The organism is Kitasatospora sp. MAA19 (assembly GCF_029894125.1).
In the GTDB taxonomy this organism is placed as follows: domain Bacteria; phylum Actinomycetota; class Actinomycetes; order Streptomycetales; family Streptomycetaceae; genus Kitasatospora.
In genome coordinates, this window is record NZ_JARXYZ010000033.1 from 1 (window position 1) to 83,961 (window position 83,961).

The following is an 83,961-nucleotide window of genomic DNA, read 5'->3' on the forward strand; positions in this document are numbered from 1 at the left end:
GGAGTTTCATTCATCGGATTTCGCTTTCCGCTTGTCCCCGCTCTCTCGCGGCGACTCCGGAACTGTACGGGGACGGACCCGCCACATGCAAATCGCCCCTGCCCGGTGTCCCGGGCAGGGGCGATCAGTACGGCACGCACCAGGTCAGCGGACCTCGGTGATCTCCGGACCACGGGCGAACGGGTCGAGGGCCGCACCGCCGAAACGGCTCTCTCCCTCGCCGGCCGACGCAGCCGCACCGCCACCGTCGGCGACCATCTGCGCGTCCTCGGGCAGCTTCAGCACGATCGGGTCGCGGGGCGCCATCGGGGTCTCGCCGCGGACGACGACCGTCTGCTGGAAGACCTGCTCCAGGATCCCGGCCATCTCCGGCTGCACGGCGGCCTGGCCCGAGATCACGCCACGCAGGAACCAACGCGGGCCGTCGCAGCCCACGAAGCGCACCAGCTGCACGCCCTGGGTGCCGTCCGGCAGCTGCACCGGGACCTGGGCACGGAGGTGCCAGCCGAGCGGGCCTTCCTCCTCCTCGATGAGGCCGCCCTGCGAGGTGATGCCGTTGGCGATCTCCTCCCGGACCTCCCCCCAGATGCCCTCCGACTTCGGAGCGGCGAAGGCCTGCAGCTGGATGGCGCTGTTACCGAGGACGAGGGTCGCGGCGACGATCGCGTCACCGGCCACCTCCACGCGCAGCTCCATGCCCTCGACACCGGGGACCAGCAGACCCCCGAGGTCGACCCGCCCCTCCTCGGGGTTCTCCAGCTCGGAGTGGTCCCACGGGCCGTCCGGCCGCGGAGCCGGCGGCAGGCCGACCTTGTCGGCCGGGTCCAGCTCGGTCACGTTCTCGCTCTCGGCGGAACCTTCGACGTCATCGGCCGTCTCGTCGGCGCTGATGGCGTCGTCGGCGAGCTGCTCGACAGCGTCCTCGCTCTTCTGGCGACGACGGAACACGGTCACTGTCCTTCCCGGTCCAAGACCGATGCGAATACCTGCTCGGCTTCCTGCGAGGCCGCGGGAATGCTAGACCGCGGCGTGGCCACCGGTCGACCCGAACCCGCCCTCGGCGCGTGCCGACCCAGGTAGCTCGGCCACCTCGTGGAAGCGGGCCTTCTCGACCTGCTGGACCACCAGCTGGGCGATCCGGTCCCCTCGGCGGAAGCTGACCCCCTCGCGCGGGTCCAGATTGACGACGATCACCTTGATCTCTCCACGGTACCCGGCATCGACCGTCCCTGGGGCGTTCACGAGAGCAACTCCGCAACGAGCTGCCAGCCCGGACCGGGGGTGGACGAAGGCCGCGTAGCCGTCCGGGAGGGCGATGGCCACGCCGGTGGGCAGGACGACCCGCTCACCTGGGGCCAGCTCGGCGTCGACGGTGGTGCGCAGATCGGCTCCCGCGTCGCCGGGCTGCGCGTAGGCGGGCAGCGGCAGCTCGGGGTCGATGCGCCTGATCAGGACGTCCAGCGGCGGGCGGGGGGCGTTGCTCAAGGGTTCACCTCAAAGGCTCGTGCGCGCTTCATCAGATCCGGGTCGTCGAGGACCTTCTCGATGTCCTCGGGACGACCGTGCGAGGTGAAGTGTTCCAGCTTCACCTGGATGAAGAGCGCCTGAGCGCGCACCGCGACCGGTCCGTCGGGGCCGCCGATCCGCGCCTCGGCGGCACTGTAGATCTTGCGGCCCTGGACTCCGGTGATCCACGCCCGCAGGTGCAGCACCGAGTCGACCGGGACGGGGCAGAGGAAGTCGGTCTCCAACCGACCGGTGACGGCGGGGGCGTGCAGCAGCCAGTTCAGCGTGCCGAGCGTCTCGTCCATGGCGGTGGTCAGCACTCCGCCGTGGGCCAGGCCCGGACCGCCCTGGTGGACGTCGCGGACGGCGAACTCGGCGGTGACGTCGAGTCCCTCGCCGGCGACCGCGTCGATCCGCAGCCCGCCGGGGTGCTGCGGGCCGCAGCCGAAGCAGTGCTCGTAGTGGGAGCCGAGCCGGGTGCCGGGGGCGGGCGCCTCGGGGGCACGCGGCGGCAGCACGGCGTCCGGCGGCGGGGTGGTCGGGGTCGGCGGCATCGCGGGCGCCGGCCGGTCGGTGGGGGCGGTGGGGGTGGTCGAACCGGTCACGGGGCCCCACCCTACCCAGCGGTAGGGGCACGCCCGATGGGGGTGGCGTCCCGGCCCCGGCGTCAGGGCGCCCACAATGGGGGCATGTACGACGAACGCCTCACGGTGCCGCGCTCCTGGTGGCTGCTCCCGGTCGCGACCGGGCTCACGCTCGCGCTGATCCTGCTGCGGGTCAGCGGTCTGGCCGCACTGGTCGGGCTGGTGGTCGGCATCGCCGCCGGCGCGGTCGCGATCAGCAGTTACGGCTCGGCCCGGATCCGCGTGGTGCAGGGCTCGCTGGTCGCCGGACCGGCCCGGATCCCGGTGGACGCCCTGGGCACCGCGCACCCGCTGAGCCCCGCCGAGGCGGTGGCCTGGCGCGGGCCGAAGGCCAACCCGCGCGCCTTCATGCTGCTGCGCAGCTACGTCCCGACGGCGCTGCGGATCGAGGTGACCGACCCGACCGACCCGACGCCGTATCTCTATCTGTCGACCCGCTCGCCGATGAAGCTGGCGGAGGCGCTGGAGGAGGCCCGCCGCGGCGCCCGCACGTAGGGCCGGGGGCCGCGCACGGGCCGGGGAGGCCGGGAGCGCGCACCGGGCCGGAAGGACCCGGGTCGGAAGGACCGAGTCGGAAAGACCTGGTCGGAAAAACGGAGAGGGACGGTTCCGCTGATGCGGGACCGTCCCTACGACTTTGTGTCGGCCGACGTGCTCATGGCCGACCCCGTCCTCCCGGTGCCGTCCGTCAGGACGGTCACCGGACCTGCCGTCCGGCCCCGCTGCCCGGGGCCGGAAGGGGCGCTGTGCCGGACCCGCGGAAGCCGCGGGTGCCGGGCCCTGTCCGCCGCGGTGCTCAGGCGCCGCAGTCCCGGCAGATCGGGTTGCCGTTCTTCTCGCTGTACAGCTGACTGCGGTGGTGCACCAGGAAGCAGCTCATGCAGGTGAACTCGTCGGCCTGCTTCGGCAGCACCCGGACCGCGAGCTCCTCGTTCGAGAGGTCGGCGCCCGGGAGCTCCATGCCCTCGGCCGCGTCGAACTCGTCGACGTCGACAGAGCCGCCGCCCTTGTCGTTCCGCCGAGCCTTGAGTTCCTCGATGCTGTCTTCGTTGAGCTCGTCGTCGGTCTTGCGTGGGGTGTCGTAGTCCGTTGCCATTGTTCGCTCTCCCCCTCCGGGTTTGTGCGGTGTGTGCGGTATCTCCAGCGCACGTAACGCATGGGGGGTCGGTCTTGTGCCCGACCCGAGGCGGAGATTTTGCCTTACTTCAAGCCCTGTTACTCAATCGACACTCAGCCAGGGGTCCGTTGGGGTGATCCACCGGGGTGTGGGAGGCCTCACGCTGGGCCATCGTCGACCTCCTTCAGCCCCGGCGCGGCAGACACTCACAGTGACCGCCAGCCGTTCGAAAGCCCGCTGAATCCCTTGCCCACCTGGGGTGCCGACCAATCCTACGGACCGGCCTAGGTTCGAAATCCGATCACGGACGGCGATCGGCACCCCTGAGCAGGTGATCACTCTCCGAGGTCGGCCGACGTCATGGAGCGACACGGTGTGAGCTTGGTCACGTTCAGAATCATCCGGGGCAAACCACGGAAAATCCACCCACTTCGACTGCCCCGCCGCGCGCCCTACTCGGCGCTTCGGCGCGCGGCCCTCCGGGCCAGGATCGCGGCCTGGCGCTCCTCGAACTTGCGCGCCTGGCCGTCCAGCCCGTCCAGGAAGACGCCGAGCTCGTTCTGCGCCAGCAGGCCCTCCGGGCCGAGGCCGCCGAGCTCCATCACGCGCAGGTGGCGCAGCACCGGCTGCAGCACGTCGTCGTGGTGGATGCGCAGGTTGTAGACCCCGCCGAGGGCGATCTGCGCGGCGGCCCGCTCGAAGCCGGGGATGCCGTGGCCGGGCATCCGGAAGTTGGTGACCACGTCCGCGACGGCTCGCATGGCCTGGTCGGGGGCGATCTCCAGGGCGGCCTTCAGCAGGTTCCGGTAGAAGACCATGTGGAGGTTCTCGTCGTTGGCGATCTTCGCCAGCAGCTGGTCGCAGAGCGCGTCGCCGGCGTACTTGCCGGTGTTGCGGTGCGAGATCCGGGTGGCCAGCTCCTGGAACGCCACGTACGCGACCGAGTGCAGCATGCTGTGCGCGTTGTCGGACTCGAAACCCTCGGACATGTGGCTCATCCGGGCCCGCTCCAGCTCCACCGGGTCGACGGCCCGGGTGGCGAGCAGGAAGTCGCGAATGGCTATCCCGTGCCGGCCCTCCTCGGCGGTCCAGCGGTGCACCCAGGTGCCCCAGGCGCCCTCGCGGCCGAACATGCTGGCGATCTCGTGGTGGTAGCTGGGGAGGTTGTCCTCGGTGAGGAGGTTCACCACCAGCGACACCCGGCCGAGCGGCGTCACCTGGGACTGCTCGACGGCCCAGGCCTCGCCGCCCAGCACGCCGTCGAAGTCACGGCCCTGGCTCCACGGCACGAACTCGTGCGGCATCCACTCCCTGGCCACGCCCAGGTGGCGGTTGAGCTCCTGCTCCACGACCTCCTCGAGGGCCAGGATCAGCCGCGCGTCGGTCCAGCCGCTCGATCCGAGCGAGGTGCTGCTCTGCACAGGGGCGATGGTCACGGTCTTGCTCCCGGGGGACGGCACGCGCAGGACGGGCGCGTTGGGCGGGCACATCGGAGACACACTTACGGTTCCGTAGGTTACGACACCGTAAGTTGCTCGGGCAGCAAATGACAAGCCGCCCCCGCCAGGCCTTATGTCGTCTTGACGGGCCTGACGGGGGCGGCAGTGAACGGTCGCTTACGGAGCGCGGCGGCGGGGACGGCGCGGAGGGCCCGGGAGGGGCCCCGCGGGGCGGGTCAGGGGTTGGGGATCCGGACCCGCATGGTGAGGCCGCCACCGGCGCGCGGAGTGGCCTCGATGGCGCCACCGTGGGCGCGCACCACCGAGCGGACGATGGACAGGCCGAGCCCGACCCCCTTGTCGCTGCGGGTGCGCTCGGCGCCCTTGACCCGGCGGAACGGCTCGAAGATGTGCTCCAGCTCGTAGCCGGGCACCACCGGGCCGGTGTTCGAGACCACCAGCTCGCCACCACCGGGCACCTCGGCGGTGGCCAGCTCGACCCAGCCGCCCGGGGTGTTGTAGCGGACGGCGTTCTGCAGCAGGTTGAGCGCGAGCCGCTCCAGCAGAACGCCGTTGCCCGCGACCACGGCCGGGGAGAGCTTGGAACGCAGCTCGACGTCGCGCTGGCAGGCCTCGGCGCGGGTCTGCTCCAGCGCCCGGGTGGCCACCTCGGAGAGTTCCACCGGGCGGCGGTCGGTCAGCTCGTTCTCGCTGCGGGCGAGCAGCAGCAGGCCCTCCACCAGCTGCTCGCTGCGCTCGTTGGTGGCCAGCAGGGTCTTGCCGAGCTGCTGGAGGTCGGGTGAGGCGGCCGGATCGGAGAGCTGGACCTCCAGCAGGGTGCGGTTGATCGCCAGCGGGGTGCGCAGCTCGTGCGAGGCGTTGGCGACGAAGCGGCGCTGGGAGTCGAAGGAGCGGTCCAGCCGGTCCAGCATGTCGTCGAAGGTGTCGGCGAGCTCCTTGAGCTCGTCGTCCGGCCCGTCCAGCTCGATCCGCCGGTGCAGGTCGGAGGAGGCGACGTCGCGCGCGGTGCGGGTGATCTCGCCGAGCGGGCGCAGCACCCGGCCGGCCAGCGCGTAGCCGACCGCGAAGGCGATCACGGCGAGGCAGACCAGCATCGTCAGCGACTTGCGCAGCAGGGTGGTCCGCGCGGAATCGGAGCGCGCCAGGTACTCGCTTGCCAGCGCCTGGTTGAACTGCGCGCCGTCCATCGAGGTGCCGCCGACCAGGATCCGGTTGCCCCCGAGGTCGAACTTGTGCGGCACGAAGCCCTGCACGGCGTCCTGGAAGAACACGTACATCAGCAGCAGCAGGACCACGCCGGCCATCAGGAACATGCCGCCGTAGAGCAGGGTGAGCCGCATCCGGATGGTGGGCCGGAAGGGCAGCCAGGCGAGCATGCCGTCGCCGGGGACGTGGCGTCCGGGGTGGTGCGGCCGGGTCGCGTGCGGGGGGTTCGGGGGCTTGGGCGGCACGGCGCGCGGGCCGCCGGCGGGCGCGCCGGAGGGCCCGCCGGCCGGGGGCGGGGTGGTCATGATGGTCCTCTCGGAGCGTCCGCCGGGGCGGGCGCGGGATGGGTGGAGTCCTGCCCGGTCCGACGGCCGGTTCCGGCCGGTTCCGGTCTGGTCCGGTCGGATCCGGCCAGGTGGTCCGGTGGGTCCGGTCAGATCCGGTAGCCGGAGCCCGGGACGGTGATGATCACCGGCGGGTCGCCGAGCTTGCGGCGCAGCGTCATCACGGTGACGCGCACGACGTTGGTGAACGGGTCGGTGTGCTCGTCCCAGGCCTTCTCCAGCAGCTGCTCGGCGGAGACGACGGCACCGCCGGCCCGCATCAGCACCTCCAGGACGGCGAACTCCTTGGGGGCGAGCTGGACGGTGCGTCCGTCGCGGATCACCTCGCGGCGGCCGGGGTCGACCGAGATGCCGGCGCGTTCCAGCACCGGGGGCAGCGGGACGGTCGCGCGGCGGCCCAGCGCCCTTACCCGGGCGACGAGTTCACTGAAGGCGAACGGCTTCGGAAGGTAGTCGTCCGCGCCGATCTCCAGGCCCTCGACCCGGTCGCTGATGTCGCCGGAGGCGGTCAGCATGATCACCCGGGTGGCCAGGCCCTGCTCGACCACCTTGCGGCAGACGTCGTCGCCGTGGACCAGCGGGAGGTCGCGGTCCAGGACCACCACGTCGTAGTCGTTGACCGCGATGCGCTGGAGCGCGGCCTCCCCGTCGTACACCACGTCGACGGCCATCGCCTCGCGGCGCAGGCCGGTGGCGACAGCCTCGGCGAGCAGCTGCTCGTCCTCGACGACGAGAACCCGCACGGTCGTTGTCCCTTCTCCAGGCCGGCCCCGGAAGCGGACGCACGGCTCCGACGGTGTCTCCATCCTGCCTGGTCCGCCGGTAAAGCAGCGATAAGCTGCCGCTCAGGCACGGTGCGGGGAGGGCGGACGGTCACGGTTCGCATCCGGACCAGTCCGGTTGGACTGTGACGCAGGCAACTTTCTCGCGCCGGAAGGTTTCCCTGTGTCCCCGGCGGGGAGGACAGCTGCACACCCGCGATCTGGCTGTTGGCCGATCGCACCCACCCGCCGTGCGTTCATCCGCGCCGGCCCTGGGGCTGGGACGTCACCGGGAGCGGCCGAAGGCCGTCTCCGCGCCCGACCGGAGATTCAAGACCTACCGGACCGGACGCTGCCGCTGGCCACACCTCCTCGGGGCGGAGAACGTACGACCGTGCACGTCCGACACAGTAAGGGGGCCCGTATGGACGCCTTCAAGGCCGGAATCCTGCAGCGCATAGCCAACGCCGAACAGGACCTGCACCGCGCGATCGAGGCCGGGGACGAGTTCCTCGCCGAGGTGGAGCAGTCCGAGCTGGACGACCTCCGCCGACTCGCCGCCGAGCACGGTGTGGACACCGTGCTGGAGCGCCACCGCACCGCCGCCTGATCGATCCGACCTTCGACCTGACGCCGGACCTCCGGCACCAGCGGCCCTGCGGGGGTCGTGCGAAACCCCAAGCCCTGGCATCCCCTGTATGCCAGGGCTCTTCGCATGTTCCGGCGCCCGCGCCCAGGGCCGGACTCGCCCTGGGGCTAGTCGGCCCAGGCCCGCAGCGCGGCCAGGCGCTCCTGCAGCGGCTCGTACACGCCGGGGGCGGCGGCCACGGTCAGCTCGCCGTCCGGGCCGTGCCCGGGGCGGCCGCCGACCAGGGCGCCGGCCTCGGTGGCGATCAGGCAGCCGGCCGCGCGGTCCCAGGGGGCGAGCCCGCGCTCGTAATAGCCGTCCAGCCGCCCGGCGGCGACGTCGCACAGGTCCACCGCGGCGGCCCCGCCCCGGCGGATGTCCCGCACCTCGGGCATCAGGGCCAGCAGCACCTCGGCCTGGCGCACCCGCACCGGCTGGACGTAGTTGAAGCCGGTGCCGATCAGCGCCTGGCCCCACGGCGGGGCCGGGCGGACCGAGACCGGTCGGCCGTCGAGGCGCGCGCCGCGGCCGAGGACGGCGTGGAACAGCTCGCCGCGGGCCGGGGCGTACACCACTCCGACGACCGCCCGGCCGTCCACCTCGGCGGCCACGCTGACCGCCCAGGAGGGCAGCCCGTACAGATAGTTGACCGTGCCGTCGAGCGGATCGACGACCCAGCGCACCCCGCTGGTGCCGTGCCGCTCGGCGCCCTCCTCGCCGAGGTAGCCGTCCTGGGGGCGGCGGTCGGTGATCAGCTCCAGGACCAGCTTCTCGGAGGCGAGGTCCATCTCGGTGACCACGTCGACCGGGCTGCTCTTGGTGCCGGCCACACCGAGATCGGCGGGCCGGCCGTCGCGCAGCAGGGCGCCGGCCTGCCGGGCCGCGTCCAGAGCGACCTCCAGCAGGTCGTCGAGGAGCCCGTCGACGGGCAGGGCGGGGGTGGGCATGGGTCTCCTCGGGGTCAGCGCTCGGCGGCGGCCGGGCGGGGAGCGCGCGGGTTGGGGCAGCAGGCCACCGCGCACACGTCGTGGCTGGGGCCGAGCGCGCCCAGGGCGCAGCGGGTCACCGGCTCGCCGCGCTCGGTGGCGGCCCGCTCCAGCACCAGCTGGCGCACGGCGGCGGTGAAGCGCGGGTCGGCGCCGACGGTGGCGGCGCGGGCCACCGGCAGGCCGAGTTCGGCGGCCTTGGCGACGGCCTCGGTGTCGAGGTCGTACTTGACCTCCATGTGGTCGGAGACGAAGCCGATCGGGACCATCACCACGGCGGGCGCGCCGTCGGCGTGCTGGGCCTCCAGGTGGTCGCAGATGTCCGGTTCCAGCCACGGCGTGTGCGGGGCGCCGCTGCGGCTCTGGAACACCAGCTCCCAGGGCCGGTCCGCGACGCCGGTGCGCTCGGCGACGGCCGCCGCGATCAGCCGGGCGACGTCCAAGTGCTGGGCGACGTAGGCACCGCCGGGGCGGCCGCGGGCCGGGTCGTCCGGGGCGCCGGAGGTCTCGGCCATCGTGTCCGGGATGGAGTGGGTGGTGAAGGCGAAACGGGCGCCGGCCCGGGCGTCCTCGGGCAGCTGCGCCAGGGCGGCCAGGGTGGCGTCGATCATCGGCTCGACGAAGCCGGGGTGGTTGTAGAAGTGCCGCAGCTTGTCGACCCGCAGCTCGGGCAGTCCCTCGGCGGCGAGGGCGGCCAGCGCGTCGGCGAGGTTCTCCCGGTACTGGCGGCAGCCCGAGTAGCCGGCGTAGGCGCTGGTGGCGAGGACGGCGATCCGGCGGTGGCCGTCGGCGGCCAGTTCGCGCAGCGTGTCCACCAGGTAGGGGGCCCAGTTCCGGTTGCCCCAGTAGACCGGCAGGTCCAGCCCGTGCTCGGCGAAGTCCTTGCGCAGCGCGGCGAGCAGCTCGCGGTTCTGCTCGTTGATCGGGCTGACCCCGCCGAACAGGAAGTAGTGCTTGCCGACCTCCTTCAGCCGCTCCTTGGGGATCCCGCGGCCACGGGTCACGTTCTCCAGGAAGGGGACGACGTCCTCGGGGGCCTCCGGCCCACCGAAGGAGAGCAGCAGCAGGGCGTCGTACGGGGCGGCGCCGGACGGTGAGGGTTTGCGCGCGTCGGACATGGCACCGATCCTGCCATTGAGGGACCGGGGACCTCCGGCGGGGCCGCGCGGGTGTCCGGAAATTACCGTTTGCCAAGGTACGTAAGCTGTGTTCACCGGCCTCGTTCCTTACCCCCGCGGAGCTCCCGTGCTGTCCAGCTACCGCCAGATATTCGCCTCCCCCGGCAGTCTGGCCTTCTCCTCCACCGGCTTCGTCTCCCGGCTGCCGATCTCGATGACCGGCATCGGCATCGTGACCATGCTCTCCCAGCTGAGAGGCTCCTACGGGCTGGGGGGCCTGGTGTCGGCGACACTGGCGGTCTCCGCCGCGCTGCTCGGCCCGCAGGTCTCACGGCTGGTGGACCGGCACGGGCAGCGCCGGATCATCGTGCCGGCGATGGCGATCACCGTGGTCGCCGTCGTGGGGCTACTGCTCTGCGCGCGGTCGCACGCGCCGGACTGGACGCTGTTCGTCTTCGCCGCCGGCCTGGGCGTCATGCCGAGCACCGGGGCGATGGTCCGCGCCCGCTGGGCCCACCTCTACCGCGACGACGCCGGCAAGCTGCACACCGCGTACTCCTTCGAGGCCGTCGTCGACGAACTCTGCTTCATCGTCGGCCCGATCCTCTCCATCACCCTGGCCACCTCCGTCTTCCCCGAGGCCGGCGTCCTGCTCGCCGGGGTCTTCCTCGCCGTCGGCGTCCTGCTGTTCGCCGGGCAGCGCTCCACCGAGCCGCCGGTCCACCCGGCCGCCCGGCACGTCGGCGGCTCGGTGATCCTCAACCGCGGCCTGCAGGTGCTGATCCTCACCTTCGTCGCCACCGGTGCGATCTTCGGCTCGGTGGAGGTCGTCACCGTCGCCTACGCCGAGGCCCAGGGGCACAAGTCCGTCTCCAGCGTGATCCTGGCGCTGTGGGCGCTCGGCTCCTGCCTGGCCGGCGTGGTGTTCGGCACCCTCAAGCTCACCGGCTCGATGGCCGGCCGCTTCTTCGGCGGCGTCCTGTTCATGGCGCTCAGCATGGTGCCGCTGGTGCTGGTCGCCGGGTCGGTGCGCGGCGTCGGCGGGCTGGTCGTGGTCGGCGGCGCGCTCCTGGTCGCGGGCATCGCCATCTCCCCCACCCTGATCACCGCGATGGCCCTGGTCGAGCGGCTCGTCCCGGCCGCCCAGCTGACCGAGGGCATGACCTGGACGACCACCGGGCTCGCCCTCGGCGTCGCGGTCGGCTCCTCCACCGGCGGCTGGGTGGTCGACGCCGCCGGATCCGCCGCGGGCTACTGGGTGCCGCTGACCGCCGGGGTGTTCGGCGTGGTCGTCGCGCTGGCCGGCCTGGGCCGACTGCGTGCCGGACTCACCGTCGAACAGACCGCCGGAGGAGCCGCCGAAGCGGTCGAAGAGACCGTAGACCTCGAACGGTGAACTGACTAATCTCTCCCTACCCGTGGGCCTACCCGCGGGTAGGGCGGCCCCCACCGCCCCGGACCGCGCCGACCCCGGTCGGCCACGGAGCAGGAGGCGGCGCCATGCCCCAGGCCAGTACCGCGACCCCCACCCGGTGGACCAACTGGGCCGGGAACCAGAGTGCCCGGCCCGCCCGGGCCGCCACCCCCGGCACCGCGGAGGAGCTGGCCAAGGAGATCCTGCGCGCCGCCGAACAGGGCCGCACCGTCAAGGCCGTCGGCTCCGGCCACTCCTTCACCTCGATCGCCTCCGCCGGCGACGGCGTCCTGCTCCGCCCGTACGCGCTCACCGCCGTCCGCGAGATCGACCGCGAGGCCGGCACCATCACCGTCGAGTCCGGCCTCCCGCTCGCCCGGCTCAACCGGATCCTCGCCGCCGAGGGCCTCTCGCTCACCAACATGGGCGACATCGAGGTCCAGACCGTGGCCGGCGCCACCAGCACCGGCACCCACGGCACCGGCCGCGACTCCGGCTCGCTCGCCGCCCAGATCCGCGCCCTGGAGATCGTCCTCGCCGACGGCAGCGTCCGGCGCTGCTCCCCCACCGAGAACCCGCGGCTGTTCCAGGGCGCCCGGCTCGGCCTCGGCGCCCTCGGCGTGATCACCGCGCTCACCTTCGCCGTCGAACCGGCCTTCCTGCTCACCGCGCACGAGCAGCCGATGTCCTTCGACGAGGTGCTGGCGCGGCTGGACGACCTCACCGCCGTGAACGAGCACTTCGAGTTCTACTGGTTCCCGCACACCGACCGCTGCTCGACCAAGCGCAACAACCGCAGCCAGGGTCCGGCCGCCCCGCTGCCCCGGTTCAAGGAGTGGCTGGAGGACGACTTCCTCTCCAACACCGTCTGGGAGGGCGCCTGCCGGGTCGGCCGGCGCTTCCCCGCCAGCATCCCCGCCATCGCCTCGCTGGCCAGCCGCGCCTGGTCCGACCGCAGCTACACCGACACCGCGCACCGGGTGTTCACCAGCCCCCGCAAGGTCCGCTTCGTGGAGATGGAGTACGCGGTGCCGCGCGCGGCCGTCGCCGAGGTGCTGCGCGAACTGAAGGCCCTGGTCGAGCGCTCCGACTGGAAGGTCAGCTTCCCCGTGGAGGTGCGGTTCGCCCCAGCCGACGACCTCTGGCTCTCCACCGCCTCCGGGCGGGACAGCGCCTACATCGCCGTCCACCTCTACCGGGGCACCGCCGACCAGGGCTACTTCACCGCCGTCGAGCAGCTGATGGCCGCGCACCAGGGCCGCCCGCACTGGGGCAAGCTGCACACCCGGGACGCCGAGTACCTGGCCGGCGTCTACCCGCACTTCGGCGACTTCACCGCCCTGCGCGACGAGGTCGACCCGCAGCGCCTCTTCGGCAACGACTACCTGCGCCGGGTCCTCGGAGCGTAGGAGCCTCGGAGCGTAGAAGTCACGGAGCGCAGGAGTCCCGAGGCCTGCCTAGGGGGTCGCGGCCCCGGTCGGCGCGGCGGGCGGCGGGGCCACGGACGTGGGGGCGTCGCTCGGCTCCGACGGCTTCGGGCTCGCCCCGCCGGACGGCTTCCCGCCGTCCGCGCTCGGGGACGAACCGGCCGACGGCGTCGCGCTCGGGGACGCCGAGGGCGAGGCCGTACCGTCGCCGCGCTCACCGGACCCGCCGCTCGGGCTCGCGCTCGGCTCCCGGCTCGGCCTCGTCGTCACCGGGGCCGAGGCCCCGCCGGACGGCGTCGGGTCCGACCCGTGCCCGCCGCCGGTGGACGGCCGCTCCGCCGGCGGCGCCTCCCGCGGCGAGGAGGGCTTCGGGCCCACCACGCCGCCGAAGGAGGTGCCGTTGCCCGACTCGCCCTTCACCGTCGCCGACACCGGCTGCCCGGTGGCCAGTTCGAACGCCACGATCGGCGTCATCGCCAGCAGGAACACCAGCCCGGACACCGCCGCGTAGGTCTTCCAGGTCCAGCGCCGACGCGCCCGCACCACCTGCGGCTCGTTCCACTCCGAGGAGATCACCGTCGGCGCCGGCTCCACCGGGCGCTCCGGCACCTGGCGCAGCCCGTTCACGGTCTGGCCCGGCCCCCGATCCACCACCGCCTCGCGCAGCTGCTCGCCGGTGCGCCGGAAGATGTGCTGGAACACCGCACCGCCGGTGGTGGCCCCGATACTGACCACCGCCGCGCCCAGGATCGTTCCGTACACCCCGAGTTCGGAGGCGAGCAGCGCCCCGGCCACGGTGGCCAGCGCACTCGCCGCGACCTGAGCCACGCTCAGATCGATCCGCTTGCGCTGCTTCTCGCCGCCCTCCTCGGCGGGGCTCCGCTCCGACATCGACATCCCTCGGTCCGTACGACTCTTCCTCGAACAAGTCACTCCATCTTGCCCAAAGAAGGACACAAGGGGCGAAAATGCGGTTCTTCGTCCCCGATATATGTGAAGATGATCACCGTTCACCCGGCAGTGATCCGCCATTGGGGGCACGCTCTCTTGAGATTCCCGTGAATCGCGGGAGACTTGAGCGGCGAGCCGCCCCTCCGGATGCCACGAATGGAGTACTGTTCGTAAAGCCTGAGCCTTGGGTCGACTTGTCGACTGCGCCCACACCGGCAGCTTGACGAAGAGCCACGGAACAGGCACGCACGGCGACGCCGGTCCCGGATCGTCGCGAACACTCCGCGTGCGAGAACGGCCGGGACACCCAGGCGCGACGTCGACGGATGACGTGGCAAAAAGGCAACCGTGCCACAGCGGCGCAACCGGGCGGATGCCCGACACGCCGGGGAACTCAGCAAGGTTGTGGCCAGTCGCGAGTGGGCAGGCCACACTCAGTACGGGAGCAGCGACGCAGGTGACGTCGGCAGGCACCACCCGGGAGGTAACCGTGCCCGAACTGCGGGTTGTGGCCGTCAGCAACGACGGCACACGGCTGGTGCTCAAGGCTGCCGACAGCACGGAGTACACCCTTCCCATCGACGAGCGGCTGCGCGCCGCCATCCGCGGCGACCGGCCGCGCCTCGGCCAGATCGAGATCGAGGTCGAGAGCCACCTCCGCCCCCGGGACATCCAGGCCCGGATACGAGCCGGTGCCTCCGCCGAGGAGGTCGCCCAGGCCGCCGGCATCTCCGTCGACCGGGTCCGTCGCTTCGAGGGGCCGGTGCTCGCCGAGCGCGCCTTCATGGCCGAGCGCGCCCGCAAGACCGCCATCCGCCGCAACGGCGAATCCACCGGGCCGCAGCTCGGCGAGGCCGTCTCCGAGCGGCTCGCGCTGCGCGGCGCCGAGAAGGACACCGAGCGCTGGGACTCCTGGCGGCGCGACGACGGCACCTGGGAGGTCATCCTCTCCTACCGGGCCGACGGCGAGGGCCGCAGCGCCTCCTGGACGTACGACCCGCCCCGGCGCCTGGTCCAGCCCAACGACGACGAGGCCCGCGCGCTGATCGGCGAGAACGTCGAGCGCGAGGAGGAGTCGGTCTTCCCGTTCATCCCGCGGATCGCCCGGCTCCCCCAGGACCGGCCGCCCCGCCCGATGATCGACCGGCCGTCCGCCGACCGCATCATGTCCGCGCGCGAGGTCCGCGAGTCCCGCGAGGCCACCGCCGAGGCCAGGGACTCCCTGACCAGCCTGCTCGACGTGGTCCCCGCCTTCCGCGGCGACCTCGCCGTCGGCCCCGCCCCGATCGAGCCGGTGCCCGCCGAGGTCGCCGAGGAGAGCGAGGAGCCGGCCGCGGCCGCCCCGGCGGTCGGCGCGGGCTCGGCCTACGCCGACATCCTGATGCCGCGGGCCGTCGCCCCGCACCGCGAACGCCTGGTCGGCACCACCGACCGTCAGGCCGAGGCGGACGGCGTCCGGCCCGGCCGCCGGGCGACCGTGCCCAGCTGGGACGAGATCGTCTTCGGCAGCCGGCGCAAGAAGCAGGAGTAGCACAGCGTGCGGAAGGGGCGGGAGGCCTAGCCTCCCGCCCCTTCCGCACGCCCCGGCTCAGCCCGGCTGGTCGGTCACCGCCACCGGACGAGTCCCGTCGCTCGACCACTCGCTCCACGACCCCGGGTACAACGTCGCCGGCAGGCCGGCCACCTCCAAGGCCAGGATCTGGTGCGCCGCCGTCACCCCCGAGCCGCAGTACACCGCCGTCTCCCGCTCACCCGCGCCCAGCGCGCGGAACCGCGCCGCCAGCTCCGCGGCCGGCCTGAACCGCCCGTCGGCGGTCACGTTCTCGGCCGTCGGCGCCGACACGGCGCCCGGGATGTGACCGGCCCGCGGGTCCACCGGCTCGCTCTCGCCCCGGTAGCGCTCCCCCGCCCGGGCGTCCAGCAGCAGAGCGCCGCGCGCCCAGGACGCCGCGCCGTCCGCGTCCACCACCGGCAGCCGCCCCGGAGCCGGCTTGAAGTCGCCCTCCGCCGGCGCCGGAACCTCCGTCGCCACCGGCAGTCCGGCCGCCAGCCAGGCCGCGTACCCGCCGTCCAGCACCCGGACGTCCCGGTGCCCGGCCCAGCGCAGCAGCCACCAGGCGCGGGCCGCCGCCAGCGAGGCCGCACCGTCGTACACCACCACCGGGCGGTCGGCGCCCACCCCGAGGCGGCGCATCGCCGCGCCGAACTCCTCCGGGTCCGGCAGCGGGTGTCGGCCGCCCCGGCCGGGGGCTCCGGGCGGGGCCGCGAGGTCCCGGTCCAGGTCGACGAAGTGGGCGCCGGGCAGGTGCCCGGCCCGGTACTCCTCGACCGCGGTCGGGCCGGACTGCGCGGCACCGACCAGCCGGTAGCGCACGTCCAGCAGCACCGGCGGGCGCGCGGCGGCGAGCGCCTGCGCCAACCCGGCCGCGGAGATCAGCGGGGAACCGTCGTTGAAGGTGGTCATGGCGGCCATTGTCGCGCAGCGCCGCCGCCCCACCGCTCTTTGTGCGCTCTTTGCCGGAATTTCCGCGCGGCCCGAGGGTTCGACACGCGCCAGGGTGGAAGCATCACCCTCGCGCGCGAGGATTTCCGTGCGCCAACCACCCACGAGGAGGCCCGCATTGCCCGCGGTGGAACTCCGACTGGCCCAGGGCACCCCCTGCTGGGTCAGCCTGCTGACCGACGACCTGGCCGGCGCCCGCGCCTTCTACGCCGACCTGCTCGGCTGGACCTACACCCAGGGCCCCGGCCAGCTCGGCGCCTACGTCCGCGCCGAACTCGACGGGGCACCGGTCGCCGGCCTCGGCGTCTCCACCGCCACCGGCTTCCCGGTGCAGTGGACCACCTACTTCGCCGTGGACGATGCCGACCGCACCACCCAACTGGTGCGCGCATGCGGCGGAACCGTCGCCGTCGGGCCGCTCCAGGCCGAACGCGCCGGGCGGATGGCCATCGCCGCCGACGTCTCCGGCGCCGTCTTCGGCCTCTGGCAGGGCGAGGAGCACACCGGCCGGGAAGCCGGCCCCGAACCCGGCGGACCGGCCTGGACCGAACTGCTCACCCCCGACACCGACGGCGCCGCCGCCTTCTACGCCGCCGTGCTCGACCGCCCCGTCCGGCCCACCGGCGGCGAGTCCGCGCTGCTCGTGCAGGGGCGACCGGTCGCCGGCATCCGGCACGACGCCGACCTGCGCGGCCACCCGCCCCGCTGGCGGGTCCACTTCGCCGTCCAGGACGCCGCGACGACCGCCCGGCACGCCGTCGAACTCGGCGGCCGCGTCCTGGTCGAACCGCACGACACCGCCCGCGGCCGCGCCGCCCGGCTGGCCGACCCGCAGGGTGGGCACTTCTCGGTGCTGGAGCTCCGGTAGGGCTCGCGCTAGGCCTGCTGCTCCTCGAAGGGCAGCACGTCCGGGGAGAGCACCGAGGCCCGCGCCGTCGCGGCGGTCTGCCGGCGGCGGTGGTGGCGACGGCAGAGCACCTCGTACCCGATCTCGTCCTCGTTCACCGAGATGTCGCCGACCACCACCTGGGCGCCCTCGACCACCATCACCCCGCCCACCGTCCGGGCGTTGTGCGTCGCCCGCGCGCCGCACCAGCACAGCGCCTCGACCTGGAGCACCTCGACCCGGTCGGCCAGCTCGATCAGCCGCTGCGAGCCCGGGAACAGCCGGGTCCGGAAGTCCGTGGTGATCCCGAACGTGTAGACGTCGATGTCCAGTTCGTCCACCACCCGGGCCAGTTGGTCGACCTGCTCGGCGTCGAAGAACTGCGCCTCGTCGCAGATCAGGTAGTCCACCCGGCCGCCCGCGGAGAGCCGGTGCACCACGTACGCGTGGAAGTCGAAGTCGTCCGTCACCTCGACCGCGTCCGCCCGCAGGCCCAGCCGGCTGGAGATGGTCGCCGCACCGGCCCGGTCGTTGCGGGTCAGGATGAGCCCCTGCCGACCGCGTGCGGTGTGGTTGTGGTCCATCTGCAGCGCCAGCGTCGACTTGCCGCAGTCCATCGTGCCCGAGAAGAACACCAGTTCAGCCATGGGTGGAGCAAGGGCCTTTCACATCAGGGGAGTTCGGGCGCAGAAGAGTCAGGGTCCGGGCTCAGCCGCGGACTTCGAGCAGCGGCACGAACTGCTCGACCGGGGTCATCGAGCCGTGCAGACCGATCATCGCGGACTCGCCGGGCTCGTTGCGGGAGGCGGTGATCGCGATGTCGTCGCGCGCCGCGGCGACCACGTCGCCGATCCGCCCGTACACCCGCTCGTCCACGGCCGGGCCGAACCAGCCCGCCGCGATCGCCTGGTCCCGGGTGGCCACCCACATCCGGTCGCCCAGCACCTCGCTCCAGACCGTGTGCACGTCGGCCGCCGCACCGGGCACCGCGTACACGTGCCGGGCCCGGCCCTCGCCGCCCAGCAGGGCCACGCCGGCGCCCAGCTCCCAGTCCTCGTCGAAGTCGATCCGGTCCTCCGGCGCGATGTCGATCATGCCGTGGTCGGCGGTCACGTACATCGCCGAGCGCGGCGGCAGCTGCTCGGCCAGCCGGCGGGCCAGCCGGTCCACCGCGTCCAGCGTCATCCGCCACTCGTCCGAGTCGACCCCGAAGCGGTGGCCCGCGCCGTCCAGCTCGCTGACGTAGGTGTACACCAGCGCCCGGTCGTGCTCGGCCAGCCAGGAGGCGGCCAGGTCCATCCGCTCCTCGCCCGTGGTCCGGCCCAGGAAGGTGCCGCCGGACAGCGCGACCCTGGTCAGCGGGGTCTGCGCGAACAGCGGGGATGACACCTGAGCGGTCGCCACCCCGGCCTCGTGCGTGCGCTCGAACACCGTCGGGTACGGCTGCCACGCCCGCGGGTCGGTGTGCGGCTGCCAGCGCAGCTGGTTCATCAGGTAACCGGCGCCCGGCACCGCGACCGTGTATCCGGCCAGACCGTGCAGCCCCGGCGGGGTGCCGGTACCGACCGAGGCCAGCGAGGTCGCCGTGGTCGACGGGAAGCCCGCGGTCAGCGGGCGGCCCGTGCCGCCCAGCGAACTCCCCACCAGCGAGGACAGGAACGGCGCGTACTCCGGGTGCCGCAGCAGCAGCTCCCAGCCCAGGCCGTCCACCAGGAACACCACCACCCGGTCCGCCGGGGCGATCGGCAGGGTCGCGGTGAACCCCGCGACGCCGAGCCCCGCCGCCACCGAGGGCAGCAGATCGCAGAGCGAGCCGCTGCCGTACGGGGGCGCGGGAGCCGTGGTCGGGTCAAGGATCTCGAAGGCGTCGAAGCCGTCGGCAGGTGCAAAGGACATGAAACCGGATTCGTAGCAGTCGGAGACGGCGGCGCTCAGACCCGCGGGCCGTTGCTGATCGTCGCGTCGGACAGCGCGCGGGCGAACACCAGCGCCTGGGCAACCGTCTCCGGGCCGTCACCGGCCTCGCTCACCCGCAGTGAAAGATCGTCAGCCGTCGCCGAACCGGTGTAGCCGTGGTCCGCCTCGCAGTTCGGGTCCGAGCAGCCCGCCGGCTCCAGGTCCAGCCGCTGCACCGCCCCCCAGCCGATCGTCAGCACCACCTCGCGCGGCAGCGTCCCCGGCGTGTACGTCTCCGGGTTCGCGACCATCCGGCTCAGCACGACCGAACCGATCCGGTCCAGCCGGACGCTCTCCGTCGACGTCGTCGCGAACGGCACCGCCGGGCTGCCGGTGTCCCCCGACTGCTCGTCCGTGTGGCTCACCACGAACCGGGTCGGGGTCAGCACCAGCACGGTCACGTGCCGGCGCACCTCGTTGGCGTCGAAGGTCGTCTCCTGGTGCACCAGGTACGAGCTGATCGGCTCCGGGCCCACCGCGGCCTCGACCGCCTCGGACACCAGGGCCGGGTAGTAGCCACTGCGCTCGATCGCCGAGCGCAGGTCCTGAGTGCTGGTGGTACCGGTCTTCGCCATAACTCCATCCTGGCATGGTCCGCCGACGAAGCGGGCGGCACGGCGCCGAGCTTCGGACAACAGCGCCCACGGGGGCAGGCGCAACCAAGGAAGGTTACAGGGTGCTCATGGCGCGCGGGCCCAGATCGCTACGGACGGGCAGCGGCGCGATCCGCACCCGCGCCCCCAGGATCGCCAGCCCGTACGGGGCCACGACCACCGGTTCGAGATCCACCGAGGCGATCTCCGGCACATCGTCCACCAACTGCGACACCCGCAGCAGCAACTCCTCCAGCGCGCCGGTGTCCACCGCCTCCGCGCCCCGCCAGCCGAACAGCAGGGGCGCCGCCCGCACCTCCCGGACCAGCCCGGCCACATCCTGGTCGGTGGCCGGGACCAGCCGGTGCGCGACGTCGCCCAGCAGCTCGGCCGGCGCACCGGCCAAACCGAACGACAGGATCGCGCCGACCGCCGGGTCCACCGTGGCACCGATCACGGTGTCCACCCCGCGCGGCGCCAGCCGCTGCAGCACCAGCGCCGCCTGCGCCGCGCCGCCCAGCAGCGCGTCCAGCTCGCGGTGCGCCCGGCGCAGCCCCGGCTCGTCGGTCAGGTCCAGCCGCACGCTGCCCAGGTCCGGGCGGTGGCGCAGGTGCGGAGCGGTCGCCTTCAGCGCCACCGGGTAGCCGAGCGTGGCCGCGGCCCGGACGGCCGTCTCCTCGTCCGGGGCCGGCAGCGCCGGGAAGACGTCGATGCCGTAGCGGGCCAGCAGCTCGCGGGCCTCGGCGTCCGGCAGAGTGATCCGGGCGCCGCCCGGCTGGGTCCGCGCGGCGGTCGCGGTCCGGGTGCTCAACGCCGCCTCGACCAGCGTGCGGGCGCCCGGCTCGTCGATCCGGTCCAGCTCGGGCACCCGGGCGGTCTCCTCCGCCACCGCCGTCCGGCGCCGCCACTGCGCGTAGTGCACCGCGTGCGCCAGCGCTCGCACCGCCCGTTCCGGCGCCGCGAACGCCGGGACGCCGCCCGGGCGCAGCCGGGCCGGCAGGTCGGTCAGGGCCAGGTGGGCGAGCACCAGCGGCTTGCCCAACTCCTGTGCGCGCCGACCGGCTTCGAGCAGCGCGGCGGCGATCTCCGGATCGTCCGAACCCATCTCGGGATCGTCCGGGCCGGTCAACCGGCCGCCCATGAACGCGTGCGCGGAGGTGCCGATCGGCGGGATCGCCACCGCGATCACCGCGTCCACCGCCGGGTCGGCCAGCGCCACGTCCAGTGCGATCCGGAAGTTCTCGCCGGTCGCGGCGGTGGTCAGGTCGACCGGCGTGCGCGGCCGCAGGCCCACGCTCAGGCAGGCGTCGTAGGTCAGCAGGCCCAGCGAGTCCGAGTTGCCGACCACGGCGACCCGGTCCCCCGGCGGCAGCGGCTGCAGGGCCAGCAGCTCGCCCGTGTCGTACAGCTCGGTGATCGTCTCCACCCTGATCACGCCCGCCTGCTCGAACAGCGCGCCCACCGTCGCGTCGCGCAGCCCCGTCGCGGTCGCCGGCACGGCGTGGCCCGGCGGCAGGCTGCCGGTGTGCCGGGCGCCCTTCACCACCACGATCGGCTTCACCGCGGCCAGCCGCCGCGCGATCCGGGTGAACTTGCGCGGGTTGCCGAAGGACTCCAGGTACAGCAGCACCACCTCGGTGGCCTCGTCCTCCGCCCAGTACTGCAGGAAGTCGTTGCCGGAGACGTCCGAGCGGTTGCCCACCGAGGCGAAGGAGGACACCCCGAGACCGCGCCGGTGGGCGGCCTCCAGCAGGGCCACGCCGATCGCACCGGACTGGCAGAAGATCCCGAAGCCCCCGCGGTCGGGCAGGTGGGGGGCCAGCGAGGCGTTCAGCGGGCGGTCCGGGTCGGTGTTGATCAGGCCGAAGGCGTTCGGGCCGATCACCCGCATCCCCGCCGCCCGCGCCTGGCGCACCAGCGCGCGCTGGCGGTCCCGCCCCTCCGGGCCGGTCTCCGCGTACCCGGCGGTCACCACCACCAGGCCCTGCACCCCGTGCGCGCCGCACTCGGCGACGGCCGTCGGGACGGCGCCCTCGGGGACGGCGATCACCGCGAGGTCCACCGGCCCGGGAATGTCCAGAATCGAACGGTGCACCGGGACGCCGTCCAGCACGGTCCCCGGCGGGGCGTTGCGGTTCACCGCGTAGACGGGGCGCGTGCCGTCGGGGCCGTCGGCCGGACGGCTGCCGGGGCCGCTGTCGGGGCCGCCCAGGAGATCCCGCAGGATCGCCCGGCCCACCGTCTGCGGATTGCGCGACACCCCGATCACCGCCACCGAGCGCGGGGTCAGCAGCCGCTGCACCGAGCGCGCCTCCGCCCGGTGCTCACGCGCCCGCATCACCGCCAGCGAGCGGTCCGTCTGTTCGAGATCGAACTCCAGGTGCACCACACCGTCGGTGAAACTCCGGTGCTGCGTGTACCCGGCATCGGTGAAGACCTTCACCATCTTCCGGTTCTCCGGCAGCACTTCCGCCTGGAACCGGCGGATCCCGCGCTCCTGCGCCACCGCCGCGATGTGCTCCAGCAGCGCCGAAGCCACGCCGCGGCCCTGGTGGGCGTCCTGCACCAGGAAGGCCACCTCGGCGTCCGTCCCGGCATCGGACGGGCGGCCCTCCGCGTCGATCCGGTCGTAACGGACGGTGGCGATGAAGCGGTCCCGGACCACCACCGCCAGCGCCACCCGGTCCACGAAGTCGTGGTGGGTGAAGCGGCGGACGTCCCGCTCCGACAACCGGGGATACGGAGCGAAGAAACGGAAGTACTTGGACTGGTCCGACACCTGTTCGTAGAACTCCACCAGGCGCCCCGCGTCATCCGGCGTGATCGGCCGGATTCGAGCCGTGCCGCCGTCCCGCAGCAGGATGTCGGCCTCCCAGTGCTGCGGGTAGTCCGCACCGGATTCACCGGATACCGGCTGGTCACTGGGATCCTGCTCGGGCTGCGCCACCGCGGAGTCGTCCACGTTCGTCAGGTTATCCGGCGGCGGGCCGAATGGCGCCGGGTGCGTACTCACGACAGGGTTGACAGGGTCACCGGCCAGGCCTTATGCCCCGAAAAGAAACAATCACAAGTCCTGAACGCGGCGGCTCGAAGCGGGTGCCTGCGTGCAACACTGGTCTAGACAACATGGCCGCTTCCCCGAGCACGGCCGTGACCAGCTTCACCGGAAAGGCACGTCTCATGGCTGAGCGCCGCGTCACCATCGGTTGGGCCGAGGGCCTGCACGCCCGTCCCGCCTCCATCTTCGTCCGGGCCGTCACGGCCACCGGCGTGCCGATCACCATCGCCAAGCCCGGCGGCAACCCCGTCAACGCCGCCTCCATGCTCGGCCTGCTCGGCCTCGGCGCCCAGGGCGGCGAAGAGGTCATCCTCGCCTCCGACGCCGCCAACGCCGACGACGCCCTCGACCGCCTCGCCAAGCTCGTCCAGGAAGGCCTCGACGAGCTCCCGGCCGCGGCCTGAGCCACCTCGACCGACGCAAGCGCCCGGCAGCCGTAACACTGCCGGGCGCTTTCGCATCCGGAATCGGCGAGGCCCCCGGTCATCCCGGCGGCCGCAGCACGGTCAGCCCTTGACGCAGACGACCTGCTTCAGGTGGGCGACGATCTCGACGAGGTCCTTCTGCTGCTCGATGACCTTCTCGATGGACTTGTAGGCGCCCGGGATCTCGTCCACGACGCCGCTGTCCTTGCGGCACTCCACGCCCTTGGTCTGCTCGACCAGGTCCTGCGTGGTGAACCGCTTCTTCGCGGCGTTCCGGCTCATCTTGCGGCCGGCGCCGTGCGAGGCGGAGTTGAACGCCTCCTCGTTGCCGAGACCGCGGACGATGTACGAGCCGGTGCCCATCGAACCCGGGATGATCCCGTAGTCGCCGGTGCCCGCCCGGATCGCGCCCTTGCGGGTCACGAGCAGGTCGACGCCGTCGTAGGTCTCCTCCGCCACGTAGTTGTGGTGGCAGCTGATGACCTCGTCGAAGGTGACCTTCGCCTTGGCGAACTCACGGCGGACGACGTCCTGGAAGAGCGACATCATCATCGCGCGGTTGTTCTTGGCGTACTCCTGCGCCCAGAACAGGTCCTGGCGGTAGGCGGCCATCTGCGGGGTCTCCGCGATGAAGACCGCGAGGTCCTGGTCGATCAGGCCCTGGTTGTGCGGCAGCGCGCGGGCGACGCCCATGTGGTGCTCGGCCAGCTCCTTGCCGATGTTGCGCGATCCGGAGTGCAGCATCAGCCAGACCACGCCAGTGCTGTCGACGCACAGTTCTATGAAGTGATTTCCTCCGCCGAGCGTGGCCATCTGCTGCATGGCCCGCTCGCGGCGCCACTTGACCTCCTGCGCCACCCCGTCGAAGCGGTGCCAGAAGTCGTCCCAGCCGGCGGCCCGGAAGCCGTGCAGCTTGGTCGGGTCGACCGGGTCGGTGTGGAGACCACGGCCGACCGGGATGGCCTGCTCGATCTTGGAGCGCAGGCGGGAGAGGTCCTCGGGGAGGTCCTCGGCGGTGAGCGAGGTCTTCACCGCGCTCATTCCGCAGCCGATGTCGACACCGACCGCCGCCGGGCAGACGGCGCCCTTCATCGCGATGACGGAGCCGACGGTCGCGCCCTTGCCCAGGTGGACGTCGGGCATCACGGCGAGGCCGTGCAGCCACGGCAGGGAGCTGATGTTGCGCAGCTGCTGCATGGCCTGGCCCTCGACGGTGGCCGGGTCGGTCCACATCCGGATCGGGACCCGGATTCCGGGTACCTCGGTGTACGTCATGGTGAACGACCTCCAGGGGTCGGGTAGTTCGGGGAAGGGCGTGCCGCGCGACGAAGTCCCGGCGTGGCTCGGGGAAGTCCGGGGGTGGGGCTCAGGCGCCCGGGGCACGGAGGGAACACGGCCTTGGGGAGCGTCGTCGTATGGTTCGCTCGACCCGCATGGTGACCGCCTCCCGTCCTGCGTCAGAGTTCGTACGTGTGTGCCGGGGAATATCTATCCACGGTACGCCGGTCGCCCGCAACGGATTTAGAAACGCCGCGGGCCCGGCGGAGCGGGTGCTCCACCGGGCCGCGCGGGGCTGCGTGGGTCAGCTGACGACGGTGACCTCGCCGATGCCGAGGGTCCGCACGTCGTCGGCGATGACGGCGGCGTCGCCGACCAGCACGGTGACCAGGCGGTCCGGCGGGAAGGCGGCGACGACGGCCTCGGTGGCGGCGGCCGTGGGCAGTTCGGCGAGCTGCCGGTAGACCTCGGCCTGGTAGTCGTCCGCGAGGTCCTGCTCGACCTGGTCGGCCAGGGTGCCGGCGACCGAGCCCGCGGTCTCGTACTTCAGCGGGGCGACGCCGACCAGGAACTGCACGGCCTCGTCGCGCTCGGCGTCGGTGAGGCCCTCGGCGGCGAGGGTGCGCAGGATGGTCCAGGTGTCGGCGAGCGCGGGGGCGGTGGAGGCGGTGTCCACCGAGCCGCTGACGGCGAGCAGCGCGCGGCCGCTGCCGTCGGCGGCGGAGCGCAGCGGCTGGGCGAAGGCGCGGACGCCGTAGGTGTAGCCCTTCTCCTCGCGCAGGACGCGGTCGAGGCGGGAGGTGAGGGTGCCGCCGAGGCAGTAGGTGCCGAGGATCTGGGCGGCCCAGACGGGGTCGTGGCGGTCGGGGCCGATGCGGCCGATGAGGAGCTGGGTCTGGACGGAGCCGGGGCGGTCCACGATGAGGACGCGGCCGTGGTCGTCGGCGGTCACGGGGGCGTGCGTGGCGGGCTCGGCCGCGCTGCCGGTCCAGGTGCCGAGGGTGCTCTCCAGGAGGGCGGGCAGGTCGGTGCCGGTGAGGTCGCCGACCACGACGACGGTGGCGGTGGCGGGGCGCACGTGGGCGTCGTAGAAGGCCTTGACGGCGGCGCGGTCGATGGACTTGACCGTGTCGGCGGTGCCGCTGCGGGGCCGGGAGAGGCGGTCGGCGGCGTCGAAGAGTTCGGCGTAGAGGGCCTTGGCGGCGCGCCGGGCGGGGTTGGCCTGCTCGTGGACGATCTCGTCGAGCCGGTTGGCGACGAGGCGCTCGATCTCGTCCTCGGGGAGGGCCGGGGCGCGCAGGGCGTCGGCGAGCAGCGAGAGGCCGCGCTGCAGGCGGGAGGCGGGGACCTCCAGGGAGACGCGGATGCAGGGGTGGTCGGCGTGGGCGTCGAGGGTGGCGCCGGCGCGTTCGAGTTCGGCGGCGAACTCCTCGGCGGTGAGGGTGTCGGTGCCTTCGCTGAGGGCCCGGGCGAGGATGGCGGCGACGCCGTCGAGGCCGTCGGGCTCAGCGGCGAGCGGGGCGTCGAGGAGGACCTCGACGGCGACGAGCTGCTGGCCGGGCCGGTGGCAGTGCAGGACGGTGACGCCGTTGCCGAGGGCGGCGCGCTCGGGGGCGGGGAAGGCCCAGGGGCCGGGGGTGCCGGGCTCGGGCTGGGGGTGGAACGTCATGGTGGGGACGTAGTCGGTGCTCATGCGGCGGCACCCTCCTCATCGGTGGCAGCGGTGGCGTCGGCGTCGTCGGCCGCGGTGGGCTCGTAGACGAGGACGGCCCGGTTGTCGGGGTGGAGCCGGGCCTTCGCGACGGCCTGGACCTCCTCGGCGGTGATGTCGAGGACCTTGGGGAGGGCGTCGTTGAGCAGCTTGGGGTCGCCGAACAGGACGGCGAAGCGGCAGAGTTCGTCGGCGCGGCCGGCGACGGTGGTGAGCCGGTCGAGCCATTCGCGCTCGATCTGGGCCTGGGCCCGTTCGAGTTCCTCGGGGGTGGGGCCTTCGGCGGCGAAGCGGGCGAGTTCCTCGTCGACGGCGGCGTCGATCTGCTCGATGGTGGCGTCGCCGGAGGTCTTGACGTCGAGCCAGCCGAGGCTGGGGGCGCCGGCGAGGCGCAGCAGGCCGAAGCCGGCGGCGACGGCGGTGCGGTCGCGGCGGACGAGCCGGTTGTAGAGGCGGCTGGACTCGCCGCTGCCGAGGATGGTGAGGGCGAGGTCGGCGGCGTCGGCGTCGCGGGTGCCGTCGTGCGGGAGGCGGTAGGCGGCCATCAGCGCGCGGGAGGGGACGTCCTCGTGGACGTGCTCGCGCAGTTCGCGGCCGATGGTGTCGGGGAGTTCGCCGGAGCGCGGGGGCTGCTTGCCGTCGTGGGCGGGGATGCTGCCGAAGTACTTCTCGACCCAGGCGATGGTCTGCTCGGGGTCGATGTCGCCGACGACGGACAGGACGGCGTTGTTGGGCGCGTAGTAGGTGCGGAAGAACGCGCGGGCGTCGTCGAGGGTGGCGGCGTCCAGGTCGGCCATGGAGCCGATCGGGGTGTGGTGGTACGGGTGGCCGTCGGGGAACGAGAGCGCGGTGAGCTTCTCGAAGGCGGTGCCGTAGGGGACGTTGTCGTAGCGCTGGCGGCGCTCGTTCTTGACGACGTCGCGCTGGTTCTCCATGGACGTCTCGTCGAGGGCGGCGAGCAGCGAGCCCATGCGGTCGGCCTCCAGCCAGAGCGCGAGCTCCAACTGGTGGGCGGGCATGGTCTCGAAGTAGTTGGTGCGCTCGAAGCTGGTGGTGCCGTTGAGCGATCCGCCGGCGCCCTGGACGAGTTCGAAGTGCCCGTTGTTGGAGACGCTGGCGGAGCCCTGGAACATGAGGTGCTCGAAGAGGTGGGCGAGGCCGGTGCGGCCCTTGACCTCGTGGCGCGAGCCCACGTCGTACCAGAGGCAGACCGCGGCGACCGGGGTGAGGTGGTCCTCGGAGAGGACGACGCGCAGGCCGTTGGCCAGGCGGTGCTCGGTGATGGCGATGGCAGCGCCATTTCCTCCGGTGGAGGCGGATGCGGGGGCCGGGTTGGCCATGCGCTCGGGTCCTTCCCGTCGTCGATGTCGGGGTTCGTGTGGCGTCCCCCATTGTGGTGCAACGCGTGGGGGGCGTGTTCGTGCTCCGCGCGGACGGGGCGTTCGCCAGGGGCGGAAGAGGGGCGCTGGCCGGGAGTGTCGGCGCGAGGGTCCACAATGGGGGCGCCGCGCCCTGTTGACGGGGGCCGGCGGATGGACGTCAGAGACTGACCGAGACACAGCAAGCGAGACGTAAGGGAGCCCCGCCGCGATGGCCCGCCGCAGTTCGCAGACCCCGCCGCCCGGAGACTTCGAGGAGCGGATCCTCGATGTCGACGTCGTGGACGAGATGCAGGGCTCCTTCCTGGAGTACGCCTACTCGGTGATCTACTCGCGTGCGCTTCCCGACGCGCGGGACGGTCTGAAGCCGGTGCACCGCCGGATCCTGTACCAGGCCAACGAGATGGGCCTGCGGCCGGATCGCGCGCACGTGAAGTGCGCCCGTGTGGTGGGCGAGGTGATGGGCCGGCTGCACCCGCACGGCGACGCGTCGATCTACGACTCGGTCGTCCGGATGGCGCAGCCGTTCTCGATGCGGCTGCCGCTGATCGACGGGCACGGGAACTTCGGTTCGCTGGGCAACGACGACCCGCCGGCCGCGATGCGCTACACGGAGTCGCGGCTGACGGCGGCGTCGATGGCGATGGTGGAGTCGATCCACGAGGACACCGTCGACTTCGGCCCGAACTACGACGGCAGCGAGCAGGAGCCGTTGGCGCTGCCGGCGGCGTTCCCGAACCTGCTGGTGAACGGCGCGACGGGCATCGCGGTCGGCATGGCGACGAACATGCCGCCGCACAACCTGTCCGAGGTGGTGGCGGCGGCCCGGCACCTGATCAAGCACCCGAACGCGGACCTGGACACGCTGATGCGGTTCGTGCCCGGTCCGGACCTGCCGACGGGCGGGCGGATCGTGGGCATGTCGGGGATCCGGGACGCGTACGAGTCGGGCCGCGGCACGTTCAAGATCCGGGCGACCACGACGGTGGAGGCGGTGACGGCGCGCCGCAAGGGCATCGTGGTGACCGAGCTGCCGTACAACGTCGGCCCCGAGAAGGTCATCTCGAAGATCAAGGACCTGGTCAACGCGAAGAAGCTGCAGGGCATCGCGGACGTCAAGGACCTGACCGACCGCGAGCACGGGCTGCGGCTGGTGATCGAGGTGAAGAACGGCTTCGTGCCGGAGGCGCTGCTGGAGCAGCTCTACAAGCTGACGCCGATGGAGGAGACCTTCGGCATCAACAACGTGGCGCTGGTGGACGGCCAGCCGCTGACGCTGGGGCTGAAGGAGCTGCTGGAGGTCTACGTCGACCACCGGTTCACCGTGGTGCGGCGGCGCAGCGACTTCCGCCGGCGCAAGCGGGAGGAGCGGCTGCACCTGGTCGAGGGCCTGCTGGTGGCGCTGCTCGACATCGACGAGGTCATCGCGATCATCCGGTCGAGTGACAACGCGGGGCAGGCGAAGGAACGCCTGATGGAGCACTTCTCGCTGTCGGAGACGCAGACCGCGTACATCCTGGACACGCCGCTGCGGCGGCTGACCCGGTTCGACCGGGTGGAGCTGGAGCAGGAGAAGGCGAAGCTGAGCGCGGAGATCGCGGAGCTGACCGAGATCCTGGAGTCGGACGTCCGGCTGCGCAGCGTGGTGTCGTCCGAACTCGGCGCGGTGTCGAAGCAGTTCGGGACGGAGCGGCGGACGGTGCTGCTGGAGGCGGGGGCGGCCCCGTCGGCGGCGCTGTCGGTGCCGCTGGAGGTGGCGGACGACCCGTGCCGGGTGCTGCTGTCGTCGACGGGCCTGCTGGCGCGGACGGCGGACGGGGAGCCGTTCGAGCTGTCGGAGAAGCGGTCGAAGCACGATGTGATCGTGTCGGCGGTGCCGGCGACGGCGCGGGCGGACGTGGGTGTGGTGACGTCGGCGGGCCGGGTGCTGCGGCTGCCGGTGATCGACCTGCCGGCGCTGCCTCCGACGCCGTCGCCGACGCTGGCCGGCGGTGCGGCGGTGGGCGAGTTCCTGCGGTTGGAGGACGGGGAGCGGGCGCTGGCGCTGACCACGCTGGACGAGTCCTCGCCGGGGCTGGCGCTGGGCACGGTGCAGGGTGTGGTGAAGCGGGTGGTGCCGGAGTGGCCGGCGAACAAGGACGAGTTCGAGGTGATCGCCCTCAAGGAGGGTGACGAGCTGGTGGGCGCGGTCGAACTGCGCACCGGCGAGGAGGACTTGGTCTTCATCGCCTCGGACGCGCAGCTGCTGCGCTACCCGGCGGGGCAGGTGCGTCCGCAGGGCCGTCCGGCGGGCGGCATGGCGGGGATCAAGCTCTCCGACGGGGCGCGGGTGCTGTCGTTCACGGCGGTGGATCCGGCGGCGGACGCGGTGGTGGTCTCGGTGGCGGGCGCGTCGGGGACGCTGTCCGGCGAGGAGCAGACGTCGTGGAAGGTGACGCCGTTCGAGCAGTACCCGCGCAAGGGCCGGGCCACGGGCGGCGTGCGCTGCCAGCGCTTCCTGCGCGGCGAGGACGGCCTGACCTTCGCCTGGGCGGGCGCGGCCCCGGCCCGGGCGGCGACCGGCAAGGGCGCGCCGGTGGAGCTGCCGGAGCGCGACCCGCGCCGTGACGGTTCGGGCACGCCGGTGACGACGCCGATCGCGGTGGTCGCCGGCCCGGCGTAGCCGACGGCCGACCGGAGGAGGGGTGCCGTCCGGTACCCCTCCTCCGTCGTTCCGGGGGACGGCGGGTGGTGAGGGTAGCCTTGCCCGGGTGAGCACCTGTGCGACGGCGTCGCGTGAACTGTCGGAGCCGCTGGCCGCCACCGCGGCGGTGGCGACCACCTGGTTGCTGGTGGAGCAGAACGGGCCGTGGGGCGCGAAGGCGCTCGGGGAGAGCCATCTGGATCCGGCGACGGGACGGGCGCTGGAGGCGGCCGCGGCGGGCACGGGGGTGCGGGTGGCGCTGATCCGGCGGCCGGGCCGGCATGCGGACTGCCTGCCGACGGCGGGGCACGAGGTGCTGGTGGCGCACACGGTGCCGGGTCGCGGCTGGGTACGCCGGGCGGAGGTGGCCGATCCGGCGGAGCTGCTGGCGCTGGACTTCGCGGCGCTGGGCGGTGGCGACCACGGCGGTTTCGGGGTGGAGCACGTCGGCGGCCCGCTGGCGCTGGTGTGCACGAACGGGCGGCGGGACCGCTGCTGCGCGCTGCTGGGCCGTCCGTTGGCGGCGGAGCTGGCGGCGGCCGGGCACAGCGAGGTGTGGGAGGTGACGCACCTGGGCGGGCACCGTTTCTCCCCCACGATGCTGGTGCTGCCGTACGGCTACGCGTACGGGCGACTGACGGCGGAGACGGCCAAGGAGGTGCTGGCGGCGACGGCGGCCGGGCACGTGGTGCCGCAGTGGTCGCGGGGCTGTTCGGGCTGGGACCGTCCGGGCCAGGCGGCCGAGCACGCGGTGCGGTTGGCGACCGGGGAGACCGGGGTGGACGCGCTGACGCTGGCCCAGCGGCCGGACGGCGAGGGCCGCTGGCTGGTCTCGGTGCTGCACGCGGACGGCCGGGCCTGGGAGGTGGACGTGATCGAGACGGTGAGCGAGCCGCCGCGTCCGGAGAGCTGCGGCAAGGCGGCGGGGACGCCGTCGCGGATGGACGTGCTCTCCGTCCGGGGGATCTGACGAGACTGGGGGGCACGACGAGCGGCCGGCCCCGCGCCCGTGGGGGTGAGCGCGGGACCGTCGCATCGGGGGAGGCCGGTCAGCCGGTGACGGCCTTGCCGACGAACTCGGTGGTGTAGGTGCGGGCGAGGTCGATGGTGCCCTCCTTGCCCTTGACGTCCGGGTGGAAGGCGGCGAGCACGGCGAGGACGGTCTTCGGGCCGTCGGCGGGCATCACGCCGTCGGTGGTGAACATCGGCAGGGTCGCCTTGATCGCGGCCGCGTACTGCTCGGCGCCGCCCTGCGCGTAGTCGGCGGGCATCTTCGCGGCGATCTCCTCGGGGCTGTGCGTGGACATCCACGTGAGGGTCTTGACGAAGGCGTTGGTGAGCTTCTGGGTGGTGTCCTTGTTCTTCTCCACCCAGTCGGTGTTCATGTAGAGCGAGGACGACGGGTAGAGGCCGCCGAGGGCGTCGCGGGAGCCCTCGGGGGTGCGCATGTCGTAGAGGATCTTGCCGAGGCCCTTGTCGAGGATGGTGGCGACGGTCGGGTCGGTGGTCATCCCGGCGTCGATGCTGCCCTGCTGGAGCGCGGCGATGAAGGTCTGGCCGGCGCCGACCGCGATCGGGCTGAACTCGCTGACGGCGGCGCCGTTCTTGACGGCGAGGTACTTGGTGAGGAAGTCGGTGGAGGAGCCGATGCTGGTGACGCCGAGCTTCTTGCCCTTGAAGTCGGCGCCGGACTTGATGGCGTCGGCCTGTTTGGTGGAGACGATCTCGACCTCGCCGGGGGCCTGGGCGAACTGCACCACGGACTCGACGATCTTGCCCTTGGCCTGCAGGTCGATGGTGTGGTCGTAGAAGCCGACGGCGCCCTGGACGTCGCCGGCGAGCAGGGCGGTGGTGGCGTTGACGCCGGCCGGCTCGGTCATCAGCTCGACGTTGACGCCGGCCTCGGCGAAGAAGCCGAGCCGCTGGGTGAGCATCGCGGGCAGGTAGATGACCTTGTCCAGGCCGCCGACCATGATCTTGACCTTGGGCCCGTCGACCTGCTGCCCGGCCGGGGCGGCGGCGCCGTGGGCGGTCGTGGCGGCGTCGTTGGCGCAGGCGGCGAGCGGGAGGAGCAGGACGGCGGCGAGGGCGGCTGCGGCAACTCTGCCGGTCGAGTTCGGGCGCATGGGTGGGGGTGCCTCTCTCTACAGGGGGGATTCAGCGGCCGTCGCCCGCGTCGGCGGGCTTCCAGCGGAACAGCTTCTTCTCGGCGAAGGTCAGCAGTCCCTCGGTGAGCAGCGCGACGACGGCGAGGATGGTCATGGCGGCGTACACGCCGGCCGCGTTGAAGGTGCCCTGGGCCGCGGCGACGAGCAGGCCGAGGCCCTTGGTGGCGCCGATGTACTCGCCGACGATGGCGCCGATCAGGGCGAAGCCGAAGCTGACGTGCAGGCTGGTGAAGATCCAGGTGGTGGCGGCGGGGATGACCACCTGGAGGGTGACCTTGCGGTTGTCGGCGCCGAGGATGCGGGCGTTGGCGACGAGGTTGCGGTCCACCTCGCGGGCGCCCTGGAAGGCGTTGAAGAAGACCGGGAAGAACACCAGGACCACGGCGGAGGCGACCTTGGAGGCCGGACCGAGGCCGAACCAGATCAGGAAGATCGGGGCGAGCACGATCCGCGGGATGGCGTTGAGCACCTTGATGTAGGGCCCGAACACGTCGGCCAGGAAGCGGATCCGGCCGAGCGCGATGCCGAGCAGCACACCGCCGATGACACCGATCACCCAGCCGGTGAGGGCCTCGTAGAGGGTGTAGCCGATCTGTTCGCCGAGCGAGCCCTGCGCGGTGCCGTGGGTGACCCACTGCCAGATCTGGTCCCAGATCCTCGACGGCTGCGAGAAGTTGAACGGGTCGATGACCTCGGTGCGGGCGCAGACCTCCCAGAGCCCGAGGAAGGCGAGCAGGACCGCGACCCGGGCCCCGTAGACGGTCAACTTCCGGTTGCGGGCGGCCCGTTCGCGGGCCTCGGTACGGCTGACGGGGGCGGCCGCCGGGGGCTTGCCGGCGACGGCCGATGCGGTCTCAAGCGGCACGACCCGCTCCTCTCTCGCGGGTGATGCGCACCTCTTCGCCGAGCGAGGCCCAGATCTCGCGGTACAGCTCGACGAACCTCGGTTCCAGCCGGACGGCCTCCACGGTGCGCGGTCGTGGCAGGTCGACGGTGAAGATCTCCTTGACGGTGGCCGGTCCGGCCGTCATGACGACGACCCGGTCGGCGAGCGCGATGGCCTCGTCCAGGTCGTGGGTGACGAAGACGACGGAAGAGCCCGTGCCGGCCCACAGCTCCAGCAGCTGGTCGGACATCAGGGCACGGGTCTGCACGTCCAGCGCCGAGAACGGCTCGTCCATCAGCAGGATGGCCGGGTCGTTGACGAAGGTCTGGGCGAGCGCGACGCGCTTGCGCATGCCGCCGGACAGCTGGTGCGGGTAGCGGTCCTCGAAGGCGGCGAGGCCGACCCGGCCCAGCCAGTCCCGGGCCCGCTCCCTGGCCTCGGCGGCGGGCACGCCGCGGAAGCGCGGCCCGGCCATGACGTTGGACAGGACGGTGCGCCAGGGGAAGACGGCGTCCTGCTGGAAGACGAACCCGACCTTGGGGTCGATCCCGCGGACCGGCTCGCCGTACACCAGGACCTCGCCCTCGGTGGGCTCCTCCAGGCCGCTGACCAGGGTCAGCGTGGTGGACTTGCCGCAGCCGGTGGGTCCGACGACGGCGACGAACTCGCCCTGGGCGACGGTCAGATCGAGATCGCGGACGGCGGTGTGCAGGGCCCCGGACGGGGTGCGGAACCGTTTGGTCGCGCCGGTCAGCTCGATCGCCGGGGTTGTGTTCATGGTGACCTCCCGGGTCTGTGCTTGCCCCTGGAAGGTAGGAGCGGGCCGGGCCACGGCGGGAGCCTTCTCGGCGTACTGCGGTTTCTCCGCATTGAGGGGTGTTCTGCTCGTTTTGCTTCCGCTACAACTGCGGGGACGCGGCTGACAGAAACACCCGGGAAACATAGGGTGTCCCAACCCCACCCCGGCCCGACCCCCGAACCCGCCGACCGCCCCCGCCTGAGCCACCCCCACCCGCACGGCCCATCACCCGCACGGCCCGTCACCCGCGCCGCCCCCACCTGCACGGACCCGCAGCCCCCGAGAGGAGGCCCGGATGAAGCTTCCCCACTGGCCCCGCCGGGTCTTCGCGCAACTGCTGCTGAGCCAGACCGTCGTCACCGTCGGTGTCACCGCCGTGACCGCCGGGCTGTTCCTGGCCCCGGTCAGCAGCGAACTGGACCACGACGCGATGCAGCGGGCGCTGTCGATCGCCCAGGCCACCGCCACCGACGAGGCGATCGCCCGGGCCGCCGACGCCCGCGACTCGGCGACCGCCCAGCGCAACGCCGAGCAGATCCGGCTGGCCACCGGCGCCAGCTTCGTGGTGGTCACCGACCTGGACGGGATCCGGCTCTCGCACACCGACCCGGAGCGGATCGGCCACCGGGTCAGCACCGACCCGGAGCCGGCGCTCAGCGGCCTCAGCGTCACCGCGATCCAGCAGGGCACGCTGGGCCGCACCGCGCGCGGCAAGGTGCCGCTGCGGGTCGCGGACGGCCGGATCGTCGGCGAGGTGTCGGTGGGCATCAGCGACGACTCGATCCGCCGCCGGCTGCTGAAGATGCTCACCGGGATCCTGCTGTGCGCGGGGGCCGGCCTGGCCGCCGGGACGGTCGCCACGCTGGCGCTGGCCCGGCGGCTGAAGCGCCGCACCCACAACATCGCGCTGGCCGACATCTCGGCGCTGCTGGTGGAGCGGGAGGCGATGCTGCACGGCATCCGCGAGGGCATGGTGGCGCTGGACGAGCGCGGCCGGATCCGGCTGGCGAACGACGAGGCGGTCCGGCTGCTCGGCCTGCCGGAGGACTGCACCGGCCTGCCGATCGACGCGGTGCTGCCGCCGGGCCGGCTGGCCGACGTGCTGACCGGGCGGATCACCGGCGCCGACCTGCCGGCCGTCCGGGACGACCGGGTGCTGGTGGTGAACCGGATGAGCACGGCCCCCGGCCTGACCTCGGGCTCCCGTCGTCCGCCCGGCCGGCGGGAGCCCGGGGACGGGCCCGTGGGCGGCGCCGTCGTGACGCTGCGCGACCGGACCGAGCTGGAGTCGCTGGTCCGCGAGCTGGACACCACCCGTAGCCTGACCGAGGCGCTGCGGGCGCAGGACCACGAGCACGCCAACCGGATGCACACCCTGCTGGGCCTGCTGGAGCTGGGCCGCCACGAGCAGGCGGTGGCCTTCATCTCGGAGCAGTCCGGTTCGCACGCGGTGGTCGCGGCGCGGATCGCCGAGCAGGTGCAGGATCCGCACGTCGCGGCGCTGCTGGCGGGCAAGACGGCGGTGGCGGGCGAGCGCGGGGTGCGGCTGGTGCTGGCCCGGGCGGCACACCTGCCGGACGCGGTGGTGGACGCGCGGGCGCTGGTGACGGTGCTCGGCAACCTGATCGACAACGCGGTGGACGCGCTCGCGGCGGGCGGCGGCGGCCGGGTGGAGGTGACCCTGGCGGCGGCCGGATCCACGCTGCTGCTGCAGGTCGCGGACAGCGGCCCGGGCGTGCCGGAGGAGCTGCGCGAGCAGGTCTTCGAGGAGGGGTGGACCAGCAAGGACGCACCCGCGCACCGTCCGCGCGGGCTGGGGCTGGCGATGGTGCGGCGGCTGGTCGAACGGACCGGCGGCCGGATCGTGCTCGACGCGGGGCCGCTCGGCGGCGCCCGGTTCACGGTCGAGCTGCCCGAGGCCCTGCTCACCACTCAGCTCGTGGAGGCCTGATGATCGACGTACTCGTGGTGGACGACGACTTCCGGGTCGCGGACGTGCACGCCGCGTACGTGGCCAAGGTGCCGGGCTTCCGGGTGACCGGCACCGCGCACTCGGCCGGGGAGGCGCTGGCCGCGCTGGAGCGCCGCCCGGTGGACCTGCTGCTGCTCGACCACCACCTGCCGGACGAGACCGGCCTGGCGCTGGTGCGCCGGCTGCGGGAGCGGCAGGTGGCCTGCGACGTGATGATGGTGACGGCCGCCCGGGACGTGTCGACGGTGCACGCCGCGATGCAGCACGGCGCGCTGCAGTACCTGGTCAAGCCGTTCACCTTCGGCGGCCTGCGGGACAAGCTGGTCGCATACGCGCAGCTGCGGCACGCGCTGGCCGGCCCGGCGGCCCGGGAGGCCGGCCAGGACGAGGTGGACCGGCTGTTCGCCACCCTGCGCAGCGCCGCCGCCCCGGCCGGCCCGCTGCCGAAGGGCCACTCGGCGCCCACCACCGACCTGGTGCTGGGGGTGCTGCGGCAGGCGGGCCGGCCGCTGTCCGCCCAGGAGGTCGCGGACGCCACCGGACTGAGCCGCTCGACGGCGCAGCGCTACCTCAAGCAGCTGGAGCGGGACAGTCGACTGCGGCTGACCCTGCGCTACGGCGACACCGGCCGCCCCGAGCACCGCTACGGGCTGGCGGCCCGGGCCTAGGGCCTGCCCGGCCCTAGACATGCGGGAACCCCGGCAGGCCCGCGCCCGCCGGGGTCCCCTCGCGCGCTGTGCTCAGGCCGCGCCCGCGCCGGTGAGGGCGCGCACCTCCAGCTCGGCGAAGCGGTCCGTGTCGGCGGGCTCGGGCGAGGTGATCGTCCCGATCCAGCCTGCCAGGAAGCCGAGCGGGATGGAGACGAGGCCGGGGTTCTCCAGCGGGAACCAGTGGAAGTCGACGCCGGGGAAGAGCGCCGCCTTGGTGCCGGAGACCACCGGCGAGAAGACGACCAGCACGATCGCCGGGACCAGCCCGCCGTACACCGACCAGACCGCGCCGCGGGCGGTGAACCGCGACCAGAACAGGCTGTACAGCAGGACGGGCAGGTTGCTGGAGGCCGCCACCGCGAAGGCCAGGCCGACCAGGAAGGCGACGTTCAGCTGCTGGGCGTACAGGCTGATCGCGATCGCGGCCGCGCCGATCCCGACCGCCGCGAACCGCGCCACCCAGACCTCCTGGCGCTCGCTGGCCTCGGCCGACTGCTCCGAGCCCGTCGAGTCCACGCCCCCCGACGCCGGGGCGGCCGACCGGGAGGCCGGGACGGCGCCGCGCCGCAGGAAGGGGCGCCGGCGGCGCGTCCGGCCGCGCCAGGCGCCGGCCCAGATGTCGTGGGCGAACGCCGCCGAGGAGGCCAGGGTGAGCCCGGCGACCACGGCGAGGATGGTGGCGAAGGCGATCGCCGAGATCAGCGCGAACAGCACCACCCCGCCGGTGCTGCCGTTGCCGCCGCCGAGGACCAGGGCGAGCAGCGGAACGGCGGTGTTCCCGGCCGAGTTGGCGTGCCGGACCTCCGACGAGCCGACCAGCGCGGTCGCGCCCAGGCCGAGCGCGATGGCCATCAGGTAGAAGCCGCCGACCAGGCCGATCGCCCACATCGTGGAGCGGCGGGCGGCCCGCGCGGTGGGCACCGTGTAGAAGCGGGACAGGATGTGCGGCAGCCCGGCGGTGCCGAGCACCAGGGCGAGGCCCAGGCTGAAGAAGTCGAGCCGGCTGGTGAAGGTGGCGCCGTACTTGAGGCCGGGTTCGAGGTAGCGCGGACCGGCGCCGCTGTGCTGGGCGGCCTGACGCATCAGCTCGCCGACGTCACCGTGGAAGCGGACCAGCAGCAGCACGGTGAGCAGCACCGAACCGGCGATCAGCAGGAAGGCCTTGACGATCTGGATCCAGGTGGTGGCCCGCATCCCGCCGATCGTGACGTAGACGATCATCAGGCCGCCGACGGCGATGATGGTCCAGGTCCGGGCGGTGGCGCTGTTGGTGCCGAGCAGCAGGGCGACCAGCGAGCCCGCGCCGACCATCTGGGCGACCAGGTAGAGCAGGGTGACGACGACGCTGGCGCCGCCGGCCGCGGCCCGTACCTTGCGGCGGCGCAGCCGCAGCGCGAGCACGTCGGCGAGGGTGTACCTGCCGGCGTTGCGGACCAGTTCGGCGACCAGCATCAGCACCACCAGCCAGGCGACCAGGAAGCCGATGCTGTACAGCACGCCGTCGTAGCCGTACAGCGCGATCAGCCCGGCGACGCCGAGGAAGGAGGCGGCGGAGAGGTAGTCGCCGGAGAGGGCGAAGCCGTTCTGCAGCGGGGTGAAGTCGCGGCCGCCGGCGTAGAAGTCCTCGGTGGCGCTGCCCTGGCGGCCGACCCAGAGGGTGATCGTCAGGGTGACCAGGACGATGACGGCGAAGAGCACGATCGCGAGGTCGTGGTGGTCGCCGGTGGGGGCGACGGGGGGCGGGGTGGCGGTCGTCATCGCGGTCGTCATCGCAGCTGGTCCTGGGTGTCCCAGCGCAGGCCCAGGGCGGCGCGGTCGCGCTTGGTCCGGGCGTTGCGGGCGTAGAGCCAGGTGAGCAGGAAGGTGGTGGCGAACTGCAGCAGGCCGAGCAGCCAGGCCACGTTGAGCGGGCCGGCCACCTGGCTGCGCATCAGGCCGGGGGCGGCGGCCTGGGCGGCGACGTACAGCAGGTACCAGCCGAGGAAGGCGCCGCTGGTCGGGAAGACGAACGCCCGGTAGCTGCGGCGGATGTCCTGGAAGGCCTCGCTGCGCTGGACGGCCCGGTACACCTCGGTGCTGTCGGTGGCGGGCACCAGGGCGCGGGCGGCCGCCGGTTCGACAGCGGGTTCGGCGAGCGGGGCGGCGGCAGCCCGGACGGGCGGGCGCTCGACTGCTACCGGCTGGGCCGCCTGGACGGGGGCCTGCTGGACCGTACGGGTGGGCACCGGCTGGGCCGGTACCGCCGATCGGCCGGGTGCGGTCGACCGGTCGGCGTCGGTGGCGGCGGCCGGAGCGGCCCACCAGTCGAATCGCTGTCCCTGCCCGGGACTGCTCGTCTGCTGCTGTGGCACTGCTGCTCCTGCGACCGGTCGGGCACTCTGACCTCAACCATGATGGCGGCCCCCGGACAGCGCCTCTGACCATCGCAGATACGTTCACTCGATGAGGTGATCGATCATCCGACAGACGCTCATCCGACTACTGCTGCATACCGGTGATCCCGTGTCGAAAGGCGTACGCGACCGCCTGCGCCCGGTCCCGTACGGCGGTCTTGGCGAACAGGTTGTTGATGTGCGTCTTCACCGTGGCCGGGCTGACGAACAGCCGCTGGGCGATCTCGGTGTTGGAGAGCCCCTCGGCGATCAGCGCCAGCACCTCCGCCTCCCGGGCGGTCAGCCCGTCCGGCAGCTCCCCCGGTCGGCCGACCGGCTTCCCGGCCGCCCCGGCGGATCCGCCGGACGCCCCCGACAGCCGCTCCAGCAGCCGGAGTTGGACCTGCGGCGAGAGCCCGGCCGCCCCCGCACGGACGTCCGCGATCGCCCGGGCGATCTCCTCGCCCCCGGCGTCCTTGGTGAGGTAGCCGCGTGCCCCGGCCTGCAGGGCGGGGAACAACGAGTCGTCGTCGGCGTAGGTGGTGAGCACCACGACCTCGGTCCGCGGGTGCGCGGCCCGGATCCGCCGGGTCGCCTCGACGCCGTCGCAGCGCGGCATCCGCAGGTCCATCAGCACCACGTCCGGGTGGTACCGCTCCACCATGGCGACGGCCTCCTCCCCGTCCGCCGCCGCGCCGACCACCTCGATGCCGGGCAGCAGCCCCAGCAGCATCACGATGCCCTCGCGCACCACCGTCTGGTCGTCCGCCACCAGCACCCTGGTGAGCCCCGCCCCGCTCATGCCGGCACCCGCAGCAGCACGCGCCACCCTCCGTCCTCCGGGCCCGCCAGCAGGGTGCCGCCGAGCAGTTCCGCGCGTTCGCGCATCCCCAGCAGACCGTACCCGCTGCCGCTGGCCGCCAGCTCCCCGGACGGTTCGCCGCGCTGGGGCCGGGAGTTGCGCACCTCCAGCTCCACCGCCTCCGCCAGGTAGCGCAGTTCGACGGAGCACCGGGCGCCGGGCGCGTGCTTGCGGACGTTGGTCACCGCCTCCTGCGCGGTGCGCCGCACGGCGAGGGCGGCCTCCGCGGCGAGCGGCCGGGGCGTACCGGTGACGGTCAGCGCGGCCCGCTCCCGCCCGGCCAGTTCCACCAGGAACTCCCCGACCGGGGTGAGTTCGCCGCGCAGCGCGGACAGCGCCTGCCGGGTCTCGACCAGCCCGTCCTGTGCCATCCGCCGGGCGGCGACGACCCGTTCGCGGATCTGCTCGCGGTCGGTCCCGGCGTCCAGCATCAGCCGGGCCGCCTCCAGGTGGACGAGCTGCGCGGAGAGGCTGTGGGCGAGCACGTCGTGGATCTCCCGGGCGATCCGGGCACGTTCGGCGAGCGCCGCGCTCTCCGCCTCGGCGGCCCGCGCGGCCCGTTCCTGCACGAGCAGCCGCCGGGCGGTGCCGCGCGCCTCGATGTCTAGCCGCAGCAGGTAGCCGAGCAGGCCGAGCCCGCCGATGGTGGTGACGATGCTCAGCCAACTCGCCCAGCTGGCCGCGGTGTACGAGCCCAGTGCGGCCGCCGCGGTGAGCACGCCGGGCGCGGGCGGCAGCCGGACCAGGGCGACCACGGCCAGCCCGCACCAGAGGAAGTCGGCCAGCAGGTAGGCCCGCCCCCCGTTGGCCAGCCAGGCGGCACCGATCATGGCGGCGGCCAGGCCGAGTGAGGGTGCCAGGCGCTGCTCCCGGGTGAAGTACAGGTAGCCGGCGCTCAGCCCGGCGGCCACGAGCAGCCCGCCCGCCGCGGCCGCCTCCGCCCAGCCGGAGTACTTGCCGCCGCCGAGCGTCGCCCAGCAGACGACGACCAGCAGGACGGTCCGGCCGAACATGGCGAGGACCCACCGCGGCCGGCTCTCCGCCTCGCGCTCCAGCCCCTCGCGGGACGGCCAGCGGGTCCAGTACCACCCGGCCACGGGTGCCTCCTCGCAGATCTCGGACAGCCGGTCCCGGCAGCTCCCGGGCCGGGCGTTCAGTTCAGTACGGCGGCCTGCTTCGGCAGGTCCAGGGCCCGCGCCCGCCAGTTCACCACGAGCGCGCGGACCAGCAGCATGACCGCCAGGCCCAGCATCAGCACGCTGCCCGCCTGGTGGACGTGCAGGGCCGCGCCGATCCCGTACAGGCCGAGCCGGATGGCGATCATCCCGACCCAGGCGGCCACCGTGGCCTTGGTGCCCTTGGCCCAGACCGCGCCGTCCTCGGCCCGCCACAGCCGCACGGTCCAGCCCCAGACGGAGCCCATCGCGAGCACCGCCACCAGCCCGGTGGCCAGCAGGGCGGCGGACACCGCGGTGTGCTGGTGGTCGACGAGCTGCGGATCGCGCAGCGCGATCGCGCCGAGGATCAGGGGCAGCAACCAGAAACGGCGCTCGGTGTCCAGGCGCTGGGCGCGCATCTGGCGCTGGACGACCAGGACCATCACTGCGGCGATCACCACGACGTTGACGAGGGCGCTCATCGGACTTCTCCGTCCCGAGGGGAGGCTTGTGCTGACCTCTCCGACGCTACGGATCCGGCGCCCCCGGCTGATCGGCGCCGGGGTGGACGGGCAGGTGGAACCCGCAGCACAAGGGCCCTCCACCCACGGGTGGAGGGCCCCGGTCACACGGTCAGGCGTCGATGCGGGAGCGGTCCAGGGTGGCCGCCGAGTCCACGATGAACTCCTTGCGCGGAGCGACGTCGTTGCCCATCAGCAGGTCGAAGATCTTCTCGGCCTGCTCCAGGTCGCCCAGGTTGATCCGGCGCAGCGTGCGGTGGCGCGGGTCCATGGTGGTCTCGGCCAGCTGGTCGGCGTCCATCTCGCCCAGGCCCTTGTACCGCTGCACCGGCTCCTTCCAGCGCATCCCCTTGCGCTGGAACTCCAGCAGGGTGGAGCGCAGTTCGGCGTCGGAGTAGGTGTAGTGGTACTTCTCCTGGCCGCGCTTGGGGCTGGTGAGCTCGATCCGGTGCAGCGGCGGCACGGCGGCGAAGACCCGGCCCTGCTCGACCATCGGCCGCATGTAGCGGTGGAACAGGGTCAGCAGCAGGGTGCGGATGTGCGAACCGTCGACGTCGGCGTCGGCCATGAAGATGACCCGGCCGTAGCGGGCCTGGTCGATGTCGAAGGTACGGCCCGAACCGGCCCCTATCACCTGGATGATCGCGGCGCACTCGGTGTTCTTGAGCATGTCGCTCACCGAGGCCTTCTGCACGTTGAGGATCTTGCCGCGGATCGGCAGCAGCGCCTGGAACTCGGAGTTCCGGGCGAGCTTCGCGGTGCCGAGCGCGGAGTCGCCCTCGACGATGAAGAGCTCGCTGCGCTCGACGTCGTCGCTGCGGCAGTCGGCCAGCTTGGCCGGCAGCGAGCTGGTCTCCAGCGCGGTCTTGCGACGCTGGGCCTCCTTGTGCTGGCGGGCGGCGACCCGGGTGCGGGCGGCCGCGACGACCTTGTCCAGCACGGCCCGGGCCTGGAGCTTCTGGTCCTTCTTGGCCGAGGTCAGGAAGGCCTTGAGCTCCTTGGCGACGACGGCGGCGACGATCCGGTTGGCCGCCGAGGTGCCGAGCACCTCCTTGGTCTGGCCCTCGAACTGCGGCTCGGCGAGCCGGACGGTGACCACCGCGGTGAGGCCCTCGGTGGCGTCGTCCTTGGTGATGTCGTCCTCGGCGACGCGCAGCAGCTTGGCGGCGCGCAGCGCCTCGTTGACGGTCTTGGCCAGCGAGCGCTCGAAGCCGGTGACGTGGGTGCCGCCCTTGGGGGTGGCGATGATGTTGACGAAGGAGCGCAGGGTGGTGTCGTAGCCGGCGCCCCAGCGCAGCGCGATGTCCACCCCGAGCTGGCGGGTGACCTCGGTGGGGGTCATGTGGCCGAGCTCGTCCAGGACGGGCACGGTCTCCTTGAAGGTGCCCTCGCCGTGCAGCCGCAGCACGTCGCAGACCGGCTTGTCGGGGGCCAGGAACTCGCAGAACTCGGCGATGCCGCCGTCGAAGCGGAAGACCGACTCCTCGACCTGCTCGCTCTCGGTGAGCCGCTCGTCCCGCACCACGATGGTCAGACCGGGGACGAGGAAGGCGGTCTGCCGGGCGCGGCTGTACAGGTGCTCCAGCGAGAGCCGGGCGTCCTTGAGGAAGATCTGCCGGTCCGCCCAGTAGCGGATCCGGGTGCCGGTGCGGGTCTTCGGCACCTTGCGCGTCCTGGTCAGGCCGTTGGCGGGCTCGAAGGGCGCGTCCGGGCTGGTCTCGGTGAAGATGCCGGGGGTGCCGCGGCGGAAGCTGACCGCGTGGGTGTGGCCGCCGCGGTCGACCTCGACGTCCAGCCGGGCGGAGAGGGCGTTGACGACGGAGGCGCCGACGCCGTGCAGGCCGCCGGAGGCCGCGTAGGAGCCGCCGCCGAACTTTCCGCCGGCGTGCAGCTTGGTCATCACGACCTCGACGCCGGACAGCCCGGTCTTGGGCTCGACGTCGACCGGGATGCCGCGCCCGTTGTCGCGGACCTCGACCGAGGAGTCCGGGTGCAGCAGGACCTCGATGCGGTCGCAGTGGCCGCCCAGCGCCTCGTCGACGGAGTTGTCGATGATCTCCCAGAGGCAGTGCATCAGGCCGCGACTGTCGGTCGAGCCGATGTACATGCCGGGGCGCTTGCGGACCGCCTCCAGGCCCTCCAGGACGAGCAGGTGCCGAGCGGTGTAGTTGGAACCGTCGTCGCCGGCCAGCAGTGCGGACGGCACGGTCGTTTCGGCACTCACGCGGCACTCTCCTCGGTGAAGTTCTGTCTCATCGGTCACATCAGGACGCATCCGGACCATCCGCCAGTGCAGCACGCCGCACCGACAGCCGTCGCCCAGTGTGCGCGCACCGCCCCGCTGGGTGCGCAGCACGGCGGGCCGCTCCCGCGCAGCTTGTACGCGCTGCGCGAACAAGGACCGCACCGGCCTCCGGGGCCCCGGGGCGCCATCTCCTCCCGGTACCACCGGTCCTGGCGGATCGTGGGGCCTGGCGCAGGCTCCGGAACTGCCGCTATGCAGGCTACCGGGGCCCGGGACGGGGCTTATGCTCCAACCCGGCAGAGGATTATGCTACGCGGACCTCGCACCCGGTCCCGATCGGGCGTTCGAGCGACGGGCGGATCCTGGGATTCGGTACGCATGAACCACCGGCCCCCGGGGCACGTCCTCATCAACACAGCAGAATCCTCAGAGAAGAAAAGCCACGAGCGGGAACGTTTTCGGCCTGGTTGGATGTTGACCCTGGTACGACAGCTCGTCGAGCTAGAGAAGAGGCGACGTGACTACTGTTCTGACCCCTGCGAGCCCGCTCACAGCGGCTGACCGCTGCGACCGCTGCGGCGCCCAGGCCTACCTGCGCGTCGTACTCGCCAGCGGCGGAGAGCTGCTCTTCTGCGCCCACCACGGCCGGAAGTTCGAGCCCGAGCTCAAGAAGATCGCCGTGGAGATACAGGACGAGAGCGGCCGTCTCACCACCCCCAACGCCACGGCGGCCGAAGAAGAGCGCTGATCCCGAGCGCCGCACCAGCAGCCGACGTCGAGCTGTGTCCGGCCGCGCACCGCGCGCGACCGGTGGCCGGGCGACGGGTCCCCTTCGGGGGCCGGTCGCCCGGCTCTGTCGTTCCCCTGGCCGAACACGGTCCGCACCGACGTGACGTCAGAACGTGACCGGCCGGTCACCGGCGGCGGCCCGGTCGGGCCTCACAGCACCGAGCGCACCGCGTTCGCGACCGAGGCCACCCTGGTGTAGACGCCCGGGTGGGCCGCGTCGGCGCAGCCCGTCCCCCAGGACACCAGGCCCACCAGTCGGCCGCCGACGACCAGCGGGCCGCCGCTGTCGCCCTGGCAGGCGTCCTTGCCGCCCTTCTCCTCGCCCGCGCAGACCATGCCCCGGGCGTCGAACTTCCCGTCCGGCCCGCCCGGATAGGCCTGCGCACAGGTCTGGTCCGCGACGATCGGCACCTCCACCCCGCGCAGCGTGGGCGAGTAGTCGCCCCGCCCGGTGCTGTCCCCCCAGCCGAAGACCTGCGCGGTGGTCCGGGGCGCGTACGGGCCGGTCTCGCCCTGGCCGATCAGGCCGATCACCGGCCGGGAGCCCTGCGAGTCGGCGAGGGTGAGCACCGCGACGTCGTTCACGTTGGCGGCGAAGGCGTAGTCGGGGTGGATCCAGACCGACCGGACGGACACCTCGCGGCCGACCGAGCCCCGCAGGTCGTCCCGACCGACGACGACCTTGAGGCCCGGCCGGTCCACCTTGGCGCCCTTGGTCTCGTCGTAGAAGCAGTGCGCGGCCGTCACCACCTTGGTCGGCGTGACCAGTGCGCCCCCGCAGAACTGGCCGGAGCGGCCGCTGCCGAACTGCTGGCGGCTGGACAGCGCCACCACCCACGGGTGGTCGGCGGTGCTCACGGCGGTGCCGCCCACCACCCGGCGCTGCGCCTCGGCCGGCCCGGCCGTACCGAGCGCGGCCAGCGGAACGGGGACGGCGGCCAGCAGCGCCAGCACGGCGGCCCGTCGGCGGCGCGCCGCGCGGGCGACCGACGGGCTCGCCGGCGGCGGGGCGGGGGTCGGCAGGGCAGCGCGGTCCGGGTTGGGCAACACCGGTGACTCCAGTCGGCTCGGCAGCAGGCAACCGGCACAGCGTAGGTGATCAACTACACTGCGCGACCGCTTCCCGTCGCACCGCCACCCGGACGAGGGACAACGGCCACCCGGACGCTGACCCGCCCGGACCCGGACAGCCGCGAAGGCCCGGAGCCGTACGACTCCGGGCCTTCGTCACGCGCTTGCGAACGGGGTGCAGATCAGTCCAGGTAGTCGCGCAGCACCTGGGAGCGCGACGGGTGGCGCAGCTTCGACATGGTCTTCGACTCGATCTGGCGGATGCGCTCACGGGTGACCCCGTACACCTTGCCGATCTCGTCGAGCGTCTTCGGCTGACCGTCCGTCAGGCCGAAGCGCATCGAGACCACGCCGGCCTCGCGCTCGGAGAGGGTGTCCAGCACCGAGTGCAGCTGCTCCTGGAGCAGGGTGAAGGAGACCGCGTCGGCCGGGACGACCGCCTCGGAGTCCTCGATCAGGTCACCGAACTCGCTGTCGCCGTCCTCACCGAGCGGGGTGTGCAGCGAGATCGGCTCACGGCCGTACTTCTGGACCTCGATGACCTTCTCGGGGGTCATGTCGAGTTCCTTGGCCAGCTCCTCCGGGGTGGGCTCGCGACCCAGGTCCTGGAGCATCTGGCGCTGGACGCGGGCCAGCTTGTTGATGACCTCGACCATGTGCACCGGGATGCGGATGGTGCGGGCCTGGTCGGCCATGGCGCGGGTGATCGCCTGGCGGATCCACCAGGTGGCGTAGGTGGAGAACTTGTAGCCCTTGGTGTAGTCGAACTTCTCGACCGCACGGATCAGACCGAGGTTGCCCTCCTGGATCAGGTCCAGGAAGAGCATGCCGCGACCGGTGTAGCGCTTGGCCAGCGAGACCACCAGGCGGAGGTTGGCCTCCAGCAGGTGGTTCTTGGCGCGGCGGCCGTCCTCGGCGATGATCTCCAGCTCGCGCTTGAGCTTGGGGGCGAGCTTGTCGGCGGCCGAGAGCTTGTCCTCGGCGAACAGGCCGGCCTCGATGCGCTTGGCGAGCTCGACCTCCTGCTCGGCGTTGAGCAGCGGGACCTTGCCGATCTGCTTCAGGTAGTCCTTGACCGGGTCGGCGGTGGCGCCGGCGACGGCGACCTGCTGGGCCGGCGCGTCGTCCTCGTCGTCGTCGGAGAGGACGAAGCCCTCCGACTCCTCCTCGGGGCCGGCCTCGGCCTCGGTGCCGGCCTTGTCGCCGGGCAGGGCCGCGTCTTCGAGCAGCTCCTCCTCGCCGAGCAGCTCCTCCTCGCCCTTGGCACCCTTGGCGGTCGCGGTCTTCTTGGCGGCGGCCTTCTTGGCCGGCGCGGCGGTCTTCTTGGCGGCGGCCCTCTTGGCCGGGGCGGCCTTCTTCGCCGCGATCGCCTTCGCCTCGCCGACGACCATGGCCGTCTCCTCGGCGGTGATCTCGGCGGACACCGTGGGAGCCGGCGCGGCGGCGGCCGCGACGGCCGGGGCCGCCACGGGCGCACCGGGCGCGATCCGCACGGGCGGCTTGGTCGGGGCCGCGGGGGCGGCCGGGTTCCGGGTGGTGACAGCCTTGGTGGCGGTGCGCTTGGTGGGGCTCTTGGCAGCAACGCTCTTGCGCTTGGCGCCGGCCGGCTCGGCCGCGCTGACCATGAGATCCACCCCCTCCTCAATCAGCACCTGGTTGAGGCTGCGCATGACGTTCTTCCACTTGGTGACCGGGATCTGGTCCGCCTCGAACGCCTGGCGCACGTCGTCACCGGCGATCTGCCCCTGGGCCTTGCCCCGCTCGATGAGCGCCAGCAGAGCTGCGGACTCGGCGATCTCGGGGGGAAGTGAACGGGATGTGCTGGCCGACACGAACAACCTCTCGGACGATGAGTGGACTCGAACCCGTACCGGCCGCCCGAGCGGGCGGGGAAGGAAATCGCGCGTCGGACGCGCGGTGTCGATTCCGACCGACTCGGGCTTGAGGACTGGGCTTGCAGGACGGCAGCAGCGCCGCGGACCAACACAGCATTGTGACATGTTGGAGTATTCCGGAGCTGCTCCCGCTCAGGAGACATCGCTGCTACTCGTCAAGTGTTACGCATGGCCTTCGTGTCGCGGGTCACACCACTCGGCACCCACAGCCACGGGGCCGCAATCCATCATCGCTCACCCGCGCCGAAACCTGTTGTCATGGACGGGGCATCACGCTTTCCGGGCGGGACCGCCGACGCGCAGAAGCCCTCCGGCTGCGCCGCGCGGGTGCGGCCGGAGGGCCCTGGAGGAGCGGAGGACGCCCGGGGCGCCCGCTCACCGGAACAGCCCGCTCAGTGCTCCCGGGGGGCGGGGACGGACGGCTCGATCTCGGGGTGGACGGTGAGCAGCGCGCGCATCGCGACCTCGCCCGCGGTGCCGTCACCGGTGCCCAGCGCGTCCACCAGCCGGGCGTGCAGACTGACCGAGGACTCGGAGGGCCGCTCGCAGGAGGTGGCCGGGCCACCCGACACCTGCAGCGCGCCGGCCACGATCCCGGACAGGTGCTCCAGCATCCGGTTGCCGGCCATTTGCAGTACCAGTCCGTGCAGCTCGGCGTCGGCCCGGCTGTAGGTGGCGAGGTCGGCCTGGGCGGCGGCGTGGCCCATGATCTCGACCAGCTCGACCAGCCGCTGCTGGACGTCCTCCCGGCCGTGGCCGGCGGCGAGCCGGGCGGCCAGCGGCTCGATCGCCCAGCGGAGCTCGAACAGCTCCCGGCGCTGCTCGTCCCGCTGCGGACCGAAGGCGCGCCACTCGATGATGTCCGGGTCCAGCAGGTTCCAGTCGGCGACCGGGCGGACCCGGGTGCCGACGTTCGGCCGGGCGCTGACCAGGCCCTTGGCCTCCAGCACGCGCAGCGACTCGCGGACGACGGTCCGGGACACCTCGAACCGCTGACCGATCTCCTCGGGCACGAGCGGCCGGTCGGCACCGAGGTCGCCGGAGACGATCATCTGGCCGAGCTGCTGGACCAACTGGCCGTGCAGACCGCGACCGCGGCTGCTGGTTGTCTTGCGGCCGACCCTGGCGAGATCAGACTCGGCGCCCTCCCAGCGGGGCGCCGGCGGGGTCTGCCGGTCGTACGAGAAGCGGTCCAGATCGCCTGGGCCGTGGATGGGCCCTTCGGCGGAACGGGCGGGGGTCATGGTGGGGTGCGCAAGGGTACTCACAGCTCCTTTGTCGGCGATCGGCAGGCGCAGCTTGAGAATTCTCGTGAAAAGCACACGAAAGGGTGATCGACCGCGACTGGATAATTGACTTCTTATCAGGAAGAACCGCGCATTGCGGTCACTGCTGGTCGATCTTGATGGTTCGGTGCGGTCGTGCGCGCCGGGTGAGGGTGCACGCCGTGCGGGAGTGCGCGCCGGGTCGAAGCGCACCGGGTCAGAGCGCGCGCCGCCGGGCCTGCACCAGGAGCGCCGTGAGCAGCAGGACGACCGCGGGCGCCGCCACCGCCGCGAGCAGGACCGGGTCCGTCAGCGCCGTACTCCCGGCCACCGCCTCGTGCTCCCCGCCGTAAACCCAGCCGTAGGCCCACTCGATGCCGGATTGGAAGGGCAGCAGTTCGGCCGCCCGGGTCGGCCACGGCGTGCCGGTCCGCCGCAGCAGCAGCGCCACCCCGGACTCCAGCAGTGCCGGCAGCGCGCACAGCAGCAGCACTCCGGCCGCTGCGCTGCGGGTCAGCGACGCCGTCAGCACCCCGGTCCAGCCCGCCACGACGGTCAGCAGGACGAACGTCAGCAAGGCCGCCGGCACGCCGTGGCCGGCCACCAGTGCCACCGGGGCGAACACGCCCGGCAGGTCGGCCAGACCGGACAGCCCGGCGGCGGCCAGCGCCTCCGACACCCGGTCCGACAACGCCGTGGGCTCCGCCCAGGCGGCCACCGTCACCCCGCCCGGCAGCGCGAGATGCACCGCCAGCGCGTCCAGCAACAGGGTCGCCAGCGCCAGCAGCGCCGCGACGGGGCCGATCACCAGCAGCTTCGCCAGCAGCAGCCGCACCCGTCGCAGGTACGACACCTGGGAGGCCGACAGCCCCGGGTGGCACACCTCGTGCCCGTAGGAGAGCGCGCCCAGCACGCCGGCGCCGAACGCGGCGAACGGCAACGGGATCAGCGGTACGGCGGCGGTCAGCAGCCGTACCCCGGCCGGGGCGGCCAACGGTCCGTCCGGGGCCTGGCTCGCCAGGACGGCGGCCGCGGTGGCGTTGCAGAGCAGCACGGCGGCGAGCAGCAGCCAGGTGGAACGCAGGCCGCGCAGTCGGCGCAGCTCGTAGGCCAGGACACGCACGGTTCACTCGCTCCGGTGGTCGTCGGGGGTGGCGGGGGCCGGGCTCGCCGCCGTGGCCTGGGCCAGGCGGCCGAGCCGAACGGTGTCGTCGGTCGACAGGTCGGCGGCGGCGCTCCCGCGGCGGCCGGCGACCAGGGCGGGCGCGGGCTCTCCGGCACTGGCGGCGGGGGCGAGGGCGGCGGGGCCGGCGACCAATGCGGATCGGGCTGGAACGCCGGGGCCGTCGCGGAACAGCCGCTCCACCGCGACGGTCGGGCCGGAATCGGCGGGGTCGGCCCGGTGGGGGGCGGGGCCGAGGGCGGCCAGGGCGGTCGTGACCGAGGTGACGGGCAGGGCGCGGGTGGGCAGCGCCAGCTCGTCCCGGTGCCGGCTGTCCTGGTGCTGGCCGTCCCGGTGCCGGCCGTCCCGGTGCTGGCCGTCCCGGTGGTGCGGGACGGTGACGGCCGGGGCGTCAGGAGTCGACTCGAGGGCGGGCTCGGCGGCGGGCTCCGGGGCGGGCTCGGAGGCGGCGAGGGCCGGCTGGACGCGGAGGTGGCCGGAGCGGCCGGAGGCGACCGGCAGGGCGGCCCGGGGCGCCGACTGCTCGACCACCCGGTCGGCCAGCTCGTGCAGCAGGATGCCGTGGCGGTAGGCGAGTTCGCCGATCTCGGTGCGGTCGATGCCCGCCACCGCGAGGCCCGCGCCGCCGTCGCGGCGCACCTCGGCGCCCTGGCTGACCAGCAGGTCGGCCAGCCGCGACATCTGCGGCCCGCGGACGGCCACTTCGGGGCTGAGTCTGGCCCGGCAGAAGTCCGCCACCGGCTGGTCGGCCACCAGTCGGCCGCGATCCAGCGTGATGACCCGGTCGGCGAGCTGCGCGGCCTCCTGTGGGGTGCGGGTGGTCACCAGGACCGTCCCGCCGGCGACGCCGAACGAGCGCAGGAAGGAGTGGAACCACTCGACGTTGCGCGGCGACAGGCCATCGGTCGGCGCGTCCAGCAGCAGTGTGCCGGGGTCGCCGAGCAGGGCGGCGGCCAGGGCCAGCCGACGGTGCATGCCGGGCGAGAAGGAGCGCAGCCGCTGTCCGGCGACGGCGGCCAGCCGGGTCTGTTCCAGGAGTTCGTCGGCCCGCCGCGCGGGGACGCCGACCGCTGCGGCCAGCATCCGCAGGTGGCAGTGCGCCTTGCGGCCCGGGTGGCCGGCCATGGCGGCCGCGCCCGGCCCGGGGCCGGGCAACAGCACGCCGACCTCGCGTTCGGGGCGGCGCAGCTGGCGGTAGGTGCGGCCGTCGAAGAGCGTGACGCCCTGGCCGCGTTCGAGTTCGAGCATCAGCCGCAGCGCGGTGGACTTGCCCGCGTCCTCGGCGCCGAGCAGCGCGGTCACCATGCCGGGCCGGGTGTCGAAGGTCAGATCGAGGACCGCGGGTGGGACGCCCTTGCGGTAGACCTTGGTCAGTCCGGTGATCTGGATCATCGCTGCCTGCTCCCATGCCTCGGCCGGCCTGCTCGACGCGGAGCGCCCCCTGACGTGTCGGCGTGTGCCCGCACGGCTCCGCGCCAGCACATTAGGGGTCGGCGGCGGCGATTCCGGGCATTACGGGAGCGGCGCGGGCCCGTCGGCCGCCCACCTCACCCGATCAGGGGACAATCCGATCCTGCGATTCCCGGTCGGGGGCGGGGTGGGCCAGGGTGGGACGGCCGTGGCGGTGGGCGGCGGTGGGCGGGGTGGGCCGGGTGGGCCGGGGTCGTCAGGACTCCGGGCGCAGCATGGGCGGGTTGAGGGCGCTCGCGCCGCCCGCGGTGAACAGCTGGGCCGGACGGCCGCCCTGACGGGTCGTCGTGCCGCCGGAGGGCAGCAGGAAGCCCGGGGTCCCGGTGACCTTGCGGTGGAAGTTCCGCGGGTCCAGGACCACGCCCCAGACCGCTTCGTAGACCCGGCGCAGCTCGCCGACGGTGAACTCGGTCGGGCAGAAGGCGGTGGCGAGGGAGGAGTACTCGATCTTGGAGCGGGCGCGTTCCACGCCGTCGGCGAGGATCAGCCCGTGGTCGAAGGCGAGCGGGACGCCGTCGACCGGGCTCTGGCCGAGCAGTTCGCCGACCGGGGCCCAGCGGGCGCTGCTGGCGTCGCCGCCGGCCCGGGGGGTCGGCAGGTCGGGCGCGAGGACCAGGTAGGCGACGCTGACCACCCGCATCCGGGGGTCGCGCTGCGGGTGGCCGTAGGTGGCGAGCTGCTCCAGGTGGGCGCCGGCCGCGCCGGGGCCGACCGCCTCGTGGCCCGGGGCGGAGTGAGCGCGCAGGCCGGTCTCCTCGGCCAGCTCCCGGGAGGCGGCCTCGGCCAGGCCCTCGTCCGGGCGGACGAAGCCGCCGGGCAGTGCCCAGTACCCCTGGAAGGGCGGCTCGCCGCGTCTGACCAGCAGGGCGCAGAGCGCGTGGTCGCGCACCGTCAGCACCACCAGGTCAACCGTGACAGCGAACGGGGGGAAGGCCGACGGATCGTAGCGCGACATGGCGACGATCATAGTCGTCTCTCTGACGATAAGCACAGGCCACGGACAGGCTTCGCCCGGGCCGCCCGGCCGTCGCCGGAGGCGGACGGGCCGGGCGGGAGCGTCAGCGGGCGACCAGTTGCAGCGCCGCGGAGGCCTCCTCGACCATCGCCACTCCGATCCGGCTCACCCGGACCGAGAAGGGCTCTCCGGCCACCCGCAGGCCGGTCAGCTCCAGCTCGCCGAGCGGGGCGGTGCTGGCCGGGCGGACCAGGACCCGGCCGCCCGGGACGTCGGGGCGAACCCCGGCGAGTGCGAACACCGCGTGCGCGGCGCCGGCCGCCGAAACGGCCGCCGGGCGGCAGGCGGCCGGGTGCGGCACCGGCGGGCAGCCGGGGGTGCGCTGCTCCCCCGCGTACATCTCGGGCAGCCGCCCCTCGTAGTGGGCGGCCGCTGCGAGCAGACCCTCCAACAGGGTGCCGGCCTCGTTCTCGTGGCCGGTCTCGGCCAGTCCGGCGATCGCCAGCGCGGTCTCGTGGACCCGCACCGCCCCGCCCCGGTGGCCCAGCGGGTTGAAGCGGGGGGACTTGGCGCTGAGCGTGCGCAGGCCCCAGCCGCTGTCCAGATCCGGCGCGACCAGGCGCTGGGCGAGTAGCCGGGTCTGTTCCCGGTCCAGCAGGCTCTCGTGCCGGCCGCCGTCGGCGGCGAGCCCGGTGTCGAGCAGGTGCACCAGGGAGGAGGCGACGGCCGGCAGCGGCTGACCGCCCGGGGCCAGCCCGGCGGCGGGGCGGCCGCCGGAGAGGTCGTCGATCCAGAACCGCTCGCGGAAGCGCCCGCGCAGGTCGGCGGCCCAGCCGCGCCACTGCTCGGCGCCGGGGCGGCCGAAGGCCTCCAGCAGTTCGGCGCCGTGCAGGGCGGCGCGGTGGGCCTGCGCCTGGACCTCGGCGCGGGCGGCCACCGGGTGGGCGGCTCGGTCCTCCGCCGGACGGCTGAGGTCGGTCACGAAGCCGTCGACCAGGCCCTCGCGGAGGGCGGCCAGGGCCCGCTCGGCAGCCGGGAGCAGGTCGGCGGTCTCCGCCCGGGGCAGGCCCCAGCGCCAGGCCTCGGCCAGCACCGTGACGAAGAGCAGGGTGGCCTCGGTGGCGGTGCAGGTGGGCGGCAGCTCGGGGCCACCGTGCCGCAGGGCCCCGGGCAGCAGGCCCTCGGTGCGCCCCGGGACGGGGGTGAGCTGCTGACGGCGGGCCAGCGCCCGGAGGGTGCCGGCGGCGAGCCGGGTGCCGAGCGGCAGGGTCAGCCGGGCGGCCCAGAGCGCGTCGGCCGGGGCCAGGCCGAAGCGCCAGGGCGCGCCGGAGGCCGGGTAGAGGTCGGTCGGGCGGTCCGGGTCGGCGAACAGGAGCGTGCCGAGGGCGTCCAGGGAACGGGTGACCAGCAGGGCGGCCCGGGCGTCGTCGCTGCGGACCTCCGGTTCGGCCCAGGGCAGCGGTACGCCGGTGCCGCGCCCGCCGGGTGGGCGCGGGCCGGAGGCGGTGCTCTCCAGTTCGGCGCGCAGTTCGACCGACCAGCGGGCGCCGGGTTGGACCTCCAGGTCCCAGCGGAGCACCCCGGCGCCGGCCAGCACGGCGTGCGGGGAGGGCTTGGCGCTGACCACGGCGCTGTGCGCCGGGCCGGCCCAGCGCAGCCCGGCGGACTGCACCTGGCCGGGCAGGTCGGGCGGGCGGTGCCCGGCAGCGATCTCGGCGACCGGGCCGAGATCGGTGCCAAGGGCGATCTCCATCGGGAGGCGGGCGGGCCGGCTGCCGGTGTTGCGCACGGTGACGGTCTCCATGCCGTCCGCGTGCCGCAGCCGCTCGACGGTGAGCGCCGGGTCCGGATCGAGGTCGCCGGGGAGCCGGACGGCGCCGAGGAACCGGGCCTGGGCGGTGCTGGTCAGGGTGCCCTGGAGCGGCAGCGGCTCCATGCCGCCCAGGCGCAGCTCCATCCGGGCGAGCACCCGGACGCCGTTGCGGTAGAAGCCGTGCAGGCCGTGGCCGCGCAGCTGTCCGTCCGGTCCGGAGGCGGCCATCGCGGGGGCGTTGACGCAGAGCACCGCGTGGTGGACGGCGGGGGGCTGCGGCCGTGGCGGGGCCGCGAGCCGGCTCGGGCCGGCGGGTGCCCCCGCCGGTCCGCCCGCCTGGACCTGGTCGGGACGGCCGACCGGTCTCGGCGCGCCGACCACGCTCTCGGCCGGCATGGCCTGTGGTGGCCTCGTGGCGGTCACCGGACTCTCCTCCCCTCGGCGGTCCGGTGGCCGGTCAGGCCGGTGGGCCGCGAGCACGCTCGATCGCGTGCTGATGGTGCCGGGCCGGCGGGGTGTCCCGTCGGCGGGTGTGCCGTGTCTGGCCGTACCCGGTGCCGGGCCGTGCCATGCGGTGCGCGGTACCGGGCCGGTACCGGCGCGCCGCGCGCCTTCGCGTCGGGCCTGCCGCGGTGCCCGGTACATCGCCAGGTCCGGTGCGCCGGCCTGCCGGTGACGCCCGGCCCGTGGCCCGCGCCCGCCGGACCGTCCGAGCCCGTGGTGGCGGCCGGCCCGGTGGTGCGGGCGACGGCCGCCCGCTCCGGCACCGTGACGCCGTGGCCGCCCCGCTCGGCGGGCGGCCGACCGGAACCGGGCTGCCGGACGGCCGTCGGCCGGGTGCAGGGCCCCCGGGGTGAACGCCGCGCACCACCTCCAGGTCACGCCCGACGCCGGGTACGGTCCGTCGCACCCGGCGGGCCGGGCGGTCGTGCCGCAGCCCTCGGGCCGTCACAGTCGGGCCGTCACCAGGGCGGCGTCGCAGGCTCGCCGCCGGGCGGCGGCCGCTGCGCCCCAGGTCCGGGGCCTGCCGCGAGGACCACCCCGACCCGCCCCCGCATGCCTGATCGAGTGGACGGTGGCCGTCGAACCGGCGCCCGACCGCGGCCAGGATACGGTGCGGGGGTCGCGGCGCCCGCACCCGGTGACCCCGTGAGCCGCGACGTGACCGCTGTGACCAGCAGAGACCGAGGAGTTGCATGTCCACCGTCAGCCGGCTGCCCGGGATTGTCACGACCGACCACGTCTTCCGACTCCCCCTCGACCACGCCACCCCGCAGGGCGAGCGGATCGAGGTGTACGCCCGGGAGGTGGTGGCCGCCGGCCGCGAGCAGGCCGACCTGCCGTGGCTGCTCTTCCTCCAGGGCGGGCCCGGCGGCAAGGCCGCCCGCCCGCTCGGCCGGGACGCCTGGCTGGAACGCGCCCTCGACGACTACCGGGTGCTCCTGCTCGACCAGCGCGGCACCGGCCGGTCCACGCCCGCGACCCGGCAGACTCTCGCCCGGCGCGGCGGCGCCCAGGAACAGGCCGACTACCTGGCGCACTTCCGCGCGGACTCGATCGTGCGGGACGCCGAGCTGATCCGCCACCAGCTGCTCGGCGCGGACCGGCGCTGGAGCGTGCTCGGCCAGAGCTTCGGCGGCTTCTGCATCCTCACCTACCTCTCCATCGCTCCCGAGGGCCTGACCGAGGCCTTCGTCACCGGCGGCCTGGCCGGCCTCGGCAGTTCGGCGGACGACGTCTACCGCGCCGCCTACCCGCGGGTCGCCCGCAAGAACGAGGACCACTACGCCAGGTTCCCGCAGGACGTCGAGGCGGTACGACGGATCGCCGCGCACCTCGCCGCCACCCCCGCCACCCTGCCCGACGGCGGGCTGCTGACCGTCGAGGCGTTCCAGGCCCTCGGGCTGATGCTCGGCGGCGGCAGCGGCTCCGGCACCCTGCACTACCTGCTGGAGGAGGCCTGGGTGGACGGCGCGGCCGGCCCCGAGCTGTCCGACACCTTCCTGGCCGGTGTCCAGGCCAGGCTCTCCTTCGCGGAGGGCCCGCTGTACGCCGTGCTGCACGAGTCGATCTACGGCCAGCGCTCGGTGGACCAGGGCGGCACCGCCTGGTCGGCCGAGCGGGTCCGCAAGGAGTTCCCGCAGTTCGACGCCCGGGCCGCGCTGGACTCCGACTCGCCGGTGCTGTTCACCGGGGAGATGATCTACCCCTGGATGTTCGACACCGACCCGGCGCTGCGCCCGCTGAAGGAGACCGCGGACCTGCTGGCCGCCCGCACCGACTGGCCGGACCTGTACGACCCGGCGCGGCTGGCGGCCAACACGGTGCCCGTCGTGGCGGCGGTCTACCACGACGACATGTACGTGGAGACCGCCGATTCGCTGGAGACCGCCCGCGCGGTGCGCGGCGTGCGGACCTGGATCACCAACGAGTGGGAGCACGACGGCCTGCGGGCGAGCGGCGGCACGGTGCTCGACCGCCTGATCAAGATGGCGCACGGCGAGGCGTAGCGGAGCCCGGCCGGGCACGGCGGCGAGGCTCCGGACCGCCCTCGACGGGCGCCCCGCGAGGTCAGCGCGCATGGCGGGCTCCCCTCGCCGCCCGACGGACGCCCCGGCAGCGGTGCCGCCCGGCGGCCGACGGTGCGGCGGCCGACCGGCACGCCGCCGCCCGACCGAGCCGCAGTCCGCGGGCCGACCGCTCCCGGGACGCCGGAACCCACCCGGGCGCCGGCAGCAAGGCTACCGGCCCCGGATCGCCCGGCCCCGGCGCCGCTTCGGCGGGGCCGACAGGACCGACGGGGCCGCGCTCGGCCGCTGCGGCCTGTGCGGCCTTCGAGGCCTTCGAGGCCTTCCGGCGGCGCCGCGCGGCCCCCGCCGGGCCGGGCCGCCCACCGTGGCCGCCCGGGCCGCCGCCCGGGCCCGCGGCGGGCGCCGGCCCCGGTGCGTCGGTCCGCGCCGGTACGGGCCCGTCCTCCTCGCGCCTCCGCCGCTGCGCCTCGACCGCCGCGAGCAGCGCGTCGGGCGCCATGCCGTCGTTCAACGACTCGTACAGCAGCTCGGCCAGCAGATAGGACGGGTCGAGCCGGAGGACGTGGCCGAGCACGACGCGGGCCGTCGCCGTGTCCCCCGCCACCCAGGAGGCCCAGGCCAGCAGGGTGAGCGGGGCCACCGCGCAGCCCTCGTAGGGCGGCACGGCGCGCCGGGCGAGGAAGCGCCAGAGCCGTTCGGCGGGCGCGAGCTCGGCGGGCCGGGTGTACTCGACACCGCGATCCCGGGTGTGGCGGTCCCGCAGGGCGACCAGCACCCGGGCCGCCCGATCGTCGTCCAGCTCCCGGGCTCCGGCCGCGAACTCGGCGAAGGCCTGGTCGAGCAGTTCGGCGCCCCGCTCCCGGGCGACGGCGGCGGACCCGGCGCGCTCAGCGGCCTCGGCCGCCTCGGCCCGGGCGAGCGCCGCACGCTGGGCGTCCGCCCCCGGCGGGCCGATCGGGGCCAGCCCGCCGATGATCGCCTTCCGGCTGCCGCGCGGCGCGAGGCCCGCGAAGGCCGCGGCGGCCGCCGCCGGGCCCGGGCCGGGGGCCCGGCGGATCGGGTTGCCCGCCGGATCGCAGCACCCGGCACGGCGGCAGAGGAAGGACCACCAGCGGCCGTCCGAGACGCAGAGCGACTCCTTGACGGCCACCCCCCTGCGCCCGAAGGCCGCCCGGAGGTCGTCCGCGAGCGGCCGCAGGCCGTCCACCACCGGAGGGGCGTGCGCCGTGGTCGGATCCTGGCAGAGGTAGAGGAGCACCTGGACCGGCCGCTCGCCGTGCCGCTCGGAGAGGGCGACCAGCAGGGCGGCCGTCTCGTCCGCCGCGGCCGGCCACTGCGCGGGCGACTCCGGGACGTCCGCCCGGATCACTCCGCCCTGGTGCAGGTCGGGCCCCTGGAGGCCGACCGCGACGATGCTGTCGTCGGGGTAGAACCCCAGGAGGTAGGGCAGCAGCTCGGCCATGTCGGCCGGACCGCGCATGGTGACCGGCCGGTGACCGGAGGCCGGGCCGAGGGACAGGATGACGTGTTCGTTGTTCATGGCGTTCATGACCGGAAGCGTGGCTCAATCCGAAAGCCGTGCCAGATTTTTCTCTTTTCCTGTGGATAACCCCGGCCTCGTTTTCCGCCTCACTCATTCGGAGCACGCCGCGCCCACTCCTCCGAGTGAAAGTTGACGGCCGTTCAGCGGAAGAACGGATGAAATACATCCGGTCTCTACCTCTCCCGCAGCCCCGGCATTCGCCCCTTGTCGGCGGCTCGGGGTTACATGGACGCCATGCAGCAGCCCGAGAACCACACCACCGCCACCGCCGACCGCGCCGAGGTCCGGGCGCGGGCCGAGGCCGTCCTGCGCGAGCTCGCCGGGCCCGGCGCCGCCCTGCGCGAGGACCAGTGGACGGCCATCGAGGCCCTGGTGGTCGACCACCGCCGCGCCCTGGTCGTGCAGCGCACCGGCTGGGGGAAGTCCGCGGTCTACTTCATCGCCACCGCCCTGCTCCGGGCCCGGGGCGCCGGGCCGACGGTGATCGTCTCCCCGCTGCTCGCCCTGATGCGCAACCAGGTCGAGTCGGCCGCCCGGGCCGGCATCCACGCCCGGACGATCAACTCGGCCAACACCGACGAGTGGGACGAGGTCCAGGCCGAGGTCTCCGCCGGGAAGGTCGACGTCCTGCTGGTCAGCCCCGAGCGGCTGAACAACCCCGACTTCCGCGACCAGGTGCTGCCCAAGCTCGCCGCCTCCACCGGCCTGCTGGTGGTCGACGAGGCCCACTGCATCTCGGACTGGGGCCACGACTTCCGCCCCGACTACCGCCGGCTGCGCACGATGCTCGCCGAGCTGCCGCCCGGCGTTCCGGTGCTGGCCACCACCGCCACCGCCAACGCCCGGGTCACCGCGGACGTCGCCGAGCAGCTCGGCACCGGCAGCACCGACGAGCGCGCCCTGGTGCTGCGCGGGCCGCTCGACCGGGAAAGTCTCACCCTGGGCGTGCTGGCCCTGCCCGACCCGGCGCACCGGCTGGCCTGGCTGGCCGACCACCTCGACCGGCTCCCGGGCTCCGGCATCGTCTACACCCTGACGGTGGCCGCCGCCGAGGAGGTGACGGCCTTCCTGCGCGAGCGGGGCTTCCCGGTGGCCTCCTACTCCGGCCGGACGGAGGACGCCGAGCGCCGCACCGCCGAGGCCGACCTGCTGGCCAACCGGGTCAAGGCGCTGGTCGCCACCTCCGCGCTGGGCATGGGCTTCGACAAGCCCGACCTCGGCTTCGTCGTGCACCTCGGCTCGCCCAGCTCGCCGATCGCCTACTACCAGCAGGTCGGCCGGGCCGGGCGCGGCGTCGACCGGGCCGAGGTGCTGCTGCTGCCCGGGCGCGAGGACGAGGCGATCTGGCGCTACTTCGCCTCGCTGGCCTTCCCGCCGGAGGAGCAGGTGCGCCGCACCATCGACGCGCTGGCCGAGGCCGGCCGCCCGTTGTCCACCGCCGCGCTGGAACCCCGGGTGGACCTGCGCCGCACCCGGCTGGAGACCATGCTCAAGGTGCTCGACGTGGACGGCGCCGTCCGCCGGGTCAAGGGCGGCTGGACGGCCACCGGGCAGAGCTGGGCGTACGACACCGCCCGGTACGCCAAGGTCGCGGCCTCCCGCGAGGCCGAGCAGCGGGCGATGCGCGAGTACGCTGCGGCCACCGGCTGCCGGATGGAGTTCCTGCGCCGCCAGCTGGACGACGACCAGGCCCGGCCGTGCGGCCGGTGCGACAACTGCGCGGGGCCGCTGCACACCCCCGAGGTCTCCGCCGAGGTGCTGGACGCGGCCCGGGCCGCCCTCGGACGCCCGGGCGTCAGTTTCGAGCCGCGCCGGCTCTGGCCCACCGGGATGGACGCCCTCGGCGTGCCGCTCAAGGGGCGGATCCCGGCGGGCGAGCAGGCCGAGAACGGGCGGGCACTCGGCCGGCTGTCCGACATCGGCTGGGGCAACCGGCTGCGCGCCCTGCTCGCCGACCAGGCCCCGGACGTGCCGGTGCCCGGGGAGGCGGTGGACGCCCTGGTCGCGGTGCTCGCCGACTGGGCGCGCGGCCCGGGCGGGTGGGCCGGGCCCGAGACGGCGGACGGCACCCGGCTGGACCGGCCGGTCGGCGTGGTGACCATGACCTCCTCGACCCGCCCCCAGCTGGTCGGCAGCCTCGGTGCGCGGATCGCCGAGATCGGGCGGCTGCCGCTGCTCGGCCGGATCGAGTACGCCGGCGGTCGGCCGCCGCACGGCGCGCGCAGCAACAGCGCCCAGCGACTGCACTCGCTGGCCGGGGCGCTGACGCTGCCGCCGGAGGTGGCGCAGACGGTGGCCGGAGCCGGCGGGCCGGTGCTGCTGGTGGACGACCTCGTCGATTCGGGCTGGACGGTCACCGTGGCCGCCAGGTTGCTGCGCCGCGCCGGAGCGAGCGCGGTGTTGCCCTTGGTGCTGGCTGTGCAGGGGTGAGCGGGCGGCCGTCGACCGCCGCCCCGACACTCACTCGAATGGCCTAACGAAGGGAGAAGACGGCCCCACCGCGAACTCGCGGGACACCCGACCGGGGAAAGGAGTGGTCACCGTGCCGATGACGGTTCACCAAAGCCTGCACGCGGCCTGGATCAAGGTCCGAGGCCGCCCGAGCGCCGCTCGGAGAGCGGTGGAACATATCCGTCGAAACATGGGCCCTCGGGTGGCGTTCATCATTTCATCGTTGCCGCTCCACCCCCTATGCCACGAGAATTGGCGCGTACCCGAAACCCTGTCCGCTGGACCCGGCCTTCGGCGTACCCGCGTACCCGCGTGCCCGTGGGTCAGGAAGGAGGATCGTGATCAACGGTATCGGCCGAGGTCAGCATCCCCTCGCCCGGAGTTCGGCGCCCAGACGGCTGCTGGACCTGGAGACCTGGACCGCCTCGGGGATCCCGTTGCTGCGCGACCCGCGCGAGTTCGTCCTGGAACTGCACCAGCGCCACCTGCCCCAGCCGGGCACGGTCGTGGTCGCCGTCCTCGACGCGCTGCACCACCTGGCCGCCTCGGCCTCGTTCACGCCCTGGCCACACGACACCGACGGCTGGCACCACCGCAACGCCCTGCTCACGCACCTGCGCCAGATCACCCCGCACGACCTGCGGCTGGCCCGACCGACCCGAACGGCCGTGCTGCTGCGCTGCCGCGAGGGCGCACCCGGCTGGACGGAACAGGACGGCGCCTGGATGTGGGCGCTGCGGGACGCGGCCGGCCTGCACGGGCTGCGCTGCGGCTCCTACATCGGACTCACCCCGGCGGGCTGGCAGCTCCTCGGGGACGGCCGGAGCGGACGCAACCCGCACGCGGGGTCGTGGGCGGACGGGCCGGTGCACACCGTGACGGAACTGCCGCCGCGCTCGGCGCTGGACGCCTCGCGCGGCCAGCGTGCCCGGCACCAGGCAGCCGAGCGGGCCCAGCACTCCCGCCCGCCCGAACACCCGTGCCCCCCGACGCGGGTCGCTGCTGTCCAGCCGGCCCGGCGCACCGGCACCCGCTGACCCCGACGACACCGGGCACACGGCACAGGCACAGACACAGGCACAGGCCCCAGGCACCCGCGTACGAGCCGACGCCACGACCGAAGCCGGGGTCACGGCCCGACCGACCCCGCGCACCGCTGCCCCCACGACCCGCGTCCCGGGAGCCGAAAGCCCTCGCCGTCACCGGGGTACGACCGACCCCGGGCCCGGCGCCGTACGGCGCCGGGCCCGGGGTGGCTCAGCCGTGGTCAGGCGCCGGCCGGCCGCCCGGCCGGGCGCGGTTACGCCCGACCGGGTGTGAGCCGGGCCGGCGGCAGCTGGGCCGGGTCGCCGCAGACCACGAGCAGCGCGGTCGCGTGGCCGAGCGCCTTGGTGTGGGCCTCGGCGGCCCGGGCGGCCGGCCCGCCGTTGAGCACCAGGACGACCACCTCTCGGTGCACCGGCCGGGTCAGCGCGACGTCCGCGTAGAACACGTCCCCGCCCTCGGCGAGTTGCGCCCAGTAGCGCTCCTCGCCGAAGGAGAGCTCGTGCTGCTGCCAGGGGTGGGCCTCACCGACCGTCAGCACCAGGATGTCGCCCGGGTTGCGGCCGGCGTCGAGCAGCCGGTCGACCAGGTCGTCGGCGCGCTCCAGCGCCTGCGCAGCGGGGACGGCGACGCGCTGGGTCTCGACCTGCGATGCGGCGGCGGCCGGACGGCGCGGCGCCGGTCCGGGCCTGGGGATCTGCCGCGGCGGACCGGGACGGTCGGCGCGCGGGGGTGCCGGACGCGGAGGTGCCGGGCGGGGGCCGGGCACCGGAGCGGCGGCGACGGTGGTGGGTACGGTGGAAGTCGCGCCGCTGCTGGCAGGCGCGCGGAGGGCTTGTGCGTCCGACTCGCGGGGGAAGGGAACGCCGGGGCCCGGGAGGCTCTCGTGAATCTCCGACTCCTCGGGGAAGACAGGCATACCCGGATATCTATCAAATGCCGGTCGAACGCGCACGGGCGCCCCACCCCTTGGGCACCGGACACCCACCTCCCCCACCCAGGCAATTCCAGACGGACCGTCAGAAACCGAGCGTCAACTGTTCGTCGGCGGAGTCTTCGGCCGCACCCGCGACGTCCCGGACGCGCTTCAGGTGCCGCCACTTCGGCAGCCCGTCCAGGTACGCCCAGGAGAGCCGGTGGTGCTCGGTCGGGCCGAACTCCTCCAGCGCGGCGCGGTGCACCGGGGACGGGTAGCCGGCGTTGTCCGCGAAGCCGTACTCCGGCCGCTCCTCGCCGAGTTCGGCCATCAGCCCGTCACGGTGGACCTTGGCGAGCACGGAGGCGGCGGAGACGCAGATGCAGGACTGGTCACCCTTGATCACCGTGCGCACCCGCCAGGGGCCGCCCAGGTAGTCGTGCTTGCCGTCCAGGATCACCGCGTCGGGCTCGACCGGCAGCGCCTCCAGGGCCCGGACGGCGGCCAGTCGCAGCGCCGCCGTCATGCCGAGCTCGTCGCACTCCTGCGGCGAGGCGTGGCCGAGCGCGTACGCGGTGACCCAGTCGGCGAGGAGCGGGGCGAGCGCGCGGCGGCGCAGCTCGGTGAGCAGCTTGGAGTCGGTCAGCCCCTCCGGGGCCTTGCGCAGGCCGGTGACGGCCGCGCCCACGGTGACCGGGCCGGCCCAGGCACCGCGCCCGACCTCGTCCAGGCCGACGACGATCCTGGCGCCGGCCCGGCGGAGCGAGCGCTCGACGGAGTGCGTCGGCGGGACGATGGGCATCGCGGTTTCCGTTCAGCTGGGCAGCCTCCAGCCTAATCCCCGCCGTCCGACCACCGGGCACCTCCCCGCAGCCGCCCGAACCCACCCGCACCCACCCAGAACCCGCCCGCACCGCGCTCAGAACCCGCCCGCACCGCGCTCAGGCGCGGATCAGCGGGTGCAGCACCTCGTCCACCAGCCGGGCCCCGAAGTCCGGCCCCATGTTCTGCCGGCCGCAGATCTTCACCTGGTAGAGCAGCATCGCCGGGACGACATCCGCGACCAGCGCGGTGGCCGCGCCGGGCCGGACGTCGCCGCGTTCGGCGCCACGGCGCAGGATCGCCAGGATGGTCTCCTTGGTCGGCTCGATCACCCGCTGGACGATGAAGTCCTTGAAGACCTCGGCCCGTTCATGGTCGATCTCGCCCATCAGCGCCTGGATGGCGGCGCCCGTCGGGGAGTTCATCGCGCCCGTGAACACCTCGATGAGCTGGCGCAATTCGAGCTGGGCGGACCCCAGGTCGGAGGTGTCGTAGGGGCGTGGGAGAGTGGAGTCCAGGGCGTCGATGACCAGTTCGTCCTTGGACGCCCAGCGCCGGTAGAGCGCGGCCTTCCCGGTCCGTGCCGCGCCGGCGACACCTTCCATCGTCAGCCGCGCGTATCCGCCGGAGGTGAGCTGGTCGAGCGTGGCCTCGAAGATCGCGTTCTCCAGCTCCTTCCCCCGCCGCCGCACCGGCCGCGCGAGGGCCTCCCTGGCGACCCGCATCGGGCAGTGAGCCGCCGGATCCGGCGCCGCTCCCGAGGGCGCCCTGGGCGACGGGGGCGCGTCCGCCGCCTCTGGCGGGCGGGCGCCCGCCCGCCCGGCCGCCCGGTCCGCCGTCAGGCGCCGCACCAACCGATCCATCGCCACCATCCTTAGGGAACGCTTGCGTTCACAATTTGGTCCAGGATATCGTCCACATTAGTGAACGATCCCGTTCCTTCCTAGGCCCGCGCCAGCCTGCGGGCCCACGCCGGACCAGTCGGTCCGCAGCGTACGAAGCACACGGCACACAGCCAGGCACATAGCCAGCAGGGGGCACAATCGTGGCTATCTCCGACACGCTCAGCAAGAACTCACCACCGCAAGGCAGCCAAGGCCGGGGCAAGGGCATCACCCTGACCGTCATCGCGGCCACGCAGCTGATGGTGGTGCTCGACGCCACCATCGTGAACATCGCGTTGCCGCAGATCAGGGACGCGCTGAACTTCTCGACCACCAACCTGTCGTGGGTCATCAACGCCTACACGCTGACCTTCGGCGGGCTGCTGCTGCTCGGCGGGCGCGCGGGCGACATCCTCGGCCGCCGCCGGGTGTTCATCTTCGGCACCCTGCTGTTCGGCTTCGCCTCCCTGCTGGGCGGCTTCGCCCAGGACGGCGGCATGCTGCTGGCCGCCCGCGCGCTCCAGGGCATCGGCGGCGCGATCTGTTCACCGACGGCGTTCGCCCTGATCGCCACCAACTTCGAGGAAGGGCCGGAACGCAACAGGGCGTTCGGCGTGTTCTCGGCGGTGGCCGGGTCCGGTGCCGCGATCGGTCTGCTGGCCGGCGGTCTGCTCACCGAATACCTCGACTGGCGCTGGGTCTTCTTCGTCAACGTGCCGATCGCGGCGCTGATCGCGCTCGCCGCGCCGCGCTACATCGCCGAGTCCGAGCGCCACGCGGGCCGCTTCGACCTGCCGGGCGCATTCACCTCGACACTGGGCCTGGTCGGCCTGGTCTACGGGTTCATCCGGGCCGCCTCCGACGGCTGGTCGGACAGCATCACGCTCGGCTCCTTCGCGGCCGGCGTGCTGCTGCTCGCCGCGTTCGTCGTGATCGAGAACCGCACCGACCAGCCGATCACCCCGCTGCACCTGCTCGCCAACCGCAACCGCACCGGCGGCCTGGTGATGATGCTCTGCCTGGCCGCCGCCATGTTCGGCATCTTCTTCTACATCACCCTCTTCGTGCAGGGCCCGCTGGGCTACAGCCCGCTGAAGGCCGGCGTGTCCTTCCTCCCGATCAGCGTGTCGATCATCATCGCCGCGCAAATCGCCTCCACCCTCCAGGCCAAGTACGGCCCGAAGCCGTTCATGGCGGGCGGCGCGCTGCTCGTCACCGTCGGCCTCACCTGGCTGACCCAGATGAGCAAGGACAGCGGCTACCTGGACGGGGTGCTCGGCCCCACGGTCATCTTCGGCTTCGGCATGGGCCTGATCTTCGTCCCGGTGATGCTGCTCGCGGTCGCGGGCGTCCCCGGCCAGGAGACCGGCGCCGCGTCCGGCCTGCTCAACTCGATGCAGCAGATCGGTGGTTCGCTCGGCCTGTCGATCCTGACCACGGTCTTCGCCCACTACGCCACCGCCGAGGGCAAGATCCAGCAGCCGAAGTTCCTGCAGTCGGCCACTCCGGACCAGCTGGCCTACCTCCAGCAGCACCACGAGTTCCCGAAGGGCACCGACGCCGCCAACTCGGTCCTCACCCAGGGCATCTCGCACGGCTTCATCGTGGGCGCCGTGCTCGCCGGGGTGGCGCTGGTGGTCGCGGTCTTCGTGGTCAAGGCCAAGGCCAGCGACCTGCCGAGCGGCGCCTCCGGCGTCGCGATGCACTGAGCCCCCCACCGAGACGCACCGCACCACACCGCACAGCACCGCACCACACAGCACCACACCGGGCCGGCCGGGAGCAGCACGCTCCCGGCCGGCCCGGCCGTTTCCCGACCCGTGTCAGGACCGGTCTCCGTCAGACCGGCCGCCGTCACGACCGACCCGCCGTCACGGCCAGAGGTTCTCGTACGTCAGGCCGGCCTGCTCGCAGGAGGTGCGCCCGTTCGCCCAGTGGTCCGCCGGCGGCCGCTGCGCCAGGATCTCCCGGGCCCGGGCGGCGGAGGCGCTGGTGGCGTACCAGGGCCTCGGGTGGTGCTCCAGCCCGTCGTGGATCAGCTGCAGCGCGCAGGTCCGCTCGACGCCGGGGAGCCGGTCCAGCGCGGGGACGGCGTCCGGCGAGAGGCCGCGGACGTTGCGCAGGTCGATCTGGGCGGTCCGCTCGAAGCGGGCGACGTTCTGCTCGGCGATGATCGCGTCCGGGCCCATCAGCCCGTACACCGCGACCGTGAGCATGCCGCTGAGGACGACGACGCGCGGCAGCCAGCCGGCCGAGCGGGTCAGCCCGGCGGTGATCAGCAACAGGAGGACCACGCCGAGCCAGCCCTCGACCACCAGCACCCAGAGCCGCAGCCGGGTCAGCCCGGAGGCGTCGACGTAGAACCACATCCGGCCGAGTGCCGAGGCGACCACGACCAGGGCGAGCAGGCAGAGCGCGCCGAGCAGGATCCGAGCCACCCGGCGGTCGGCCGGCGTGCTGCGCGGGGCCCAGCGCTTGGCGACCGCCACCACGACCAGGGTGAGCGCGGTGATCACGCTCAGCTGCCAGAAGCCCTGCCGGGCGTACTCGGAGCGGCTCATCCCGGTGGTGCGCAGGACGGCGTCGGCGCCGCCGAGCACCACCAGGCCCTGGATCACCGCGAAGGTGCCGAACATCAGGTTGAGCGCGACCAGCGGCAGCGCCCACTCCAGCCGGCGGCGGGCCCGGCCCGGCCGGACGACCGTACGGTCCCAGCGGCGCGGCCCGGCCGCGATGTGGGCGAAGCCCACGGCAGTGAGCACCCCGAGGGCGAACAGCACCGAGCGCAGCGGGAGCTCGTCGAGGTCGAGGCTGGGGCTGAGGCCGCTCAGCAGGTCGGCCATGGCGGCGTCCGCACCGGCGAACAGCAGGCCGAAGACGGTCAGCAGGACGGCGGCGACCGCGAGCGCCTTGAGCACCGGGACGATCCGGCCCCGGCCGGGCAGGCTCCGGCTGCGCAGCCCGTCCACCGCCCAGAGCACGCCGGGCGGCAGCTGCCAGACGATGGCGGGCAGGGCGAGCAGGACGCCCGCCCAGCGGCTGCCGCCGTGCAGCGCGAGCGAGGCCAGGCCCAGGGCGCACACGACGGACAGCGTCACCGGCCAGCCCGCCTCCCAGAGCGCCGGGACGGCGAGCAGGGCGACGGCCAGCAGGCTCCACACCGCCGTCCAGGGCCGGATCCGGCGGCCCGCCGACCGGGCAGCGAGGCCGGCCGCGACGGCGGTGACCCCGGCGCAGACCAGCAGGTTGACGCCCAGGCCGTCGAACAGCAGCCAGGCCGTCAGCAGGCCGGTGAACAGGGCCAGGAGGAGGGTCCGGGGCGTGGCGGGCGCCTTGCGCTCGGGGTCGCTGGGGCGCAGCCACGAGGTGGACGTCGGCGCGGGCATGCCGGCGCCCCAGGACGGACCGGGCGCGGGCACCGGCCCTGGCGCAGGCCCGGGTCCGGGTGGCAGGTCGGCCGGGGCGGGCGTGGACGGACCGGACATGGGTCCCCCTCAGTGGTCGGTGGGCATGCGGAAGCCGCCCTCGGGGCGGTCCGCCGGCGGGCGCGCTCGGCGCCGCGGCTGCAGCCGACTGTAGACCATTCTGAACAAGTTCAAAAATAAGTTCTGAACAGGTTCAGAAACCCCTGGCCGGCCACGGTGCCCCAACCGCCGGCCCTTCGCCCTCGCCCGCGCCCCTCTCCCGCGCCCCTCGCTACCCCTTCACCGACCCGGCCAGCAGCCCCCGGACGAAGTACCGCTGCAGGCTGAAGAAGACGATCAGCGGGACGATGATCGACAGGAACGCCCCGGCCGTCAGCAGCTCCCACCGCCCGCCGAAGGATCCGGACAGCTGCGCCAGCCGGACCGTCATCGGCGCCACCTCCGGCGTGCCGCCCGCGAAGGTCAGCGCGACCAGCAGGTCGTTCCAGACCCACAGGAACTGGAAGATCGCGAACGAGGCCAGCGCCGGGGTGCACAGCGGCAGCACGATCGAGCGGAAGATCTTGAAGTGCGAGGCGCCGTCCACCACCGCCGCCTCCATCAGGTCGCGCGGCAACTGGGCGATGAAGTTGTGCAGCAGGAACACCGCCAGCGGCAGCGCGAACATCGTGTGCGCCAGCCAGACCGGCGCGTAGCTGCCCTTCAGGTCCACCGCCGGGATCAGCGTCAGCGAGCCCAGGTGCGCGCCGCCGGAGAACAGCCGCAGCAGCGGGATCAGCGCCATCTGGATCGGCACCACCTGGAGCGCGAACACCGCGAAGAACACCGTGTCGCTGCCCCGGAACCGCACCCAGGCCAGCCCGTACGCCGCCATCGCCGCCAGCACCAGCGGGAACAGGGTGGCCGGGACGCTGATCGCCAGCGAATTCACCAGGAACGGCATCAGCCCGGTGGAGACGCCCGAGCCGCCCTCGAACAGCACCGTGTGGTAGTTGCCCAGGCCGAGGTCCGGGTGGAGAAGCGCGTTCCACCAGCCGTTCGAGGTCACGTCCTGTTTGGGGCGCAGCGAGGTCACCAGCAGACCCAGCGTCGGGATCGTCCACAGGACGGTCACCGCGATGACGAAGACCGAGGCCAGCGGGCGGCTGAAGGCCTTCCGGACCGGATTGGCGTGCGGCGCGCTCATCGCGCGGGTCGGCTTGCCGTGTCGAGCGCTCATCGGACCCTCCGCTCCTTCCGCAGCTGAACGATGTTGTAGGCCACCAGCGGCAGCACCGCGAGGAAGAGGATCACCGCGAGGGCGCTGCCCCGCCCGGTGTTGAACTGCACGAAGGACTGCGAGTACATCTCGTTGGCCAGCACCTGGGTGCCGAAGTTGCCGCCGGTCATGGTGCGGACGATGTCGAAGGCCTTCAGGGTGATGATCATGATGGTGGTCAGCACCACCACCACCGTGGTGCGGATCATCGGCACCGTGACGTACCAGAACAGCCGCACCCCCTGCGCCCCGTCCAGCCGGGCCGCCTCGGTGACCTCGTCCGGGATCGCCTTGATCGCCGCCGACAGCACCACCATCGCGAAGCCCGTCTGCACCCACACCATCACCGCCATCAGCAGGAAGGTGTTCAGCGGCTGCGAGAGCATCCAGTTCGGGGGGTCGTCCCAGCCCACCGCGATGGCTAGTTGGCTGAGCAGGCCGATCTGCTGCTGCCCCGGCCCGCGCGACTCGTAGACGAACTTGAAGATGATCGAGGCACCGACCAGCGAGATCGCCATCGGCATGAAGATCAGCGACTTGTACACCGCCTGGCCGCGCATCCGGTCCACCAGCAGCGCCAGCAGCAGGCCCAGGCCGGTCGCCACCAGCGGCGCGACCACCAGCCAGAGCAGCGTGTTGACCAGCACCTTCTGCACGGAGTCGGTGGTGAACGCCCAGCCGAAGTTCTCGCCGCCGACGAACCGGCTGCCGTCGTCGTTCTGCAGGCTCAGGTAGACCGTCCGGATCAGCGGCACGACCAGGCCCACCAGCAGCAGCACCGCGGCCGGGCCGAGGAACACCGCCACCGCCAGCGGGCGGGAGAGCCGGCCCCTGGCCCGGCCTGCGGCGAAGAAGACCAGCAGGAGGATGCCGAGGAAGCCCGCGACGGCGCCGAGGCTGTTGCCGAACTTGACCGCCGCATCGCCCCACGCGCCGGTGGCGAGCGCGGTGGCCGGGGACGGGGTTCCGGGTACGGACATGGCTGTGCGTCCCTCCTGCTCTCGTGGGAAGGGGGCGGGCGGTGCGGGTGGGTGGCCCCGCACCGCCCTCGACAGGTGGTCCTGGAGGCGCCGGGTGGCGCGTGCGCGGGCCCGGCGCGTGCCCGGGCCTGATGCCGGCTCGGGCCTGATGCCGGCCCGGGCCCGGCGCCGACCCGGGCCCGGCGGCTACTGCGGCCAGGCGGCGTCGATGTCGGCGGCGGTCTTCTGGATCGACTGCCCTTCGGCGAACCAGGCGGTCAGCGACTTCCACTCCTGCCCGGCGCCGACGGCCGCCGGCATCAGGTCGGAGCCGTCGAAGCGGAAGGTCGCCGTCGGGTCGGTCAGCGCGTCCGCCGACAGCCGGTCGATCGGGTCGGTGTACAGGCTCTTGTCCACGCCCTGGTTGGCCGAGACCCAGCCGGTCGCGGTCCGCACCCGGCTGCTCGCCCAGTCCGCGCTGGACAGGTAGTTCTGCACCGCCTGCACCTCGGGCCGGCCGGAGAAGGCGGCCAGGAACTCGCCGCCGCCCTCGACCGGGTTGGGGATCGCCGGATTCACCGCGGGCAGGTGGAAGGCGAACACGTCGCCGTCCGGGCCGACCTTGGTGCCCTTGGGCCACTGCGCCTCGTAGAAGGACGCCTGCTGGAGCATGGCGCACTTGCCGGTGAGGACCGGCGCGCCCGCGTCCTGGAAGGTGGTGGTGGCGATCGACTTGACGTCGCCGTAACCGCCGTTGACCCAGGCCGGGTTCTGCATCCAGCCGGCCACGGTCTTCATCGCCGTGGTGATCTTCTCGTCCGAGAACTTCACCTGGTGGCCGACCCACTGGTCGTACACGTCACCGCCGTACGTGCCCAGCACCACCTCCTCCAGCCAGTCGGTGGCCGGCCAGCCGGTGGCCGTGCCCGAGGCGATGCCGCCGCACCAGGGCTTGGCGCCGCCGGCCTTGGCGATCCGATCGCTGAGAGCCGTCAGATCCGCCCAGGTCTTCGGGACCTCGTAGCCGGCCGTCTTGAAGGCCTTCGGCGAGTACCAGACCAGCGACTTCATGTTGGCGCTCATCGGCGCCGCGTAGAAGGTGCCGTTGACGGAGCCGTAGGTCTTCCAGATCGGGCTCCACTTCTCCTGGTTGGCGACCGTCTGGGCGGGCGGCTTCACCACCTTGCCGCTCTTCACCATCTGGGCCAGCAGCCCGGGCTGCGGGATGATCGCGAAGTCCGGGGCGTTGCCGCCGGCCACCCGGACCGGCAGCTGGGACTCGAAGTCGTTCGACCCCTCGTAACTGATCTTGATGCCGGTGCACTTGGCGAACTCGGCCCAGGACTTCTCCAGGTTGTCCGACTCCGGGCTGAGGATCGAGGCGAACACCGTCACCGTGGTGCCCGAATGCCCGGCGTACGGCTGGTACTTGGCGCAGTCACCGGACAGCGACGGGGCCGCTGCGCCACCACCGCCCCCCGATCCGCCGGAGCTGTTGGAACAGGCCGCGGTCAGGGCCAGCGCCGCCAGCAGGGCCGGTACGGCGACCAGGCGGCGGCCGGAACTCCTGGACGGCACGGTCGGGTTGAGGGTCAATGCGGTCCTCCTGGCCAGGGCGTGCTGCCGGCTGTGGGCTGAACGACATTGCGCTGTACCGGAGATGGGCGTGCAGAGATCACGGGTGGGCGACGGACGAACCGATCCGACGACGTTAACGCAGCCGCCAGCCGCCGCCAAGGTCCACGTCGACCTTCGTCCGCCGGTGTCCCGACTGTGACCCCGGAACCCCCCGCGGCAACCCGACGGCCCCGCCCGGAAACCCGGACGGGTCCGTACCGCGGCGATCCGTCAGTACAGCCGGACCGGCAGCTCCAGCAGGCTGTTCACCACCAGCGACGGGCTCGGCCGCAGGTCCTCGTCCGGCACCGCCGGCGACAGCCCCGGGAACCGCGCGAACAGCGCCGGCAGCGCGACCCCCGCCTCCAACCGCGCCAGCGGCGAGCCCGGGCAGACGTGCGGGCCGTGACCGAAGGACAGGTGGCGGGTCGGGTCCCGGGTGACGTCGAACAGCTCCGCCGTCAGCCCGTGCTGCGCCGGGTCCCGGCCGATCGCGTTGTACGAGATCAGCACCGGCTCGCCCGCCGGGATCACCGCGTCGCCGACCGCGATGTCCGCCGCCGCGAAGCGGAACAGGAAGTTGCTGGTCGGCGGCGTCCAGCGGAGCGACTCCTCGACCACCGCGTCCCAGGACACCTGCCCCGAGCGCACCAGCACCAACTGGTCCGGGTGCGCCAGCAGCGCCCGTACGGCGTTGCCGATCAGGTTCACCGTGGTCTCGTGGCCGGCCGCGATGATCACCCGCAGGGTGGCCGCCGCCTCCGCGTCGGTCAGCGCCCCGCCCTCGGTGTCCGCCGCCAGCAGCGCGCTCGCCAGGTCGTCGCCCGGCGCCGAACGGCGCTGCGCCACCAGGTCGTTGACGAAGGCGTTCAGCCCGGCGACGGTCGCCTGGATGCCCGCCGGGTCGGGCTTGATGCCGAAGAACCGCTCGTACAGGTCCCGCAGCACGCCGTGGTCGGACTCCGGCACGCCCAGCAGCGAGCAGATCACCGTCATCGGCAGCGGGAAGGCGAAGGCCGACTTCAGGTCCACCACCGGCTCCCCCGCCGCCAGGGCGTCCAGCAGCGCGTGGGTGATCTGCTCGACCCGGGGGCGCATCAGCTCCACCCGGCGCGGGGTGAAGGCCTGCGCCACCAGCGCCCGCAGCCGCCGGTGCTCGGCGCCGTCCGTGGTCACCATGCTCGGGCCGGGCACCGCCAGACCGATCAGCGGCCAGGTCTTCGGGACCTCGCCGCGCTGGTAGGCCGCCCAGTGCGCGGCGTCCTTCACCAGCCGGACGTCGGTCAGCAGGTCGCGGGCCTCGGCGTGCCGGGTCACCGCCCAGGCGGCGACACCGCCGGGCAGTTCGACCGGCACCACCGGGCCGGCGGCCCGCAGCAGGGCGCCCTCGGCGGCACTGTCGCGGGCCAGCGGATCGAGGGCGATCGGGGCCGGGGCAGCGGTCATCGGCGGCGGTTCTCCTTGAACTCGATCTTTGAACTCGATCTTTGGACTCGGCCCTTGAACTCGGTCCTTGACCTCGGACCTTGAACTCGGTCCTTCGCTCGGGCAGGACGCTCGGGCAGGACAGGGGTGTCGATCAGGCCGGGTGGCCCGGAGTGAACGAGACGGGCAGCGCCACCAGCCCGCGCACCCAGGCCGACGGCCGCCACACCAGCGCGTGCTCGGCCACCGCCAGCCGCAGGTCCGGCAGCCGGTCCAGCAGCACCTCGATCGCCGTGGTGGCGATCACCTCGGCGGCCTCCTGGGCCGGGAACGGGCAGCCGTGCTCGCCGTAGGAGTAGCTCATGTGCGCCCGGTTGCCCTCGGCCGGGCGGCCGTCCGGCCGGCGCACCGACGGGTCCGCGTTCGCCCCGGCGATCCCCAGCAGGACGAGGTCGCCCGCCGCGATCCGCTGACCGCCGAGCCGGGTGTCCCTGGTCGCCCAGCGACCGGCGAAGATCTGCGTCGGGGTGTCCTCCCAGAGCACCTCGTTGAGCGCCTGGCTGATGCTGCGGCGGCCGCCCGCCAGCGAGGCGGCGAAGCGCTCGTCGGTGAGCATCAGCCGCAGCGCGTTGGAGATCCAGTAGGAGGACGGCTGGTGACCGGCGATCAGCAGCACCCGCAGGTCGCGCATCACCTCGTCCTGTGTCAGCCCGGCCGGGTGCGCCAGCATCCGCGAGGCGACGTCGCCACCCGGGTGCTCGGACTTCTCCCGCACCAACGCGAGCATCAGCTCCAGCAATCGCTCGGCGCCGGCCGGCGCGTCCGGGCCGCCGTCGAGCATGGTGAGCAGCGCCGCGATCAGCTCCGGCGCCTGCTCCTCGTCCAGGCCGAACACCCGGCACAGCACCAGGAGCGGCATCCGGTGCGCGTACTCGGCGACCAGGTCGGCCTCGCCGCGGCCGGCGAACTCGTCGATCAGCAGGTCGGCGATCTCCTCCGCGTGCTTGCGCAGCTCGTACGGGTCGACGTCGGCCAGCGCGTCGGTGACCGCACGGGAGCGGCGGACGTGCTCCTCGCCCTCGGCGTACAGGATGGACGGCGCTGGCGCCATCATCGGCTTGAGCGGCCAGTCGGCGGGCAGCGTCGCCCAGGCGTGCCAGCGGCTGGAGTCGCGGCCGAACAGCTGCGGCTGGCCGGTCACCACCTGGAGCTCGCGGTAGCCGATGACCAGCCAGGCGGGGACGCCGCCGGCCAGTTCGACCGGGGCGACCGGGCCGTGCGCGGCGCGCAGCTCGCGGTAGAGCTGGGCCGGGTCGGTCTGGAAGCGCGGCCCGTACAGCGGGGTGGCCCCGGCGTGCGCCGGGCAGCCCGGGGGCGGGGTGGCGGCGGGCTCGGTCACGGGGTGCTCTCCTCGTACTCCGGGGTGACGGGGGCTTCGGCCTCGGCGGTGACGGCGACTCCGGCCAGCGGGGCGGCGGCTCCGGCCAACGGGGCGGCGGCCAACGGGGCGGCGGCCTCGGCCAGGGCGGTCAGGTGGCGGACCAGCTCGATCAGCACCCGCTTGCCGGACTCCCGGTCCCGGGCGTCGCAGTCCACCAGCGGCACCTCGGCGGCCAGGTCCAGGGCCTCGCGGATCTGATCCAGCGTGTGGGTCGGCTCGCCGAAGTTGTTGCGGGCCACGATGAACGGGGTGCCGTGGTGCTCCAGCCGGTCGATCGCGTACCAGGAGTCCTCCAACCGACGGGTGTCCACCAGGACGACCGCGCCGAGCGCACCGCTGAACAGGCGGTCCCAGAGGAACCAGAACCGTTCCTGCCCGGGCGCACCGAACAGGTACAGCACCTGGCTCGCCGACAGGGTGATCCGGCCGAAGTCGAAGGCCACCGTGGTGGAGCGTTTGCCCCAGGCCCCGGCCGGGTCGACGCCCTCCCCCGCCTTGGTCATGACCTCCTCGGTGTTCAGCGGACGGATCTCGCTGACCGAGCCGACCAGCGTCGTCTTGCCCACCCCGAAGCCGCCGACCACGACGATCTTCAGCGCGTTGTCGGCCGTCGCCCGCAGCGGGGTGCGCCCGGTGGCGGGCCCGGCGCCGGGACCGGAGGTAGGGCCTCCGGAGGCCGGGTCAGAGCTGTTGAAGGCCATGCAGCACCTGCTTCAGCGTGTCGAGATCGGGCAGCCGGGCCTTCGTCGGCGCGAACCGGGGGTGGCGGGCGGTGACCGCCCCGGACTCCAGCAGGTCGCCGAGCAGGATCTTCACCACCGAGATCGGCAGCGCCAGCTCCGCGGCCAGCTCCACGACGGCGGTCGGGGCCTCGCACATCCGCAGGATCCGTGCGTGCTCCGACTGCATCCCCGGCACCGGTCGCCGCTCGGCGACGATCAGGGTGACCAGGTCGAAGGCGTTCTCCGGGGAACGGCTGCGGCCCCGGGTGATGGTGTAGAGGCGGTCCGGGTCGTCGTCGCGGCCCGGCAGCACCGGCCGGCCGCTCATGCGCCCGCCCCGACTATCCGTTCGCTCATGCCAGGGTGCTCCCTTGCGGTGTGGTCGACTCCGCCTCCTGCGGCGCGGCGTCGCCGCGGGCCGGCGCGCTGAGGTGGACGCCGATCTGCTCGATCAGGCCGTGCATGTTGTGGCCGACCACGCCGACGTCCGCCTCCTCGTCCGTGACCACCGCCAGGTGCGCGCCCTCGCCGGCCGCCACGATGCACAGGATGCCGCCGTGGAACTCGGTCATCGACTGCCGGACGCCGCCGCTGCCGTCGCCGAACTCGATCGAGGCGCCGTGCGCCAGGCTCTGCAGACCGGAGGCGATCGCGGCCAGCTGGTCGGCCTGGTCGGCACTCAGCCCAGCGGTGTGGCAGAGCTTGAGGCCGTCGGCGGAGAGAACCAGGGCGTGCCGGGTGCCGGGGGTTGCGGCCAGCAGGTTTTCCAACAGCCAGTCGAGGTCGCGGTCGGTGGCGCTGCTCATCGGGAGTCCTTCTCGGTGACGGGGGAAGCGTCGGGCGTGGGGTCGGTGTCGGTGTCCGTGGTCGTCGGCGCCACCGCGGCGGGCCGGTCGCCCGGTGCCGACAGGGCCGCCTTGCGGAAGGCGCCGAACCGGGCGGCGGCGCTCGCCGCATCGGCGCGTACGGGCTTCGCGGGTGCTGCCGTCGGTGTGGTGGCGGCCAGCGTCTGGCCGCGGCGGCGCTGTGGCAGCCCGCTCTCGGTGATCCGGGCGGGCCCGGCGGCAGCGGGTACCGGGGTGGCCTGGGCGGGGACTGTGGGCGCCGGAACGGCGGGCCCGGCGACGGCGGGCGGGCGAACGCCCGCAGCGGTCGGTGCCGGCGGCAGGGGTGCGGGGGCCGGGCGCGCGGGGATGAGCGCCGGGCGCGCCGACTCCGCGACGGGCGCCTGAGCCAGGACGGGCGCCGGCTCGGACGCCGGAGCGGGATGCGTGACCAGCTGCTGCGGGATCAGCATCACCACCCCCGTACCGCCGCGCGCCGACGGCCGGAAGGAAATCTGCAGCCCGTGCTTGCGCGCCAGCACGCCGACCACCGCAAGCCCGAGCCGGGTGCCGGCGGACAGCGTGGTGAGGTCCAACGGCTCGGCGGAGACGGCCCGTTCGGCCCGGCGCAGCCAACTGTCGCCCAGCCCCAGCCCGCTGTCCTCGACGGTGATCACCAGCCCGGCCGACACCTCCTCGACGTAGACGTGCACCTCGGCCGGCGGGGCGGAGAAGTTGGTGGCGTTGTCCAGCAGTTCGGCCAGCGCGTGCATCACGCCCTCGGCGGCGAACCCGGCGACGGCGGCCGTGCTGGCGTTGTGCAGCCGCACCCGCTGGTAGGCACCGATCCGGCCGAGCGCACCGCGCAGCACCGACTCCACCGCGATCGGCTTGGCCCAGCGCCGGCCCGAGCGGGCCCCGGTGAGCACCGCGATGCCGTCGGCCATCCGGCCCGCCTGGGCGGTCGAGTGGTCCAGCCGCAGCAGGTCACCGAGGACCTCCTCGTCGTGCCGGTGCTGCATCTCGCGCAGCTCGGCGTGCATGCTCGTGGCCAGTGCCTGTACCCGCCCGGCGGCGGTGGCGCAGACCGCGAGCGCGGCGGCGCGCAGCCGTTCGCCCCGGCCGACCTCCTCGGCCACGGCGCGCAGCAGCGCCCGCTGGGGGTGCGTACGGTGGGCGGCCAGCGCGCTGTCCACGGCCGCGCCGCCACGCAGTTTCCTCACCACCTCGGGCAGCACGCCCTCGGTGAGCCGGTCCAGTTCGGCGCGTTCGGCCTCGGCCCGGGCCCGCTCGGCCTCGAACCCGGCGCGCTCGGTCTCGATCTCGGCCCGCAGCCGGGCCAGTTCGGCGTGCGCGGCCGTGATGTCCGCCTCGGCCCTGGCCTGCTCCGCCCGGGCGGCGTCCCGCTCGGCGTACACGGCGCCGGCGCGGTCCCCGGCGGCCGTCTCGGCCTGCCGGGCGGCGCCGGCGACGACCAGCGCGGCCCTCGTCTCCTCGTGCTGCGCGTCCAGGTCCTCGGCCAGTCGGCGGGAGCGCTCGGCGCCGGCCGCCGCGAGGCCGACCGCGATGAGCCAGAGCACCGCGACCGCGCCCACCGCGAGGGCGGTGAGCGGCTGGTGCGCACCCAGCGCCCGGGCGATCCCCACCGGGGCGGCGACCGCCGCCAGCAGGACGGCCACCGCGGTCAGGGCGGCGGTGCGCGGCGCGGGCCGCCGGCGCGGCCGGCCGTCGGGGCTGGTGGCTTCTCTCATCGGTGCGATCCTCGGCAACGTCGGCGGGCGGCGGCCGGCGGCCGGCGGCGGGAAGACGCCGACAGCTGGTCGGGCGCATACGAGACCGCCCGGCAACGTTGCGTAACGTCTCCGGGCGGCCGATCGGTTCACGCTTTCGACCGATCATATCGATTCAGACATTGGCCTCAAGTGGCGAGTTGACGGTCAGTCTCCTTCATTCACCTCACGCACACCGATTGGCGACACGGCCGACGCACCGTCGAGACCGACGGTTCACGCCGTTGGTGTCTCCCCTGGTTGACATCAGGGGCTGCCGAACCGCTTCGCCAACGCCTCCTCGAAGGTCCCCCGGCCCACCGCCCGCTCCGGCGTGAGGTTCCCGCCGGCCCGCAGCGCCCGCCCCACGGCCCCCGGCACCCGCACCGGCAGCAGCACCCGCCGCCGGCCCGCCGCCCGCAGGTACGCCTCGGCCAGCTCCCGGTACGACCACACCCGAGGCCCGCCGACCTCGGGCGCGTACCCGGCCGGCCCCTCCCCCGCCAGCTCCGCCACCCGCGCGGCCACCTCCCGCACGTCCACCGGCTGAATGCGCGCCCCGCCCAGCACCGGGAACACCGGCAGCCGCGCCGACGCGTCGAAGATCCTCAGCAGCAGGTCGTGGAACTGCGTCGCCCGCAGCACCGTCCACCCCAGCCCCGACTCCCGCACCACCCGCTCACAGGCGAGCTTCGCCCGGTAGTACGGGATCGGCACCCGGTCGACCCCGACGATCGACACGTACAGCTGGTGCCGCACCCCCGCCTTACCCGCCTCCGCCACCAGCGTCCGGACCGCGGCCACGTCCTTGCGCCCCACCGTGGTCGCACAGTCCACCACCACCTCGACCCCCGCCACCGCCCCGGCGATCCCCGCCCCGGTCACCAGGTCCCCGACCACCCACTCGACCCCGTCACCCCCGCTCCGCGCCCGCCGGCTCAACGCCCGCACCGCCACCCCCCGCGCGACCAGCAGCCGCACCACCTCCCGCCCCAAGGTCCCCGTCGCCCCGGTCACCAGCACCGTCCCTGCCACCACACCACTCCTCTCACCGAACCCCGTCACCCCCTACCGACCGCCCACCGCCCCCATCCGTGACATCGGCGTCCGCGCAGGAGCCCCGGGCAACGAGAAGAGGCGGGGCGAGGACCTGAAGTCCTCGCCCCGCCTCAGCGGTGGCTCACCCTCGCGGGGTCAGTACCAGCGGTCAGCTGCAGCCGCTGGTGGAGCCGCAGCCCTCGCAGAGGTAGCAGCTGCCGGCGCGGCGCATCTTGGTGCCGCAGGAGAAGCAGAGCGGGGCGTCGGCGTTGAGGCCGAGCTGGATCTCGATCAGCTCCGTGGAGTTGTGCGCCTGCGCCGGGCTCGCCTTGGGAGCGGCCTTGGGCGCTGCAGCGGCGGGGGCCGGCGCGGCGACCACCGGGGCGGACTGGGCGAGCGACTCGGTGTCGAGCTCCTCGGCCTCCAGCGGCTCGTAGGAGCCCGTCTCCAGGTGACGCTGGCGCTCCTCGACGGAGTGGATGCCGAGCGCCGAGCGAGTCTCGAACGGCAGGAAGTCCAGCGCCAGGCGGCGGAAGATGTAGTCGACGATCGACTGCGCCATCCGCACGTCCGGGTCGTCGGTCAGACCGGCCGGCTCGAAGCGCATGTTGGTGAACTTCGAGACGTAGGTCTCCAGCGGCACGCCGTACTGCAGGCCGACCGAGACGGCGATGGAGAAGGCGTCCATCATGCCCGCGAGGGTCGAGCCCTGCTTGGACATCTTGAGGAAGACCTCGCCGAGGCCGTCGTCCGGGTAGGAGTTGGCGGTCATGTAGCCCTCGGCGCCACCGACCGTGAAGGAGGTGGTGATGCCCGGGCGGCCCTTGGGCAGGCGCTTGCGGACCGGGCGGTACTCGACGACCTTCTCGACCGCGGCGGCCGGGGCCTCCTCGGCCTTGGTCTCGGAGTCCTTCTTCTTCGCCGAGAGCGGCTGGCCGACCTTCGAGTTTTCGCGGTAGATGGCGAGCGCCTTGACGCCCATCTTCCACGCCTCGAAGTAGATCTCCTCGACATCCTCGACGGTCGCGGAGGCCGGCATGTTGACGGTCTTGGAGATGGCGCCGGAGATCCACGGCTGGATCGCGGACATCATCCGCACGTGGCCCATCGGCGAGATGGAGCGCTCGCCCATCGCGCAGTCGAACACCTCGTAGTGCTCGGCCTTGAGGCCCGGGGCGTCGACGACGTTGCCGTGCTCGGCGATGTGGGCGACGATCGCCTCGATCTGCTCGTCCTGGTAGCCGAGGCGCTTGAGGGCGCGCGGGACGGTGCCGTTGACGATCTGCATCGAGCCGCCACCGACGAGCTTCTTGAACTTGACCAGGGCGAGGTCGGGCTCGACGCCGGTGGTGTCGCAGTCCATCATCAGGCCGATGGTGCCGGTGGGGGCGAGCACCGAGGCCTGGGCGTTGCGGAAACCGTTCTGCGCGCCGATGCGCAGGACGTCCTGCCAGGTGTCGTTGGCCGCGGCCCAGACCGGGGCGTCCAGCTCGTCGAGCGAGACGGCGGCGACCGAGGCGTCCGCGTGCTGCTTCATGACCCGCTGGTGCGGGGCGGCGTTGCGGGCGTAGCCGTCGTACGGGCCGACGACGCCGGCGAGTTCGGCGCCGCGGCGGTAGGCGGTGCCGGTCATCAGCGAGGTGATGGCGCCGGCCAGGGCGCGGCCGCCCTCGCTGTCGTAGGCGTGGCCGGTGGCCATCAGCAGGGCGCCGAGGTTGGCGTAGCCGATGCCGAGCTGGCGGAACGCGCGGGTGGTCTCGCCGATCTTCTCGGTGGGGAAGTCCGCGAAGCAGATGGAGATGTCCATCGCGGTGATGACCAGCTCGACGACCTTGGCGAAGGTCCCGGCGTCGAACGAGTCGTCGTCACGCAGGAACTTCATCAGGTTCAGCGAGGCGAGGTTGCAGCTGGAGTTGTCCAGGTGCATGTACTCGGAGCAGGGGTTGGACGCGTTGATGCGGCCGGACTCCGGGCAGGTGTGCCAGTGGTTGATGGTGGAGTCGTACTGGATCCCGGGGTCGGCGCAGGCCCAGGCGGCCTCGGCCATCTTGCGGAACAGCTTCTTGGCGTCGACGGTCTCGATGACCTCGCCGGTCATCCGGGCGCGCAGGCCGAATTCGGTGCCGTTCTCGACGGCGGTCATGAATTCGTCGGAGACGCGGACGGAGTTGTTGGCGTTCTGGTACTGGACGGAGGTGATGTCGTCGCCGCCGAGGTCCATGTCGAAGCCGGCGTCGCGCAGGGCGCGGATCTTCTCCTCCTCCTTCACCTTGGTCTCGATGAAGGCCTCGACGTCCGGGTGGTCGACGTCGAGCACGACCATCTTCGCCGCGCGGCGGGTGGCGCCGCCGGACTTGATGGTGCCGGCGGAGGCGTCGGCGCCGCGCATGAAGGAGACCGGGCCGGAGGCGTTGCCGCCGGAGGACAGCAGCTCCTTCGAGGAACGGATCCGGGAGAGGTTGAGGCCGGCGCCGGAGCCGCCCTTGAAGATCATGCCCTCTTCCTTGTACCAGTCGAGGATCGACTCCATGGAGTCGTCGACGGCCAGGATGAAGCAGGCGCTGACCTGCTGGGGCTGCTTGGTGCCGACGTTGAACCAGACCGGCGAGTTGAAGCTGAACACCTGGTGGAGGAGGGCGTGGGTCAGCTCGTGCTCGAAGACCTCGGCGTCGTCCTTGGTGGCGAAGTAGCCGTGCTTCTCCCCGGCGGCGCGGTAGGTGAGCACCACGCGGTCGATGATCTGCTTGAGGCTCCACTCGCGCTGCGGGGTGCCGACGGCGCCGCGGAAGTACTTGGACGTGACGATGTTGACGGCGTTGACCGACCAGAAGTCGGGGAACTCGACGCCGCGCTGCTCGAAGTTGATCGACCCGTCACGCCAGTTGGTCATGACGACATCGCGCCGCTCCCAGCGGACCTCGTCGTACGGGTGCACGCCAGGAGTGGTGTAGATGCGCCCGATCCGCAGACCACCCTTGGGTGCCTTGCCGGCGCCCTTGGCAGCGGCCTTGTCGGACTTCGACCCTCGTGCGGAACCGCTCGTGGTGTCTGTCACTTCTCCTCCTCCTGGGCAAACGCCCGAAGTGCCCTGAAAAGTCCGGGCACCGCTGGTTCGTTCTTCCGGTGTGCGGGCAAGCGGAGACATCGCCTGCTTACGCACGGTTTGTAGTGTTCTGCGCCCCGTTTCCGGGCACGCGGGGGCCCCACGGGGCCGATGCGGTGCAGCAGGCCCCTTCGGAACGGGGCCGGGTTGCCGACGCCTCCTAGGGCGCGGCGGCGGCGACGGGCACGCAGGTGCCGTCCGCCTCGGGGTCGGGCCGCTGGGCGCGGAGTTCCGCGATGGCGGCCTCGAAGTCCTCCAGTCCGTCGTACGCCTGGTACACGCTGGCGAAGCGCAGGTAGGCGACCACGTCGAGTTCCTTGAGCGGGCCGAGTATGGCCAGCCCGACGTCGTGGGTGGTCAGCTCGGCGTTGCCGGTGGCGCGCACGCACTCCTCGACCCGCTGGCCGAGCTGGGCGAGGGCGTCCTCGGTGACCGGGCGGCCCTGGCAGGCCTTCCGGACGCCGGAGATGACCTTCTGCCGGGAGAACGGTTCGGTGACCCCGCTGCGCTTGACGACCATCAGCGCGGCCGTCTCCACGGTGGTGAAGCGGCGGCCGCAGTCCGGGCACTGCCGGCGGCGGCGGATCGAACTGCCGTCCTCGTTGGTCCGGCTGTCGACAACGCGGCTGTCGGAGTGCCGGCAGAAGGGGCAGTGCACCTGGGGATCCCTCCCTGGCAGGACGTGCGGACCGGTTGAGTCTATGCGATGCGACCCCGGCCTCGGCAAGCTGATCATGCGCCGTAACCACTAGTACTGGGCACGGAGAGGACTGTAGCCACTAGATGTAGGTCTCCGGGGGAAGCGACACCCCTGGCGTGTCGACGCCGATTAGACTGCCGAAGTCGACATCCGGTCGAACATTTACTCGATGTACAACAAAGCCTTGATCGAGTCAGCCAACTCCCGAATAATTCACTCGAACGTGTGTTTGGCGCAACCTTTCGATAGGAGGGGCGTTGGGCTGGAAAAGGGGAGAGGACAGCCGTCGAGAGGGGCCGCCGTGAACACCATCGAAAGCAACACCATCCCGGTGCAGGAACACTCCCAGTTCAAGGTGGGGCAGCGCACCACGAATCAGCAGAGCGTGGACATCAGCATGGACCGTAGCGAAGACCACCGACTCTCCGGCCAGGCCCTTTCCAGCACGAGCCGCGTTCCGGACCAGCCGATCGAACACTCCCCCGCGCTCGACGACGCCCACCCGGCGCCCGCCCGCGCGATGCCCGGCCGCCCCCCCGGAATCCGCACCGACGAGGCCGGGCTCACCGAGCGCCAGCGCCGGGTGATCGAGGTCATCCGGGACTCCGTCCAGCGCCGGGGCTACCCGCCGTCCATGCGCGAGATCGGCCAGGCCGTCGGCCTGTCCAGCACCTCCTCGGTCGCCCACCAGCTGATGGCCCTGGAGCGCAAGGGCTTCCTGCGCCGCGACCCGCACCGCCCGCGCGCCTACGAGGTCCGCGGCGTCGAGGTGGCCCGTCCGAACACCGCCGAGACGGCCGGCCGGCCGTCCACCTCGTACGTGCCGCTGGTCGGCCGGATCGCGGCCGGCGGGCCGATCCTCGCCGAGCAGACGGTCGAGGACGTCTTCCCGCTGCCCCGCCAGCTGGTCGGCGAGGGCGAGCTGTTCGCGCTCACCGTGCGCGGCGACTCGATGATCGAGGCGGCCATCTGCGACGGCGACTGGGTCACCGTGCGCCGCCAGCCGGTCGCCGAGAACGGCGACATCGTGGCCGCGATGATCGACGGCGAGGCGACGGTCAAGCGGCTCAAGCGCGAGGACGGCCGGATCTGGCTGATGCCGCACAACCCCGCGTACGAGCCGATCAACGGCGACAACGCGACCATCCTGGGCAAGGTCGTCGCGGTCCTGCGCCGCCTCTGACGCCTCCGCGCGCACGAATCGGGAGAAGGGGCTCCACCGCACTGCTTGGGTTCTAGGAGTCGTTGCAACACCCCAGTTCAGGGGATGCATTGGACTTCGAGATCCGTAAGGACAGGACGCCTCAGGGCCCGCGGAAGCT

General features: G+C 73.3%; 68 protein-coding genes. 17 read left to right on the plus strand and 51 right to left on the minus strand.

Annotated features, from left to right (window positions below):
* Nucleotides 1-144: 144 nt before the first annotated feature.
* From P3T27_RS33190 to P3T27_RS33200, 3 genes are all read right to left on the minus strand, one after another.
* Nucleotides 145-948 (minus strand): DUF3710 domain-containing protein, encoded by an 804-nt coding sequence (locus tag P3T27_RS33190; RefSeq protein ID WP_280684982.1) that lies wholly within the window; start codon nt 946-948, stop codon nt 145-147.
* A gap of 69 nt (nt 949-1,017) precedes the next feature.
* Entirely contained in the window at nt 1,018-1,485 is a 468-nt protein-coding gene (gene dut / locus P3T27_RS33195) for a dUTP diphosphatase (RefSeq protein ID WP_280684983.1), read from the minus strand.
* Entirely contained in the window at nt 1,482-2,060 is a 579-nt protein-coding gene (locus P3T27_RS33200) for a PaaI family thioesterase (protein ID WP_280685043.1), read from the minus strand. The genes dut and P3T27_RS33200 overlap by 4 nt, the downstream gene beginning before the upstream one ends.
* Nucleotides 2,061-2,195: 135 nt before the next feature.
* Between P3T27_RS33200 and P3T27_RS33205 the strand changes: the two genes are divergently transcribed.
* Nucleotides 2,196-2,645, plus strand: a complete 450-nt coding sequence (locus P3T27_RS33205) for a DUF3093 domain-containing protein (protein ID WP_280684984.1) — start codon at nt 2,196-2,198, stop codon at nt 2,643-2,645.
* A gap of 301 nt (nt 2,646-2,946) precedes the next feature.
* Here the strand turns inward: P3T27_RS33205 and P3T27_RS33210 are convergent, their stop codons facing one another.
* The 4 genes from P3T27_RS33210 to P3T27_RS33225 all read right to left on the minus strand — a co-directional run bounded on the left by P3T27_RS33210 (nt 2,947) and on the right by P3T27_RS33225 (nt 7,020).
* Nucleotides 2,947-3,246: a DUF4193 domain-containing protein gene (locus P3T27_RS33210; protein WP_030057692.1), complete on the minus strand. Its 300-nt coding sequence runs from the start codon at nt 3,244-3,246 to the stop codon at nt 2,947-2,949.
* 473 nt (nt 3,247-3,719) lie between these two features.
* Nucleotides 3,720-4,703 (minus strand): acyl-ACP desaturase, encoded by a 984-nt coding sequence (locus P3T27_RS33215; protein WP_280684985.1) that lies wholly within the window; start codon nt 4,701-4,703, stop codon nt 3,720-3,722.
* Nucleotides 4,704-4,942: 239 nt separating this feature from the next.
* Nucleotides 4,943-6,103: a HAMP domain-containing sensor histidine kinase gene (locus P3T27_RS33220; protein WP_280685044.1), complete on the minus strand. Its 1,161-nt coding sequence runs from the start codon at nt 6,101-6,103 to the stop codon at nt 4,943-4,945.
* Nucleotides 6,104-6,366: 263 nt separating this feature from the next.
* A complete protein-coding gene (locus tag P3T27_RS33225) occupies nt 6,367-7,020 on the minus strand; it encodes a response regulator transcription factor (RefSeq protein ID WP_280684986.1) in 654 nt (217 codons plus the stop codon).
* Nucleotides 7,021-7,462: 442 nt separating this feature from the next.
* Between P3T27_RS33225 and P3T27_RS33230 the strand changes: the two genes are divergently transcribed.
* Nucleotides 7,463-7,648 (plus strand): hypothetical protein, encoded by a 186-nt coding sequence (locus tag P3T27_RS33230; RefSeq protein WP_030057688.1) that lies wholly within the window; start codon nt 7,463-7,465, stop codon nt 7,646-7,648.
* A 146-nt stretch (nt 7,649-7,794) separates the two neighbouring features.
* On the opposite strand, the gene P3T27_RS33235 is transcribed toward P3T27_RS33230, so the two are convergent.
* Together P3T27_RS33235 and P3T27_RS33240 are read right to left on the minus strand one after the other, a co-directional pair.
* A complete protein-coding gene (locus P3T27_RS33235; RefSeq protein WP_280684987.1) occupies nt 7,795-8,613 on the minus strand; it encodes an inositol monophosphatase family protein in 819 nt (272 codons plus the stop codon).
* A 14-nt stretch (nt 8,614-8,627) separates the two neighbouring features.
* A complete protein-coding gene (locus tag P3T27_RS33240; protein ID WP_280684988.1) occupies nt 8,628-9,770 on the minus strand; it encodes a ferrochelatase in 1,143 nt (380 codons plus the stop codon).
* Between the two features lie 127 nt (nt 9,771-9,897).
* On the opposite strand from P3T27_RS33240, the gene P3T27_RS33245 reads away from it, so the two are divergent.
* Nucleotides 9,898-11,166 carry an MFS transporter gene (locus tag P3T27_RS33245; RefSeq protein WP_280684989.1) on the plus strand — a complete coding sequence of 423 codons (1,269 nt, stop codon included), beginning with the start codon at nt 9,898-9,900 and terminating at the stop codon, nt 11,164-11,166.
* A 104-nt stretch (nt 11,167-11,270) separates the two neighbouring features.
* Nucleotides 11,271-12,593 (plus strand): D-arabinono-1,4-lactone oxidase, encoded by a 1,323-nt coding sequence (locus tag P3T27_RS33250; protein ID WP_280684990.1) that lies wholly within the window; start codon nt 11,271-11,273, stop codon nt 12,591-12,593.
* A gap of 48 nt (nt 12,594-12,641) precedes the next feature.
* Here P3T27_RS33250 and P3T27_RS33255 read toward each other — a convergent pair whose 3' ends face one another.
* Nucleotides 12,642-13,502 carry a hypothetical protein gene (locus P3T27_RS33255; protein ID WP_280684991.1) on the minus strand — a complete coding sequence of 287 codons (861 nt, stop codon included), beginning with the start codon at nt 13,500-13,502 and terminating at the stop codon, nt 12,642-12,644.
* Nucleotides 13,503-14,019: 517 nt separating this feature from the next.
* Between P3T27_RS33255 and sepH the strand changes: the two genes are divergently transcribed.
* Nucleotides 14,020-15,093, plus strand: coding sequence for a septation protein SepH (gene sepH / locus P3T27_RS33260; protein WP_280684992.1), 1,074 nt, complete (start codon nt 14,020-14,022; stop codon nt 15,091-15,093).
* A 57-nt stretch (nt 15,094-15,150) separates the two neighbouring features.
* Here sepH and P3T27_RS33265 read toward each other — a convergent pair whose 3' ends face one another.
* A complete protein-coding gene (locus tag P3T27_RS33265; protein WP_280684993.1) occupies nt 15,151-16,026 on the minus strand; it encodes a sulfurtransferase in 876 nt (291 codons plus the stop codon).
* Between the two features lie 166 nt (nt 16,027-16,192).
* On the opposite strand from P3T27_RS33265, the gene P3T27_RS33270 reads away from it, so the two are divergent.
* Entirely contained in the window at nt 16,193-16,933 is a 741-nt protein-coding gene (locus P3T27_RS33270; protein WP_348534174.1) for a VOC family protein, read from the plus strand.
* 8 nt (nt 16,934-16,941) lie between these two features.
* Here P3T27_RS33270 and P3T27_RS33275 read toward each other — a convergent pair whose 3' ends face one another.
* From P3T27_RS33275 to P3T27_RS33290, 4 genes are all read right to left on the minus strand, one after another.
* Nucleotides 16,942-17,598 (minus strand): thymidine kinase, encoded by a 657-nt coding sequence (locus P3T27_RS33275; protein ID WP_280684995.1) that lies wholly within the window; start codon nt 17,596-17,598, stop codon nt 16,942-16,944.
* 61 nt (nt 17,599-17,659) lie between these two features.
* Entirely contained in the window at nt 17,660-18,847 is a 1,188-nt protein-coding gene (locus P3T27_RS33280; protein ID WP_280684996.1) for an alkaline phosphatase family protein, read from the minus strand.
* 35 nt (nt 18,848-18,882) lie between these two features.
* On the minus strand, nt 18,883-19,482 hold the full coding sequence (locus P3T27_RS33285; protein WP_280684997.1) for a DUF5998 family protein: 600 nt from the start codon (nt 19,480-19,482) through the stop codon (nt 18,883-18,885).
* 94 nt (nt 19,483-19,576) lie between these two features.
* A complete protein-coding gene (locus P3T27_RS33290) occupies nt 19,577-22,447 on the minus strand; it encodes a GNAT family N-acetyltransferase (RefSeq protein WP_280685045.1) in 2,871 nt (956 codons plus the stop codon).
* 233 nt (nt 22,448-22,680) lie between these two features.
* On the opposite strand from P3T27_RS33290, the gene P3T27_RS33295 reads away from it, so the two are divergent.
* Nucleotides 22,681-22,962 (plus strand): HPr family phosphocarrier protein, encoded by a 282-nt coding sequence (locus tag P3T27_RS33295; protein WP_280684998.1) that lies wholly within the window; start codon nt 22,681-22,683, stop codon nt 22,960-22,962.
* 102 nt (nt 22,963-23,064) lie between these two features.
* Here P3T27_RS33295 and P3T27_RS33300 read toward each other — a convergent pair whose 3' ends face one another.
* The 3 genes from P3T27_RS33300 to P3T27_RS33310 all read right to left on the minus strand — a co-directional run bounded on the left by P3T27_RS33300 (nt 23,065) and on the right by P3T27_RS33310 (nt 27,312).
* Entirely contained in the window at nt 23,065-24,258 is a 1,194-nt protein-coding gene (locus P3T27_RS33300) for an RtcB family protein (protein WP_280684999.1), read from the minus strand.
* A 307-nt stretch (nt 24,259-24,565) separates the two neighbouring features.
* Nucleotides 24,566-25,954: a pitrilysin family protein gene (locus tag P3T27_RS33305; RefSeq protein ID WP_280685000.1), complete on the minus strand. Its 1,389-nt coding sequence runs from the start codon at nt 25,952-25,954 to the stop codon at nt 24,566-24,568.
* The gene (locus P3T27_RS33310) at nt 25,951-27,312 is read right to left on the minus strand and encodes a pitrilysin family protein (protein ID WP_280685001.1); all 1,362 of its coding nucleotides are present in this window, start codon (nt 27,310-27,312) and stop codon (nt 25,951-25,953) included. The genes P3T27_RS33305 and P3T27_RS33310 overlap by 4 nt, the downstream gene beginning before the upstream one ends.
* Before the next feature lie 250 nt (nt 27,313-27,562).
* Between P3T27_RS33310 and P3T27_RS33315 the strand changes: the two genes are divergently transcribed.
* Together P3T27_RS33315 and P3T27_RS33320 are read left to right on the plus strand one after the other, a co-directional pair.
* A complete protein-coding gene (locus P3T27_RS33315) occupies nt 27,563-30,013 on the plus strand; it encodes a DNA topoisomerase IV subunit A (protein WP_280685002.1) in 2,451 nt (816 codons plus the stop codon).
* Between the two features lie 88 nt (nt 30,014-30,101).
* Nucleotides 30,102-31,004, plus strand: a complete 903-nt coding sequence (locus tag P3T27_RS33320) for a sucrase ferredoxin (protein WP_280685003.1) — start codon at nt 30,102-30,104, stop codon at nt 31,002-31,004.
* A 79-nt stretch (nt 31,005-31,083) separates the two neighbouring features.
* On the opposite strand, the gene P3T27_RS33325 is transcribed toward P3T27_RS33320, so the two are convergent.
* Genes P3T27_RS33325 through P3T27_RS33335 form a run of 3 tightly spaced genes read right to left on the minus strand, consistent with a single transcriptional unit; the run spans nt 31,084 to nt 33,866 of the window.
* Nucleotides 31,084-32,160, minus strand: coding sequence for an ABC transporter substrate-binding protein (locus P3T27_RS33325; RefSeq protein WP_280685004.1), 1,077 nt, complete (start codon nt 32,158-32,160; stop codon nt 31,084-31,086).
* Nucleotides 32,161-32,191: 31 nt separating this feature from the next.
* Nucleotides 32,192-33,067 (minus strand): ABC transporter permease, encoded by an 876-nt coding sequence (locus P3T27_RS33330; RefSeq protein WP_280685005.1) that lies wholly within the window; start codon nt 33,065-33,067, stop codon nt 32,192-32,194.
* Nucleotides 33,057-33,866 carry an ABC transporter ATP-binding protein gene (locus P3T27_RS33335; RefSeq protein ID WP_280685006.1) on the minus strand — a complete coding sequence of 270 codons (810 nt, stop codon included), beginning with the start codon at nt 33,864-33,866 and terminating at the stop codon, nt 33,057-33,059. Before P3T27_RS33335 ends, P3T27_RS33330 begins: the two co-directional genes overlap by 11 nt.
* Nucleotides 33,867-34,182: 316 nt before the next feature.
* Between P3T27_RS33335 and P3T27_RS33340 the strand changes: the two genes are divergently transcribed.
* Nucleotides 34,183-35,838 (plus strand): sensor histidine kinase, encoded by a 1,656-nt coding sequence (locus P3T27_RS33340; RefSeq protein ID WP_280685007.1) that lies wholly within the window; start codon nt 34,183-34,185, stop codon nt 35,836-35,838.
* Entirely contained in the window at nt 35,838-36,527 is a 690-nt protein-coding gene (locus P3T27_RS33345) for a response regulator (RefSeq protein WP_280685008.1), read from the plus strand. Before P3T27_RS33340 ends, P3T27_RS33345 begins: the two co-directional genes overlap by 1 nt.
* Nucleotides 36,528-36,599: 72 nt before the next feature.
* On the opposite strand, the gene P3T27_RS33350 is transcribed toward P3T27_RS33345, so the two are convergent.
* The 6 genes from P3T27_RS33350 to P3T27_RS33375 all read right to left on the minus strand — a co-directional run bounded on the left by P3T27_RS33350 (nt 36,600) and on the right by P3T27_RS33375 (nt 43,705).
* Entirely contained in the window at nt 36,600-38,339 is a 1,740-nt protein-coding gene (locus P3T27_RS33350) for a cation acetate symporter (RefSeq protein ID WP_280685009.1), read from the minus strand.
* Entirely contained in the window at nt 38,336-38,920 is a 585-nt protein-coding gene (locus P3T27_RS33355) for a DUF485 domain-containing protein (protein WP_280685010.1), read from the minus strand. Before P3T27_RS33355 ends, P3T27_RS33350 begins: the two co-directional genes overlap by 4 nt.
* A gap of 127 nt (nt 38,921-39,047) precedes the next feature.
* Nucleotides 39,048-39,743 carry a response regulator transcription factor gene (locus P3T27_RS33360; protein WP_280685011.1) on the minus strand — a complete coding sequence of 232 codons (696 nt, stop codon included), beginning with the start codon at nt 39,741-39,743 and terminating at the stop codon, nt 39,048-39,050.
* Complete coding sequence (locus P3T27_RS33365) at nt 39,740-40,900, minus strand: histidine kinase (protein ID WP_280685012.1); 1,161 nt, start codon at nt 40,898-40,900, stop codon at nt 39,740-39,742. Before P3T27_RS33365 ends, P3T27_RS33360 begins: the two co-directional genes overlap by 4 nt.
* Before the next feature lie 56 nt (nt 40,901-40,956).
* A complete protein-coding gene (locus P3T27_RS33370; RefSeq protein ID WP_280685013.1) occupies nt 40,957-41,442 on the minus strand; it encodes a CcdC protein domain-containing protein in 486 nt (161 codons plus the stop codon).
* Between the two features lie 151 nt (nt 41,443-41,593).
* A complete protein-coding gene (locus P3T27_RS33375) occupies nt 41,594-43,705 on the minus strand; it encodes a DNA topoisomerase IV subunit B (RefSeq protein WP_280685014.1) in 2,112 nt (703 codons plus the stop codon).
* A gap of 538 nt (nt 43,706-44,243) precedes the next feature.
* On the opposite strand from P3T27_RS33375, the gene P3T27_RS33380 reads away from it, so the two are divergent.
* Entirely contained in the window at nt 44,244-44,474 is a 231-nt protein-coding gene (locus tag P3T27_RS33380; protein ID WP_280685015.1) for a hypothetical protein, read from the plus strand.
* A 191-nt stretch (nt 44,475-44,665) separates the two neighbouring features.
* Here P3T27_RS33380 and P3T27_RS33385 read toward each other — a convergent pair whose 3' ends face one another.
* The 7 genes from P3T27_RS33385 to P3T27_RS33415 all read right to left on the minus strand — a co-directional run bounded on the left by P3T27_RS33385 (nt 44,666) and on the right by P3T27_RS33415 (nt 54,590).
* Entirely contained in the window at nt 44,666-45,565 is a 900-nt protein-coding gene (locus tag P3T27_RS33385; RefSeq protein WP_280685016.1) for a serine protease, read from the minus strand.
* Nucleotides 45,566-45,768: 203 nt separating this feature from the next.
* Complete coding sequence (locus P3T27_RS33390; RefSeq protein WP_280685017.1) at nt 45,769-47,424, minus strand: RNA polymerase sigma factor; 1,656 nt, start codon at nt 47,422-47,424, stop codon at nt 45,769-45,771.
* A 449-nt stretch (nt 47,425-47,873) separates the two neighbouring features.
* Nucleotides 47,874-48,803, minus strand: a complete 930-nt coding sequence (locus P3T27_RS33395) for a FadR/GntR family transcriptional regulator (protein WP_280685018.1) — start codon at nt 48,801-48,803, stop codon at nt 47,874-47,876.
* A gap of 160 nt (nt 48,804-48,963) precedes the next feature.
* The gene (locus tag P3T27_RS33400) at nt 48,964-49,869 is read right to left on the minus strand and encodes a hypothetical protein (protein WP_280685019.1); all 906 of its coding nucleotides are present in this window, start codon (nt 49,867-49,869) and stop codon (nt 48,964-48,966) included.
* A 3-nt stretch (nt 49,870-49,872) separates the two neighbouring features.
* Entirely contained in the window at nt 49,873-51,321 is a 1,449-nt protein-coding gene (locus P3T27_RS33405; RefSeq protein ID WP_280685020.1) for an ATP-binding cassette domain-containing protein, read from the minus strand.
* A gap of 274 nt (nt 51,322-51,595) precedes the next feature.
* Complete coding sequence (locus P3T27_RS33410; protein ID WP_280685021.1) at nt 51,596-52,354, minus strand: NUDIX domain-containing protein; 759 nt, start codon at nt 52,352-52,354, stop codon at nt 51,596-51,598.
* A 103-nt stretch (nt 52,355-52,457) separates the two neighbouring features.
* Entirely contained in the window at nt 52,458-54,590 is a 2,133-nt protein-coding gene (locus tag P3T27_RS33415) for a glycogen debranching N-terminal domain-containing protein (RefSeq protein WP_280685022.1), read from the minus strand.
* A 773-nt stretch (nt 54,591-55,363) separates the two neighbouring features.
* On the opposite strand from P3T27_RS33415, the gene P3T27_RS33420 reads away from it, so the two are divergent.
* Entirely contained in the window at nt 55,364-56,677 is a 1,314-nt protein-coding gene (locus P3T27_RS33420) for an alpha/beta fold hydrolase (protein WP_280685023.1), read from the plus strand.
* Between the two features lie 61 nt (nt 56,678-56,738).
* Here P3T27_RS33420 and P3T27_RS33425 read toward each other — a convergent pair whose 3' ends face one another.
* Nucleotides 56,739-58,247 (minus strand): DUF4192 domain-containing protein, encoded by a 1,509-nt coding sequence (locus tag P3T27_RS33425; RefSeq protein WP_280685024.1) that lies wholly within the window; start codon nt 58,245-58,247, stop codon nt 56,739-56,741.
* Nucleotides 58,248-58,475: 228 nt separating this feature from the next.
* Here P3T27_RS33425 and P3T27_RS33430 point away from each other — a divergent pair, with 228 nt between their 5' ends.
* Complete coding sequence (locus P3T27_RS33430) at nt 58,476-60,671, plus strand: RecQ family ATP-dependent DNA helicase (RefSeq protein ID WP_280685025.1); 2,196 nt, start codon at nt 58,476-58,478, stop codon at nt 60,669-60,671.
* A 359-nt stretch (nt 60,672-61,030) separates the two neighbouring features.
* Nucleotides 61,031-61,729 (plus strand): hypothetical protein, encoded by a 699-nt coding sequence (locus P3T27_RS33435; protein ID WP_280685026.1) that lies wholly within the window; start codon nt 61,031-61,033, stop codon nt 61,727-61,729.
* Nucleotides 61,730-61,992: 263 nt separating this feature from the next.
* Here the strand turns inward: P3T27_RS33435 and P3T27_RS33440 are convergent, their stop codons facing one another.
* From P3T27_RS33440 to P3T27_RS33450, 3 genes are all read right to left on the minus strand, one after another.
* Nucleotides 61,993-62,655 carry a hypothetical protein gene (locus P3T27_RS33440; protein ID WP_280685027.1) on the minus strand — a complete coding sequence of 221 codons (663 nt, stop codon included), beginning with the start codon at nt 62,653-62,655 and terminating at the stop codon, nt 61,993-61,995.
* A 100-nt stretch (nt 62,656-62,755) separates the two neighbouring features.
* Nucleotides 62,756-63,454 carry a ribonuclease HII gene (locus tag P3T27_RS33445; RefSeq protein WP_280685028.1) on the minus strand — a complete coding sequence of 233 codons (699 nt, stop codon included), beginning with the start codon at nt 63,452-63,454 and terminating at the stop codon, nt 62,756-62,758.
* Nucleotides 63,455-63,593: 139 nt separating this feature from the next.
* Nucleotides 63,594-64,337 (minus strand): TetR/AcrR family transcriptional regulator, encoded by a 744-nt coding sequence (locus P3T27_RS33450; protein WP_280685029.1) that lies wholly within the window; start codon nt 64,335-64,337, stop codon nt 63,594-63,596.
* Nucleotides 64,338-64,525: 188 nt separating this feature from the next.
* Between P3T27_RS33450 and P3T27_RS33455 the strand changes: the two genes are divergently transcribed.
* Nucleotides 64,526-66,067 (plus strand): MFS transporter, encoded by a 1,542-nt coding sequence (locus P3T27_RS33455; RefSeq protein ID WP_280685046.1) that lies wholly within the window; start codon nt 64,526-64,528, stop codon nt 66,065-66,067.
* Nucleotides 66,068-66,229: 162 nt separating this feature from the next.
* Here the strand turns inward: P3T27_RS33455 and P3T27_RS33460 are convergent, their stop codons facing one another.
* From P3T27_RS33460 to nrdR, 13 genes are all read right to left on the minus strand, one after another.
* Nucleotides 66,230-67,744, minus strand: coding sequence for a DUF4173 domain-containing protein (locus P3T27_RS33460; protein ID WP_280685030.1), 1,515 nt, complete (start codon nt 67,742-67,744; stop codon nt 66,230-66,232).
* Nucleotides 67,745-68,054: 310 nt separating this feature from the next.
* Nucleotides 68,055-69,002, minus strand: a complete 948-nt coding sequence (locus P3T27_RS33465) for a carbohydrate ABC transporter permease (protein WP_280685031.1) — start codon at nt 69,000-69,002, stop codon at nt 68,055-68,057.
* Nucleotides 68,999-70,021: a sugar ABC transporter permease gene (locus P3T27_RS33470; RefSeq protein ID WP_280685032.1), complete on the minus strand. Its 1,023-nt coding sequence runs from the start codon at nt 70,019-70,021 to the stop codon at nt 68,999-69,001. The genes P3T27_RS33465 and P3T27_RS33470 overlap by 4 nt, the downstream gene beginning before the upstream one ends.
* A 186-nt stretch (nt 70,022-70,207) precedes the next feature.
* On the minus strand, nt 70,208-71,596 hold the full coding sequence (locus P3T27_RS33475; protein ID WP_280685033.1) for an ABC transporter substrate-binding protein: 1,389 nt from the start codon (nt 71,594-71,596) through the stop codon (nt 70,208-70,210).
* A 252-nt stretch (nt 71,597-71,848) separates the two neighbouring features.
* Complete coding sequence (locus P3T27_RS33480; protein WP_280685034.1) at nt 71,849-73,063, minus strand: cytochrome P450; 1,215 nt, start codon at nt 73,061-73,063, stop codon at nt 71,849-71,851.
* Between the two features lie 133 nt (nt 73,064-73,196).
* Nucleotides 73,197-74,441: a cytochrome P450 gene (locus P3T27_RS33485; protein ID WP_280685035.1), complete on the minus strand. Its 1,245-nt coding sequence runs from the start codon at nt 74,439-74,441 to the stop codon at nt 73,197-73,199.
* Nucleotides 74,438-75,184 (minus strand): ATP/GTP-binding protein, encoded by a 747-nt coding sequence (locus tag P3T27_RS33490; RefSeq protein WP_280685036.1) that lies wholly within the window; start codon nt 75,182-75,184, stop codon nt 74,438-74,440. Before P3T27_RS33490 ends, P3T27_RS33485 begins: the two co-directional genes overlap by 4 nt.
* The gene (locus P3T27_RS33495; protein WP_280685037.1) at nt 75,165-75,533 is read right to left on the minus strand and encodes a DUF742 domain-containing protein; all 369 of its coding nucleotides are present in this window, start codon (nt 75,531-75,533) and stop codon (nt 75,165-75,167) included. Before P3T27_RS33495 ends, P3T27_RS33490 begins: the two co-directional genes overlap by 20 nt.
* Nucleotides 75,534-75,558: 25 nt before the next feature.
* Nucleotides 75,559-76,011: a roadblock/LC7 domain-containing protein gene (locus P3T27_RS33500; RefSeq protein WP_280685038.1), complete on the minus strand. Its 453-nt coding sequence runs from the start codon at nt 76,009-76,011 to the stop codon at nt 75,559-75,561.
* Complete coding sequence (locus P3T27_RS33505; RefSeq protein WP_280685039.1) at nt 76,008-77,780, minus strand: ATP-binding protein; 1,773 nt, start codon at nt 77,778-77,780, stop codon at nt 76,008-76,010. Before P3T27_RS33505 ends, P3T27_RS33500 begins: the two co-directional genes overlap by 4 nt.
* Nucleotides 77,781-78,065: 285 nt before the next feature.
* Entirely contained in the window at nt 78,066-78,833 is a 768-nt protein-coding gene (locus P3T27_RS33510) for an NAD(P)H-binding protein (RefSeq protein WP_280685040.1), read from the minus strand.
* A 172-nt stretch (nt 78,834-79,005) separates the two neighbouring features.
* The gene (locus P3T27_RS33515; protein ID WP_280685041.1) at nt 79,006-81,891 is read right to left on the minus strand and encodes a vitamin B12-dependent ribonucleotide reductase; all 2,886 of its coding nucleotides are present in this window, start codon (nt 81,889-81,891) and stop codon (nt 79,006-79,008) included.
* A 208-nt stretch (nt 81,892-82,099) separates the two neighbouring features.
* Nucleotides 82,100-82,597 carry a transcriptional regulator NrdR gene (gene nrdR / locus P3T27_RS33520; protein ID WP_280685042.1) on the minus strand — a complete coding sequence of 166 codons (498 nt, stop codon included), beginning with the start codon at nt 82,595-82,597 and terminating at the stop codon, nt 82,100-82,102.
* Between the two features lie 343 nt (nt 82,598-82,940).
* Here nrdR and lexA point away from each other — a divergent pair, with 343 nt between their 5' ends.
* Complete coding sequence (gene lexA, locus P3T27_RS33525; RefSeq protein WP_348534173.1) at nt 82,941-83,822, plus strand: transcriptional repressor LexA; 882 nt, start codon at nt 82,941-82,943, stop codon at nt 83,820-83,822.
* Nucleotides 83,823-83,961 lie beyond the last annotated feature (139 nt).

What these genes read in the sequence shown, in the direction of transcription:
- P3T27_RS33200 (WP_280685043.1), bottom strand. Translation starts at nt 2,060, where the DNA reads ATGCCGCCGACCCCGACCACCCCGCCGCCGGACGCCGTGCTGCCGCCG.
- P3T27_RS33205 (WP_280684984.1), top strand. Translation starts at nt 2,196, where the DNA reads ATGTACGACGAACGCCTCACGGTGCCGCGCTCCTGGTGGCTGCTCCCG.
- P3T27_RS33210 (WP_030057692.1), bottom strand. Translation starts at nt 3,246, where the DNA reads ATGGCAACGGACTACGACACCCCACGCAAGACCGACGACGAGCTCAAC.
- P3T27_RS33220 (WP_280685044.1), bottom strand. Translation starts at nt 6,103, where the DNA reads ATGCTCGCCTGGCTGCCCTTCCGGCCCACCATCCGGATGCGGCTCACC.
- P3T27_RS33230 (WP_030057688.1), top strand. Translation starts at nt 7,463, where the DNA reads ATGGACGCCTTCAAGGCCGGAATCCTGCAGCGCATAGCCAACGCCGAA.
- P3T27_RS33235 (WP_280684987.1), bottom strand. Translation starts at nt 8,613, where the DNA reads ATGCCCACCCCCGCCCTGCCCGTCGACGGGCTCCTCGACGACCTGCTG.
- P3T27_RS33240 (WP_280684988.1), bottom strand. Translation starts at nt 9,770, where the DNA reads ATGTCCGACGCGCGCAAACCCTCACCGTCCGGCGCCGCCCCGTACGAC.
- P3T27_RS33250 (WP_280684990.1), top strand. Translation starts at nt 11,271, where the DNA reads ATGCCCCAGGCCAGTACCGCGACCCCCACCCGGTGGACCAACTGGGCC.
- P3T27_RS33255 (WP_280684991.1), bottom strand. Translation starts at nt 13,502, where the DNA reads ATGTCGGAGCGGAGCCCCGCCGAGGAGGGCGGCGAGAAGCAGCGCAAG.
- P3T27_RS33265 (WP_280684993.1), bottom strand. Translation starts at nt 16,026, where the DNA reads ATGACCACCTTCAACGACGGTTCCCCGCTGATCTCCGCGGCCGGGTTG.
- P3T27_RS33275 (WP_280684995.1), bottom strand. Translation starts at nt 17,598, where the DNA reads ATGGCTGAACTGGTGTTCTTCTCGGGCACGATGGACTGCGGCAAGTCG.
- P3T27_RS33280 (WP_280684996.1), bottom strand. Translation starts at nt 18,847, where the DNA reads ATGTCCTTTGCACCTGCCGACGGCTTCGACGCCTTCGAGATCCTTGAC.
- P3T27_RS33285 (WP_280684997.1), bottom strand. Translation starts at nt 19,482, where the DNA reads ATGGCGAAGACCGGTACCACCAGCACTCAGGACCTGCGCTCGGCGATC.
- P3T27_RS33295 (WP_280684998.1), top strand. Translation starts at nt 22,681, where the DNA reads ATGGCTGAGCGCCGCGTCACCATCGGTTGGGCCGAGGGCCTGCACGCC.
- P3T27_RS33300 (WP_280684999.1), bottom strand. Translation starts at nt 24,258, where the DNA reads ATGACGTACACCGAGGTACCCGGAATCCGGGTCCCGATCCGGATGTGG.
- P3T27_RS33305 (WP_280685000.1), bottom strand. Translation starts at nt 25,954, where the DNA reads ATGAGCACCGACTACGTCCCCACCATGACGTTCCACCCCCAGCCCGAG.
- P3T27_RS33310 (WP_280685001.1), bottom strand. Translation starts at nt 27,312, where the DNA reads ATGGCCAACCCGGCCCCCGCATCCGCCTCCACCGGAGGAAATGGCGCT.
- P3T27_RS33315 (WP_280685002.1), top strand. Translation starts at nt 27,563, where the DNA reads ATGGCCCGCCGCAGTTCGCAGACCCCGCCGCCCGGAGACTTCGAGGAG.
- P3T27_RS33325 (WP_280685004.1), bottom strand. Translation starts at nt 32,160, where the DNA reads ATGCGCCCGAACTCGACCGGCAGAGTTGCCGCAGCCGCCCTCGCCGCC.
- P3T27_RS33335 (WP_280685006.1), bottom strand. Translation starts at nt 33,866, where the DNA reads ATGAACACAACCCCGGCGATCGAGCTGACCGGCGCGACCAAACGGTTC.
- P3T27_RS33340 (WP_280685007.1), top strand. Translation starts at nt 34,183, where the DNA reads ATGAAGCTTCCCCACTGGCCCCGCCGGGTCTTCGCGCAACTGCTGCTG.
- P3T27_RS33345 (WP_280685008.1), top strand. Translation starts at nt 35,838, where the DNA reads ATGATCGACGTACTCGTGGTGGACGACGACTTCCGGGTCGCGGACGTG.
- P3T27_RS33350 (WP_280685009.1), bottom strand. Translation starts at nt 38,339, where the DNA reads ATGACGACCGCGATGACGACCGCCACCCCGCCCCCCGTCGCCCCCACC.
- P3T27_RS33360 (WP_280685011.1), bottom strand. Translation starts at nt 39,743, where the DNA reads ATGAGCGGGGCGGGGCTCACCAGGGTGCTGGTGGCGGACGACCAGACG.
- P3T27_RS33370 (WP_280685013.1), bottom strand. Translation starts at nt 41,442, where the DNA reads ATGAGCGCCCTCGTCAACGTCGTGGTGATCGCCGCAGTGATGGTCCTG.
- P3T27_RS33405 (WP_280685020.1), bottom strand. Translation starts at nt 51,321, where the DNA reads ATGATCCAGATCACCGGACTGACCAAGGTCTACCGCAAGGGCGTCCCA.
- P3T27_RS33410 (WP_280685021.1), bottom strand. Translation starts at nt 52,354, where the DNA reads ATGTCGCGCTACGATCCGTCGGCCTTCCCCCCGTTCGCTGTCACGGTT.
- P3T27_RS33420 (WP_280685023.1), top strand. Translation starts at nt 55,364, where the DNA reads ATGTCCACCGTCAGCCGGCTGCCCGGGATTGTCACGACCGACCACGTC.
- P3T27_RS33425 (WP_280685024.1), bottom strand. Translation starts at nt 58,247, where the DNA reads ATGAACGCCATGAACAACGAACACGTCATCCTGTCCCTCGGCCCGGCC.
- P3T27_RS33430 (WP_280685025.1), top strand. Translation starts at nt 58,476, where the DNA reads ATGCAGCAGCCCGAGAACCACACCACCGCCACCGCCGACCGCGCCGAG.
- P3T27_RS33440 (WP_280685027.1), bottom strand. Translation starts at nt 62,655, where the DNA reads ATGCCTGTCTTCCCCGAGGAGTCGGAGATTCACGAGAGCCTCCCGGGC.
- P3T27_RS33445 (WP_280685028.1), bottom strand. Translation starts at nt 63,454, where the DNA reads ATGCCCATCGTCCCGCCGACGCACTCCGTCGAGCGCTCGCTCCGCCGG.
- P3T27_RS33450 (WP_280685029.1), bottom strand. Translation starts at nt 64,337, where the DNA reads ATGGATCGGTTGGTGCGGCGCCTGACGGCGGACCGGGCGGCCGGGCGG.
- P3T27_RS33460 (WP_280685030.1), bottom strand. Translation starts at nt 67,744, where the DNA reads ATGCCCGCGCCGACGTCCACCTCGTGGCTGCGCCCCAGCGACCCCGAG.
- P3T27_RS33465 (WP_280685031.1), bottom strand. Translation starts at nt 69,002, where the DNA reads ATGAGCGCTCGACACGGCAAGCCGACCCGCGCGATGAGCGCGCCGCAC.
- P3T27_RS33470 (WP_280685032.1), bottom strand. Translation starts at nt 70,021, where the DNA reads ATGTCCGTACCCGGAACCCCGTCCCCGGCCACCGCGCTCGCCACCGGC.
- P3T27_RS33480 (WP_280685034.1), bottom strand. Translation starts at nt 73,063, where the DNA reads ATGACCGCTGCCCCGGCCCCGATCGCCCTCGATCCGCTGGCCCGCGAC.
- P3T27_RS33490 (WP_280685036.1), bottom strand. Translation starts at nt 75,184, where the DNA reads ATGGCCTTCAACAGCTCTGACCCGGCCTCCGGAGGCCCTACCTCCGGT.
- P3T27_RS33495 (WP_280685037.1), bottom strand. Translation starts at nt 75,533, where the DNA reads ATGAGCGGCCGGCCGGTGCTGCCGGGCCGCGACGACGACCCGGACCGC.
- P3T27_RS33500 (WP_280685038.1), bottom strand. Translation starts at nt 76,011, where the DNA reads ATGAGCAGCGCCACCGACCGCGACCTCGACTGGCTGTTGGAAAACCTG.
- P3T27_RS33505 (WP_280685039.1), bottom strand. Translation starts at nt 77,780, where the DNA reads ATGAGAGAAGCCACCAGCCCCGACGGCCGGCCGCGCCGGCGGCCCGCG.